Below are 115343 nucleotides of genomic sequence, written 5' to 3' on the forward strand. Positions count from 1 at the left end.
AAAGACGTGGGCCTGACCGAATACGCCCGATTATTCTTTTATTTTACCCTAAGTACTATCCCCATTGCCCTGCCCCTGGCCGTGCTGCTTTCTTCCCTGATGGCCTTCGGGAACCTGGGGGAGTTTTTTGAATTAACGGCCATTAAAAGCGCCGGTGTTTCGGTAATCAGGGTGATGCGTCCGTTGCTGGTTTTTGCGGTTTGCATCAGTATTTTTTCATTTTTCTTCAATGACCGTACCGTTCCCTGGGCTAATCTGAAAGGGTACAGCCTTTTGTTTGATATAAAAACTACCAAAGCTACCTTAAAGATCAAGGAAGGTATTTTCTACAATGACCTGCCCGGCTACAGCATAAAGGTAGACGAAAAGCTGCCCGATGGTAAGACCATGAAAGGCATGGTCATCTACAAGCACGATGATGCCCGTTCTTACGAGCGGGGCAATACCCAGGTTATTCTGGCCGATTCGGGACGTATGTACACCATAAATAACAACGGCTACCTGGTCATTGAACTTTTTAGCGGCAGCGACTATCAGGAGGTAGCCGACGCTTCGGGACCCAACCGGCCGGTAGTGTATGGTTCTGCCGCGAACGGTGGGGCGCCCGTCGGGTCTAATTTTGTCCGGAATCGTTTCGACCAGTACAAACTCGTTGTCAGCCTTGAGTCATTTGGTATGCGTCGTACCGACGAGGACCAGTTTAAGTACCACGAGTTCATGAAGAACATAGAGGCGCTGAATCAAACCACAGATTCCATCAAAAATGATTTGAGTCAAACCCGCGAGCGCCTGGTTGCCAATAGTCAGCAGTACTTTACCTATCACGCGCGGACAGCCTATACCTACGGTGTAAAAACGGAGCCGGGTAAATGGATAGACTCTTTGGTTAACAAGCCCATGGCAGATAGTCTCCGGAAGGAACTGTTAAGTACTGCGAAAACTTCAGCCCAGAGTATGGCCAGTTTTGCCAAATCGAACCAGGAATACCTCCAGAGCAAACGTAAAGAAGGAAACCGCTACGAACTGGAAATGCACCACAAGTACACGCAGGCGCTTTCCTGCCTGGTTATGTTCCTGATTGGAGCACCCCTGGGTGCTATTATCAAGAAGGGAGGCTTTGGGGTACCTGTACTTATTTCAATTGTATTCTTTATATTAATGTACGTATTAACCATACAGGCCGACAAATGGGTGAAGGGAGACCTGGTCAATGTTGAGTTCGGAGCCTGGCTTCCCAACTCGGTTCTGTTGCTGGTGGGGCTCTACTTTATTAACCACGCCCGAAACGACTCCCGCCTGTTTGACAAGGATGTGTACATTATATTTTTTGGTAAAATCAAAAAGAAAATTCAGGACAGTAGGAGAGGAAAAGTTGAGCCCGCTTCCCAGGCGGCCGAAGTAGATGCCTGAGTTTTGCAGTTACTAATATTTTTTGTACCTTTGCGGCTGTTTTATTTTTTTATTTACTAACCTAATCTGTAGTTACAATCATGTATTTAACCACGGACAAGAAGAAAGAAATCTTCGAAAGCAAAGGGTTCAAGAAAGAAGCCGGTGATACTGGTTCTCCTGAGTCCCAAATTGCCCTGTTCACGTATCGGATCAACTACCTGACCGAACACCTCAAAACGCACAAGAAAGACAACGACACGCGTCTGGGGCTCCTCAAAATGGTAGGAAAGCGGAGAAGACTGTTGGATTACCTCCAAAAGGTAAACATTGAGCGCTACCGTTCTATTATTGCTGAGCTGAACATTCGTAAGTAATTTCAGTATAATCAGGGAGTTTTCTGGAAAAGAAAATTCCCTGATTTGCGTTTAAAAATCCCTTCAATTCTCTCCCTGAAAACACTTATTTTATACTATACCTTAACTTTTTATCCTGAAAGTAGATATATAAAGGTATAGTGCAGGCTTTTACAATTAATGCCATTCGTATAAAGTAAGAGAAAGCGGTTATAAAGCGGTCATTCATTAATTCATCCAACTTTTATGCAATTTAACGTCGTAACAAAGACAATCACCCTGCCCGACGGCAGAAAAATCACTATTGAAACTGGAAAACTGGCAAAACAAGCTGATGGCTCGGTAGTAGTACGTATGGGTAATACCATGCTTTTAGCCACCGTTGTTGCCAATAAAGACGCAAGGGAAGGCGTTGACTTTCTGCCTCTTTCCGTAGACTACCAGGAAAAATTTGCTTCGGCCGGCCGGATTCCCGGTAGCTTTATGCGCCGCGAAGGCAGGCTCTCGGACCACGAAGTACTGGTAAGCCGGTTAGTTGACCGTGCCATGCGTCCCTTATTTCCCGACGATTATCACTCAGAAATTCAAATAAATATTTTCCTGATTTCGGCTGACGCCGAGGCGTTGCCCGACGCCATGGCGGCGCTGGCGGCATCGTCGGCCCTGCTCGTTTCCGATATTCCATTTAATGGTCCCGTATCTGAAGTACGCGTAGCCAAGATCGACGGACAGTATATGGTTAACCCAGCGGCATCTGATTTGACCAGGGCTACCCTGGACCTGATGGTAGGTGCTACCAGTAAGGATATTACCATGGTGGAAGGTGAAATGGCAGAAGCCTCGGAAGAAGAAATCATTGAAGCCCTGAAGGTGGCCCACGAAGTTATTAAACTTCAGTGTGCAGCCATGAAAGAACTGGAAGCCGAAGTAGGAAAAACCGAGAAGCGGGAATATACCGGTGACGTTCAGGATCCTGAACTGGAAGCCCGTATTCGTGCCATTTGTTACGATAAACTGTACCAGGTGGCCAAATCGGGTTCCGGCAAAAAATTGCGCAAAGAAAACTCCAAGGTGGTGCTGGAAGAATTCCTGGCTACCCTACCCGAAGAGGAAGAAGTTAATCTGGCTCTGGTAAAGCGGTATTTCCATAACTTCGAAAACGAGGCGGCCCGTCGACTGGTACTGGACGAGCGCATCCGCCTCGACGGTCGTGCCACCGACCAGATTCGCCCCATTGCCAGTGAGGTTGACTTCCTGCCCAATGCCCACGGTTCAGCCCTGTTTACCCGCGGCGAAACGCAGTCCCTGACTACGGTTACGCTGGGTACCAAAATGGACGAGCAGATTGTGGACACCGCCATGACCTACGGCTACAACAAATTCCTGCTTCACTATAACTTCCCCGGTTTTTCAACGGGTGAGGTAAAACCCAACCGCGGACCGGGACGTCGGGAAGTAGGACACGGTAACCTGGCCCACCGGGCGCTTAAAAAAGTATTGCCTGTAGAAGGCGAAAATCCTTATACCATCCGTATCGTTTCTGATATTCTGGAATCAAACGGGTCGTCTTCCATGGCAACGGTTTGCGCCGGTTCCCTGGCCCTGATGGATGCCGGTCTCAAAATAAAAGCTCCCGTGTCGGGTATTGCCATGGGATTAATTTCAGATCCCGAAACCGGTAAGTACGCGGTGCTGTCAGATATTTTGGGAGATGAGGATCACCTGGGTGACATGGACTTTAAGGTAACGGGTACTGCCCAGGGTATTACCGCCTGCCAGATGGACATCAAAGTAGATGGTCTTTCCTACGAGGTACTTTCCGAAGCCCTTCAGCAAGCCAAAGCCGGACGCCTGCACATTCTGAACGAAATGAGTAAGGCCATCAGCGAGACACGTCCGGATCTGAAACCACATACCCCACGGGCCATTGTAATAAAAATTGATCGTGAAATGATTGGCGCGGTTATTGGTCCGGGTGGTAAGGTAGTACAGGATATTCAGAAAGAATCGGGAGCAACGGTTTCTATTGAAGAAAAAGACAACGCCGGTTTTGTGAGTATTTTCTCCGCCAACAAGGAAGCCATGGACAAAGCCGTGGCCCGCGTCAGAGGAATCGTAACAGTTCCCGAGATTGGGGAGGAGTACAGCGGAACCGTAAAAACCATTATGCCTTTTGGCGCATTCGTGGAATTCCTGCCCGGGAAAGATGGATTGTTGCACATTTCGGAGATAAAGTGGGAACGCCTTGAGAATATGGAAGGGGTACTGGAAGTTGGTGAAGAAGTACGCGTAAAGCTGGTGGACGTTGATAAAAAGACAGGTAAGTATCGTTTGTCACGCAAAGTCCTTTTGCCAAAGCCGGAGCACAAGTAACCCATAAATATTGTTTTTCCAATATGAATGAATATTAGGGGTATTTCGTTATATTATAAATTTAACAATACTATTAGATGAGACAGCTAAAGATCAGCAAGCAGATTACCAACCGCGAAAGCCAATCGCTCGATAAGTACTTGCAGGAGATCGGTAAGGTGGATTTGTTGACACCGGATGAGGAAGTGACGTTGGCTCAAAAAATTCGCGAGGGGGATCAGCTTTCGCTCGAGAGGCTAACCAAAGCTAATCTTCGTTTCGTGGTTTCGGTTGCTAAACAGTACCAAAACCAGGGCCTGTCGTTAGGTGATTTAATAAACGAAGGTAACCTGGGTTTGATTAAGGCTGCTCAACGTTTTGATGAAACACGTGGATTTAAGTTTATTTCCTACGCCGTATGGTGGATTCGTCAATCTATTCTGCAGGCTTTGGCCGAGCAGTCCAGGATTGTACGTTTGCCGCTGAACCGGGTAGGTTCCCTGAATAAAATTTCAAAAACCTTTTCTGAACTGGAGCAGCGTTTCGAGCGGGAGCCTTCGCCCGAAGAACTGGCCGAAGTACTGGAGATTTCCTCTTCGGAAGTGGTAGATACCATGAAGATCTCCGGCCGTCACGTTTCTATGGACGCTCCTTTTGTACAAGGAGAAGAGAACAGCCTGCTGGATGTTCTGGAAAACGACCTGGAAGACAAGCCCGACTCCGGACTGGTGAACGAATCATTACGTAAAGAAGTGCAGCGTGCGCTCTCAACGCTTACCCAACGGGAAGCTGATGTGATTGCCTTGTACTTTGGACTTAACGGTGAGCATGCCATGACCCTGGAAGAAATCGGGGAGAAGTTTAACCTGACCCGTGAGCGCGTTCGGCAAATCAAAGAAAAAGCCATCCGTCGTTTGCGTCATGCTTCCCGCAGTAAAGCACTTAAAACGTACCTGGGGTAGTTTAGTACTTAAGAAATAACCGCCCCATATTGCATTGTATTACAAAAAGCCTCTACTTGTGAGAGGCTTTTTTTTGTAGTTAACCTAGTCATGGCAGTAGTACAACCTCTAATTGATGTAGTTGCCCTTTGTAGCGCGCAGGGAATCAGACAGGTAGTAATTTCCCCTGGTTCACGAAGCGCCGCCCTCACGTTGGCCTTTGCCCGTCATTCTGCTTTTCAAACCCACGTGGTAATGGACGAACGCGCCGCAGGGTTTATCGCAATGGGTATAGCGCAGCAGGTCAAAGCGCCGGTAGCCCTGGTTTGTACTTCGGGTAGTGCGGCGTATAATCTGGCACCGGCCGTTGTGGAAGCCTATTTTCAGCAGGTACCTTTGCTGGTACTTACGGCCGACCGACCTAAAGAATGGATACACCAGCAGGACGGGCAGACAATTTACCAGAACGAGTTATACGGCAAGCACGTAAAAAAAGCCTACGAACTACCGGCCGACTACGTTCATGGGGATGCGCAGTGGTACATAAACCGGACGGTCAATGAAGCCATACTAACCGCACTGGCTGCTCCGCCCGGTCCGGTCCATATTAACGTTCCTATACGCGAACCATTTTACCCCGACACAAACGAAGAGTTCCGGCCCACACCGGACCTCAGGAAAATAACCCGGATGGCTCCCCTGGCAACACTTTCGGTCGAAACCTGGCACGAGTTGCTGGACGAATGGGATGAAGCCGGACGCATCCTGATTGCCGGAGGGCAGCAGCCGGCCGATGAGGACCTGAACCGGGTACTTAGCCACATTGCCGAAGAATTACACGTACCCATAGTAGGCGATGTAATCAGTAACCTGCGGGGCCAGGACTGGCTTATTACCAAGCATGATCTTTTTTTGGGACAGATTACTGATGAACAACTCCGGCCCGACCTGCTGATTACCTTCGGAAAATCGTTTATTTCCAAGAACCTTAAACTTTTTCTCCGGGCTAACCCACCGCTCAGGCATTGGCACATCAGCGAAGACCCGAATCTTATTGATACCTTCCAGACCCTGACTACCCAACTGCCGGTTTCGCCGGGATATTTCCTGTCAAAATTATTTGAGGATATTGATTACCAGCGGTTTGTGGAGAATCAGGATGGCGATACGGATGATGCCTACGCGGAGAAGTGGCTGTGGATGAATAGAAAAACCACCCGGTTGCTCATGGAGTACCTTCGCTTGCAAACGGAGTTAAACGAACTATCGGTGTTAGAAACGGTACTTGCGGCCCTTCCGGAGGGGTGTCAGCTGCACGTGGCCAACAGTATGCCAATACGGTACGTCAATATGCTGGGAGTGGAGAATAAATCGGTGGAAATCTTTGCCAACCGGGGTACCAGCGGTATCGATGGTTGTGTAAGTACTGCCATCGGGGCGGCCCTGGTTAACCAGGTACCTACCTACCTGGTGGTGGGTGATGTGGCTTTTCTTTACGATCGGAACGGACTGCTCCTCGAAGAGCTACCACCCAACCTCAAAATAATTCTTCTCAATAATAGCGGGGGCAATATATTCCGGATGATTGACGGTCCGGCCCGGCAGCCCGAACTGGAACGTTTCTTTGAGACCAGGCACACCAAAACGGCCGAACGTACCGCCGCCGATAGTCACATTAACTACCACAGCGTTTCGGATCTGGAAAGTTTAGCTCAGGCTGTACAACAGGTAGTAGGGGCGGACCAATGTACCCTCCTTGAAATTTTTACGGACCCCGAAACCAATACGAGCGTTCTGAAAGGATTAAAACAGTACATCAAGGCCAACTGGTAATTAAAGACAGTACTTTGCCTGGTACACCAGAGCGGCACTGTCCTTAAGCACGGAACCCCGGCGCCAGATAGCACAGGCCTTTTCCAGATCCTTTTGGTCAAAATAAGCTTTTCCCGCGTAACCGTACAAAAGTTCTACCGGCTGCGCCAATTCTATGGCTTCCTCGTACTTTTCGATGGCCTTTTCGGGTTGTTCTGATTTTGTATAGAAAATAGCCAGATTGCGTAAGGCGTAGCCGTTTTCGGGCAGGGTCGCTAATGACTGGTTTATTAGTTTTTCCGCTTCCGGTAGTTGGTTTATTTGTAAAAGTACAAAGGCTTTATTATTCTGGGCGTAAGGGTCCACCGGATTCAGAACCAGGGCTTTATCAAAATAGGAAAGTGCCTGCTTCCATTCCTTTTTTCTTGAAGCCAGCAAGCCCAGGTTATTCAGGGCCTGCTGCTGTTTTGGATTGAGGGAAATAGCCTTTTCAAAATCCTCTCGGGCCTGTTCGTATTCTCTCTGTTCAAAAAATAAGGCACCACGATTTACCATGGCTTCAACGTGCAGCGGATTCAGGGTCAGGGCCCGGTCGAAGTCCGCCAGGGCATTGGCCAGATTTTTCCGGATAACCATCAGGTTGCCCCGAACCATGTAAAAATGAGCCGAGTCCTTGTAGGTTCTGGCTATGTACTTCAGGTCATTTTCGGCAGTTTCTATTTCACCTGTCTGCAGGGCAGCCTCGGCGCGGGTCAGGTACAACTCCGGAAATTCATTGTCAATATTGATAGCTTCCGACAAAACTTTGAAGGCATCTTCTGGTTTTCCTATTTGAAGCAAGGCAATCCCTTTGTTCAGGTAAGCATCCGAAAACTCCGGGTATTTCTCAATGGCTTCGTTGTAATAATGAATTGCCGACTCGTAGTTTTTCTGATTCAGCTGAACATTGCCTTTCAGGAAGAAGTTGGAGGCTTCTTCTTTATTTCCACACCCCATTAGAAATCCTATAGAAATTATAAGGATGTACCCCGCATACTTGAAGCGAACTCTTTGCATCGATACTTATTAACTACTTTTGCCTAAATGATTATAACGAATAAACGGAATGAGATATCTGCACGACATACCGCATGCCCATTACAAAATTAGTCTTTATCAATGGAACGGAAAGTATATCATAAAGTTTGAGGCGGGAGGCATGTACGAGCAAACGTATAAGCTCGATCAGACGGAGCTAAGTTCCCCCGAGGAAATCAATCAAATTTTGGACGAGACCTTCCTGGCTCAAATCTCGGAAAGGTTCACGGCCATGCATAGTGACTTTGGGGAAAGTCTCCTCAGGAACGGTATTGTATTTTAACCTCACCGGGGCCTGTGACCGGTTTTTTTCAAAAAAGCTTCCGGTGGAAAATGCGCTTTTCCCATACGGTTTTGGGCCAGCTTTCGTTAACTACGTGATAGTACGGAAGAGGGGCAGATGGAACCCCGGGTTTGAATCCATTCTTAGTTGGCCTATTTTTGACATTAACTACTATTAATTCTACCAAACTAAACCCTATGTTATTTAGACGTAGCTTTTACGCGCTCGGTCTTTGCTTCTGTCTGGGCGTTTTTACCAGTCAGGCGCAAAATACCCTGGGGTACACCGCCCCCGAAGCGCATTTTAGAAATGGGCTCGAGTATTTTGAAAAATCAAACTTTACGGCGGCCCGACAGGAGTTCAACGAATACCTTAACCGCCAGGACAAGCTACTAAGTACCAGTGATTACAACACCGTAACGGCCGAATACTACATTGCCGTTACGGGCCTGTACCTGGACTACCCGGAAGCCGAAGTACAGATTGACCGGTTTGTGCGTAATCATGCCGAGCACCCCAAAGCCCAGCTAATATTCAGTGACCTGGGTCGCTACTACTACGAAGCCGGTGAATACCAGAAAGCCATAACCTACCTGGAAAAGGCGTCCCAAACCGCCGGTAGCACAGGTAAACGATTGGAGGCCAGCTACCGCCTGGGTATGTCTTACTTTAAAACCAACCAGTTTGACAAGGCATTGCCGCTTTTTAATATTGTTAAAAACGATGCTGCTTTTGAGAATGCCGGGGACGCCTCCTTCTACGCCGGGGTTATCAACTACCGCAAAAACAATTACGACGCGGCCTACCAGGATTTTATGCGGGTAGAAAACCATCCTTACTATAAAGCTGAGGTACCCAACTGGATTGTTTCTTCCCTGTACCAGCAGCAAAAGTATGATCAGCTCCTTACGTACGGAGAAAGGGTACTAAACCAAACGCAGCGTGGTAACAATAAGCTGGATGATGTAGCACTCTACGTGGCGGAGGTATACTACGAAAAAGGTGACTACAAAGCTGCGGTGCCTGCCTACGATAGGTACAAGCGGATGAAGGCTGGAACCCTGCCGCCGGCGGTAGCCCTGCACTACGGTCATTCGCTATTCCGGTCGGAGAATTTTCCCGGAGCGGTGGATGCCATGAAAGGAATTGCCACCGGCAAGGATTCGGTAGCCCAGTATGCTTCCTACCTGGTAGGTATCAGCTACCTGAAACTGAACAATCCGAACTTTGCTCTTACTGCTTTTGACAATGCTTCGCGGCTTACTTTTAACCCCACCGTGCGGGAAGAAGCCGCTTTTAATCACGCCAAAGTTCTTTTGGAGTTGGGAAATAACAACGAGGCTATCAAGGAGTTCAATGACTACATGACCCGCTTTCCGGGTAGTAAACACGAGGAAGAAGTGAGCCAGTTGATCGCTGAGGCCTATTCGGGCGCTAGTAACAATGCCGCCGCCATTACCTACATTGAGGGCCTCAGAAACCGCAACCCCAAAATCAACGCCACCTACCAGCGCCTTACCTATAACCAGGGGGTAACCGACTTCAACCTGGAAAGGTACGATCAGGCCATTGCTAATTTTAACAAGTCCCTTAAATTTCCGGTGGACGAAGAAATTGCCATTGCCGCCTCCTACCAGAAAGCGGAGTCATTTTCGGCCCAGAAGAAATTTAACGAGGCCGTTGAGATTTATAATCAGTTGGCCAAAAATTCAAAGGCCGGTATTCAGGGCCGTAAAAGCCTGTACGCGCTGGGATACATTTTTTACAACCAGAAGAATTATAGCCGGGCCAACGGCTACTACAAGGATTTTGTGGCCAATACGTCCGGCATAGACAACGCGGTTATTGAGGATGCCCACGTCAGGCTGGCTGATACCTACCTGGCCGCCAAGAATTATACCGAAGCCATTCGTACCTACGACCGGGTTTCGGCCAACGGAAGAATTGATAAGGATTATGCCCTGTTTCAGAAAGGCCGTTCCTACGTATATATGAATCGTGAACAGGACGCCCGACGCCAGTTTGAGATGCTGATCAGCCAGTTTCCGGGTTCGCGCTACGTAGATGATGCCCTGTTTCAGATGGCGGATCTCGAGTTCCAGAATAAATCCTACCAGCAGGCGGTGCGTTCCTTTACCCGCCTTATTAACGAGAAACCCAAAAGCTATATGATTCCGGCGGCACTCCTGCGCCGGGGACAGGCCTACTATAACATACAGGTATACGAGCAGGCGATCAACGATTTCCGGCGGGTACTTAGTGAGTATCCGGCTTCTCCCTCCGCCAGTAGCGCTCTGGAAGGTATCCAGGAAAGCTTTAACGCGGTGGGCCGCCCGGAGGAATTTGCGCAGGTACTTAGCATGGTTAGAAAAAATAATCCTGGCAACACCAAACTCGAAGAAGTTGAATTTGACAATGCCCGCAACCTGTTCTATGCCGAAAAATACAGCGCGGCAGGCAAAGCGCTGCTGGAGTTTATGGACAGTTACCCCGGTAGCAAGTTCATTTACGACGCCAAGTACTTTATAGGTGCTTCCTACGAAAAGAGCGGTAATGTCCAGGAAGCTTTGCAGTACTACCGCATGGTCGTTCAGGACAACCGGTCCAGTTTTGTGGCAACTGCGGCCCAGAAGTCGGCCGAGCTTGATATTGCCGGTGGTAATTACAGCCAGGCCGTCGGGAATTTCCGGGTGCTACTTCGCAACGCAGAAAACAAAAAAGAGCAGGCTATTGCCTGGGTTGGGCTGATGGATACCTATTATGCTTTAAAAAATTACGACTCAACCCTGCACTACGCCCGCGAGGTAGTAAACGCCGGGAATGTAGTACCCGGGGGAGTGGGCAAAGCCCAGTTGTACTTTGGTAAAGTACCTTACGCCAAAGGAGATTACCAGAAAGCAGCCGAAGAATTCAGGAAAGTAGCGACTAGCAGTAAGGATGAGTACGGTGCGGAGGCCAAGTACTGGTTGAGTGATATCTTATTCAGAACCAAAAAATTCAAGGAAGCGGAGGCTTCGGTTTTCGAATTAAGTAAAGAATTTGAAGGGTATGACAACTGGCGAGTACGCTCGTTCATTTTGTTGGCCGATGTGTATATGGGTATGAACGAAGTAGCCCAGGCCAAAGCAACCCTGAATTCAATCATCGAAAACTCAGATGATCAGGAGGCGGTGGCGCTGGCCCGGGAAAAACTGGCCGAAATAAACCGTCGTTAAAAATCACTCATCCCAACCCTGAAAAAGACTACTTTATGAATACCCATAAAACACTCCGTACTTTGTCCCTCCTGGTCTTAGCCGGATTCCTGGCTACCAAAGCCAATGCCCAGCAGCGGGGAGAAATCGAAAGTCAGACGTACGAAATTGTAAAAGAAAAAAGTATTGAGTTTCCGCAGGCCAACCGGCTGTTTGACAAGGTACAGCCCATTCAGCCGAAGAGTACGGATAAAAAAGTTACCTATGAGTTTTTGGATCCACGCATCACTATTGCTATTCCCAAGTTAACACCAACCGTAGTGGCTTCATCGGACGAAAAGCTTCGTCAGGAACAGCCCGAGCCCCTTAACAATTACGTGAAACTGGGAGCCGGCAACTACGGAAGGTTTCTGGGCGAAGCCTTTGTGAGTTCACGGGCCACCCAGGACCTGGTTTTTATGGCCAAGGCCAAACATTTGTCGGCGGCAACCGGACCAGTGTACGACAAACTTTCGGGCAATTCCAACACCATGGCCCAGTTGGGGGCCAAGTACATCCGGAGCGCGTTTAAAGTAGAGGGTAACGTAGATTACAACCGAGACAATTATTATTTCTACGGCTTTATGCCACAACCCGAACTCATGACCATCAGCCGGGACAGCATCCGGCAAACGCTGAACCGCTTTGGTGTTCAGATGAGTTTTGAGAATACCGACGCCAGTACCACCGTTGACTATTCGGTCAGAACCAGTATGTATTCTCTGCGGGACCGTTACAATGCTTCGGAACTGGACTGGGGGAGTAACCTGTCGGTATCGCTTCCCATTGGCGACTCCTTTTTTGCTTTGTTTGATGCGGATGCCTACTTGTCCCAGCGGGTCGATGCCCAGACCTTTAACCGGAATCTTTTTAGGGTAAAGCCAACTTTCAAGTTTGTTAAAGATCAATTCTCCATTACCGCCGGTGTCAACGCGGTCAACGAAACCGACAATGGACTCAATATTAACCGTACCCGGGCCTATCCGGTCCTGAACCTGGACGTAGTTCCTATTAGTGGTGTACACGTTTTTGCGGGTTGGAACGGAGATATTGTACGGAACACGCTGCGTAGCCTGCTTTCAGAAAATCTTTGGCTGGGTCCCAATGTACTGGTGGCGAATACCGAAAAAGCTTCGGACATCTACGGCGGGGTAAAAGGGGAGACCAACGGCTTTAATTACGAAGGCCGGGTATCCTACACCGACTACCGGAACTTCTATGTTTTTAATAATTCCCTGGTCGATACCTCCAAATTTTCGGTACTCTACGATGGAGTAAGCACCAAGGTACTTTCCATTTCGGCGCAGGCTGGCTACAGCTTTAATGAACTGTACAAAACCTCACTGAAAGCCAACTTCTTTGACTATAATGTCGACCGCCTGGAAGAAGCCTGGCACCGGCCGGACCTGACGTTAAACTGGTTTAACGCCGTTACCCTAAGTAAGAAATTATTCCTGACTACAGATTTTTATGTATTAAGTGGAATAAAAGCAAAAAATTTTCGGACCGATGAAGTCACCAAATTGCCTACCATTGCTGACCTCAATTTGAAGATAGACTACCTGTTAACCAAGAACTTCTCGGCTTTTGTATCCATCAATAACATACTGGGTAAGCAGTACCAGCGGTACCAATATTACCCGACCCAGGGATTAAACTTTGTTGGAGGATTATCTTTTTCTTTTTAACTTCGTTTGGTAAATTCCTAGACGACCTATGGTAGCAGTTGAGAAGTACATCCGTAAACTACTTTACGAGCAGGATTGTGTCATCATCCCTGATTTGGGTGGTTTGTTAACACATCATATTAACGCTCAGTACAATAGCACCTCCGGTGTGTTTTCGCCATCGCAAAAGCGTGTTGCTTTTAATGAAGTACTGAAGCTGGACGACGGCCTGCTTACCTACTTCATTAGTGTGAACGAGAAAATCAGTCGGGAAGAAGCCCAGGTCAACGTTAAAAGATATGCGGAATCTCTCCGGTTGTCATTGCGGGAGGCAGGAGTAGCTACCATTGCAGGAGTTGGCGATTTTAGGAATAATGAAGAAGGAAAGCTGGTCTTTGAGCCGGATAGTCAGCAAAACTTTAATGTAGATTGGTTTGGCTTACAGCAGGTTAAAGCGGTTGAGTTAAAGTCAGCTGTTGCTCAGCCTACCAGGGAAGAAGCCAAAAAAGAATTCGCGGCAATGCCGGTTGTTGTTGCCGAAGAGGTACCTACCTACGAGCAGGACGAGGATGAAGATGCTGGTCGGAAAATAAAGTGGGGATGGAGCGGATGGGCCGCAGCTGCCGCAGTGGTCGGTATGGCATTTTACCTCAGCGTATTTTTTGCCGGTGGGGCTACATCGGGTACTAAGGGCAGCATGTTAAGTACCTTGAACCCCTTCTATGGCATAAGTGAGTTTGTCCAAACTGCCATGGTGAAAAAAATGGTAGTGGAAGAAACCCACTCACCTGTATCAATTCAACCTGAACCAGCCGAAATCATTCCGTTTAATCAGGCTAGTGGCCTCATCATTCCAGGTAATTATGCTTCGGCGGAACCGAATAGTCAGGTAGCCACTGGAACAGATGTAATAATACCAGCATTGGGTACTCAAAATCCTTCAAATATATCTTTATCCCCGGCTGAAAACGCTGTTAAAAAGTTTTACATCATTGCCGGTAGCTTTGAAAGTATGAAAAATGCCGGTCTTTTACTGGATGCACTTCAAAAAGAGGGGTTCAATACTGCTTTTATAATGGAACCAAAAGGCCGGGGCCTCATTAAAGTGTCTGCCATCGGATTTGATTCATCCCGGGAGGCTTATGCCAATCTGGGTGAAGTAGAAAAGGTCGCCGGCGAAGGAGTCTGGGTCTATAAAAACAGGCGTTAAAATAGATAAATACCTTTGAAAGGAGCCATTTGGCTCCTTTTTTTGTTTATACACGAAATACTAATAATTTTACGTTATACCGAAAATCCTGTTTTACTACCATGACTTTACAAACTGCCGAAGATCGTGAGCGAATCGCAATATCATGGGCCATGTCCTTTGGTCTAACCATGGCTATTCTAACTACCTTCTTTTTTATCAGGCTTAATGGTTCGGTACCAAAGACGGGTCCGATGGAACTGTTTGTAGAAGTAAACTACGGTACAGATGCCATTGGTAGTGGTGATTTGCAGACCTTTAATAAAGCGAATGCCTCAAAAGTAAACGAAAATATGCGCCGGGAGGCCGAAACTACCGAGCGTAAATCGGTGGCCACTCCTCCGCGCCCCACACCGCCGGCACCCCGTACCGAAGCCGTAAAACCTACTACCCGCGCGACGGAAAAGGTTATTACCACCAAAACCGAAAGTCCGGTGGAAGAACCTGAGCATACCGAAACCAAAAAGTTGGCGGCAAGTACGAGCTCATCCAACACGCCGGTGGCCAAACCAGAACCCCAAAAGCAAATCAATGAGACGGCATTGTTCAAAAAATCGTCCGGAAGCAACTCGGGTAGCAACGGTACTACCGGTACCAAAAGTGGCGTAGGTGGAAACAACAATGGTGATGATGCCAGTGGAGTGGGAGATAAGGGTGCCCGTGATGGTAGCCTGTACTCTAAGACTTATAGTGGCGGCGGCGGTGGTGGTGGTACCGGTGTGGGCCTGAACCTGGCCGGTTGGGGCTGGTCAAAGCCTCCCGTCGTAAACGATAAATCGGATGCAACCGGCGATATTACCTTCAAGATTATAGTAGGAAGCAATGGCCGGGTAAAAAATGTAATTACCCTCAGCTCCACCGTAACCGACTATTCCGTGGTTAACCAATACAAAAATGCAGTACGGGCATTGACCTTTATTGCCAAAGCGGCCAACGTACCCGACGAGTCAACTGGGACAATCACCTTTAAAATCCGGTCCAATTAAAAAGGTACTATGACCTATCAGGAAGCTATTGAGTACCTTTATAACCGATTGCCGATATTTCAAAACCAGGGGGCCCGAGCTTATAAGCCGGGCCTTCGTACTACCTACGAGTTCTGCGAACGTTTGGGCAACCCGCAACAGCAGTATCGGACCATCCATGTAGCCGGTACCAATGGAAAAGGTAGTACCTCCCACATGCTCGCCGCTGTTCTTCAGAAAGCCGGCTACCGGACGGGCCTGTACACCTCTCCGCATTTAAAATCTTTCACTGAACGTATACGGGTAAACGGAATCCCGGTGGATGAAGGTTTTATTGTCAACTTTGTCTCAGAGCAACAGGGCTTTATTGAAACAGTTAAGCCTTCCTTTTTCGAAGTAACAGTGGCAATGGCCTTCGAATACTTCGCCCAAATGAAGGTAGACGTGGCGGTGATAGAAGTGGGAATGGGTGGTCGGCTTGATTCTACTAACGTTATTTTTCCTGAGCTTTCCCTGATTACCAATATTAGCTTTGACCACATGCAGTACCTGGGGAATACCCTCCCGGAAATTGCCCGGGAAAAAGCCGGAATTATTAAACCGGAAGTACCTGTGGTAGTAAGTGAAAAGCAGGAGGATAGCGTAGCCCAGGTTTTTGAAGATACCTGTCTCCGGCTTCAGGCCCACCTTTCTTTCGCCGATGAAGTACTTGAAGTTGCAGAGTGGCAGTACCTTAATGGGAAATTGCGGGTTCAAATCCGGGATAAAACAAGAAATACAATACGTTATCCCGATCTGGATCTGGACCTATCGGGTAGTTATCAATTAAAAAACATAATAGGCGTTCTGGCCGCCATTGATATTTTGCGGCTTAAAGGCTTCAACTTACCAGACGGCGCTGTAAAAGAGGGCCTTGGTAATACATCTTCCCTTACCGGATTAAGAGGTAGATGGCAGGTTCTGGCCGAATCTCCGCTGGTAATTTGTGATACCGCCCACAATGTGGCAGGGCTAACCACTGCGCTGGCCCAACTAAGTACTATGCCAGTAAACCACAAGCGTTTTGTAATCGGGTTTGTGGCGGATAAAGATGTACCTGCAATTTTAGACCTGTTCCCCCGCGAGGCCACCTACTACTTTTGTGCACCTTCTAATCTGAGGGCTCTGGAAGCCTCCCGATTAGCCTACATGGCCAATGCTATTGGTTTAAGGGGAGAAGCCTTTCAGGACGTAAATACAGCCCTTTCGGCAGCTCTTAATGAGTCATCCGCCGATGATGTAATTTATGTGGGAGGTAGTACCTTTGTGGTAGCAGATATAAATCAGTTGTAAGAGTGGCACGAAAAAAGTCTATTTACTACCAATATTCCAATCAGGCCGATAACGTAATTGAAAACGGTAAACCTTATTACACTACCATAAAGGGAAAATGGAATGAGGACTATTTTAAGAATAAGAATCCGATTGTACTGGAATTAGCCTGTGGAAAAGGGGAGTATACGGTCGGATTGGCCCGTCTGTTTCCGGAAAAAAATTTCATTGGTATTGATATCAAAGGAGACCGGATTGCCAGAGGGAGCCTTGATGCGACCCGGGAGAACTTAAATAACGTAGCTTTTCTCCGGGCAGGAATCAGGTTTTTAGATGAATTTTTTGATGCCAATGAAGTGGATGAAATATGGTTGGTTCATCCGGATCCCAAGGTGCGGCAGCGGGAGGAGAACCAGCGGCTGACTAATCAGGCATTCCTATCTTATTATGCCAAATATTTAAAGCATAACGGTATCTTCCATCTCAAAACAGACAACCCATTTTTGTACGAGTACAGCCTGTCATCCCTTCAGCAGGCAAGTCAATACCAGGTCTTAGAGCATACCAGCGACCTCTATAATTCTGACTATTTTTCCAATCATTTTGGAATTACAACTCATTATGAGAAAATTTTTGTAGAAAAGGGTTTTAGTATCAATTACATAAAAGCCCTTATAAAAAAGCAGACACCTTAACGGGCGTCTGCTTTTTTAACATTGTAAAGTATTTTTCTGTAATCCCTTATTTATTAATAAGTTGCGCAAAATAATTCACAGTTCGTACTAACTGAGAAACATAAGACATCTCATTGTCATACCAGCTAACTGTTCTTACCAGTTGAGTATCTCCCACCTTCTGAACCTTAGTTTGGGTAGCATCAAAAAGAGAGCCGAAGGAACTGCCAATGATGTCGCTGCTTACTAATTCATCTTCAGTATAGCCAAAGCTTTCATTTGAAGCGGCTTTCATAGCTGCATTAATTTCATCGGTTGTAACTTCCTTGCCGATAATACAGGTTAGCTCGGTAAGTGAACCAGTAAGGGTAGGAACCCGCTGTGCCGAACCATCAAGTTTTCCTTTTAGCGCAGGCAGAACCAGGCCAATGGCCTTGGCCGCGCCAGTGCTGTTTGGTACGATGTTCTGGGCCGCAGCGCGCGCTCTTCTTAGGTCACCCTTAGCGTGAGGAGCATCCTGGGTGTTCTGGTCATTGGTGTAGGCGTGTACAGTAGTCATCAGGCCATTGATAATACCATATTTTTCTTCCAGTACCTGAGCCATTGGGGCAAGGCAGTTGGTAGTACAGGAGGCACAGCTGATTATAGTCTCTGAACCATCCAGTATATTATGGTTCACGTTAAAAACTATTGTTTTAAGGTCACCGGTAGCGGGAGCCGAGATGACCACTTTTTTCGCACCGGCTTTCAGGTGGGCAGACGCTTTATCCTTATCGGCAAAAAAACCGGTACATTCCAGAACAACATCTACATCATGTTCGCCCCAGGGGATTTGGGCCGGATCCCTTTGCGCGTAGATATTTATTGACTCGCCATTTACACTGATTGAATTCTCAGAGGCTGTAACTTCGGCATTAAATCTACCCTGAGCAGTATCGTATTTTAACAAATGTGCTAAAACTGAGGGACTTGTAAGGTCATTGATAGCTACTATATCAATTCCTTCCATGTCATAAATTTGACGGTATACAAGACGACCGATTCGTCCAAAACCGTTAATAGCGACTTTAACTTTTGTCATGATTACGTAATGATTTTGTTTTACAGGGCAATAATAGCAAAAAGGTTGCTACAAAGGAAGTGATGACATCCATAAATAAATACTATACAGTAAACAGACCACTATTTGTTAGTAAAATTAGCATTATACTACAAACCAAACTAACGTATTTAGTATTATATTTACTAATCTAAGTAGCTTTTTGGGTTTTTTATACTACTTAAAATAGTAAATAGTTTTCTATTTTAAGTGTGATTCTATCCATTTAGCCCAGGTAAAGTGTATACTGGTAAATGGAATTTTATATAACGGAGCGATGCCGTGTTAGTTCTAAAACATACTTCTACATCTCACTTACCGTACCTTTTAATAAAACATCCAAAGGATCTCAATCCTTACCTAACGTAAAAAGAAGAGGTGGCACTAATTTTTCAATTACCACAAATAGGAGTACTTTTATATGAAGTAGGGTAGGTGCCAGAAAAAGGTTACCGTTTCAATATAATCCAGGCAACCTTGCCTTGTGACCGACCTTGACCTGCTCAACAACTAGGCAGGATAAAGTAATTTAATCAACGACGTCAAAAGACATAACTAATTCATCTTTTATAAGTACATTGTTCTCATATTCAATAACTTAAATACGTTAAATTAAATTTTTACTTAAACATGCAGTTAAAGTCTATTATTGAAGATTGCTGGTCAAACAGAGAATTATTAAAAGACAAGGCAACTATTGAAGCCATTAAATCTATCATTGAAGAAGTAGATAAAGGACGCTTAAGAGTGGCAGAACCATCACAAAATGGAGAGTGGATTGTGAATGAATGGGTCAAAAAAGCCATTATCCTCTATTTTCCTATTCAAAAAATGGAAGTGAGTGAGGTGGGCATCTTTGAATTTCATGATAAGATGAAGCTAAAGTCAGGTTACGAGGCCTTGGGAGTTCGCGTAGTACCGCCCGCCGTAGCCCGTTATGGAGCCTATATCGCAAAGGGAGTTATTCTTATGCCTTCCTATGTTAATATAGGTGCATACGTAGACGAAGGCACTATGGTTGATACCTGGGCCACTGTCGGCAGCTGCGCACAGATTGGGAAGAATGTTCACCTTAGTGGGGGAGTAGGCATAGGCGGTGTTTTAGAGCCCGTCCAGGCCTCTCCGGTAATAATTGAAGATGGTGCCTTTATTGGTTCACGATGTATCGTGGTAGAGGGCGCACATATCGGGGCCAGGGCGGTCCTGGGAGCAGGGGTTACCATAACCGGAAGCTCAAAAATTATTGACGTTACCGGGTCAGAACCCGTAGAATATAAAGGTCAGGTACCGGCTGATTCAGTAGTGATACCTGGTATGCTACCCAAGGCTTTTGCGGCCGGAATGTTTCAGGTACCCTGCGCTTTAATCATAGGCAAACGGAAGCCAAGTACTGACCTCAAGACCTCCTTGAATGATGCGCTAAGAGAAAATAGTGTTGCTGTTTAATCTTAGTAATTGCTAAGAATTCAGGTAACTCTACTTTAGCATTGTAATAAATCCTGTGTCTATTTAAAGTGCTGCTCTTTAAGCAGCACTTTTTTTGTTCAGGTAGTCCATCAATCTTTCAAGGCAGAAGTATAAATGATAAACTGCTGGTTATTATTTAATTTACATCCGTAAATAAGACTTGTACCCCATAATTTCAAAATGTCAATAGTTAAATTTACATTTGTGCACTTCGATGATTAACAATTGTACTGTTTATTTTTGTTATTTAAAAACATAAACTTTACATTTGTGTATAGCCATTTACTTTTGTTATTCTATGGATTTAAACGATAAAATAAAGCAAATACTAGTTGACAAAAATGTATCGCCTTCTCACTTCGCAGACGAGATTGGAGTACAGCGATCCAGTATTTCTCACATTTTAGCGGGGCGAAATCGGCCAAGTCTGGATATTATTCAGAAAATTGTAAAAAGGTACCCCGACCTGGGTATGGATTGGATTCTGGAAGAAGAAGAAAATCTGCCTCCAAAACGTGAAATAAGCCGTTATGAATCTGACAATTATACCTTGAAAAATCGTCAGAATAGGAGTTCTCATTCGGCTTTAGAATTGAACAGAGATCATGGAGCCGGAGGAAGAGACGTACAGACAAATCTGGCGAAGGAAGAATCAAGAGAAGAAGCTCCTAAAAACATAGAGCGAATCCTAATTTTTTATTCAGACGGAACATTCCGTGAATACACGCCTGGCCGCTAGGTAACTTTAAATTTTTATTGAAGTAGGAAGTTGATACTATGGGTTAAGATGACCTAAAAAGGCGGTAGCTGATCCAAGTGGATGCTGCCGTTTTTTTAGGTCTAGTCATGGCTATCTATGCTTAAAAAAGTTACAAAGAAAAGTGCTGGTCTACACTACAAATTCTTATCTATTGTGAAGATAATATAATTTATTTAGACTAAATTAAAATAATAAATATAAAATACAATGACTGAATCTTTCTAACCAAGCACCTTTAATAGCCTGGTAATAAACATATTAACAATTTGATGTTCCACGTGGATTTATAACTGCCTAATAATTAAGTAATTAACAAAAGTCAGAATGTAGAGTGTGAAAAGGGGATAAGTTGCAAAATATTAACTTAAAAAAGGAGATTCAATATTAAGATAATACAATCACATCTAATGTTTTGAAAGGAATAACTGCGTGATAAAGTAGCCTTTCCTTCATTAGAATAGTACCTGAATCTGGCCTTTGTAAGTATGAAAGGGAGTCTTAATAATGTAGGTATATCCTCCGGGAGCAACTACTTTGCCTTTGTAGTATCCATCCCAGGGCGAAGAGTACTCTTTGGAATAATAAACTATTTCTCCCCAACGATTAAAAATCTGGACTTCTTCCACTTGTAATCTGGCGTTTCGGATTTCGAATTGGTCATTTACTCCATCCCCGTTGGGACTGAAGGCATCGGGAATATAGAGCTTATCAAATACAATGACCTGCACCCTGGCTTCGGCTTTGCAACCTAAGGCAGTTGTTACATATAACGTATAGGTTGTGGTTTCGGAGGGTGACGTAAATGGCGCCCGTTCGGTGGTACTGCTTAGTCCGGTACCTGGCGTCCAGAGAAAAGTCAGATCCATACTCGAAGATTCCAGAGCAGGTTCCAACGGAATGGTGTTGCCAAACTGCATACTCAGGCGGTCGGGCAGGGTAGCCAGAATTGATTCTTCCTTTACCGTTAGGCTATCTTTGGCCTGGCATCCATTAGTCTCAATTGTTACATTCAGAAAGTAGGTACCGGCAGTACTGGCAGTATAGCGGGGACTATTGTCTCCAATTGGGCTGTTTCCTTTTTTCCAACCATACAAATAACCAGGCGTACGGTTTCCATCGTTGGCTGTTAATTCTACGTTTTGCCCCACACAGAAAATATCCGCGGGAGTACTTATCACAGCCAGGGGAGGGGTGCCGAAGCTCACCTTTACTGCCTGAGAGGTAGAATCGCGAGAGCAGATAGTTCTAAAACTTTTTACCACGGTATAGCTCCCAGTGTCCCGCACCGTAATCCTGGCCGTGGTTGCTCCGTTAATATTCTGCCCGTTTAACTGCCACTGGTAGGCCCAGTCACTGGACTCACTGGTAGCTAATTGGATAGGCTTTTCCGGACAAAACTCTACCTTAAAAGCCGGTGCGTTGTTATAGGTAACAGTAGATTCGGGGGGAGCTACCTCGCTGCATTCTATCACCAACAGCTGAAAATCGCGCCGTACTGCGCCGATCTTCTTTCCGTTGCGGAATTCCTCGCACTGAATGGCAAATACGTACAGACCCAGGGATTGGGCTTTTACCGAAAGCTCACCCGTTGCCTGGTTAATCTTTAAGGAGGGATTACCCGGAATTACATTGCCTAAAGAAACCCCGGCGGCCCATGCCACCGAAGGATAGCCTTGCTTGGGTCGGTCGTCACCAATGGGAAAATTCCGGGAGGTATTACCCCGCAAAGGTACTACCAGGCTATAGCGCAGTTCATCACCATCTCGATCGGTAGCGCCCATATTTAGTTCAAATGGCTGATCAATGCAGATATAAGTACCATTAGGACTTTGGAAGCGAGGCGAAGCGTTCAAAAGTGTAAGGGGAGGAATTTCCAGGTAAAAGGTCATTCCATTGGAACCGGGGTCCTGAATGTTATTAATATCATCGTTACGGCAGCAGCGCTCCCAAATCAGATAATATCCGTCGGGGTCATTATAACTGGCCGAATTCAGTGTAACGTAGCCCTGATAGGTACCTTCTAAAGTTCGGAGAGAGCGGAAAGCCGCACAGGCGCGGTTTTGGTAGGTGATACTACGGGACGACAAAAAGGAAATCAGCGTGCGATCCATGAGTCGGTTATCGCGCTTCCGGTAGATAAGTACCTCGGCCGTCTGGTCACGATTCATATTGGTCAGGGTATTTTCGTCCCAGTACTGAATCATGGTTACTTCGTAGCGGTTGGTGGTCTCGGTTGGCTTAAAGGCTAATTCTCCACCTACAATATGACGAGCCCAACCTGAAGTAGAGATAGTGAGTAGAATAAATACCTGTAAGCAAAATAATTGTAAAAGTTTTCTTCCCATACCGTCTAGTCTTACATTTATTTTATATACAATCCAATATAACTATTCTTTCCCTAACTATCAACCTAAGGTAAAGCAGCCACATCCGGATTTCTAAGCGACGGATGGAAGATATATTTTAGTTTTATAATTTATATTATGTTAAGTACCTATTCTAATAAATAAGGCACCTACTCTTGTAAGTGCCTTATTCTTACTTTATTCTGTTACACACTGTACCTGCTTGCCTTCAAACTGAGCAAGAATGTTATTAAGTGTTTCCAGCGTATCCTTTGCTTCGCTTTCAGCATTGACTTGAACGGCTTTCTGGAAGTACGGCTGAGCCTTTTTGAATTGGCCACACACCTTACTTTCAACGGCCTTTCCACGCTGCTGGTATTCCTGCATGTTCATGTTATCTACCTCTCTTTTCATTTCAACGGCTTCGTTGAAGTAAAAAACACCCAGGTTAAACAACGCATCGTAGTTGGAAGGATCTACCTCCAGGGCTTTAACGTAAGCACTTGTCGCCATGTCCCTCAAGGACTTCTGTTTTGCTTTCATGTCAGTCAGGTCAGTTTCCAGCTTGGATTTGTCTACGTTAGCGGATGCATCCGAGGCCGATTTAACGTCCGTTTCCAGTTTTGCAATGGCCTGCTTGGCCTCATTCCGCGACTGCGTTACCTGATCTAACTGACGTTTGAGATCAGCATTTTTGGGTTGCGCCTTAATACGGGCAGACAGTCTTTTAATTTCACTGTCAAAGACTTCCATTTTGCCTTTCTCGTCTTCCAGTTGTTTCTGGAGACCCGCTCCCTTACTTGTGGTTGCTCCAAGCTTTTCTTCGGCTTCCCGAATCTGGTTGGTCAGCTTTATGTTGCTGTTATCATAAAGGATAGCCAGGTTCACCAGATTCTGCACATTATTAGGCTCTTTAGCAACCAACTCTTTTAACTGGTTGATAGCCTCGTCTTCCTTACCTGATGCCAGCAAAATATTCACAATTTCCGCTTTCAGATCCTTGTTGTCCGGTGAACGCTCCAGGCCTTTGTTAAGCGTACTGATTGCTTTATCAGTATTGTTGTTAGTACGGTATAATTGAGCCAGACCGTAAAATACACTGGGATCTTTACCACCGTTGGCTACGTACTTCTCAAACTGGGCAGCAGCTTCCTCCTTTTTATCAATCTGCTGGGCGGCGATTCCACCGTACAGCGCTGATAAAGTATCCTTGGGATTTATCTCCTGTGCCGTCTGAAACATTTTCAGCGCACCGTTCATGTTTTTATTCTGGTACATCTCAGCACCCTGTTTTACAAAAGCATTGTACAAGTTTGTACCTTCTTCTGCCGCCAGAATTTTCTGGGCTTCCTTGGCACTACGGCCAGCTTCACCTTTTTTTGTAACGTCCAGTTCTACTACCTTCTTGTAGGCTTCGTAAGCGGTCTGAGCGGCGTTTGAGTCGAGCTGAGTAAATTGCAACGCAATGTTTTCGTAGGTTTTGGCGCGGTCCATCCAGGTGGCGGCTTTGGCGCTGCTTTTTGCGTCTTCAATACTTTTATCACTCTTCTCCTTGTCTTTGCGAGCTTGGTCCAACATAGCCTGATTTATTGCATCCTGCGCAAACGCAGTAATACAAAAAAGGCTAAACGCAGAAACAAAAAATAGTTTTTTCATAAATGATCAGGTTGGTTGTGATTAATGGTAACTATTACGAGTTTTTGTACTATTTATTGTCTAAAAAACTATTCCGTGGCATCATCCGCCGCACCGTCCGCCAGGGTATCGTCTGTACCGGCAACTCCGTTATCAGTGGATGAGTTCATCAAGGTCTCAGTAGTGGCGGTATCGTCAGTTGGTACAATGCCCTCCTCTATTGCTTCTTCTTTAAGGATGCGGGTCACCGAAGATATTTCATCGGCACCACTCAGCCGTATCAGTTTCACACCCTGCGTGTTACGTCCGGCCTGACGGATATCCGCAATATCCATCCGGATGGCAATTCCGTTACGGGTAATAATCATGAGGTCGTCCTGCTCGGTAACTTCTTTAATCGCTACCAGCTTACCTACCTTTTCGGTAGCGTTCAGAGTATAAACTCCTTTCCCCCCCCTATTGGTTATACGGTAGTCTTCAATAGGTGAACGTTTTCCGAAACCATTCTTTGAAACTACCAGTAGCTGGGCATCCTCCCGACTGATACATACCATGCCCACTACCTTATTGAAGCCGTCCTCCGATTCCAGATTAATACCCCTAACCCCGGCTGCCGTACGACCCATTGGGCGCACCCCCTTCTCATTAAAGCGAACGGCCCGACCCGCGCTGGACGCGATAACGATGTCGTTGCTTCCGTTGGTGAGGGCTACATTCAGGAGGCGATCTCCATCATTAATAGAAATGGCAATGATGCCATTCTGCCGCGGACGAGAGTAAGCTTCCAGCAAGGTTTTCTTGATGGTACCCTGTTCGGTACACATTATGATGTAATTGTTATTAATGTAATCGTCGTCGCTGAGCGTCCGGACATTGATAACCGAGCGAATGCTATCGCCCGACTCAATGCTGATCAGGTTCTGGATTGGACGTCCCTTGGCGTTCTTACCTCCTTCGGGTATTTCGTATACCTTGAGCCAGTACAGCTTACCAAACTCCGTAAAGATGAGCAGGTAGTTGAGCATGGTCGCCGAGAAAAGGTGTTCCGTAAAGTCTTCCTCCTTGGTTTTGGCACCCCGGGCTCCTACCCCGCCCCGGCTTTGGGTACGGTATTCGCTCAGCGGTGTCCGCTTGATATACCCCTGCTGGGAAATGGTAATGAGCATTTCCTCATCCGCGATCATATCTTCGTCGCTGAACTCCTCAGCCGCGTACTCAATTTGGGTCCGGCGGGCGTCACCATAGCGCTCACGTACTTCGGCCAACTCCGCTTTAATAATGTCGAACTTACGAAATTCATTGGCCAGGATATCACGCAGGTCGGTGATAAGGGCCATGATCTCTTCAAACTCTTTAACAATTTTATCCCGCTCAAGGCCGGTCAAACGCTGTAGACGAAGTTCCAGAATTGCCTTGGCCTGAATTTCGGACAAACCAAACTGTTCGATCAATCCACTTTTGGCTGTTTCCGGATCACGGGCGCTGCGAATCAGAATAATTACTGCATCGAGGTTATCCAGTGCGATCAGCAGACCCTGCAGGATGTGGGCCCGCTTTTCGGCTTCGCGCAGTTCGTACTCGGTACGACGTGTCACTACATCCAGCCGGTGCTCTACATAATGCTTAATCAGATCCTTAAGATTCAGGATCATGGGGCGTCCCTTTACCAGTGCCACGTTGTTCACCCCGAAGGATGACTGCATGGGCGTGTACTTATACAGGTGGTTAAGGACTATATTGGGAATGGCATCCTTTTTCAGATCAAATACAATCCGCATCCCGTCCCGATCCGACTCATCGCGGATATCGGAAATACCTTCCAGTTTTTTCTCATTTATCAAACCGGCTATCTTTTCAATCATGGCCGCTTTGTTGGTCATGTACGGAATTTCCGTAACGATGATCTGCTCCCGCCCGGTTTTGGAAACGTCAAAGTACGCTTTGGACCGAACGATAACCCGGCCACGTCCTGTTTCAAAAGCAGAGCGCACACCCTGGTAGCCGTAAATAGTACCACCCGTTGGAAAATCCGGTGCCTTGATATGCTCCATCAGTTCCGGAATGGTAATATCATTGTTACCAATGTAAGCCAATACTCCATCAACTACCTCCGAAAGATTGTGCGGGGCCATGTTGGTAGCCATACCTACCGCAATACCCGACGAACCATTGACTAAAAGATTGGGGAATTTGGCGGGTAGTACCGATGGCTCCTTTAGCGAATCATCAAAGTTGGGCTGGAAGTCAACGGTATCTTTATTAATATCATTCAATAGTTCGTCGGCAATACGCTTAAGACGGGCCTCGGTGTAACGCATGGCTGCCGGCGAATCGCCGTCTACCGAACCGAAGTTTCCCTGACCGTCAACCAGAGGGTAGCGGAGCGACCAGTCCTGGGCCATACGGACCATGGTGTCATATACGGAAGAATCGCCGTGCGGGTGGTACTTACCCAACACCTCCCCTACTATACGTGCTGATTTTTTGTACGACTTGTTGTAATTAACTCCTAATTCCGACATTCCAAAAAGTACCCGCCGGTGTACCGGTTTCAGTCCGTCGCGAACATCGGGCAGGGCGCGGGAAATAATAACCGACATTGAATAGTCAATGTAGGCTCCCCGCATTTCATCCTCTATATTAATAGGGATGATGTTTTCACTTGAAGATTCTGCCATAAAAAATTGTAACTAAATCGAAATTGTAAGGTGATTGAGATGAGTATTATACAATGGCCTATCTATTTTGTACAATATTTTAGTGTACAAACAACCAAATTTCGTGATTTTTACTGGTTAAAACAAACTATTACCCTACGCTCTTACACAACATAATTATCTCAACAACTATTCCCGCACCAAGGATTATTTCTATACAATGGACAAACCATTTTAGGTAGCTTTACATATTGTAAATGAAGTACTTGAAAAAACATAGCGATACTAGCCAAGTACTAAATCAGGCTATTTTCCAAAACCTGACTATCCGCTTTTGAAGATTTTTTTCGGTTTCCGGCTTATCCTTGTTTTTTCGTAAAATGGCAATCCATTTTATCTTCTTTTGGCCCGAATAATTAAATTTCGGGATGGATTCACTTATTTAGGAGGTCAATCCAAAAAATCCTATCCTCTGTTTATGCCTTTAGTACTTACTTTCCTGGCCATTCTCTGTTTGGTACTTCTAATCGCCTGGGTCAAACTCGACACATTTATTTCATTTTTATTAGTTTCCCTAGGCCTCGGACTGGCCAGTGGTATGGGCGTTCCCGCGCTGGGAGTAGCTGTTCAAAAAGGAATCGGGAATACCCTCGGGGACCTGGTACTGATAGTGGGTTTTGGAGCCATGCTGGGCAAGATAGTTGCTGACAGCGGAGCCGCCCAGCGAATCACCGACGCGCTGATTGGTATCTTTGGACGAAAGCATATTCAGTGGGGACTGGCGCTGGCTGGCTTTATCATTGGAATCCCCCTTTTTTATAATGCGGGTTTTGTGATTGTCATTCCGCTTATTTTCATGATTTCTTCGTCGGCCAACCTGCCGGTGTTGTACGTGGGCATTCCCATGCTGGCGGCCCTGTCGGTGGCGCACGGGTACCTGCCTCCGCATCCGTCCCCCTCGGCCATTGCTACCCAGGTCAACGCTGACCTGGGCCGTACTTTACTCTATGGAATTATAGTATCGCTGCCGGCCATTGCCATTGCGGGACCTATCTTTGGTCGCACCCTAAAACGCTTTCACCCCCAGCCCGACCCGGACCTTTTCAACGTAACACCCCGCCCCCGCACCGAACTACCCGGCCTGGGTATTAGTGCGCTGACGGCCCTCCTGCCGGTGTTCCTGCTGACCAGTATGTCAGGCGTAAAGGGGCTTTTTCCCAATAGCAGTGGTATTGCCTTACTGGCTGAACCCTACATGGGTATGCTTGCCTCGGTACTGTTTGCCGCCTATTTTCTGGGTATTCGCCGTGGTATGCGCATGCCGGTACTTACCAAATCATTCGAGGAAGCTTTTAAGGGAGTGTCAGTAATTCTGCTCATCATAGCCGGCGCGGGCGTTTTTAAGGAAGTAATGACCGCGAGCGGGGTGAATCAGTACATCGCCGAAGGCCTAAAAGGCATGGCGGTTTCTCCCCTGGTACTGGGTTGGAGTATTGCGGCCATTATCCGGGTGTGTGTAGGGTCGGCCACCGTCGCCGGACTTACTACCGTGGGTATCCTGGCCCCAATGCTGGTTCAGCAAGCGGCTCCGCCCGAGCTGATGGTCTTATCCATTGGGGCGGGTAGCCTCATGTTTTCGCACCTCAATGATGGCGGATTCTGGCTTTTCAAAGAGTACTTCAATCTTACCATTAAAGAAACCATACTCACCTGGTCCATCATGGAAACCATCGTGTCCATTGTCGGACTTATCGGTGTTCTGGTACTTAACATCTTTATATAATTATAGTTAATAAGCTCATTACCAATATGTCAGCCGAACAACAATTTTCAAAACTGGATTTAGTACTTCCGCCCGCACCGGCCCCCAAAGGGGTATACAAACCCTGCCTCATCGTGGATAATCGCTGGCTGTATGTGTCGGGCCACGGTACCGTACAGGAAGACGGCAGCCTGATTATAGGAAGGATTGGTGCCGACCTGGACGCAGAAGAAGGAAAGCTGGCGGCCCGTCAGGTAGGTTTAACGATTCTTTCTACCATAAAAGCTAACTTGGGAAGTCTTAACCGGGTCAAGCGGGTTATCAAGATACTGGGCATGGTGAACTGTACCTCCGACTTTGAGCGTCACCCCTACATCATCAATGGTTGCAGTGAATTGTTCGCGGCCATTTGGGGGGAAGAAAACGGAATTGGGGTACGTAGTGCCGTGGGCATGGGTTCGTTGCCCGACAACATCCCGGTTGAAATTGAGGCCTTGTTTGAACTGACTGATTAAACCAATTTAAAAAATGTGGTATCAACTCCATTCTCCCGATTCCGTTGATTCTCCTTCGCTGCTGGTTTATAAGGAGCGGGTGGCGGATAATATCCAGACCATGCAGAACTTCGTCAACGGCCAGGCCGACCGCCTGGTACCGCACGTGAAGACCCACAAGATGAAAGAGGTTGTGCAGATGCAGCTGGCGGCCGGAATCAATAAATTTAAATGTGCTACGATTGCCGAAGCCGAAATGCTGGCCGAGGCCGGTGCCCCCTGGGTTTTGCTGGCCTACCAGTTGGTTGGTCCCAAGGTTGACCGCTACCTGGCCCTGGCGAAGCACTATCCCCAGGTACAGTTTGGCTCTCTGGTTGACAACGACGCCACGGCTCACTATCTCAATAACCGTTGCGGAGAGACCGGAAGTACGCTTGGGGTATTTATTGATGTAAATAACGGCATGGACCGGTCGGGTCACCCCATCAACGGGCAGTTGCTGCCCCTTTACCAAACCCTAAGTAAGTTACCTAACCTCCGTCTGCAAGGCCTTCACGTGTACGACGGGCATATCCGGAACGAAGACTTCGCAGAAAGAACAAAGGCCAGTGATGCCGCCTTTGAAAAGGTGTATGAACTGAGGGAGCATATCCGGAACCTGGGCCAGCCAGAGCCCATGATCATTGCGGGGGGCTCCCCTACCTTTACGGTTCACGCCCAGCGGGAGGGGATTTACTGCAGCCCGGGTACCTGCTTATTGTGGGACTGGGGCTACGGCGACCGCTTCCAGGACCAACCCTTTAGCCATGCGGCCGTCCTGTTAACGCGGGTAATTTCAAAACCGGCTCCGGGTATTATAACCACCGACCTGGGACACAAAGCCGTAGCCGCCGAAAACCCCATTGACCTCCGTTTTCGCTTTCTGAATCTGGAAGGGTACCAGGTTATGAGCCAAAGCGAAGAGCACGGGGTGGTACAGGTTTCCAATTGGGACAACATACAGGTAGGTCAGGTCTTGTACGCGATACCTTACCATATATGCCCCACCGTAGCCTTGCATGACAGTGCCTTTATTATTGAGAATGGAGAAGTAGTGGATAAATGGAGGGTGGTGGCCCGCAACCGTACCCTTACTTTTTAATACCCTAAGAAAACTCATATGCTACTATTCGACGCCCACCTGGACCTTTCCATGAATGCCCTGGAATGGAACCGGGACCTGACCCAGGAACTAAGTACTATCCGTGACCGGGAGAAACACCTGACCGACAAACCCGACCGGGGCAAGGGCGTGGTCAGCTTTCCCGAAATGCGGCGGGGCAACATTGGTCTCTGCGTGGCTACTCAAATTGCGCGCTACGTGGCTCCTGACAATCCGTTGCCGGGCTGGCATTCGCAGGCGCAGGCCTGGGGAATGACCCAGGGACAAGTGGCCTGGTACCAGGCCATGGAGTACCAGGGCGAAATGGTCCAAATCAGAGATTGGGAAGGACTGCAAACCCACCTGGCCCTGTGGCAGGGAGCGGTGTCCACCGACAAGTTACCCATTGGCTATATCCTGAGCCTGGAGGGGGCGGACTCCCTGCTTTCCCTTGACCATCTGCACCAGGCGTACGCCTACGGATTACGGGCGGTAGGTCCGGCTCACTACGGACCGGGCGTGTATGCCCACGGTACCGACGCCGACCAAAAGCTGAACCGGAAGGGGCAGGAACTGCTACGGGAAATGGAGAAGCTCAATATTATTCTGGATGCCACGCACTTGTGCGATTCGGCTTTCTGGGATGCCATGGATATTTTTGGTGGTTCCGTTTGGGCCAGTCACAACCTGACCCGAAAGATTACCCCCCATAATCGGCAGTTTTCCGACGAAATGATTAAGGAGCTCATCAGCCGGGGGGCCGTAATTGGCATGGCTTTCGACGCCTGGATGATGATACCCGGATGGGAGCGTGGCAAAACCAAGCCCCAGGAAGTGGGCTTAACGATTGAGCACGTCCTGGACCACCTGGACCACATCTGCCAGCTGGCGGGTAACACCCGGCACGTTGGTATTGGCTCAGACCTGGACGGAGCTTTTGGCAAGGAACAGGCACCAGCCGACCTGGATTCCATTGCGGATCTGCAGACCCTGACCGACTTGCTCCATAAACGGGGTTATACCCAACAAAATATAGAAGGTATTATGTGGCACAATTGGGTTCGGTTTCTGGAAAACGCCTGGAAATAGTCATTAACACGTTTCCGGGCGTAATATCTTACCCTTATCTACCAGCAGTACCTTTTCTAACGTTGTTTTCTTCCGAGAAAATAATGGTGAAAGTAGTACCCTTATCTTCTTCACTACTAACCGTTAATTCGGCTCCCATGGCTCTTATCTGCGAATGAATGAGGTACAGTCCCATGCCCTTACTGTCCGGATGATTATGAAAGCGTTGGTATAATCCGAAGACACGGTCCCCGTACCTTTTCAGGTCAATCCCTAAACCATTATCCGAGAACTCTAAGCTGAAGGTACCATTTTCACTTTTGGTACTTACCTGTATCTGGAGTTGTCGGGTGGGTGAGCGGTACTTTATGGCATTGGTAAGCAAATTCAGGAGTACGCTCTGCATGTAACCCGGATTAAATGTAACGCTGGAACCAGCCGTAAAATCACTGTAAATCCGGGCGTTACTGGCGTACACCGCTTCTCCGGCCGAGGCCAGTACTTCGTTGAAAAGCTGACTAATATCAACTTCCTCCACCTGTACCTTAACCCCGTTTTTAATAATTAAAATGTTCACCAGGTCGGTAATCACCTCATTTAATTGCCTGGTTGATTCCTTAAAATCATCAAAAAGTTCTTTTATGTAGGGATCAGTAATAGTGGTGTCTTTCAGCAGACATACAAGGCCCATCAAATTGGTTACGGGAGCTCTCAGGTTGTGCGAGGTTATATAAGAGAACTGCTTCAGGTCCGAATTCTGAAGGGTAAGGTCCCTTATAAAAACTTCCCTTTCCTCTTCCAGTTTTTTACGTTTGGTACTATCCCGCTGAATTGAAATCCAGTGTCGGTAAATCCCTTTCCCATCGGCCACCGGAATCATAGTAAATTCACACCAGAACTCCTCCCCGCTTTTTTTATAGTTTATAATTTCGGAACTGCATACTTCATAGCGGGCCATGGCCTGACTCAGGCTCCTTAACTTTTCGGGATCGGTATTGGTACCGTGTAACATTCGGATGTTGTTCCCGTATAATTCCCCGGCGACATACCCGGTCATTTGGGTCATGGCGTCATTGACAAAAATGACATTTGGATTGTTGGGAACTGTAACGTCTACCTCAAAAATTACCACTCCATCTTTGGCATGGGTAATTACTGATTCCAGAAGTTTAAGTTGGTGCTCTTCCTGTTTTTGTTTGGTAATATCGGTCTCAATGGCAAAAAACCGGGATACTTCCCCCTTGTCATCCCGGACCGGTTGCCCCTGAATATGCATCCAGTAGGGTTTGCCACTTTTGTTATAGTTTACAATTTCACATTCAAAAGGTTCCTTTTGGGCAATCATGTCCCGCAGGTAGTCAACAGTTTGTTTATCCGTTTCGGGTCCTTGTAAAACCTTCCCGGGTTTCCTACCCACTACCTCTTTCAGCTCATAGCCGGTTATTTTGGTAAAGCCATCATTCACCCATTCTATTCTTCCCTGGGCATTTGTTATTACCACCGCGTTAACGGTTTCTTTAGCTACCAGCGACAATAGTTGCAATTCTTCCTCGTGTTTTTTCCGGGCGGTGATATTCTGCGTCGCCCCAATCATCCGGACGGCAACGCCATCCCCGTTCCTGACGATGTAACCCCGGTCGAACAGGTGGACATAGGTACCATCTATTTTCCTGAATCGGTATTCACACTCCCAGTATTCCTTTTCCGGATTGGCGAGGGTTTCCTTCTGGGTCTGGATGGCCCATTCGGCATCGTCTGGGTGGAGGTTATTAACCCAAAAATTATGGGTAGTGGCTATGTCCTCTACCCTGTACCCCAGCATAGCCAGGTACCTTTCTTCGTTTCGGTATACTTTATCTTTCAGGATATCCCAGTCCCAGATAATATCGTTAGTGGCTTTCCCTACCAGGTGGTACCTTTCGTTGATTTTCCTAATCTCCTGTTCCGCCAGTTTGTTTTCGAGTACAATCAGGAGCAGGTTCTTGGCAATTTCAATGGTATTCTCCTCTTCCGGACTCGGGCTTTTACATTCTTGATGATAAATGGCGAAGGTACCTATTACCACATTGTTAGAACCAATAATGGGAATGGACCAGCAGGCAGCCAGGCCCAACGGCAGGGCCAGTTCACGGAACCCCTCCCAATGCGGGTCATTGGCGATATCCGATACCACCACTTTCTCTTTCCAATAAGCCGCGGTACCACAGGAACCTACCATCGGACCAATGGCTACCCCATTGATAGCCTTTGTATAAGATTCGGGCAACTGAGGAGAAGCCAGGTTGTACAACCGGTTATCAATGAGTTTCAGCACTGAACAAAACATTCCCTCATGGAGTTTTTCAATCTCCTTTAGGTAGTAAGCCACTACCTCTTCCAAACGGCTGTCAGGAACGGCATTGCGTTCAAGTACTTTCCTGGAAAGTTGCTGTAGCTTTTCCCGCCGACGCTTTTCGGTAATATCTCTTACATAAACTGACAAACCCCGCTCAGAGGTATAGGCCCGTAGTTCCAGCCACTTTTGGGAAGGTTTGTAAAAATCAACAAATTGAATGGTTTCCTTTTTCAGGAATGCTTTTTCAAATCTGGAAAAAGTCCGGTATAGCTTGTTACGACCCAGTATACTCCAAAGATTATTCCCAATGGCCTCCGCCTTACTTATTTTAAATAACCGTTCGGCTTCGTGGTTCCAGTAAGTAACCATCCAATGATTGTCCAGGGCAAAGAAACCATCCCTGATACTTTCCAGGATATTCTGTATTTCTTCCTTGGAACGAATAAGGTCATTTTCGGCTTCAATTTTGTCTGTAATATCGGTAGAAACCACCAAAATGGATTGGGGATCATTCCCATCCAGAATATTTGCCTTTATTTCAACAAAAATAAGCTCCCCGTTCTTCTTAATGTGCCTCGCTATATATTTATAATCCTGATTGCCCGAGGTAACAAACTTCTGTACATCGTGGAGTAACAACTCTACATCAACCGCCGGTCGAATATCTTTAAGCGTCATGGATAGGAATTCTTCCCGGCTATAGCCATAGTGTTTGATGGCGGCCTCATTTACTTCCAGGAACCGCAGTGTTTTTACCTCGTAAATCCACATGGGTAATGGGCTGCTCATAAAGAGTACCTTATAGTGCTCTTCCGAAACCTTAAGCGCCTGTTCGGCTCGCTTTTGTTCGGTGGCATCACGGGCAATACAGTACATAGATTCGTCCGCGTCTTCCCACCTCGCTGACCACACGACCGGAATAACCCCGCCATCTTTCCGAATATACCGGTTTTCAAAAAAGCGTTTATCAACTCCCTGCATAATTTCGGCCGCCGCCTTGAGGGTAATGGCATGGTCGTCGGGGTGGACCATTTCCATGTACTTTTTCCCCAGCAGTTCATCGGGAGCGTACCCCCAAACCTGAATGGAAGCCGCGCTTACGTACACAAATCGCCCCTGCTTATCTATCTGACAAATAACATCCAGCGATTCATCCGTCAGAGTTTTTAGTTGCCTGGCCAGCTGCAGGGTAGCAGTATGATTCAGTTCCTGAGTGGACTCCGGAATCACATAAGCACTATTTTTCCTAATCTCTTCTTTTAAATTCACCAATGTGAGAGGTTATAATAACAATAAGAGCTTTGACCAAAACAAAATAAAATTGCCGCCAACCCCACCATTGCTAAGCACGCTGCGGGTAAAAAGATCCGGAATCTGGTGTGGACGACAAAATAGGATTGAACTCTTTCGGTGTTTTTAATAAGGACCCGAATCGGGGCCATTGTGTGAAGTCTTCCAATTTAGTGCCAATGTTTAACAATGACAAATAATAATAGAATTTTACCAGTAAAGCGCACATCCTTTCTTAGCCTTACTCCCAGGTTCTACCCTTCTCTAAAGTCCATTTCCCAAAACCTAATCCATTGGGTCTGGTTATTCAAACATTATCCACATTACACCAGCTTAACTATGGAAACAAAGTCTTTTTGGGAAGCAACAATCAAAAACCGCACCGATTATCCCTCGCTGGAAGGCGAAATTGAAGTTGATGTAGCCATTATCGGGGGCGGAATTACGGGCATCACCACTGCGCTCCTGCTAACCGAGGCCGGTAAAAAGGTAGCCATACTGGAAGCCCGGCGGATTGGTGGAGGTACCACCGGCTGGTCATCGGGAAATTTATACGTCCCCGTAAGTCCTTACTATCAGAATGTAAAAGACAGCCGCGACACGCAGACCATCAGGACGGTTGCCCAGGCCCGCGGCGCTGCCCTGGATTTTATAGAACAACAGGTCAGCCGCAAAAACATTGATTGCGGGTTTTCAAGAAGGCCCTGGCACTTCTTTACCTACCAGGATAAAATGGTTTCCAAAATTGAGAAGGAAGTGGAAGCCTTACGGGAAGCCGGGCTCCCGGTCGACTTTGTGGATGAAGTACCTCCTTTACAAAAATTCGGGGTAAAGAAGGCCGCCCGCATGGATGGTCAGGCCCGCTTTCATCCGTTGCGTTATATTTTGGCTCTGGCCGAAAATATTACCCAAAAAGGCGCGCAGCTATTTGAGTACACTACAGTATATGACTACAAGGAAGAGGAAGACTACTGTGTGGTTAAAACCACCAATGGCAGCGTAAAAGCCAGTCAGGTAGTGGTAGCTACGCACCTGCCCATTGGTCTGCATACCGTCCATACGGTTGCCGCGCCCTACCGGAGCTACGCGGTTGCGGTAAAGCTTAGGGGCGAGTACCCCGACGCCTACTTCTGGCACAACGATGGGTTTCACAAAACCATCACCACCCACAGTTCCGACTCCAAAGACCTGGACATCCTGATGGTCGTGGGCAATCACCACAAAACCGGTCAGGCCAGCCAACAGGAATACCAGCACTATTTTAAAGAACTGGAAGAATACGCCCGGAGGAATTTTGAGGTGGCCTCGGTCGAGTACCAGTGGTCGGCTCAGCATTACCACTCCGGCGACGGAGTACCTTATATCGGAAAAACGAACATTGGGGCAGCGGGGCTGCCAACGGTAGGGGCCAAACGTACCTACATGGCTACCAGCTACGATGCCGACGGGCTAACCTACGGTACCGTTGCCGGTATTCATATTTCCAACCTTATTCTGGGCAGGGAAGACCAAACCTGGGTCGGAGCCTTTGACCCAACCCGCATTGCTGGTTTGTCGACAGTAAAGGAATTTATTAAAGAAAATGCCAACGTGGCGGTTCAGTACGTAAAAGGGAATCCCTTTACAGCCGATGTCGCTGAGTTTGGGGAGATTGAACCGGGGGAAGGCAAAACCATTAAAGTAAACGGGGAGAAACTGGCTGTTTACCGCGACGAGGCGAACAAAATACATGCCTGCTCAGCGGTATGTCCTCACCTGTTATGTACTGTCAACTGGAATAATGCCGAAAAAACCTGGGACTGTCCCTGTCACGGCAGCCGATTTATGATTGACGGAACGGTAATAGAAGGACCGGCCATTCATAACCTGGAAAAGAAAGAAATTAAGGAAAGCGAGTAAGGGCTTTGTTGACTAAGGTACCCGCAGCAGTACCTAAGGGTACTTTAGGTTAGTAAGCCGCCGCTGGAACTGTTTTTTTAATTCTTTACCCAAGAAATTTTATGGAAAGAATACATCACTAACCGAAAAAAATATGCAAGACCAAAAAAAACCTGATAACAAGGAGGCGAATAACCCCGACGAGGGATTTGACAAAACAGCCCGGAGCTTTGACCACAGGAACGTGGACCCGGATGAAGATGATATGCAGGGAGCAGATCCCACCGCCAGAAATTTTCAACGGACCGAGGATGAGTCGGACGTAAAGGAAAGTCTGGGACGCGACGAGAACAAAAACGATTAAATAAAAGAGTAGCAGTATAAATTTTATACTACAACTCTAAATTCAAAAAGCGGGGAGTACTTGACTTTCAAGTACTCCCCGCTTTTTATTACCGGTTAACAATACACTATACTTTAGCTGGATTGGGGTGTACCCATGGCTTACGGTATTGACGTTGCAAGAGTGCAGTAGCTTCCCGATCCCCTACTATTTCCCGCTTTTTGGGGTCGTATACCACCGGCCTTCCGGTTTTCATGGAGATGTTAGCCAGTAAACAACTTGCGGTTGATATGTGCCCTTCTTCAATGTCAGCGACGGGTCGGCTGCTCTTTTCGATGGCCGACAGAAAATCTAACATGTGTAAACGGGTGGCCGGAGCGGCGTTCAGCTCAATGCGCTCCTCCTTCAGATCCTCCGGGTACTTCTCCCGCTCGTATATCACGTCCTTGTGAATTTTTTGACCATCCTTGGCCACCGGAATAAAATCATACTTCATGGTACTTCCCCAGAGGGTACCTTTCTCACCGTAAAGCGTGAACGACCAGGGGTAGTCCGGATTGGCAGGTGTACCCCACGAACGTTGCTGCCACACGCAGTTCAACTCATCGTATTCGAAGTTAGCCATCTGGGTATCGGGTATATTGGACTTGCCGCCCTTCTGCACGTAGATACCTCCGGTAGAAGTAATGCGCTTGGGCCAGCCCAGGCCGAGCATCCAGCGTACGGTGTCAAACATGTGGATACACATATCACCCATGATGCCATTGCCGTACTCTTCAAAGGTGCGCCACCAGCGCAGGTGAGGCAGCCCGTCGTAAGGACGCAGCGGCGCCGGGCCCGTCCACATTTCATAATCCAGAAAAGCAGGTACTTCCTGTACCGGTGGATTGCCGTTGTTACGCATGTGGTTGTAGCAGCACATTTCCACGTGGGATATTTTTCCCAATAGTCCGGCGTCTACGATATTCTTTTTGGCTTCAATCAGGTGCGGAGTACTCTTACGCTGGGTACCTACCTGTACTACTTTCTTATATTTACGGGCCGCAGCCACCATGGCTTCTCCTTCCATGACATCCACACTGATGGGCTTCTGTACGTACACGTGCGCACCTGCCTTAACCGCATCGATCATCTGCATGGCGTGCCAGTGGTCAGGAGTACCTATGAGTACAATGTCCATTTCGTTTTCAGACAACATCTTGCGATAGTCACCGTACAGGCGCGGGGTTTTGCCCGACTTCTGGCGCTCGCTCACCAGTTTGGCGGCTCCGGCGAGCTGGTTTTTGTCTACGTCGCACAGGGCTACTACTTCTACGGGTGCTACCTGAATAAGACGAAAGAGGTCGCTCTTGCCGTACCAGCCCGTACCAATAAGGCCCACCCGGTAAGGATTGGCCGGGTTAACGAGGTCGAGGCCGTAGGCACCAAAAGAGGATAAAGCCAGTGATGCCGTGGCGCCCTGTATAAATTGACGTCTGTTAATATTAAAGTTGTGCATAAGGATAATGGTTAAAGGCTGTTACTATCAACTGTATAAAGCCAATCGAATTACGCTCTTACTCCTGAACCAGTTCCAATTTTATAAAAGAAAAAGGTACTGAAGTACCGCCAACGACTGAATTCAGGAATATTTAGTCTTTAATAATTTAATAAGGATGAATATAGAGTTCAGGTTCCTGTCTTTATATACCAAAGCCGGAAAGGTACCCGGCCCTTACCCGTATACGTCTTCAACCTAATGTTATCTTCTATGTAGTAAACTTTTTTCTGCCACCGCTAATCAATTGTTCAACCCTAAATCAACCTGTTCCTAACTTGTACCAACCATGCTGACTCTCCTGATTATCCTGTTAGCCCTTGCCCTTATTATTCTTTCCATCATCAAATTTGACATTCATCCTTTTCTGGCCCTTTTTGTGGGGGCTATAGTGTACGGCCTGCTGGTGGGTATGCCCACCGACCTAATTCTTAAATCCATTTCGGAAGGATTCGGGGGGGTACTTGGTAGCATTGGTCTCCTGATTTTGCTGGGAGTAGTCATAGGTACTTTCCTGGAAAAAACCGGAGGTGCCTTTGTCATAGCCCAGAAAATTCTGGCCCTGATCGGTGAAAAATCCGTTATGCTGGCCATGATGGTTACGGGCTACATCTTGTCCATTCCCGTATTTGGTGACAGTGCCTTTATTATGATGAACCCCATCAATAAGTCATTGTCTTTTAAAGGCAAATTACCTTTTGCGGCTACCACCGTGGCGCTTACCCTTGGTATTTCGGCCAGCCATTCGCTGGTACCTCCTACCCCCGGCCCCATTGCGGCGGCGGGTATTCTGGAAGCCGACCTGGGCATGATTATCTTCTGGGGAATCATTGTCAGTTCACTGGCTCTGATTCCCTGCTTCTTTTTCGTCAAATATGCCCTACGTGGCATTGATCTGGAACCGCAGTTTGCCGAAGTAGAAAAAACCACCGTGGTAAAGAAGTACCCTTCGCTGGGAAAATCCTTTTTACCCATCATTATTCCGTTGCTGCTGATTATTCTGGCCTCTATTGCCAAGTACCCTACCCAACCTTTTGGGGAGAACCCGTTTACCTCCGTTTTACTATTTGTGGGAAGTCCGGTTATTGCGCTGCTTTTGGGGGCCTTTTTGTCTTTTACTCTACCGGCCAAATTTGACGCCAAGCTCCTTTCCTCTTCCGGCTGGATGGGTGAATCGCTTCTGATTGCCGCTCCGGTTATCCTCATTACGGGGGCCGGGGGAGTTTTTGGTAAAATGCTCCAGAACTCGGGCATTGCGGATTTAGTAAGTTCCAATCTGGACGGAGCTTCCTGGGGTTTATTTCTGCCGTTCCTGATGGCGCTGGCGCTCAAATCGGCCCAGGGTTCCTCCACCGTTTCTTTAATTACCACCGCCTCTATCGTTGCTCCGTTGCTGGGTACCCTGGGACTGGACTCTGAAATGATGCGGGTATTTACGGTACTGTCAATCGGGGCGGGAGCAATTGCCATATCCCACGCCAACGACAGCTTTTTCTGGGCCATGACGCAATTGTCCGGTATGAACATTAAGCAGGGCAATCAGTCGCATAGTCTGGGAACCCTGATTCTGGCCGGTTCGGCTTTTATCTTTATTTATATTCTTGCGTTGTTTGTATAAAAACAGGGGTGGCACGGTCCAAAACCGTGCCACCCCAACAAAGACATCAGCCTGATTTCTACTTGGCCGTCCAGCCGCCATCAACGGTAACCATAGAACCCACCATGTAATTGGAGGCACCACTGGCCAGAAATAGCGCGGCTCCCTGTATTTCTTTCAGTTCTCCCCAGCGAGCCAGGGCCGTAGCGCCCACGATAAAATTCTTGGCCTCGTCACTATCGGCAATGGGAATATTCATCTCCGTCAAGAACGGGCCCGGACAAATCGCGTTGACATTGATGTTGAAAGGGGCCAGTTCAAGACCTAAGGCGCGGGTCATCTGAACCACCGCTCCTTTGCTGGCGGTATAGGGCGTACGATTAGCCAACCCAACCAGACCCAGGGTACTGGCCAGGTTGATAATTTTGCCGGAGCCACTTTTCTTCATCGCGGACGTCACCGCCCGGCAGCACAACCAGGTACCATTAACGTTAACATCCATCACCTTCTGAAAGTCGTCGGGTGTTACTTCATCAATGGCCCCCCGGATGTTTATGCCGGCACTGTTGATCAAAATGTCAATCCGGCCAAACTCGTCCAGCGCCTTTTGCGCCATGGCTTCGGTTTGTTCGCGATTGCAGATATCGGCACTGAACGAAATAGCCTTGACACCGTAGGTAGCCGAAAGCTCTTCGGCGGCCCTGGCTCCATCGGCCGCAGTCCGGTTGACGAGCATGACATTGGCACCCGCCGATGCCAGTCCGGCCGCCATGGCCAGGCCTAAGCCCTTGGAGCCCCCGGTAATAATGGCGGCTTTTCCTGTTAAATCAAATAGTTTAATTCCGGGTAAAGATTCGTAAGACATGATTAGGTAGTTGGTATCAAATTATTTTCTTGGGCGAGTGCAGCGACCGAACAAACGGTTTACTGTTTTTATCCCATCGCTAATTTATCCTTACTGTACATCAGGCAGGAGACGATGTTCTTCTCTTCCACGGCCAGTTTTTCTTCACCCGACAGGGGGGACGTCTTTGGTAAGGCCGTTGGGTACTTGTGCGCCCGTACCATGCGGAGGGTGCGGGCCAGGTCAGAACCGGGTACTCCTTCAAAAGTATTCCAGTAATCATTGGTCAGGCATGGAATCTCCAGCGGGTCCCGGGTAATCATTTCCAGGTTATAGGTAGCCTGAGGATTATGCTTCCTGCACAGCTCTACAATTTTGTTCAAATCCAGAATCCCTTTTCCCAAGGGTACCTCCGACAGCAGAAATCCGTTTTGGTATTCATCCACGGCCATATCCTTTACGTGGGTACTCATTACAAAAGGTACCAGGGTCTGCACTACTTCCATGGGGTCTTCCATGAGAGCTATGCTATTGCCAAAATCCAAGGTAACGCCGATCCATTCACTGTTAAGACCTTTCAGCAAGGCCGCCAGTTCATCGGCCCGCCAGTCTTTATGGTTTTCAACACCCAGCTTAACCTTGTGCCGACGAAGTACCGGTTCGGCCAGTTGCAGAGAAGCCAATGATTTTTTCTTAAATTCCTGGAATTCGGCATTGGTTTTGAAAGCTTCGTAGCGTCTACCGCCCGAACAAACTGTTCTCAACACCTGCGCACCGGCTTCTTTGGCACTCTTTACTTCCTGCTCAAATGCCGCTACATCAGCCGCAGTGCGGGGCAGGCCGATGGACCCCTCGAGGTACAGTCCGGCTTTTTCGCGCTTATCCCTTACTTTTTTGGCAAAGTCCGAGGTCCAGTCCTTTACCCCCACCTGTACTCCTCCCGCGCCAATGCGCTGGCAGTGGTCAATTAAATCAATTGCGTTGGTAAAGCCGGGGTACTTCTGGCTGGGTACTTTGGAGCCCCAACGGGTCCAGTAGGAATGCACGACGATTCCCATATTGGTACTTTTAAAATGCCCGGCCATATCTGGAACGGAAAAAGCCATGGCACTGAGCGCTGCTCCTTTTAGAAAGTCTCTCCTGTCCATAGCAGTACCTGACTTTATTTGATCTTTTTCGTTTTTCATTGGTTTAATCTTATTACGTGCTAATGGACTTATTTGGCATCTTTGGTTTTACGAATATACTCATCCAGTTCCTGGGCCTTCCAGGGCATGACGCGTCCCTGGGAAGTATTACGGGTTTGGCCCACGGTACGTCGGCTGACCGCACCGGCATTATTCCCCCACTCATTGCGGATGTACGTCAGGATAGTGGTAATGGTAGCATCGTCCATGGACGAATGCGCGGGCATCACGGGCAGAATATCGGGGGCGTCGTATACTTTTCCGGCTACTTCTACCGGTCCTTCCATGCCGTGCAGTACGATCAGCGCCAGCCGCTTGTCATCACCCGTGACCCAGTCGGAGCCGATCAGCGGCGGGGCAAACCGGTTCAGACCGGCCCCGTCGGTGCCGTGACAACCGGCACAGGTAGTCAGGTAGTGCTGCCTGCCCAGCGCGAACTGCTTTTGTTCTTCTTCGCTGAGCGGATTTTTTATCGTACTACCTTCTTTTTGGGCGCTGTGTCCGGGCCAATCGTACAGAGAGAGCAGTGTGTTCATACGCGCCGGGCCCAGCTCCTCGCTCACCCGGCTGAGTAGTTTCGGAGCGGCTGGCAACGTGACCGGCCTTAGCTTACCATTACTACCCTGGATGGTCATACCGGTAAGTACCGCTTTTTCCTGCCAGCCTAAGGCTTCTTTGTCAACATCCAATAAAGCTAAAAGGGCCGTCAGCTCCGCCGGATCACGCTTACGCACTATGGCGGTGGTCAGCATTTCAAGAAATATTTCTTTGGCCGGTTCGTGGGCTTGCCAGCGCGGCGATTTCCATAGCTGCTGAAGGAAAGCGAATTCCTGATTCTCAAGGCTGCTCAGAATTGCATCACGAATCAGCGCCGTTTCTCCGTACCGGTTGGCTATTCCGGCCAGGAGTTGATGTGATACACCGGGTTCAAGGATCTCAGCCGTGAGTGCCATCTGCAGTACTTGCTCAATAGGAGCATTCTCCCACTCGCGAAGTAGTACTCCACCTAATTTTTCCTGTACTGTTTTATCTTTCCGGGCCGTGGGCTCAAGTAGGCGAAGCGCCGTGGTCCTGACCAGTGGGTCCTTGTCGGTGAGCAGTTCAAAGAGCAAATCAGGATCCATTACCTGCAAACCTTCCAGGGTCCACAGTGCATGAAAGCGTCCCAGGTTGTTGTTTCCCTTACGGGCCAGTTCAGTTAAAGAGTTTCTAACCCGCTGATCTTGGCGCCCCACCAGGAGCCGCTGCGCAGCATCCCGGTACCAGCCATCAGCATGTGACAGGTAGCCGACTAGTTCTTCAGAGGTAGCCGCAGAAAGTTTTTTAGGTTTGGAAGGTTTCCATCCTTCCGGCACCACCCGCCAGATCCTTCCCCGGTGTACGGGCAGCACGAGCTTGCGGGCCAGGGTCTGCTCCTTGAGGTAAGGCGTAATATAAGCTCCGTGCTGCACGAGCCCCCGGTACATATCCGCCACGTACAGGGCACCGTCGGGTCCGGTTGCTGTGTGTACCGGGCGGAAGCGTTCATCAGTCGAAGCCATAAACTCCCGGCCGGGATGGGGATCGTGGGCAGTAAGTAATAGTCCCCGATCCTCCACCACATTACGTTTGATCAGGTTGCCCGAAGGCTCACAAACAAAAACATTTCCGTAGTACTCGGCGGGCAGGGCTTTACCTCTATAGTACAGGGGAGAACAGGCAGCCGTAAATTCCAGCAATCGTCCTTCGTCATCCAAAGTACCCGGTATGTAGCCCCGGTTCACGGCCGGATTAGGCCGGATGGGATATATTCTTCGATCTACCGTCAGGCCATGGTCAATACCCGTGGTAGGCATATGATTTTTGTTGCGGGAAAGGTAGTTGGGTGGTACCAGGTCGGCGTGCAATTGCGACCAGTTGTAGTTATAGTACAGGCGCCCTTCGTCGTCGTGGCTTATGCCCCATTGTCCCCTGAACTCCGTGCTGTCGCGCTCCCATTTTCCGGCTATCAGGCGGTACCGCAGGCGCGACTTTACATTATAGTACCAGTTGTCCATGCCCCGCCAGAGGCCGTTGCCCGAATGCTCGGGCAGGCCGCTGCCGGCGTAGTCTTTATCAATCAGGGTTTTGGTATCGGCTTTTAAGTCTCCGTTCAGGTCCTGAGTCAGCCAAAGGGCTTCATTTTCGGCTACCAGTGCCCCACCCGGTACCAGGGCTAGCGCGCGTGGTAGAATCAGGCTATCCAGGTAAATGGTACTCTTGTCCATTTTCCCGTCGCCGTTGGTATCTTCCAGCACTGACACGCGTCCGGTTCGTTCCTTCTCGTTTGCTCCGTCAATGGTATTCATGAATCCCCTCATCTCTACCACCCACAGCCGCCCGTCCTCATCAAAGGTAATGACCACCGGGTCTTCTACCATAGGTTCTGAAGCGACGAGTTGCACCTTCAGGCCCGGTTCAATCTGAAACGAAGCCAGCTCCTGAGCGGGTGTGCGGGCGGGCGAAGGACCTTCTTCGGCCTTGTTAGCGGTACCGTAGTTGACCATACATCCGATCAGACCCGCCAGACCGGCTCCTACCAAACCGATTCGATATATTCGTTTGAACATGAAACCTATAAAAACTTGGTTAATTTGCTTACCTTACTTTTTCCAGAACGAGGTACTATACTCTGTTTGGGTCCGGATGCTTATAGGGCTGCCGGTACGGGCGTGTCAGCAGATCGGTAGCCACCTGATCACCTACTACCACCCGCTTTTTGGGATCGTACACCATCGGTCGTCCAGTAACCATGGAAAGATTCGCCAGTATACAGCTGGACGTAGAAATATGCCCTTCCTCGATGTCAGCAATGGGTCGGCTGCTCTTTTCGATGGCCGACAGAAAATCTAACATGTGTAAACGGGTGGCCGGCGCGGCATTTAATTCAATGCGCTCTTCGGTCAGATCTTCCGGATACATTTCCTTTTCGTATACCACGTCCTTATGAATCCTCTTTGCATCCTTGTCCATTGGAATGAAGTCATACTGCATGGTACTTCCCCAGAGGGTACCTTTGTCACCGTAAAGTGTAAAGGACCAGGGATATTCCGGGTTGGTAGGGGCACCCCAGGAGCGATGCTGCCACACGCAGTTCAGATCATCGTACTCAAAGGTAGCTGACTGGGTATCGGAGATATTAGATTTGCCACCTTCCTGCACGTAGATACCTCCGGTGGAAGTAATGCGCTTGGGCCAGCCCAGCCCGAGCATCCAGCGTACGGTATCAAACATGTGTACGCACATATCGCCCGTTATGCCGTTGCCATACTCCATAAAGGTACGCCACCAGCGAATGTGGGGTAGTCCGTCGTAGGGACGCATGGGCGCGGGGCCGGTCCAGGTATTATAGTCAAAGAAAGCAGGTACTTCCTGCACCGGCGGATTGCCATTGGCCCGCATGTGAAAGTAACAGCACATGTCCACGTGCGAAATTTTTCCCAACAGTCCGGCATCTACTATATTTTTCTTGGCATCAATGAGGTGGGGGGTACTCTTGCGCTGGGTACCTACCTGTACTACCTTTTTATATTTGCGGGCGGCGGCTACCATGGCCTCCCCTTCTATCACATCTACGCTGATCGGCTTCTGTACGTAAACATGCGAACCAGCCTTGACCGCATCAATCATCTGTAGCGCGTGCCAGTGGTCGGGTGTACCAATCAGTACGATATCCATTTCATTTTCGGCCAGCATCTTCTGGTAATCGCCGTACAGGCGCGGCGTCTTGCCTGATTTCTGGCGCTCACTCACCAGTTTGGCGGCTTCTGCGAGCTGGTTTTTGTCGGGATCACAAAGTGCTACTACCTCTACGGGAGCTACCTGAATCAGGCGAAATAAGTCGCTCTTGCCGTACCAACCCGTCCCGATCAACCCCACGCGGTGGGGATTGGCCGGATTGATCAGGTCCAGACCGTAGGCACCAAAAGAGGATAATGCCAGTGTTGCTGTAGCTCCCTGCAGGAAGCGGCGGCGGTTGATATTGAAGTTATGCATGAGTTCAGCAGGTACTTTTTTTTACGTATCCTTTACAGAATAAAGCGCCGGCAACTCAGCAAATACTCCTACAACGTCAACAATTATTGCAATATGATGGCAAAGGAAACTTTTTGTAGGAAGGAAATATTTTTCCGGATAGGGGAAAAAGGGAGGATAACAAATAACTAAACCGAATTGAAAGAGCTTTCGGGAGTCCCCGGTCGGGATCGAATTTTGAGTAGTAGTTTAATAAGCCAAAGGTGGTTTAAAAACCTATTTCAGCAGATTAAGTTTTATAGGAAAATGATAAACAGCTTAAAGTATGGAAGAGAAAAACCAGTCAGGAATCATTCCTGAAAATTATACGGGGAAAATTATTGATACCACGAGTTTTGTCGATTTTGAAAGCACTGAAGATGCCAAGGCCTTCTTTGAAGTAGTGAAGCAAAGACTTCTGGATGTTAATTCATGGTATAGTCTATCGGGGACGGCAACAGCGGAATTCCAGGTAGTAGATAACGAGGGTACGGAGGTAAACCGACCTGTTCAGGAGGGCGATTTTTTCAAAATCGACGTTCCGGGCCCTGGTCCGGTTGCTGGTGACGGATATGATTGGGTTAGGGTTGAGGAAATAAAATCAGTCGCAGACGCCGGGATGGAAAGTGTGGGTATTCGGGTAAGACCTACCACCAACCCTCAAAACAATGACGACCACATTGCCCATTTCTATTCTGAAGAATCCACAAGTAACTTCACTGTAACAAGGGAGGGGAATAGAATTACAGCAGGAATATACGATAGAAACACAAAGCCTAACCATGATAGTGGTCTGGCTGATAAGGCCCGGGATTTAGTTGTCGGATTGGGAGCTGTTACAGGATTCTCAAAGTTTCAGTGGCAGAAACTGGCGGATGGTTTATTAAAAAAATTGGTTTAACGATAAGTATTCTTAGGGATTTGGGACATAATATTGAATGACCAGTTTCTTGGCTTTAATCGTTGTAGTGACTGCGCGGGAAAATGGCTTCAATGAAATGTTCCTGGGGAAAACTGCGGGTATGCTATTCGGCTCAATGCTTCCATGATTCCCAAGATCAAATACATTGCTGCAAACCTGACAGCCCCCATTTCGGCTATAACTTATCCAGCGGAAATCAAATCTATTGAACAGTACAAAGATACCAACCACTACATTCTGTACTTTTTAGACCCAGCTGAGAAGATCAGGAAGGTACCATTGGTACCATTGGGAAAATCCAAGGGCAAAGCACCTCAAAGCCCTCGTTACTCATCAAGGGACAAAATTTTGAGCGCTAATACTTTGGACAGTGTATTTTGAGAAATAAGCTCAAAGCGGCCGACCCGTGCCGGGAAAGGTATAGGCAATATCTTTGGTGATCACTTTCGAGCACTTTCATGATAAATTGTTAATTATAGATTTTTTTGGAGCGCGAATTTAGTTAGAACCCAGCGGCCTGTCCATCCTTTCTCATTTCGGAAGCTCCGTGGTACACCCGCTGAACAGAGTCAATAAGTATGGCCTGGTAACCCCCGAAGAAGTCCTTATCGGTCAGCCGATGCCCCCGCTTCTCCAGCTCTTTTCGGGTCTCCATTGATATCCCGCTCTCCACAGCTACCTTGCCTCCGTCGGACATCATGGTACCGATGGGCTCACTACTGCCCGAGTGGCTGAACCGGGCGGCATCGCCCGCCTCCTGCACGTTCATCCCGAAGTCGATGATGTTGCATAGGACCTGCAGGTGCCCCTGTGGCTGCATGGCTCCGCCCATCACACCAAAGCTCAGGAAGGGTTTGCCTTCTTTCAGCACAAAGCCCGGGATAATGGTATTGAAGGGGCGCTTACCTGGTGCATACACATTGGCATGTCCGGGCTTTAAGCTGAAACTGGTGCCGCGGTTGTGTAAGGGAAAGCCCAATCCATCGGGTACCATACCACTACCAAACTCCAGCATGTTGCTCTGGATCAGCGATACGATGTTTCCTTCACTATCGGCCACAGTCAGGTAGACCGTATCGCCGGCTTTAAGTATCGACTCCGAGGGGTCAATCTTCTGGGAGGCACTCGTAAGGCTGATCAGCTTGCGCCTTTCATCGGCATAGGCTTTGGAGATGAGCCGGGTCACGGGAATCCGGGCAAACTCCGGATCGGCATAGTACCGGGCCCGGTCCTCAAAGGCCAGCTTCTTGGCCTCGATCAGCACATGCAGGTAGTCGGCGCTGTTATGGCCCATCTTTTTCAGATCATACCCCTCCACCAGGTTCAGCATCTGAAGCACCGAGATACCTTGTCCATTGGGAGGTAGTTCGTATACCTCATAGCCCCGGTAGTTAGTAGAAACCGGCTCCACCCAGGTACTTCTGGTGGCCATCAGGTCTTCTTTCCGCAGCAGCATGCCGGTTCTTTGGGCGTAGGCATCGATGGTAGCGGCAATCTCTCCTTTATAAAAAGCATCACGACCTCCTAGGGCAATTTTCTCGTAGGTGCTGGCAAGATCGGGGTTTTTGAACAGCTCGCCTTCCTGGGGCGTATGCCCGTTGATCAGGAAGGTCTTCCGGAAGTTTTCGAACTCTTTAATTACCGCCTCGGAGGCACTGAGTCTTTTATAGGCTTCGCTCCAGGAATAAGCAATGACTTCGGGGACCGGAGCTCCCTGGCGGGCATAGCGGATGCCGGGAGCCAGCAGGCTGGCCATGGGTAGTTTGCCGAAACGCTGGTGCAGGGTAAACCAGCCATCAACGGCTCCGGGAACCGAGACCGAGAGCGGACCATACAGAGGAATCTGTTCCTGGTCTTTGAGCTGCCGTTTCAGCATGTCCAGGGTATGGCCCTGAGCTGAGCGTCCGCTGGCGTTGAGGCCATACAGTTTCTGGTCTTTGGCCGACCAGACCAGGGCGAACAAATCCCCTCCGATACCACAGTTATTGGGTTCTATGACACCCAGCAGGGCATTAGCCGCAATGGCCGCATCCATGGCGGTACCTCCCTGTTTAAGAATATCAAGTCCGGCCATGGTAGCCAGCGGATGGCTGCTGGCCACCATGGCCTGGGTAGCCAGCACAGGGCTTCTTGATACGAAGTTGGAGCCACTGATACGATCTCCTTTCTGACCAAAGCTCGGGAGACAGACCAGCAGAAAGAATAGGAAAGTACAGGCGGATGAAACGGTAAAGCTTTTTCTTAGGAACATTGTGTAGTAGTCAGTCAGATCTGTAATAAGAGGTTCAGGAGATTTGGGCACCAATTTTCTCCAGTAATAATTTAGTGGCCCGTATCCCTTCATCTTCACTCAGACGGGTGCCAGAATATTCAATACCTGCGTAACCTTTAAAGTTTTTGTTCATACCATTTTTGACAATAGTTAACAGACGTTTATAGTCTATTGTGGTTTCGTTTCCCTGAGCATCAAAGTCACGGGACTTAGCACTTACACCTTTGGCAAATGGCATCATCTCCTCTGTACCTAAGTAACGATCATATTGCTTAATACAGTCACTTTGTGAGCGTTCGAGACAAAAGTTGTCGAAGTCAGGTAATGTTCCGCAGAAAGGATTATTTACTTTTTTGATAACATTGCCCAGCCATTTTCCATCGGAGGAGAATCCTCCGTGATTTTCAACTAAAACGCCTATGTTATTCTTTGCGCCATATTCTGACAATGCACCTAAGCCATCTACAGAGGCAAGTGCCATATCCTGGGCGCTACCTGTACCGCGTAGATTAACCCTAATAGAATGGCAACCAAGAAATTTGGCAGCATCAATCCACTGGTAGTGATTTTCTACGGCCTGATTTCTTTTTGCATCATCTGTATCGGCCAATGGACCCGCAGTATCTACCATTATCAAAACATTACGCACGTTCAGATCTCTGGTGCGGGCTTTTAATTCAGATAGGTAGCTACGGTCTTTTGCTTTGTCTCTGAAGAACTGATCTACGTATTCAACGGCGTTTATACCAAAGTCGTTTTTGGCCTTAGCGGGAAAGTCCATGTTGGTCAATTTCCCACTCATTAAAGTGCGATGTAGTGACCACTCAGCCAGTGATATTTCAAAAAATGGTTTTTTTGTAACATTAGCATAGCTTTCGGTAGCCAGGAAGCCGGAAGTAAATTCCAGGCTAGCTGCCGCCAGTCCGGAATATTTAAAAAAGGCACGTCTTGTAAGGGTCATAAAAGGCTAGAAATCGACGATAAGTTATTCTTGTCCCCAGTTAGAATTTAATTTTAGATTTTACTACTCTGATGTTTTTCAAGCCATATGGCATCTTCAAAGTCCTGTAGTGCGATCTGTAGTAACTATTGAATCTTCTAATGTAGGAATCATTCTGCAGCTCAAATAAACCGATGCAGGACAAAGCCACACTCACCTGAAAAGGGTGAATTATTCTCATGATCTTCCTTTTAGTCGTAGTAACTTTTCTTAAAGTGACTTTATTATCTTCATTGCTTCCGGATCCCAGTCAATAATGGATTTTTCAAAGTAGCTTTTATTTGAAAGCAAGGCGGGGCCCGCCGCTCTGAATCCGAATACAGCATCCTCTACAACAGACTTATTATTTCGCATAGCATTAAAGAAGTTAGCAAAATGATCAACCCGGTCATCGTAGCCCGGAGGAGCTTTGTATTCTTCCGTTTCTGGTCCCAGCATTTCTGCCTCAACTATATACTTAGAATGATAATCCGCCAGAAATTTCTCCTGCATGGCTTTAGGGAATGTGTCAATGGTATACCCGGGAGCTTTTGCCATCTTTTTTCTCTTGACGGTAACTGTATTGCCGGATACTGTAATCTGGCCGTCACTTCCAACAAATCGAAAACCTGAACCTCCTCCGGAACCATCAGCGAAGTTTACTCTCAATGTCAGGTTAAAGGCAGGATGAGACGCTGTCTTGGGATAATCATAAATACCCACCATAACGTCAGGCACATCGCGGCCGTCTTTCCAGTAGCGCAATCCGCCGCTTGTTATGACACGGGTTGGGCCGTTTGAGTCCAGTATATAATGCATACCTGAAAACAGGTGAACAAACAAATCTCCGGCTACGCCCGTACCATAATCCTGATAATTACGCCAACGAAAAAAACGAATGGGATCAAATGGTATTTTAGGGGCTTTATTACTAAGAAAGCGTTCCCACCCAACAGTTTCCGGCGACGCATCGGGTGGAATAGAATATTGCCACGCTCCTTGTGCTGAATGTCTGTCATAGTATACTTCAACATAGTTCAGCTCACCAATAGCTCCGGCCTTATAAAGCTCCTTCGCTTTAGCATATATGATAGAGCTAACGCGTTGACTTCCTACCTGAAAAACTTTTTTGAATCCTTTTGAGCCTTGATCACTTCATGTCCCTGTTCAATCTTATGAACCATTGGCTTTTCGCAATAAACGGCTTTCCCAGCCTTCAATGCTTCAACTGCAATTAGGGAGTGAAGATGATCGGGTGTGGCCAGAATAATAGCATCAATGTCACTTCGCTTCAGTATCTCAGAATAGTCCCGGGTGGTCTGTATGCCACTGCCAAATAACTCCTTGGCACGTGTAAGACGACCATCATAAAGATCAGCTACGGCCATTAGCTTAACTCCCGGTACCTTCAAGGCCGCCTTGATATCTCCCATACCCATAATACCAGTTCCAATACAGGCAACCTGGATATTGTCATTAGGCGATGTTGTTTCTTTCGATAGAGGAAGTACCTGCGGAGTACCAGCTGGACTGGCAAGAAGCATATTGGTAGTAGTACCTGATATTAATACACCTCCCGTGAGCTTTTTTATAAAGTTGCGTCTGTTATTTTCGTTGATTTTGCCCATAGTAGCTTTAATATAAGAATGCTTAGATTATAGAATTTGAAAGTACTAAGACTGGAAAGTCTTAGTACTAGAAGAGATCTTTTTTTAAAAATACTTAACCACGCTTAATTTGTACACCGCCCCTAAGCGTTAAAAAATGCATATAAATACATAATTGTATATAAGAAAGCCGTTAAATCGTGTGATTTAGCGGCTTGGGTGTGTCTTGAGGGATTCGGATTCTAAACCGCCATTTGCTATTTATTGGTTTTACTTCAGATAAGAGCTCTAATCTTTCAAATCATATTATTAAATAAATATGGATGCAACCTGTAATTATACTTCTTTGCAGAACACGATGTGTACTGTTGAATCTGGGCCGCAATTCAATAGTATGTACTACAGCAATCGTACATGCCAAAATAAGGATACACGTGATTTGCATACATATGCCCCCATTTCCCCTTTTTAAGGTATTTATGGAAAGACAACAGAAAGAGAAAACATATACTTACTGGCGAGTCAAAAGAAAAAGCACTTAACAAGAAATTGTTAAGTGCTTGATTTTCAAGAGCCCCCAGTCGGGATCGAACCAACGACCTACTGATTACAAGTCAGTTGCTCTACCAGCTGAGCTATGGAGGCTTATGTTACCTTACAAGTCAGTTGCTCTATCGAATCGTCGAACCGCAGCTGAGCTATAGAGGATTTTATTACCGTTTCAAAAAGGTTACCCGGTTATTATCCTTGTTCTCTTTCTGATTTGGTGATGCAAAAATAGCGGGCCGGATTTTACAACGCAAGTACTTTGCCGCTATTTTTTTCAGTTTTAGATAGCTTCCTGAATGATAGTGAGTTGGTGCTTCAGGTCCTGTAGCTGATCTTCGGCGCTTTTAATTTTCCTTTCAAAATCAGCTCTTAGTTTATCTGAGGCCTTGGATTTGGAAAAGAACTCGATGTTATTCTGCCAAAGCGATATATCGTTTTCCAACTGGGAAATCTTCCGGCGAATGTCGTTTTCTTTCCGGTACAATCCCCGGCCTGAATCCCCTTCCCGCACCATTTCCACTTCACTTTCCAGTACCACCTGCTCTTTTTCCTTGGAAGTTAACTTACCAATGGCACTCACGTAGGTGTTAATAGCGTTGATGTACCGTTTTTGAATGGACTGCATGTCTTTCTTCGGCACAAATCCAAGCGAAGCCCACTCTTCTTTGAAGGCGTTCAACTGCTTTAGGGTAGAATCTCCTGCCTCGGCAGCTGCACTTTCAATCCGCTCACACAATTCTTTCTTTCTGGCCAGATTTTCCTCAAAGTCTTTCTCTACCTCCTGGTTCTTGTTCCGCTTCTTATTAAAGTAGGCGTCGCAGGCCTGCTTGAATCGCTGGTAGATTGAATCCTTGAATTTTTCGGAAACCTGCCCAATGGTTTTCCATTTTTTCTGCAGCTCAATGACCCGCTGGGTATTCTGTGGGTTGTCCTCGCCGGTGGCCAGTATCTGCTCTACTTCTTCGCACAGTTCGGTTTTGGCCTTCAGGTTTTGCTCGCGCTTCGACTCCAGCTGTTTGAAGAACTCTCCTTTATTATGGAAAAACGTTTTCAACGCTCCCCAGAACTTCCGGCTCAGCTCTTTGCCTTCTTCCCGTGGCATGGGGCCTTTGGTGGCTACCCACTGATCCTGTAACGCCAGAATTTCCTTGGTCTTAGCATTCCAGTCGTTGATACTTCCCGAGGAGAAAGACGTAAAGGGTACCAGGGTTTCGTAAATCTTCGATTTTTCCTCGTAGGTAACGGCCATGGTTTTCTTCTGGTCGCTGTGCTGGGAACGTCGGGCGTCATACAGAGCGTCCAACGACTTTTTAAACCGCTGCCAGAGCTCTTCCTGCTCTTCGCGCGGAGCTGGCCCTACGTGTTTGTATTCTTCAAAAATCTGATTGGCTTCTTCCAGCACCTCCCGGCCCATGGGCCGGTTTTCCAGGGATGCGACTATGCCTTCTACTTTTTCGCACAATTCGGCCTTTAACTCGGCATTGCGCTTGCGATCCAGTTCTTTAAGTTCGAAATAGATATTCCGGATGCTGAAGTACCGATCAACCAGGGCATTGTAGGTAGCCCAAAGGGTACCATTGTGCGGAGAAGAAATATTCCCCGCTGACTTCCATTCTTCCTGTATCTTTTTAAACTCCTCCCAACTGGCTTTCATATCGGCCGCGTCGGTCTCGCGTGACTCTTCCGCTTCTACCAGTTCGCGCAGGCGCTGCAGAAGGGCGGTTTTGGAGCTGAAATTCTTTTCTTTATTTTTTTCCAGATTCTGGTAAAAACTATTCTTCCGGGACCGGATTTCACGACACAGCTCCTCAATCCGGTGGGTCTGCTCATCGTGCTTGTATTCAAATCCTTCTTCACTGCCCGTATCGGACTTGTACTTCTCACGGGCTTCCTCCCACTCGGTCCGCTTGATTTGGTCCAATACCGGACGGATTTCCCGTACCACCTCATCCGCCCTTTTCAATTGGGCAGGGGTTGTAGCTTCACCGGTAATGGTACTATGCTCTTTTTCAAGGACTTCAATGAGCTCTTGTTTGCTCATGTGGCTATAATCCGCCACCTCAGAGGTTTCTTCCACCTCAAGATCCTCGTGCATTTCCATATCAAGGGAATCGTCTGACTTTTTCGTCAGTTCTTCTTCCTGCTCCGTATTGTCGAGCGCGTCGCGTTCTTCCTGTGCCATCGTGCTTAGTGTTACGTAAGTGCCTATATCCGCAAAATTAACAATCTTTACTTTGAAATGGTTAATTTTGTAAAAGTACCTCCAACTTATCCTCTCCCCATGAGTCCGATTATTGCAGCTTTGCGGAACGAGTATACCCTTAACGGTCTGAGTGAATCAGATGTTTCCGAAAGCCCGTTTACCCAGTTCAGTCAGTGGTTTGAGGAAACCTTAAGGGCGCAGCTACCCGAGCCCAATGCCATGCACCTAAGTACGGTCGGGCCGGACCTCCGGCCCAATGGCCGGGTGGTACTTCTTAAGGGTCTGGACGAAAAAGGATTTGTGTTCTATACTAATTACGAAAGCCAGAAAGGGCAGGATTTATTACTACATCCCTATGCGTCCCTTACTTTTTTCTGGAAAGAACTGGAACGGCAAATCCGGGTGGAGGGGCGCGTAGAAAAAGTGAGTGAGCAGGAGTCAGACGAGTACTTTGCGGTGCGTCCGAGGGGCAGTCAGATTGGTGCCTGGGTGTCGAACCAGAGTATCATAATAAAGGACCGGCAGGAACTAGCCGAAAAGCAGGCGTACTACGAGGAAATGTTCCGGGACCAGGAGGTACCCCGCCCGCCCCACTGGGGTGGCTACCGGGTACTACCCGAACAGGTGGAGTTCTGGCAGGGACGCCCCAGCCGGCTCCACGACCGCCTCAGGTACCGGCTCGAAGAAAACGGCACCTGGACCATTGAAAGGCTATCTCCCTAATAGTTTGAAGATTTTTTTAAAGAAATACCGATAAATCCTGTACTCCCAGCATTCGCCGGGTAACAAAACCTTCGCCGTACTTTACGCCAATGGCGTGCCCCATTTCTTCCGCGCGGGCTTTAATAAAATCAAAGAATTCGGGGGTGGAAATATAGCTTTGGGGCTCGTCTACAGTGGCCTTGTATTCGGGTACGTGAAACTGGCTCCGGAACGCGAGCATCGCTTCCATTTTCTTTTCGTGGTAGGGAGTAATGTCCACCACGAAGTCCGGCTTCATAAAGCGGTCCTGGATAAAGTGAAAGACCAGCCGGGGGCGCCAGGGTAGCTGGGGATTTCCCTGGTCATCCAGGGTTTCAATCATGCGGAGACCGGAGTAAAAACAACTTTCATACACCAGTTGGGCGGCCCGGCCGTGGTCGGGATGCCGGTCGTCTACGGCATTGGTAATGACAATATCGGGCTGGTACTTGCGGATGTAGGGGATTATGGCCAGTTGGTGCTGCTCATCATTCCGGAAGAAGCCATCGGCCAGCCCCACATTGTCCCTAATTTTTATTCCTAAAACCGCGGCTGCATCATGGGCTTCCTGAATCCGTCCTTTGGGGGTACCGCGGGTACCTAATTCGCCCCGGGTCAGGTCCAGAATCCCTACTTTTTTTCCCTGCTCAATCTGGGAAAGTAACGTGCCGGCGCAGCTTAGTTCAACATCATCAGGATGAGCGGCAATGGCCAGAATATCTAACTTCATTTTTGTGTGTATAAGTCTTTATTTGACGCGAAGTTTCTGACCAACACGCAAGGTAGAACGAACACTGATGCGGTTTTTCTTAGCCAGCGCCGATACACTGAGGCCGTAACGACTGGCGATGGAGGTAAGGGTTTCGCCGGAGCGAACTTTGTGCAGTAAAGTACGGCTGAACACCGGTTTTTCGCCGCTCTCAAATTCACTTCTATTGGAGCGACCCCGGAGGTGGTCCCATACCTGGCTGGTCAGGATAAAGTGGTCGGCCTTAATCTGCTGATTATCCCAGTCAAAAACATTGCGGGGGTCGAAAGGATTGCCTTCGTAGCGGTTTTCGTAGTGCAGGTGCGGACCCGAGCTGCGTCCGGTACTGCCGCCCAAACCAATCAGGTCGCCGGCCTTTACCAGCTGTCCCGACTCCACCAGGGGCTTGGACAAGTGCCCGTACAGGGTCTCGAGTCCATTGTAATGACGAATCAGGACGAAGCGACCGTAACCACTGCCATCCACCGCTACAATCCGGACCATTCCGTCGTAGGTGGCGTATACGGGATCGCCGGTGTCGAGGTCCAGGTCGGTACCATTGTGCCAGCGGCCCCATCGAAAACCAAAGTTAGAGGTAGTCCGGGTTTTATCCAGCGGGATATTCCAGAAGCGGTTTTCGGTTGGATCATAGAGTTTGATGTCAATGGTTTCATCAAATTCCAGCGGATTCATATTGTAGGGGTCAATGGTGCGCGAATCCCAGACCACGTAATAATCGGCGATCTTGACCCAATCGTCCCCGATCAACATGGAATCTACCACCTCCAGTACATTGGTTTCCCCCTCGTCAATACTACTGGTGTCTTCACTTACGACGGGATTGAGCGGCTTGGCCGGCTCGAACTGGCTCTGAAAATTGAGGTTTGACGTTTCGACTTTAAATTCCGCTTCGGGTTCCCGTTGGGGTTCTACCACGGGAAAATTGGGATTGTAGGTACTGTTGTTGTTATTGGTACCGTTCTGCTTGATTTTAGGATTCTTTTTGAATTTACCTCGCTCCTGGGCATCCGCATTCCACGCTACCAAACACATTATCATCAGCAGGCAACCAATGAGTTTTCCTTTCATGTTATTATCGTACTAATCAGTAGAAGAGTATTTCCTAAATACGAAAAAGAAGCAAACTAATTTTATAACCAACTCACTTCTTCCGGTCTCTATATCCCTTCGGATAGGAGCCGGTGTGGGTAATGATCGGCTATACTTCTGTTTCTTCCTCGTAGACCGCCTTTTCTGCCAGGAAACGTTCGGCGTCCAGCGCGGCCATACAACCCGTTCCGGCGGCGGTTATAGCCTGTCGGTAAACGTTGTCCTGGGCATCACCGCAGGCAAAAACCCCCTCAATGTTAGTACGTGCACTACCCTTTATGGTTTTAATATAGCCGGCTTCGTCCAGGTCGAGGTAATCCCGGAAGATATCGGTGTTAGGTTTATGGCCAATGGCTACAAAAAATCCGGTAACATGCAGGACGGTTTCCTGTCCGGTTTTATTGTTTATCACTTTAACGCCTTCCAGTTCCTCTTCGCCCACCAAATCCACGGTTTCGGTATTCCAGAGTACTTCAATATTATGGGCCGTCAACACGCGCTTCTGCATAATTTTGGAAGCCCGCATTTCGTCACGACGAACCAGCAAATATACCTTCCGGCATAGTTTGGAAAGGTAGCTGGCTTCTTCGGCGGCGGTATCACCGGCGCCAACAACGACTACATCCTGCCCCCGGAAAAAGAATCCGTCACAGACCGCGCAGGCCGAAACGCCTTTTCCGTTCAGGCGTTGCTCCGCCTTTAGGCCCAGCCACTTGGCCGAAGCCCCCGTAGAAATAATCACGGAACTGGCTTCAATGCCCTGCTGCTCGTCAATAATTACCTTATGGGGATAAGAGGAAAAATCTACCGAAGTAGCCAGCCCGTACCGGATATCGGCATCAAAGCGACGGGCCTGCTTTTCAAAATCCATCATCATTTCCGGACCACCAACTCCATCCGGATAACCGGGGTAGTTTTCTACGTCGGTCGTAATGGTGAGTTGTCCGCCGGGCTGCGGGCCCTGGTAGAGAACGGGTTTTAGCCCGGCCCGGGCGGCGTAAATGGCGGCCGTATATCCGGCAGGTCCTGATCCGATGATCAGGCAATCCACTTTTTCGAAGATCATGGTTGACAGCAAGTATATTTTTTAATTACGGAGTGTTTCTTTTTTCAACACAGAGTTAGCTACAAAAGTGCAACTTTTCCCTTACTTACCCAAAGGAATCACAAGATCCGCCACTCAATCCGCCGGTTTTGCTGGCGGTTTTCTTCGCTGGTATTAGGTACCTTGGGTTTGCTTTCTCCGAAGCCGGTGGCCGTGAGGCGGTCGGGTTTTATGCCGGCGCCGGTCAGGTAACTGACTACCGCCTGAGCCCGCAAGCGGGAAAGATCAAGGTTGGCTTTGTCGCTTCCCACGTCGTCGGTATGGCCCGCGACATCAATGCGCAGTTTGGGATTTTTTTCCAGAAATTCAACCAGTTTATTCAGTTCAACCCGCGATTTGTCATCCAGCTCGTGGGCTCCGGTGGCAAAGAAAATATTATTCAGGATCTCAATCCGGTCTTTCAGGATGGGTTCCAGCGGGATATCCAGTTGCAAAGAATTCAGCGAATCCGACAGTGAAAATGACAGGCTTTTAAACAGGTACCCTTCTTTCTCTACGTACAAAGCATAGTCGCTATCGCGGTTAAGAACGGCCAGGTACTGTCCCGTGGCGGCCTGCGACGAAAATTCGGAGATAGGTTGTTGGGTACTGAGGTTGTATAGCCGGATGGTGGCCGCCAGGGGCTTACTGGTTTGTTTATCGTACACCTTTCCCTTGGCGTAGCGAGTGGGTCTGAACTTCCTGAGCAAGGAATCAGGTACTTCAAAGGTATAGATATAGGAATGGTCCTTACCGCGTTCGGTGCGGTCGTCGGTGTAGTACGCTCTCTTTCCATCGGACGTGATAAATAGTCCTACCTGATCGTGGACGGTATTGATAGGGTACCCAATATTGACGGGTTCGGACCAGAGCGTATCCGTGCGCTGGGAAAGGAATATATCCAGGCCGCCCATACCGGGCAGCCCACCCGATGCGTAAAAAAGAGTACGACCATTGGCATGAATAAAGGGAGCGTTGTCGTCCTCCATGGTATTAATGGTCCGGCCCAGATTCCGGGGTTGAGTCCACTCACCGGACTCCTGCTCACTTTTCCATATATCGGATTTGCCCAGTCCGCCGGGCCGGTCGGAGGCGAAATACAAGGTACGGCCATCGGCCGAAAGGGCCGGCTGCGACTCCCAGTGGCGGGTATTTACGGTAGTACCCAGGTTGCGCGGGGCGGACCAGTTATCGCCTTCCTTTCGCGAAATATACAGATCGCAGCCTCCGTAGCCATCCAACCGGTTGCAGGCCGTAAAAACCAGCGTACGACCGTCGGCCGATACCGTACAGGTCCCTTCATTGTTACGGGAGTTAATTTTTTTTGACAGCTCCTGGGGCTCTGTCCAGCCGGTACCCTGCCGCTGACTGATGTACATGTTCTCATCGCGTTCGGGCGTCAGTCCCGTAAAAATCAGCGTTTCGTTGTCGGCGGTAAGTACCGGAAAAAACTGAGAATTCAGGAAATTGACGGTATCGCCCAGGGAGCGTTTGGTAATGGGCAGGGGATTTTGGAGGGCCCGACGGGCAAAATGGGCGGAAGCGATCATCCGCTTGGTTACCAGCGCCGGATTGGATTTTTCGGGGTAGAGGGGCAGCAGCTTTTCGTAATAAACCAGAGCCGAATCGTAACGCGTACGCTGAAAGGAGTCTCGCCCCAGCCACTGGTAAGCCTGTATCGACTCTGGAGCCGATGGTAGTAGTGCAACTACCTGCTGGTAATGAAAGCGCGTTTTATCGGCCTGCCGCTGCCAGTCGTACAGTTGTCCCAGGCGGAGGTGCGCTTCGGAAAAACCCGGTTCCAGTTCAGCCAGTTTTTGGTAAAGTACCAGGGCATTGTCGAGTTTACGTTCCTGCCAGGCTTTCCGGGCATTTTCCAGCACATCGCGGGTCCGTCGGGAAAGCACCAAATCCTGGGCCTGTAGGGGCAAAGTACCTAACAGCACAAACAGAAAGACAAATCGAATGAGGTACCACATCAGGGAATATTCATGTATTTATGTGTCTGTAACGACATTTGCCAGCGCGGATTGTCTTTTATATACTCAATGATGTGGGGAAGCATGCGCTCGGTACGGCTCCACTCCGGTTGCAGAAGCTGGACACAGTCACTGCCTACGCGGGACGCGTGTTCTTCGGCAAACGCAAAATCACTCGCATTATAGATGATTACCTTCAGTTCGTTGGCGGCGGCATAGATACTCTCGTGGGGCGATTTGAATTTTTTGGGTGAAAAGCAGACCCAGTCCCAGTGTCCGCTCAGGGGATGCGCCCCGGACGTTTCGATGTTGGTTTTAAAACCTGCCTCCCGCAACCGTTGGGTCAATTCGTCCAGGTTGTGCATCAGCGGCTCCCCGCCGGTAATGACCGCCAGCCGCCCCGGGTAGCGCAACGCGCCTTCCACGATGTCTTCTATTCGTTGCTTCGGGTGTACATCAGCCTCCCACGATTCCTTCACATCGCACCAGTGGCAGCCTACATCACAACCTCCCAGCCGAATAAAATAAGCGGCCTTGCCGCTATGGGCTCCTTCCCCCTGTAAGGTATAAAAAGCCTCCATGACCGGAAGCTGGGAAACACGGTTATCGGTTAAAAATGATTCACTGTTCACTAAGGTACCCATGGCATTCCGGCTGTCAGAGGAAATTCTTATCAATGGTTTATAATCTGTTTAAAACTAAATTTTTCAACGGCTGGTTTCATAACTATACTACCTAACCAAGGAAATGCCCAAAGATATTAAAACCAGCCGGTCTTTCTCTGATTCCTTCCTTGATCCCCTGCGTCAGGTGGGTGATCCCGGGGCCGACGCCGTCATTCAACAGCTGGCCGAGCAGGGCGGACATCCAGCCGTGGGCAGGCTCATGAAGTACCTGACCGACTACGAAAATCTGGACCTGGACGGGCAATCTACCGATGTTCAGGAATTTATCGACCACCAAGTCTCACTGCCTAAGTCTACTGATTTACAAAAGTTTAACAAAGGTATCCAATTTTTCTGGCAACACTATCGCCTGGCCTCGCTCCTGCTGGGTACTTACTCCCTGCCCTACTGCTATGCCGGGGCCAACGGCGCCCAGGTCCTCTGGATCTCGGAGCGCATTAAGTCCAATACCTTTCAGCGTCTGGAAGAAACGGGAGCCTTTGTGTTTGGGATAATGCAGGAGAAAGATTGGCGCAACGGGCGTAATTTGATTCGAATAGCCAAAATCCGGCTACTCCACGCGGCAGTGCGGTGGTTTACCCTTGTGAGTGGTCGGTGGAATCAGGCCTGGGGCTATCCGGTTTGTCAGGAGGATATGGTAGGTACTAACCTGGCCTTTTCCTACATCATTATCCGGGGGTTACGTAAGCTGAACCAAACCTCCCCCCCGGCCGAGGAAGAAGCGTACCTGTATTTCTGGAACCAGGTGGGTATTTTGCTGGGCGTGAAGGAAGAGGCCCTGCCCCACAATCTGCGGGAAGCCTACCAACTGGACAAAGCCATTGCAAGACGACAGTTTCGTCCATCCGAAGCGGGAAAGGGACTCACCGGGGCGCTCCTCCAAACCATGGAACAACAAATTCCTTCTCCTACGCTGCGAAACATGCCGGCGGCCCAGATGAGGTACTTCCTCGGCCCTGATTTGGCCGACCTGCTGGGGATTCCTACGGTGGATTGGGAAGACAGTTTCCTACGGCTGGCCTACCAGGTACCGGTTTTCCCTCAGCTCCTCAGTCTGCAGCGCCCCGACTCGGCCGTGATGGAGAAGTACTGGCGCTAACCTATTCTGTTTTAGTTCCGTAGGTACCTTCCGTTAACGTAATTCTTTGGGGGCGCAGGAATCTCTTTTGCACTTTCACCCGATAAAGGTTATCATAATCCGAATCCGGAATGGCCTTTTCTTTATGGAGCGCCGGAAACTGATCAAGTAGCGGCAAAATAGTGTTACTATGACCAATTACCAGGGCGTTCCCGGCCTTTGGACTCTTCAGGTACCGGGCCATTTCCCGCAGGGTATCCGGACTATAGGGCCGGATCGGGAGGCTCAGCTCCCGGGCCAGTGGCTCGGCGGTAGACCGGGTACGGAGCGTATTGGTGGAGTAAATCACCCCAATATTTTTGTTACGCAGGCTGTCGGCCAGGACCTGGGCCCGTTGCTGTCCCTGGGTCGACAAGGGTGGGTCGTTGGCGGGTACCTGGGCTTTTTCGGCGTGGCGCACCAGGTAAATAGTGGTAGTAGAGCAGCCCGTCAGGAGGAGCAAAAGAGCAAAAAAAAAGGAATAATTGGTATAATCGGATTTCATAAAATGGGTTTAAATAAGCATAAATTAGTAACAAATGCCCGCCGCGTAGCATCTTTGTAGCATGATTCAATCAACCCTATTTCAACAGGAGGCCATCTGTGCTCTGGCTACACCTTCCGGCGTGGGAGCCATCGCTGTCATTCGGGTGTCGGGGCTGGACGCCGTCAATATCGTAAATAGAATTTTCAAAGGCAAAAATCTGGAAACAGCCGAAAGCCACACGGCCCATTTCGGGACTATTCGTAACGGGGATATTGTGGTAGATGAAGTACTTGTTACTGTGTTTCGCTCTCCCCGCTCCTTTACCAGGGAAGATGCCGTCGAGATTTCCTGCCATGGCTCCGACTATATTGTACGTCAAATTATAAAATTGCTGGTCAGGCAGGGTGCTCGCGTGGCCCGTCCGGGCGAGTTTACCCAGCGGGCTTTCCTGAACGGCCAATTTGACCTGGTACAAGCGGAAGCCGTTGCCGACCTCATCGCGGCCGACTCCGAAGCCAGTCACCGGACCGCCCTTAACCAACTGCGGGGTGGTTTTTCTAAAAAACTGGCCCTGCTCCGCGAAGAATTGATCCATTTTGCTTCCCTGGTCGAGCTGGAACTGGACTTTGGGGAAGAAGACGTAGAATTTGCCCAGCGCGACGATCTACGTCAGCTGATTCACTCGCTCCAAAGTACCATCGCTCCCCTCATCGAGTCATTTGACTACGGCAATGCCATCAAGGATGGCGTACCGGTGGCCATTATCGGTTCGCCCAACGTGGGGAAGTCTACCCTGCTCAATGCCCTGCTGAACGAAGAAAAGGCCATTGTCACCAGTATAGCCGGCACGACTCGTGACATCATCGAAGATACCATAGTACTGGAAGGCTTGAAATTCCGGTTTATTGATACCGCCGGCATCCGCGAAACGCAGGACCTGGTGGAGTCGCTGGGAATAGAACGCTCCCGCCAGGCCATGGAAAAAGCGGACCTGGTACTTTTTCTATTTGATAGCTCTGAAACCTTTAAAGAAATACAGGTACTGGCCGAAAGCCTTTCCTCCCACAAAAAGGTACTGTGGGTGCAGAATAAGGTGGACCTTTTTAACCTCATCCCCCGGCCCCTTCTCCTGGCAGGAGAAGGGGAGCAGTTCCCATCCTCTTCAATACAAAAAGTCGTAGAACATGACACCAAAGGGAATGAGGTATTTAAATCACTTATTCATAAAATACCCGAACCCATCTTGGAAAACGCTCGACACCTACGGCAAACGGCAACCAATGCGGAAACTTATCTATGGGAGTTACTAAGGGATCGTCAACTCAATGGATATAAGTTTAGGAGGCAACATCCGATCGTGGAAGGATTTGTGCTCGACTTTTTCTGCGCTGAATTTAGATTAGGTGTTGAGTTAGATGGCGATTTTCACCAGGAAAATGAACAAAATCAATACGATACTGCCCGTTCTGAAGAGTTAAAGCAGCTGTACAATATTGATATTATCCGATTTACCAACGAGGAAGTACTTTTTAAAACGGAGCAGGTACTTGCTGCAATTATTGAAGCAGTCGAAGTAAAAAAAGAAAATAAGGCTCCCGCTTTACCTATAGAAAGCTACGAACAATCCTCCTTTCCAGGTACAGGAGACCAGTCCCCCTCTTCTCAAAGGAGAGAGGCCAGGGGCGGTCCGCCGCGCGGTGAGGTTAATGAAATCATCCCCATCTCCGCCCACACCCAGCAAGGATTGGAAGTACTTAAGCATACAATTGTAGAACAGGTCCGGAAGCAGTCGGCCTCTGATACCGTCGTGACCAACCTGCGACACTACGAGCACCTGGTCAAAACCCAGGCTGCTCTCGAAGATGTACTGAATGGATTGGACATGGGAGTTACCGGAGACTTCCTGGCGCAGGATATTCGTCTGGCCCTTCACCACCTGGGTGAGATCACGGGAACCATCGTTAATGACGATCTGCTGGCGAACATTTTCTCGAAGTTTTGTATTGGAAAGTGAAGCTATGTCAAACACACATAACAACACAGGTAGTCCGAAACCTATGACTAACTCCAAACCATTCTGTGAGGTTCCACTCATCTGGAAAAAGTTATAATGGTACCTAAAAACAGCACTTGTTTTAAAATTAGAATTGATACGTATGCTTCTTTAGAGTAAAGGAGGAAATACGGCAAACCAAGTTGGATAGTAAGCAAAAAATTCACTCCGAGAAACAACAGGAATGCACATCAAACAGATCGTACTGGTTGCCCTGAGTAGCTTGGGAGTTATACATGGTATCTTCACGGCTGCTCTCTTATGGAATACTAAAGTTACCCCTGCCATTTCCAATAAATTGCTGAGTTTGTTGATGGTAGTTCTTTCCGTAAGAATAGGAAAATCCGTAGTGATGGAGCTTTCCGATGGGTTAAATACCCTCTATATCTACCTGGGACTATGCCTTATCATGTTTATAGGTCCACTGTTCTGGTTATACAGTAAAGCGGTCATACATAAAATGGACCGGATCACCAAAGGCGAACTGATTCACTTTCTTCCAGGATCATTCTTATTACTTTTGGCCATTCCGATTCAAAATATTGGTTTTTCTAATATTCCTGATGGCCTGGTAGTTTTCCTCTTCCTGCTGTTTTACGCTCATCTTCTCTCCTACTTGCTCGTCGTAAAATTCAGGTATCTAAGTTCGGGCTCGGCGGGCACACTGCCAAAGGAAAGTAAAGTGTGGCTGAACATTCTGTTTTCCGGACTGATGTCATTGTGGATCGTGTATGTACTGAACTTATTTGAAGAAAAAATCCCTTATATTATCGGCCCGATCCTATACTCCGCGATAGTATATACGATTACCTACCTGGCGCTAACCAGAAAGAATCTCCAGCCGGCAAATACTGCTAAATACCATACTACAGGCCTTTCCAATGAAGAAGCCGATCACCTCTTTGCCAGTCTTGAGCATATCTTATTAAATGAGAAATTGTATCTTAACCCGGATCTCTCCCTATCGCTACTTTCAAAACACCTTAAAACAAGTACCCAAAAAATCTCCTCGGTTATCAACAGCCAATCGGGCTATAACTTCAATGATTACATTAACCGCTATCGGATTGATTATGCCGTTCGGATGATGAAAGAGCCCCAATCTAAGGCTCTCACGATTGCGGCGGTTTCCTTTGATTCAGGATTTAACAGCCTTTCCAGTTTTAACAAATCATTCAAAAGGTTTACCGGCCTGACGCCATCTGCCTTCAGAAGCGTAAATAACTGATTGTTTTCTTAATTTACAGACTAATTTATTGGTCATTTATTATGACGAAATGATCATTTTGGCAGTCTGTTATCCGGATATGCTGTTGCTTTGAGCAAAGTTTCAAAGAGAACATGATAAACAAAACTCACCTTCACGGCACTGAATCTTCCTTATGGTCAGAATACTGAAATACACAGGGATAGCTGTTTTAACGTTACTTACTTTATTTTTTGGGCTGGTCATCTACCCTTTTGAGCAGTTGAGCTTCCCCCGGCAGGATTATACGGCAATACTTATTAAAAATATATCCATTATCGACGTTGAAAAGGATTCTCTACTACAACATCAGGATGTACTGATCAGGGGTCAATTGATCAAAGCGATTTCGGTTCATTCAATAAAGGGCGATAAAGATTCAAAGATCAGGACCATTGATGGCACAGATCAATTCCTGGTTCCGGCTTTTTGGGACATGCACGTACACCTGACCAGGCAGTCACCGCACGTTGCCTATCCTGAATTTTTAAGACACGGCATCACCCATGTCAGGGATATGAGAGGAGCATTTGTTGAGCATGACCCTTTTGCCGGTGTACAAAGTAAGCTTGCGGAGTGGAATAAGGGGGTTGAAAATCACCGGCTGCTTGGCCCAAGATTACACGGATATACAAGCTTTGCTATTGAAGGGCCCAGTCGGATGTTTAAAAGAAATCCTTCCTACTTTAATTGTGCAACGCCGGAAGATGCCGTTCTGCTGGTTCGGTACCTGGCACAAAGGGGCGTTACATTAATAAAATTATACAACAACATCCCAAGAGAAGCTTTTTTTACGCTTATGCGGGAAGCAAAGAAGGCCGGACTGGAGGTAGCCGGACATAAACCCGTCAGGGTAAGTACCCCGGAGGCTTCCAATGCAGGTATGAAGAGTCTGGAGCACGCACGGTTCCTGATCTGGGACAGCTTTTCCGGTTCTGAAAGACTGAGAAACAGTCCGGACCCGATAAAACAGGTAAATACCCAGCTCCGAAGTAAGATGCTTCATGAACATGATTCTTTGCCGCTCAAGGAAATATTTCAGGCATTTATCAGAAACAGTACCTGGTATTGTCCGACTCACCTGACCCGAAAAGACGAAGCCTTTGCCGATGATGCACAGTACAGAGCCAGGTATCAGTCCATCAATCCTGTTCTCAAGTTTATCTCCTTTGAAGATCTGGATGCTATTGTACAGGAAGACACTTCCGTGCTGGGTCGAAAAGTGTTCAGGGAGTTTTATACCAGAGGATTGATACTTACCGGTAAGGCTTATAAGAGTGGCGTTAAAATACTGGCGGGTTCTGATGTACCCGAACTACCGGGATCATCTCTTCACGAAGAGCTCGGCGAGCTTTCCAAGGCAGGTTTGCCTAACTATGAGGTACTGCGCACAGCTACCCTTTATCCCGCAAGGTACTACGGTCTTGCCAGTACCTACGGCAGTATAAAACCAGGCAAAAGAGCCGACCTGGTTATTCTGGATAGGAATCCATTGACAGATATAAAAAATACCGGGTCCGTAGCAGGTGTAATCTTTGATGGAATATTTATTGATCAAGGCAGTTTTCTGTCGCTGAAGGAAAAAATAGAAGACCGGCAAAACAGCCTGCTGATGTACGCCAAATTAATTTGGGATATTATGGTATACATGACCATCTAAAGTAACAGAATTACCTATCCATTGGTTAAACGGGCTTATTCTGGTGATTACGGAACAGGAACAATAGTCGGGTATAATCAGGAAATATATAAACCAGCAAAGGGAGGCCTGCGGCCTCCCTTTGCTGGTAAGAATAGTTAATCAGTACTTAAAAATTAGCCACCACCCTGGCAAATACGTAACGGCCACCAAAACCCATCTGTTGCACCCGGCGTGAGTACACAAAACGTCCGAGGCTCATATTATTGGAATGGGTGTGGATGTCCTGATACACATCAAAGACATTATTGGCTCCCAGCGTCAGGCCTATACCCTCTAACAATTGATAGGTAGCGGACACATCGGTTACCGTTTTTGGGCTAAAAGTCTGGTCCAGGGTTTCACGATTGCCTGTGAATGCATTGACAGGGAAGCTATTCGGATTGGCAGGATTGATGGATGGATCCAGATAAACTACTTTGCCAAAGTGAACGGCCCGCGCCATCAGGTTAAGTTTACCAATTTTGTAAGTGGCCATGAAACTGATCTTGTTCTGCGGATTAGCCACTTCGATTCGGCTCTGGTCTTCCCGGTTAAAGTAGTTTCCTCTTTGTCCGGTAGCTTCCAGTACGGGCGATGCCTTAATAATAGGATTACCGTTAGCGTCCTTCTTTACTTCATTCTTGATTAACGTAGCCGCCAGAATAAATTTCAGCGACTGGTTATTGGCAAACCGGGTACTATAATTCAGCACACCTTCCAATCCGCGCGAGCGGGTATCAATCGCATTCGTAAATACATTGGCAGTGTTGGCGTTGGCGGCTTCGAGTCTGGCTCTCAGATCAGCGTTATTATTGGCCGTAAAATTGTTGGTTAACACAATACGGTCATTGATATCTATCTGATAAGCATCCAGGGTCAGTTCGAGGCTACGGGCAAGCTGCATGGTAGTTCCCACCGAAAAGTTCTGTGAGGTTTCCTGTTTCAGCCTAGGAATACCCAGGATCCCGGCTACCTGACTTTCATTAGTGAACGTTCCGCTTTCTACCGCTACCAGTTGCCCGCCCTGCGACACAAAAAGGGTATTGGACTTGGCATAGAACCGCTGCTGCATGGATGGAGCACGGAAACCTGTACTGGTAGAGGCACGCAAAGCCAGAAAATCCGTGACCTTAAAACGCGTAGAAACTTTATAATTAAGAGTACTGCCAAAATCTGAATAATTCTCGTATCGTAACGCAGCCGAAACCAGAAGTTTGTCTGTAATATCCTGCTCCACATCAAGGTACAACGCCTTATTGTTTCGGCTAAAAGTCCCTTCGTTTGAAGGTAGAAAACCAGAAAATACCTGTGCCCCTGCTGCAACACCCGAGCTGGTGTTGTAGTTTCGCCACGATGACTCCTCGCCTGCCCGAATACCAAACTGATCAATGCGGAACTCCGCACCTGTCGCCAGGTTGAGGCCAGCCAGTACATCATATTTACGGCTAAAATCAAGGTTAATGGTATTTTGCAAAAACTTCAAGCCTCCCGCGTCGAATGTACGCTGAAAGTTGGGTTGTGAAAGTGCCTGGGTATAGTTCACTGAGTTATCTACCCCAAAATCGAATACATTCTGTCCGAATGTATTGCTCAGATCCATTGTCCATTCGCCGAGCCTGCCCCGCACTCCTGCTGAGAGTGACGCGTCAGTCACATTACTGGTTATCAAAGGAAGGAAGCCATTAGGATACACGGCAAAAACATTGGCACGAGCAGCAGCCGGTACCGCATTGGGATAGCGGAAGAACCCTGCCGCTTCGCCCTGTTTGTTGTTATAGCCCCCAAAAGCATAGAACGTAAAATTAGTAGATACAGGGATTTCGGCGTTTAGCATGACACCCCCCCCCACGATGCGTGAATTTCCGATACGCATATCAAAGTCCTCCCGTGTGAGTCCCCTTTGAGTCAGAAGCTCATTGTCGACTACCTGTCCATTGACCGAAGGAAAAATTTGTCCTGTATACAATCCGGTACGATTGGTAGGCTGACGGCTAGTGTATTCACCAGTCAGGTTAATAAATCCACGTTCACCAATTGCAATACCGTAGTTGACACCAATCTGGGCGGTTTGACCATCCGTGACACTTACAGTAGGACTTCCCGATACATTGTTGATAACATTGAAGGCGTAGTTTTTCTGGTAGCTCGTAGCGTGCATTCCATACGATGCATTGGCCGAAAGACCAGTCTGTCTCTTAAGTACTATGTTTATTACCCCCGCTATGGCATCAGAACCATATTGGGCCGCTGCTCCGTCGCGCAGGATTTCGATTTTCTCTACTGCTGTAGCCAGAATGGCGTTCATATCGGTACCTACCGTACCCCGGTTCACGGTCCCGTTGACATTAACCAGAGCCGACTGGTGACGGCGCTTGCCATTGACAAGTACCAGTACCTGATCGGGTCCAAGCCCGCGCAGCTGAGCGGGGTCAATATGGTCAGTACCGTCGGCCACCGTCTGACGTGCCGACTGAAAAGAAGGAGCAAGAAACGTCAGTATTTGGTTAATGTCCACCTGACCAACCGAATTGGTCACCTCGGCCAATGGGATTACATCCACCGGAACCGGCGTGTCTATTCTGGTACGCCCCCCGCTTCGTGTACCCGTAACAATCATTTCGTTCAGGGTTGAGGACCCTTCAGTAAGCCGTACATTGATTGGCTGCGAACCTGTGATCGGTACTTGTTGGGACTCAAACCCAACGAAGCTGAACACCAGTACATCGCCTCGGTTGGCACTGAGGCGGAAAGTTCCGTCCGCTTCCGAGGTTGTACCCCGGTTTGTTCCTTTGATCAGGACACTTACTCCAGCCAGTGCATCTCCTTTTGTGTCAGTAACCCTTCCGGTAATGGTTTCTTCAAGCGAAGAGGCTTTACGGTAGTAGCTGCCTGTTTCAGGTTTAACAGCAAAAGCAGAGCTTGCGCTACCTAGTACAAGGAATAAAATAGAAATACAAAAGACACATCTGTATCCTCCGTGATGATTACGCATAGGTCTCTTCATAAATTTGGTGGATAATTGATAAAAAATTGTAAAATGAAATCGTCTAAAAGTAGGCTTATTTACCTGCTCTTTCACGTTAGATTTCGCTTAGAAATTCAACGTATAGATTACAATGCCCTTTAAGAAGCCTTACTGATCATCTTTTACAAATACTAAGCATGTTCAATCAGACAGAAAACTACTCCAGACCCGACTTGCTTTGGATTATTAAATAAAAGACGTGTAAATCTGTTTGGGGGGAGGAAAACGCCGTGTGTACTTTAATAAAAATGGCTCTCAACTTTCTAAAGCAATAGATCCAAATAATTGTTTCCGGTTGCATATACATGCTTGTATAACCGGGATACAGTATGGAGATATAACAATCTAGTAAACCACCAACGGGAGGGGATAAATCTTTTACTTCTTTTTTGTTTTAATAAGCTTAAATAACTGTAAATTAATCACTTATTAAGTAAAATTACATTCTGCATTGGCAATTGAAGCTACCCCACCTTTACCACGACTTTCCCCACCGTTTCTCCTTTTTGAAACAGCCGGATGGCCTCGTGCATCGCTTCAAAAGGAAAAACATGACCTACGTGCTGTGGTTTTAGCTGGAGGGCCTGAAGTCCGTTGAGCAAGTGATGCATCAGGTCGGTCTGCTCATAGAGATAAATCAGGTTGAAACCCATGAGCGATTTATTTTGGGTGGGCAGGCGTAGCGGATCAATTTGGGGACGTTTAAAGTACTTCCAATAAAGCCGCAAGTAGTTAGGCTTTGAGCCATGACTGGTAAAGCTGGCGTTGCCATACACCACCATGCGGCCCATGGGAGCCATAGCTTTCCACCCCTGCTTCAGTATTTTCCCTCCAATGCATTCCATGATCAGATTTAAGGGGAGAGGCCCAAGAGCCGCTTTCAATTTTTCATAAAACTGAGCATCCCGAACGATTACCTCATCGTACGCTTCTTCATAGCGTAAAAAGTCAGCTTTGCTGGCCTGTCCCACGGTACCTATAGTGTAGGCACCGTACTTTTTACAAATCCGGTTGGCCAGAATACCTACCCCACCGGCCGCGCTATGGATAAGTACGGTCATCCCTTCCTGCAGGTCACCCAGTTTGGTCAAGGCATAGTAAGCCGTCAGGCCCTGAACCAGGTACCCAGCCCCTTCTTCAAAGGTCCAGCCTTCGGGTAGAGGCAGCACGTACCGATGGTGAATGTTGATATGGGAAACATAACCCCCGAAGCGAGTCGCTCCCATCACCTTGTCTCCTACTTTCCATTCCTCCACCTCAGCGCCTACGGCTATAACCACCCCGGAAAACTCCAGTCCCGGAATAAAAGATCCTTCGGGGGTGGCGCTGTATAAACCCTGCATGGCAAAGATATCGGCAAAGTTTAGCCCCAGGGCCTGCACTTCCACGCATACTTCCCTGGCCCCGGGTGGACCGAGTTCCTCGCGTTGTAAGACCAAATCGTTAATGGAACCAGCCTTGGGCATGCGGTAAACCTGGCGTTCTATCATACGTTACTATTTCTGACCAAATTTAATCTTAGTGTACCCCGCTGGGGGTTTAGCTCAGTGTGCAAACAACACGAGAAGCCATAAGGTTGTAAAATCTACATTAGTAAGAGCCTGATTGAGCATCCGCACCCCATGAAACAGGTACTATTTTAAATCCATCCTATAAGACGATTTGAATAAAAAGGAAAGGATAAGCTTGAATTGCCGGAACTGCAGCACGAAAGAAAGCAGGTATCAGTCACAGTATTATTGACGGGTCAGCCGCCCGAAAATGCAAGGGATACAACGAGAATGCCCCTGGTCCCTGTTATAGTCTTTACTTTATTCCAACTTCTTTCCCGAAAAGGATTGAGGTTATGACCCAGCCCTTCCGGTATAGGTATGACAACTCCCCTGCCTCACGGCAGTTCCCGGTGGAAAATTTATAGGTTTATTTATTTTTTAGCGTAGGTAGTACTTACTTCGGTGAGAAGCTTCCGGTGGTTTTCATCTTTCATACCACCAAACATACGCAGGGCCTGCAGACCCAGAAAAACAATCAGGATGAAAAGCAGACTGTGTAACCGTGGGAGTCTGTTTCCACTTGTGAAGTACCTGTAAAACAAATTCATGAGTCGGGGAGGGATTTTTTTAGTAAGTATATGAACCAGAGAGCTATTTCGCAATAGTGTCTACTCATAAGCCTAAACTATTTTTATAACTAATCTGGCAGTTTAGACTTTCTAAATTGTCGTTTCCCAAGAAGACACAACTACCTGCAAATCTGCACTTTCCTGTACTCCTACCTTCATTTATGCCCATTTTTGTTAAAAACGGCCGTGACATCTGCAAGTCAACACAGAAAATATTACATATTTATATTGTCTTTTTTTGTACAAATAGAAGATGAAAAAATTTAAAAAATATTTAACATTCGCAACGCCGCTTCTCTCCCACCCGACGCTCAGTTATTCCAGATTTCAAGAAGGAACTATTTCATTATACCCACTATAACGCAATCATCACGTTTTAAAACTAGTTTCTATTATTGGTCATTTCTTTTGCTGTAACCCCAGCATTGCCTCAGCGTAGCGACGGCCCAATTCCCGGGCCGATGGGGAATCAAAGTGCGTATCATCGCCCTTATGTACCAGGCTTTCCGAACGAACACAGGCGGTATTGGGTACCCATTTGGGCAGTTCTTCCAGTGCTTTATTCACAACGGCAGCTCCCGGTGATTTCTCAACGTAAAAATCGGCCAAAGTGCCTGCTACAAACGGAACTTCGGGTGCTTTGAGGTCCTGGCGTATTCTATTGACCAGATCGGTAAGCTTAGTAGCGTATTCGGCCGCTTTTTCGGGTGAGCTGTCCGATTCGCCCTGGTGCCAGATGATGCCTTTCAACTTTCCCTTTTTCAGGGCTTTTTTGGCCCGTTTTAACATGTCGTCGTAGGGGTAGGCTTGTGTTTGTCCGTGGAAACCGCCCTTTTTCCAGGCGTCGATAGAGGAACCACCAACGGCGCAGGGAATTAAACCGATGTTAGCATCCGGCGAAGCTTCGGCTATGGCTTTACCAAAAGCAAAACCGGGTCCTACCCCAACTACACCGGGTTTGTCGAAATGAAGGGGTTCAGCCGCGGGTACCCAATCCTGGTTTTTATTCAGCATCCATACCCTGGGTTGCGGCGTCTGGTCCTCCGGCTCCACGGCTCCCCGGCCCGCCATGTTAGACTGGCCGATCAGCAGGTAGAGATCAAGCTTCTTCAGTTTTTGTCCGTAGGTACTTACACCAGGCAACTGGACCAGCAGTAGCCCGAAAATGAGTAGGATTGAATATTTTTTCATAAAATAATTAAATGAATACGTACTAAATACTGGAAATTGGATAGACCTTTGGGATGAAACGGGATTGAGTCCGGGACTAAAACAGGTACCCGATCCAGTGATAAAGCAGCGTATCGCCCCATTTTTACCTGCGTCGCTTTTTTAACTTAGCCCATTTTTTAGTAACTACCTCCATGAAAAATTCAGAAAAAACTATTGTAGTCGCCTCCACTAATCCGGTGAAAGTAGCAGCGGCCCTGGCCGGATTTCAGCGAATGTTTCCCGCTATACATTTTAAGACGGTACCCGTTTCGGTAGCTTCCGGAGTTGCTGACCAGCCCATGACGGACGAAGAAACCCTCAGAGGGGCCGACAACCGGGTACAGAACGCCTGTCTCACCTACCCCGAAGCTGACTTCTGGATTGGCATTGAAGGAGGAGTAGAAATAATCGGGGGAGAACTGGCGGCTTTTGCCTGGATCGTGGTTCGCTCGGACAAACTGGCCGGTAAAGCCCGTTCGGGTACCTTTTTTCTGCCTCCGGCCGTAGCCGCTCTGGTCAGGCAGGGAATGGAACTAGGTACCGCCGACGATCGGGTGTTTGGTCATACCAATTCCAAACAGCAAGGCGGAGCGGTCGGCCTGCTGACGGACAATGTCGTGGATCGAAAACAATTGTATGAACAGGCAGTGCTGCTTTCGCTTGTGGCATTTAAAAATGAGCAACTTTACGTCCTGCCTATTGTATAAATAAAAAGGGGTACCTGCGCAGGTACCCCTTTTTTAAATATCTACTAGCTTCTGTATTACCAGAGCCGGATGCGGTCTTCCGGCTTGATGTAAAGTTTATCGCCGGGTTTCACATCAAACGCTTCGTACCAGGCATCCATATTGACCGGTGCACCAATAGTTCGGTACTCGCCGGGTGAGTGAGGATCGGTAATGATCAATTGGGCCGCAGTTTCCGGACGGATATTCATACGCCACACCTGCGCCCAGGCCAGGAAGAAACGCTGGTCGGGTGTAAAGCCATCAATTTTCTCGTTAGATTGACCCTGCTTGGTCATTTTAAAGGCTTCGTAGGCCGCGTTAAGACCTCCAAGGTCACCAATGTTCTCGCCCAGGGTGAGTTTGCCATTTACGCGTACGGTGTCCAGTACAGTATAAGCATCAAACTGGTCCGACAGCTTCCCGGCTCTTTCTTTGAAACGGGCCTGGTCTTCGGGCGTCCACCAGTTACGGAGGGTACCATCCTTATCGTACTGGCTGCCCGAGTCATCAAATCCGTGGGAAATTTCGTGACCTATTACCGCGCCAATACCACCGTAGTTTACGGCATCGTCGGCGCTGGGGTCAAAGAAAGGGAACTGCAGGATGCCGGCCGGAAATACAATCTCGTTCATCACCGGGCTGTAGTAGGCATTAACGGTGGGAGGTGTCATGCCCCATTTAGTACGGTCTACTGGTTTGCCCAGTTGATCTACCATATCGTTGTAGGCCCACTGCCCGGCACTGCGAACGTTCTCGAAGAAAGTACCTCTGTTCACGGCCAGTCCTTTGTAGTCTTTCCACTTATCCGGATACCCTACTTTGGGTTTAAAGGCATGTAGTTTGGCCAGTGCTTTTTCTTTGGTTACATCGCTCATCCATTCCAGATTTTTAATCCGGATTTCGTAGGCCTTTACCAGGTTACCAATCAGTTCGTTCATGCGCGCCTTGGCTTCGGGCTTGAAGTGTTTCTGCACGTATATCTGGCCCAGCAGCTCGCCGATGGTGTTGTCGGTCAGGGAAGACAGGCGCTGCCAACGCGGGGTCTGTACCTTCTGACCCGTCAGTGCCTGGGTAAAGGCGAAATTAGCGTCCACAAACGGAGAACTCAGGTAAGGAGCGGCCGATTTGAGGATATTCCACTGCAGGTAGGTTTGCCAGTCAGCAACGGGGGTACTTGTGAGCAGGCTGTTGAGTTCGGTGAAGAATTTGGGGTTATTTACCAGAATGGTATCCTCACCCGTTACCTTCATTTTGCTCAATAAGGGCTTCCAGTCAATAGTGGGAGTTGTTTGGCTGAGCTCAGCAACGGCAAACTTGTTGTAGGTTTTGTAGGGGTCCCGCATTTCAACCCGGCTCATTTGGGCTTCGGCCAGCTTTTTTTCCAGGTTAAAAATAGTCTCGGCGTTTTTCTGGGCCACCGGCTGGGCTACACCCGTCAGGGTAAACAGGGTTGTAATGTAGTTTTTGTAAGCCGCCTGAATCTTTTGGGTGCGCGCATCGTCTTTCAGGTAGTAGTCGCGGTCAGGCAGGGTAGTTCCGCCCTGGCTGAGCTGGGGAACCATATTGTTTACATTCTTACGATCCTGGCCCACATAAAAACCAAATAAGGGAGAAGCCGAACCGGAAGTCCGTAAGGTAGCTACTTCATTAAGTACCCCTTTAACATCCTTAACGGCACCTGCTCTTTTCAGGTCGGCTTTGATGGGAGTATAACCTACTTTCTCAATGGTAGCGCTGTCCATGCCGGAGGCGTAAAAATCACCTACCCTTTTTTCCAACGATCCGGCCGCAGCATTTTTGTTGTTGGCGGCATCGTTTAGAATGGTCTTTACGGCATTAATATTGAAGTCACGCAGGACGTTAAAGCTTCCCCAGCGGGTTTCTTTGGCGGGTATGGCGTTGTTTTTTAGCCAGGTACCGTTAGCGTACTGGTAAAAATCATCACCCGGCTTTACGCTCAGGTCCATGTTGGCTTTGTCAATGAAGGGGGCCCGGGGGCTGGCTTCCTGCTGGGCAGCGGCCGAAAGGGATACAACGGTGGCAGCTCCCAAAAGCACTAACCGGAAAGAAGCCTTCCGGTCGGCCCGGTGGTTGGATGGTTTTTGTGTTGACATAAATCGTTACCTACTAGTTTTGAATTCAATTAGTAAAACCCTGATTTATTAATTTGAAGTTCCGAAGTTAAGAATATTTGCCCAAATAGTTGTTTTACTTACAATTAGGAAAGTATTTACTATACGTACAACAATTGTGCAGTTACCCATACTAAAGCATGAGTGAAAAGAAAGCCCGGTTCCGGTTTCATGGTAGTTTGAATGATTTCCTCTCCCCTACCCGAAAAAATGGTTGGATTGAGTACATGTATAACGACCGGCCAGCCCTCAAGGATGCCATTGAAGCCCTGGGCGTACCTCACGTGGAAGTGGAGGTGATTCTAGTAAATGAGGAGCCCGCTGGATTTCTTCAACCCTTGCTGCCCATGGCCCGGGTGGAGGTATATCCCCTCCATTACCGCTCCAACTGGCCCGCTGACCATACCCTATCTCCACCGGTACCTCAACCACCTAAGTTTATTCTGGATGTACATCTGGGCAAGCTGGCCAAATCGCTGCGCATGCTGGGCTTTGATTCGCTGTACGAAACAGATTACGCTGACGCCACCATAGCCCGCCTCGCGGAACAGGAAAATCGCCCGGTACTGACCAGGGACATTGGCCTGTTAAAACACAAGGCCATTAGCTGGGGGTACTGGCTCCGGTCGCAACACCCGGACGAACAACTACTTGAGACCATCAGGTACTTTGACTTAAAACCTCACTTCCAACCGCTTAGCCGCTGCCTGGCCTGCAACGGAATACTCGTGGCTACCCCAAAAGAAACAGTGTTAGAAAAGCTTCCTCCCAAAACCATGCTATATTTTCATGAATTTTACCAATGCCAAACCTGCCGGAGAGTCTATTGGAAAGGCTCCCACTACGACCGGATGCGGACTATTATTCACAAAATTGAACAAGGAAACTGACCCGGTCCAAAATCAATATTTATTCTTAACATTCTGATTTACAATAGTTTAATTATCTACCAAAAAGAACTATCCCTCCTCGGCAGGTGTTCAGTATAGGTATGCAAAGCTTCAATCCATCTACTATCCTATATACTCCTGACGCCCTCAACGAGCGCGGAAAGAATTTACTCCTCTCCCAGGCGGGTACCCTACAACAGGAGATCAAACAACACAACCGGTTACCCCAGCTGGTGGGCAATCATTTCCAGGTCAAGTCCAATGTACTGGTATTGGGTCGGCTGAAAACCATGACTATCCGCGAAAGCGGACGTAGCTCTGACTTTATTGCCCCCAGCCTGGCCAACGGCTGCCTGGGGGCCTGCGCCTACTGCTACGTGGACCGGAACAAGAACGTAAATCCCATTACCCTATTCACCAATACGGAGGAGATCCTGGCGGCGGTAGATAAGCACGCACAGCAACAACCCTGGCCCAAGGTACCTACCCAGACCCACAGCCGGTACTATACCTATGATATTGGCTGTAACTCGGATATCTCAGTAGACGCTACTCTGGGAGATTCGGTCGAGACGGCCATCCGCTTCTACCGGCAACACCCGAAGGTCTTCGCCACGTTTGCGACCAAGTTTGTAAATCCGGAATTGCTCAATTACGATCCGCAGCAAAAGACCCGGATCCGTTTTAGTATGCTACCACACAAGCTAAGTAAACTGGTAGACGTACGGACTGATTCTATGGAAAAACGCCTGGCCGCCATCAACGACTTTTACCAGGCGGGGTATGAAGTACACGTCAATTTTTCACCGGTCGTCGTATACCAGGGGTGGCTGCAGGATTATCGGGAGCTGTTTGAGCAGTTGAATCGGGCGGTACACCCAAAGGTAAAGGAACAGATGAGCTGTGAGGTAATATTTCTGACGCACAACCAGGCACAGCACGAAGCAAATCTGTCCATTAACCCTAAGGCCGAGAGTCTGATCTGGGCACCACAGGTACAGGAAACCAAGGTCAGTCAGTTTGGTGGAGTGAATGTCCGGTACAAGCACCAGTTGAAAGCCCAGTGGATAGCGGAGTTCCGGGCTCTTCAGCAGGAAGTGATTCCCTGGTGTGAGATCAGGTATATATTTTAACAAGGAAGTAGAGGAGGAATGGAGAAAAGCAGGAAGGGAAAGTACTTGATTAAGATTCGATAACATTCCTCCTTTCTTACCCTTTATTCCTTTACTCCTCTAATCCTTATGTACTACTTCCCCTTGTTGAAGTACCTGTTCATAAACACCAGCTGGTAAATGACGGCATTGTTCCAGTAGGCCCAGTTGTGGGCACCGGCGCGGGAAATATAGTCGTGGGGCAGGTTTCGTTCCAGGAGCTTGTGGTGCAGGTTTTCGTTGACCCGGAAAAAGAAATCCTCCGTCCCGCAGTCAATGATCAACGCCAGAGAGTTGGCCGTGAGCAGGTGAAGCAGGTTGATGACCGTGTTTTGCTCCCAGCGCTCAGGGTACTGGGCGTAGGTACCCAGCTTGGTAGCCATGTCCCAGTTTTTTGGAAACGGACGAATATCCACGCCTCCGCTCATACTACCGGCCGCCCCGAACACATCCTGATGCCGGAAGGCCAGATACAGGGCCCCGTGCCCGCCCATGCTAAGGCCGGTGATACCCCGGCCCGACCGGTCTTTGATGGTTCGGTACTTGCCGTCGACCCAGTTTACCAGCTCTTGGGCAACGTAGGTTTCGTATCTGGAATTAGCGTCCGCCGGGCTGTCAAAGTACCAGCTGTTAAAGTTACCGTCAGGACAAACAATGATCATCTGGTAGGTATCGGCGGCATCCAGAACGGCGGGTGCTTTCCTGACCCAATCGGCGTAGTTGCCGCTGTATCCGTGCAGCAGGTACAAGACCGGAAACTCCTTGCCGGTCGCGTAATTGGAAGGGGTCATGACCACCGCCTTGATGGTCTTTTTCATGGAGGGGCTGTAGGTCTCCACGGTGTCGATCGTAGCCGCCAGTACCGACTGACCAAAAATGAGAAAAAGGGAAATAACAAAAATTCTAATCCGGGACATGTGGGATTGGCTGGTAGGTATGTGATTTGGTTTTATTAACTAAAGTACTTGTTTCAGGATTGCTTCTATTCTTTCCAAATGCTGCGTCTCAAAATGAAGGTTTCCCTATTCATGGGCAGGTTATGTAAGGTATTGCCTTAAAACAGAAGGCTGCAAATTTAGCAGCTCGCCCCTTTACTTAATAAAGTCTTTTCCTACTAATTCTTAATTGGCGCTACCAAAAAATGCCCTTCTGGCTACCCCCAATCTATACGGGTATTTTTACTTGTTTGGGGATATTTTTTCTCTATTTTATTAGGATAGTTATACTTTAAAACCAGTCGTTAAAGTACATATCACATTTGTCAATCTCCTTGTTTTTAGTTAGTTGCCCTATCTGTATTATAGTTATGCAAAATCGGGCATTGTTTTTTATCTACAATTTAGCATAAACCAAACTTTTTCTAAAGACCATGAAAAATAACGTTATTCGTTGGACTGGTATGGCTCTGGTAGGGCTGTTCCTTTCGTTGGGAAGTGCATCAGCTCAATTTTCGGTAGGTGTACAGGGTGGCGTGTTCAAATCTACCGCTGACAACGCGAAATCCTACCCCGGTGGTGGGATAAACCTTAAGTACTTTGTCACCGAAAACGTGGCACTTGGGGTGGCCGGTCGCATCTATTCGGAACGGTTAAATTATGATTTCTCCGGGGGCCCCACCCGTTTTGTAAACAACATTACCCCGGTTACGCTGACCGCTGACTTTTTATTAAGCCCCGGTATAGTAAGACCTTACTTGGGTGCCGATGCCGGTATCTATTTCCAGAATTTCCGGGTAAACCAGAACGATAACCAACTAATCAGGACCAGCGCTTCAAACTTTGGTGTAGCCCCCCGCGGTGGTCTCCTGTTTGATTTTGGAAGCGTAGGCGTACAGGCAGAGGTGGTGTACCACGCCATATTTGCCAACCAGAACAATAACCTGCGGGTCAACGAAGCCGGAATCAACATTGACCAAACGAACAACTTCTGGGGAGCCAACGTAGGACTGGTTTTTGGCATTGGCCGATAATAGACCTTTTTTTAGAAGTACCCCAAAAAACAGCCATGAAATGTAATTAAGATTGTATTTTGAAAAGAAAGTACGCCTAAAAATTCCCCGCCCCAAAAACAGGGCGGGGAATTTTTTTCTCGAGCTTTCCCCAGTCCTTTTTCGGGGCGGACAGCTCATCCGCTTTAACTACCCTTTTATAAAATCTTTAGTATCAAGTTTATGTAACCTTTCGTTAAAACCCTTTAATTAAAGTACTTACAGGCAGCACTTTAACAGGCACCAGGTTTTTGCCTATATGGGTATTACCAAACCCATAAACAATTATTTAATATGGAAAAAAACATCAAACGCTGGGCAGGAGCCGCTCTGTTGGGGCTGCTGCTAACGGGGGGGAGCGCTTCGGCTCAGTTCTCATTGGGTGTGCAGGGAGGAATTGCGAAATCAAACTTGACACAGGCTAATAATCTTTACGGTGGCGGGGTTAATCTTAGAATTTTTCCGGCGGAGCATTTTGCCGTAGGTGTAGCGGCTAAAACCTACACGGATGGCAAAGATTACGTGGTGGCTGGTCAAACGCTCAGCCATTCCGGTAGGCTTACCCCCGTAACCGCCACGCTCGATCTTTTCCTTTCCGATGGACTGGTTCGTCCGTACCTGGGTGGTGATGCGGGTATGTACTTCAGTAAATACGATACCCGCTTCAATGGTAATCGAATCGCCGAAACTACCCGCCGCAATCACCTGGGGGCCGCGCCCCGCGCCGGAATTATCCTGGTTACGGGCAATGTGGGCATCCAGTTGGAGGGGGTGTACCATTTCGTGTTCGGCAACAAGAATAACAGTACCCAGGTAGGTACCGCCGACAACGTTAATTTTGAGTCTACCTCCAAGTTTTACGGTGTCAACCTGGGACTGGTTTTCGGGCTTGGCAAAAAGTAATTTGGCCTGATTTTTATTTTTCCCAAACCAACAGAAAGCACAGCTCCCGAGGCTGTGCTTTCTGTATTAGGTACTATCTTTACCCCTGGGCCTGCCTGAGCGGGAACCAGCGTTTTCATTTCCCTTTCATTTATTCTTTATTGGAAAAATCCGATCTATTTCCGGAACAGATCATCCACTGGCTGCGGGCATGGCCCGTGCAGCCAATGCTTTTCCATCGTCCTGAAAGTACTTTTCCCTTTATCCAGATTACACGGCCGGGCCAAAAGAGCCTGGTACTTCATCTGATAGATTTGCGGGGCTGGCAGGCGCTAGATCCGGCTTTGGCAGGAATTAAATTTTCTAACGTCAGTCAAGTACTTAAAAACCAAGGCTTTGATTTTGTGACTCTCTGGGAGGATGTATGGCGTAGCAGGCTACCCATTGTAGAATCCAGACTGGAAGCCCTCCTGGGCTTTTCCCAGCGAATACCCGCGCGGCTCACGCGGGTAAGGCGCCTCGACCAACCCACGGCTGCCGCATTTCTGGCCGAAAATCACCTGCAGGCCGGGGTGCAGGCTAAGTATAAGTATGGCATGTATCTGCCCCAAAGGTACTACCGGGTACTTGCTCCTGACTTTAGTGAAAAGCTAAATCTTCAACCGGAAGAACTTTTGGTAGGCGTAGCTACCTTTAGCAATCCCCGTACTTTCCGGCGGTCGGGGCAACCGTTCAGGTCTTTCGAAATGGTGCGTTTTGCCAACCTCCTAGGTACTACCGTCGTGGGTGGTCTCGATAAGTTACTTAATGCTTTCAACAAGGAAATGCAGCCCGATGACATTATGACCTACGCCGATCTGGATTGGTCGGCCGGGAGGAGCTACGAGCGTTTGGGCTTTGTTGCCACGGGTGATACACCTCCGCACGAATTATGGCTTGACCTAAATGGGTTGCATCGCTACCCGCCCGGCCGACTACCGGCGGGCATAACCCCTGACATTGCACCTTCGCACGGTTTTCTGAAAATTTACACCAGCGGAAGCCGTAAATTTGTGAAGCAAAGCCGGCCCTAAGCCAATGGGTCCTTTTCCCTATCTTGCATTCCTAACCAAAAAGTGCCACCAGTGCTGCCAGTTATTGTCATAATAGGTCCCACGGCATCCGGCAAAACCCGGCTGGCTGTTCAGCTGGCGCGGCGGCTGGGGGGTGAAGTACTTAGCGCTGACTCCCGACAGGTATACCGGGGGATGGATATTGGTACCGGAAAAGACCTTTCTGACTACGAATCAGGTTCTGGTCGGGTACCCTACCACCTGATTGATGTGGTGGAGGCGGGCGAGAAGTACCACGTTTACCGGTTTCAGGAAGATGCCAAAGGGGTACTTGAGGACCTTCAGCAAAAGGGGACGCCAGCCATAGTGTGCGGCGGAACCGGCCTGTACCTGGACGCCCTCCTGCGGCAACACCAGTTCACGGGCATTCCGGTAGACGAGGCCCTGCGGGCCGAATTGAATGAGCTTACGGAGGAGGATTTACTTGCTCTATTTCACCAAACCCCTTCGGCCTACTCCCCCCGGGCCGACACGTCCACCCGCAAGCGTTTAATCCGGGCCGTCGAAATAAGTACGTATCTGCGCCAGCATCCGGAGTTTAGTTTCCCGGCCCAACCAAAAGAAACCCCGTTTCTGGTATTTGGGCTGAACCCGCCCGTTCCCGTCCGTCGGGAGCGGATAAGTACCCGGTTGCAGTTCCGGCTGCGGCACGGCCTGATTGAGGAAGTGGAAGGGTTGTTACAAAAAGGACTCTCCCCGGAGCAGCTCATTTACTACGGGCTGGAGTACAAGTACCTGACTGAGTACCTGGTCGGGCAGCACACCTACGAGCAGATGACCCGGCGGCTGGAAACTGAAATTCATCGTTTTGCGAAGCGTCAGATGACCTTTTTCCGGAAAATAGAAAGGGACGGCATCCAGATTCAATGGCTGGACTGGGAGAGCGATTTCGAAACGCAGGTCGACGAAATCCATAACCGATGGAAAGGAGCCCCAAACCAGCTAATTGGCACAAATCCCGAAAAAAGTTGACACCTAAGGCCATACTTCTGTATTTTGCACCAGATTGAAAACCTGTAAATAATCTACTATTGAAAAGGAACCTGACGTCGACCCTGCTGCTGGTTGTACTGAGTATAACGGATGCCTACATGCTGGCCCATCCTAACCTGGTCGGCCGCCTCGGCATTTTTATTTATAAACACGACTACCTCAAGACCCTCCCCCGGGCCCTCGGTAGCGTGGGGCTGGTGGTGGGGCTGTCGTTACTGGCCTGCGAGGTTATCCGTCGCCTGACGGTACCCAGCATCGCGGCCCGGTGGTACCTGCTGCTCTTGGCGCTGGGCTGGGCGCTGTTTGCCTACGTGTATATTACCTTTTCCTCGTTCACCTACCAGCTCACCGGCAAGTCGTTCATTTACGGGGCCCACCTCCTGCCTATACTCCTGATTGGATTATTTACCAAGTACCTGATTACGGCCGTGTACGAGGCCCGCAAAACGCCGGGTGTATGAGGCGGTTGCTTCTCTTGTGTCTGGGGCTGCTTGCCGTGGTACAGCTCCGGGCGCAAAACAGCTACCTGCTACAACCGGCCCGGGTCTTTGACGGAGAATCTATCCATACCGGTTGGCTGGTCTGGGTTAAAGGACAACGCATCATGGCAGCCGGACCTCCTGCTTCCTTACCAGCCGAAGCCCGGCAGGCCCAGGTACTTGACCTGCCTGGTATGACGCTACTACCGGGACTCATTGAAGGCCATTCGCACCTGTTACTGCATCCTTACAACGAGACCCCCTGGGACGACCAGGTACTTAAAGAACCACGGGCCTACCGGGTGGCCCGAGCCACCAAACACGCCGAGTTAACGCTGTTAAATGGTTTTACAACCGTAAGAGACCTGGGTACCGAAGGAGCGGAGTACGATGACGTAGGCCTGAAAAGAGCTATTGATGAAGGAGTTATACCCGGCCCCCGTATGCTCATTGCTACCCGGGCCTTAATTGCCACGGGTAGTTACGCTCCCAAAGGCTTTAGCCCCGATTTGGCCGTACCGCAGGGGGCGGAAGAAGCCGACGGGCACGACAATCTTATCAAAGCCGTTCGCACACAGATAAGCAAAGGAGCCGACCTTATCAAGGTTTACGCTGATTACCGGTGGGGGCCGGGCGGTACGGCTCAGCCCACCTTTACCGAAGAAGAACTACGTCTGATAGTGGAAATTGCCCGGAGCAGCGGTAGGCCGGTAGTGGCGCACGCCTCCACGGCCGAGGGAATGCGGCGGGCTATTCAGGCCGGGGTCGAAACCATCGAACACGGTGATGGAGGTACGCCCGAAATCTGGAAGCTGATGCAGGAAAAGGGCGTGGCTTTGTGCCCTACCCTGGCCGCAGGCGAAGCCATTAGCCAGTACCGGGGCTGGAAGAAAGGCGTTGACCCCGCTCCGGAAAGGGTACAGCAAAAAAAGAAAACCTTTCGGCAGGCAAAGGATGCCGGCGTAACTATATGCTTTGGGGGCGACGTAGGGGTTTATGCCCATGGCGACAACGCCCGCGAGCTGGAACTGATGGTTGAATACGGGATGACCCCCACGGAAGTACTTCAGTCAGGGACATCAGTCAATGCCCGCGTCTTTCACCTGGAGGAACTGGGAAAGGTAACTCCCGGCTTTCTGGCCGATTTGGTAGCCGTGGAGGGCGATCCCACCCAGGCCATTGGAGCCATCAGAAAGGTACAACTGGTTATGAAAGGCGGACAAATAGTTAAAGCTCCCTAACCAGGTTTATATTTTCCAAACATAGCTAATAGGTACTAATAAAGTACAAAACCCATAGAAAGTACGAATATTTTTTCGAATATTGCACAGCCGACCAAATAAGGCCACTGGCAGATACCCGTCCAAACTTTGGGCCGGATTGGGATAACGTCCTTTGTTATTTCAACCTAATTTCATCTTGGATAATTACATTTTCTTCAACATAACCCATATAATTCAGTTACATTTTTATTCTTACTATTTCCATTAATTATATGTCACAGATAGCCGAAGTAACGATTGACGGTCAAAATTTCCAATTTCCGGTCATCGAAGGCAGCGAGCAAGAAAAAGCCATAGATATTGCCAAGCTGCGCGATCAAACCGGTTATATAACGCTTGATAGTGGTTTTAAAAATACGGGTGCCACCAAAAGTGGCATTACCTTTCTGGATGGAGAAGAAGGAATTCTGCGGTACCGCGGATACTCCATCGAAGACCTGGCCGAAAAAGCCTCATTTCTGGAAGTAGCCTATCTGCTCATTTACGGTGAGCTGCCTACCCAGGAAGAATACAAAAACTTTGAACACGAAGTACGTACGCATACCCTGGTCAACGAGGACATGCGGAAAATCTTCGAAGGCTTTCCGGTCAATGCGCACCCCATGGGCGTACTTTCCTCGCTGGTGAGTGCCATGAGCGCCTTCTACCCGGACACCTACGACTCGACAGCACCGGACGTTACCGACCTGCACATTATTCGACTGCTGGCCAAGTTGCCTACCATTGCCACCTGGTCCTATAAAAAATCGCAGGGGCACCCGGTCAACTACCCCAGCAACGACCTCGACTACTGCTCCAATTTCCTGTCGATGATGTTCGCGTTACCCGTTGAAAGCTACCAGGTTGACCCGGTGGTTTCGGCGGCGCTGAACAAGCTGCTGATTCTGCACGCCGACCATGAGCAAAACTGTTCCACCTCAACGGTACGTTTGGTAGGTTCTTCGCAGGCCAATATTTATTCGTCGATTTCGGCGGGTATCAGTGCCCTTTGGGGCCCGCTGCACGGTGGGGCCAACCAGGAGGTAATTGAAATGCTGGAGGCGATCAAGGCCGATGGTGGCGATACCCAGAAATACATCAACATGGCCAAGGACAAATCAAGCGGATTCCGTCTGTTTGGTTTTGGCCACCGGGTCTATAAAAACTTTGACCCGCGCGCCCGGATTATCAAAAAGGCGGCCAATGAAGTACTTACCAAGCTGGGCGTAAATGACCCCGTACTGGAGATTGCCAAACAGCTGGAAGCTGCCGCTCTGGAAGACGACTACTTTGTACAGCGCAAACTATACCCCAATGTAGACTTCTATTCCGGCATTATTTACCGGGCCCTGGGTATACCAACTAATATGTTTACGGTCATGTTTGCTATTGGCCGTTTGCCTGGCTGGATTGCCCAGTGGAAGGAAATGCGCACCAACAAAGAACCCATCGGCCGTCCCCGTCAGGTGTACGTGGGTCCCACCCTGCGGGAGTTTGTGTCTCTGGAAAACCGGTAAGTAGGATTCGCTGATACTAAGAAGCCCGACCTCCAATGGAGGGCCGGGCTTCTGCTTTTAAGTACCCTTACTATTAATTATTCGACAACTCAAGCGTGGCGTTATTGACCAGCTCGAGGTTACCCTCATTTTGCTGTAGGGCTTTGATCCTGACCGGCATGCCATCTACCACTACATTATGCGTAGGATTAATGGTAACAGTATCGGCCAGCTGAGGAATGCACCCGCACGACCAGGTAGCCGGGTTGTTCCAGCTTCCGGACGAAAGGCTTTGGATATTGAGCGGTGAGGGCCTGAGAAAAGTAAACACGGAACTTTGAGAAACCACTTCCTCCCCTTTTAACAGGTAGGCGGTATTTTTCAGTTCGGTTTGGGTAAAGAGGGAAAGGTCATCAACGTTCCAGCCATAGCCTGCCTCATATTGATCCTCCTCAAATAAAAACCGCAGACGAATAGTTTGTCCGGCAAAGGGAGTAAGGTCTACCAGGGTTTGGTAAAAATCATTAGTATAACCTGAGTAGACATTTCTACCTTCCAAATATGAATAACAGCAATTAAGTTTCAGGTTATATCCAAACTGATAAATGTAGGGACCCAAATCCAGCCAGGTAGTACCGTTATCAGTAGAAATTTCTATAACACCACCATCGTAACCATATTCAGTACCCAGGTAGTGCCAAAACGAAAATGTAGTAAAGTTATCACTCGCGGAACTTGGCGGTAAGGCATAAGCCGGGGAAGTAAGGGTAATCGCATTGCTGGTCCCGACATTAGGTACAAACCAGCTTCCTCCGCTACTTCGGTACAAGTTGGAATTTACCATCCAGGAACTGGTACCTACCAGGGTAGCGGTTTCCCAGGGTGCCAAGGTACTGGCGTCCAGATCAAAATGAGTCACCCGGTCATAAGTAGCGTTATTTGTTACCTTAATTACAAAGGTTTCAGTTTTTTTATATTCCAGACTAATGGTTCCAAACGAAACCGAATGATCAGCCTGATTATACGTACCGCCGCTCACGTAGGTAGTATTCTTCGATAAAAAGTCCTTTACCTCGAAATTGGTGATGGGATCGCAGCCACAGGTTGCGGTTATGGTGTAGGTGATTTCCTCGCCGGGACCAACTACATTCTTATCCGCTACTTTGTCAATCCGGCTGAAGGGAGCTACAAAAGAGGCGGTCTGATCGGTGAAGCTATTCGAGCTTCCCTGTGAGGCATTCAGCCCGAGCCCACGCCGGGCAAAGGCCTTCCAGATGGCGCAACTGTACTGTCCACCGTAAAGCAGGCTATCCGCCTTCAGAATGGCATTCCGGCCATCCACAAAACCGGGGGAACAAGGCTGAAGCTTTAGCCCTTCGGTCACCAGTTTCATAGCAATTACGTTTCCACCCGATGCAGTTGCGTCGTTGATATCCGGACTGATTGTACCTGTTTGCTTGATAATTTCCCAGGTCATATCCCATACCATAGTCGCCCAGATAGAACCTATGTAATGGACACTGTTATTTGCATTTTTTAGGTCGTTATACGTAAACGGATTTACATCCATGTCAGTAGTATAAGGATGGGAACGAATACCACTACCGCTTGTATTCTGGCCCAGAACATAAGTACCAATAGTTCTGGAAAGGGACCCGTCGACCAGTTTAGCCTTATTCCAGTCGGTAGTAAACATAAGGCTATAGAAGTCACTCCAGCCTTCGCCCATCTGTTCCCAATTCCAAAGACAACCAACCTGCGAAGGTCCTCCGGTCAGGCGATTGGAGATCCCGTGCCCATACTCATGGACAATAACACCATTGTCCAGGCTTGAATCATGATTTTTACCGCCAAGATTCCACAGGTACATCTGCATCCGGGGGTTGTTCCCGTCGGATGGGGTTGCAAAATTGGCATTATTCATGCCGCCGCCATCCTGAGCCTGGGCCACCACGAAGTCGGTACCGATTCCTCCCCGACCCAGGTTATTCTGTTGAAAGTTACCGGAGACCTCATCAAACCCGTACTGGTACATTACATTGTGGATGATATTGTTCCAGTAAAAAAGGTTAGTTAGGGCAGCGCCCTGATTGTTAACAGTCTTGGGAGATGCATTTACATCGTAAGTTTTCGTAAAGCTCAGGTGAGGAAGTGGCGTAGAGGAAGTATCTGAAGGGCTAAAAGGCAAATTATTATCATATTCGTCTAGGTACGCATGCACGTTGTTTCCTCTGGTGAAAATAAAATCATGGGTTCCATCGGTGTGCCAATTGAGTGTTGTGGCCGGATTGTTCGCACCAAAAGCCTCCCAGGGATTTACCACATTCGAAAAGGCACCTCCGGAATGGGAGGGACTTTCCAGCGGATAAGGGATTACCCGGTAGGTAGCACTGTTGACCTCTACAGTACGGGCAGTCGAGGAGGCAGTCGCCTTGGGAGCAAGGTTACTACCTAACTGGTGTACCTGTCCATCGGCATGCTCGTGCAGAGGGCCAAACTGGCAATACACGGTCAGGTTCTTTTTGTCAATTACCTGACCATTGGCGGCATTGATATGCACCATCCAGCTATCCGTCTCCTTTACCGGATGGATACCTACCTGCCACGCCAGCGTCAGCCCCCGCTCCGCATTGGGCACCCAGAGAAGTGTGGTAGGAATCTTGTTGAGGGACACGCCGTTGGGTTCAAAGGTGACTTCATGCCCGTTAGGGGAAGCCTTGGCCGGAGTATCGCGAAAACCGGCCGACCGGGGAATATCCAGGTGATCCATAGCCCGGTTCAGGGCATCAGCTGGTTTTAGGGAAGCCAGCGGCCTGCCGGTTTTACTTCGGTCAAATCTTAGGAATTCGCCCTGCTGCACCACCAGTTTTCCCTCCTTAAAAACCAGCGTGCGTAGGGAGTTCAGTACCCGTATGCCCTGGTGCTGCTGCTGAATATACACCATAAAGGTGCCGCTGCTGGCGTTGGGGTAAGCATCTGAAATCAGGACGTCGTCGGGGGAGCGGAGTTGAAGTTGTTTGAGGTTTTGTTCGAGGAGAGTCCGGGCTTCCTGTTTGTAATTCTGGGCTTTTGCAAAGATGGTTACAGCCATGAGCCCTGCTACCAGGTAAAGTTTTATCATACAGAATTAAAGAAAGGTAGGAAGTTAAATTGGAAAGCAATATATAGGATTAAGCATCGAAAAGATACCCTTACATAAATAATTATTTACTAATAATCAGACTATAAAATAGCCCTTCCCCTGGCCGTAAACCCCGAAAAAGCAGGACCCGTCAGGCATTCGGACTCGTAAGCAAAAGCAAGAACCGGACCCAAATGGAACGGTTTTTTCTAATTATGTTTCTACCATTCATCTAATTATTAAAATCATGAAAAACGTACTGAATTTTCTGTTCCTTCTGTTCTTTTCGTTAAGTCTGACCAGTTGTGAAATTATTGGCGGCATATTTGAGGCCGGTATGTGGGTAGGGCTTGTTTTGGTAGTATTAGTTATCGGCGTAATCATCTGGATTTTCCGGGCTATTTTTGGTCGACGATAACCCTAAAAACGTTCCGTCTTTCCCCTTCTTACCTCCTCCATCTGTACCATCCTTCGTTCCTAGCCAGACTCCCGGTGGTTTCGGTTACCTTTGTCCATGGACTACTTTAAAAAGCTACTTGAACTACTAAAAATTGAGCGGGAAGAAGATCGACAACAGTACCTTCGCCTGACCGAAACTACCTCCGTAACCGATCGACGGGCCAGCGGCTTAGTCTGGTACCCCATTGCTATCCGGGGTTCTGAAATAGGCCGGGGCGACTACCTGACCGTGGACATTGAGCGCACTACGCACCAGGATATTGCCCATCAGCTTCGGTTTGGCGCACCGGCGGTACTTTTCTCCAATTACAATCCCAAAGCCGACCGGGCCGAGGGTACCATTACGCACCAGATCGGCAACCGCCTGCGGATTACCCTCCGTACCGACGAACTACCCGACTGGACCCGCGACGGCAAGCTGGGCATTGACCTTCTGTTTGATGACACCAGCTACGACGAAATGCAGAACGCCCTCCGGCAGGCTTCCCTCCTGGCGGACAAGCCGGAAGAAGGCCGGCTCATTCAGATCCTGACCGGGCATAAGGCCCCTACTTTTACGCCCCCCGATGCAACCTATACCCTGCCCAGGCTGAATCCATCGCAACAAACGGCCGTGGAGAAAATTCTGACGGCCAATGAGCTGGCCATTGTACACGGGCCACCGGGTACGGGTAAAACTACGACGCTGGTACAGGCCATAAAGGCCCTCATAAAACAGGATTCCCGGCAGGTACTGGTGGTGGCACCCAGCAATACCGCCGTGGATTTACTGAGCGAAAAACTGTCGGAGGAAGGCCTGCGGGTACTTCGGGTAGGTAATCCGGCGCGGGTATCGGATCGGCTGATGGCGCTGACCCTCGACAGCCGGATGGCGGAGCACCCCCGAATGAAGGACATAAAAACGCTGAAAAAGCAGGCCAACGAATACAAAAACCTCGCCCACAAGTACAAACGGAACTTTGGTAAGGCCGAGCGGGACCAGCGCAAAGCGCTATTTGACGAAGCCCATAAAATTATGAAGGAGGTGGACCAGCTGGAACGGTACATCATGGATGATCTTCTGGCCAAAGCTCAGGTAATAACGGCCACGCTCGTAGGCTCAAACCACTATACTGTACGTCACCTTTCCTACACGACTGTGGTGATTGACGAGGCTGGTCAGGCCCTGGAACCCGCCTGCTGGATTCCTATCCTGAAAGCCAGGAAAGTAGTGATGGCGGGTGACCCCTACCAGCTTTCGCCCACTATTAAATCGCAGGAGGCGGCCAGGGAAGGGTTAAGTACTACCCTACTCGAAAAATGCATTCTCCAACATCCCGAATCGGTAGTGCTGCTGGAAGAGCAGTACCGCATGAATGAGGCGATTATGGGGTACTCTTCGCAGGTATTTTACCGGAACAAATTAAAAGCGCACGCTTCGGTAGCGAATCACCGCTTAACCCCCACCGAAGTACCTCTGGTTTTTATTGATACCGCCGGCTGTGGCTTTGAAGAAAAACTGGAAGGTACCAGTAGTACCAATCCGGAGGAAGCGGCCTTTCTGTTCAAACACCTCCACGGTCTGGTGTCGGCGCTGCAACATAGCGAGGTACCCTATACGTCCGAAAACTTTCCGACCATAGCCATTATATCTCCCTACCAGAAACAGGTGGCCATTCTGAAGGAACTACTGGACCACGCGCCCGATTTAGTACAGTTCGGCTCCCGAATTTCGGTTAATACCATTGATAGTTTTCAGGGGCAGGAACGGGACGTGGTGTACATCAGCATGACCCGCAGCAACCCCGAGGGCGACATTGGTTTTTTGTCGGACATCCGGCGTATGAACGTAGCCATGACGCGGGCCCGCAAAAAGTTAGTCGTCATCGGCGACAGCGCTACCCTGTCTTCCCTACCCTTTTACGCCAACTTCATTGCCCACGCCGAAGGGCACAACGCCTACCAAAGCGCCTGGGAATTTATGGAGCTGTAAAAGGTACTAAAGGAGGAAAGAAGGAAGGGAGGAAAGGTTGCCTGGAATAACTCAGCGAAATACTCCCTATACTCCGCAATTAAAAATCAGATTAATAGTACCTCACTCATCCTCTCATTCAATCATTTTCTCATAGACTCATAGACTCCTTAACTCATCACTCAAGTACCTACTGGGCATTCCGCTTCGGAGGAGCCGCATCCGGGTTGAATCGCGACCTCCGTAGGGGCTGACTCACCCGGGCGGGGAGGTAGGTAAAAAAACGGACCCCGGCCCGTTGTTCAATTGCTTCCGGCGTGGTCAGGAAATTGTACCAGCTCTGGTTATCTACCTGGGAAGTCTGGTTGGGAAAATCCACGGCAATGACCGGTGTTTCGGCGGTAATCTGTTCGCGGGTAGCCCCCTGGGGGAGTACTACCACGACCTTCCAGTTGCGGGCGGGTACCTGTATGCGGTTCTTTAAAGTACTTTGTTCTCCCCGGCTGCCCTCGCCCCCCTGCCCGTAGGTACCTGCCATAATATACAACCGGTAGCCACTTTGCACCAGGTCGCGGCAGTAGTCTTCCAGCCGGGCCCAGGCTTCGCGGTTGAGTTCGGGTGCTTGTGGTATAATATTGGTCATCAGGAAAGTAGCCAAGTTATCGGCCTCGGTACTGGAGCGGTCGGCGGAGGGGCACAAGTGCCCCCGGTCAAATCCTGTATTGGTATAGTCAGAAGGTACCGGCTTATACCAGCCCGCGGGTAGATCGGGATCGGGCCGGAAACTATCCTGCCGGTCGGTACCTCCCAGCCAGTCCGGCGACAGCTCCCAGGCTACCCAGTTGGCGTGCCCCTTGCCCCGGTTGTAGGAAATAGCGTACTGCTTTTTAATCATCAGGTAATTGTCGGCCTGATTGGTATCCGTTCGGGCTTCCGACGGATTGCCCAAACTCAGGTGTATGCTTTTTGCTTCCGGCAGTACCGCCGCAGTTTTACAGCCAACCAGTACGCTGGAAAGCAGTACCAGGGTAATCCACTTCTTCATGCTTCTCATCTTTAGGCTTTATGCCTGCCCATTCGCCCCATGGTTCCGGCTTTGCATTGTTACAACCCGATAAATGGAAACATGTTATCGGGCCCGGCCCATTTTTCTAAAAGGATATTACCGCTGTTACCGGTACTGGCAAAGGTAGGCAACTGGTCTACTGGCTTTTACTTCGAATGAGGTCCCGGCGGGTACTTCAAACCTCTCTCCCTGGCTGTATAGCTGCCACTCGTCCGAACCGGGTAGCAGTACCGAAAGCTCCCCCTCCACTATGATCATGATTTCGTGCTGGGATGTACCAAATTCATACTCCCCTGAATCGATTACGCCAACCGTGGATTTTCCTGCGGGGGTCTGGTAGCCCAAGGATTTTACCGAACCGCCAAAATAGTCATTCGTACTGATCATGTGATACTTGATGTGTTTATGGTTTCGGGGGGCGAAATTAGTGTTTTCTACGTAAAGACCCTCTAAAAATAAGCCCTGGCCCACGCCCAAACCTAACGGCCAATAGCCATTGACCTACCAGCCCCCCTGGTGCTACTCAAAAACGGGGGTAAAAGATCGGGATTTTATAAAGAGAAGACCCCCATTGGTCACTGCTCATTGATAACTGCTCATTGTTCCGAGTTGGGGTGTCGGCAGACCTTCCAGTATGATACAATCAGGTCAATGGTTTTTTTGATCTCCTCATAATGGTCACCTTTTTGAAAAAAACCTTGAACCGTCATTTGGATATACGCTTCATCAACGGCGCTCTGGGCAATGGAAGTAGAATAAAAAACGAAGGGAATACTCTTTTTACGAAGTTGTGGGTCCGAATCAATTTCTTTTTTGAATTCTATCCCGCTCAGGCCGGGCAAATTTACGTCGCAGAGAATCAGGAAGGGTTTTTCCGGAGTTTCCTTTAAATACTTGAACGCCTCACTACTGCTGATAAACCAATGTACCAGATTAGGTACTTTCAGGTCATTCAGGACCTGGACTATTATCTCTTTATCGTCATCATCGTCTTCTATCATCACAATCGGTCCTGACTTCATAAATCGCTAATTTTTGAGAATAAAAGAAAAGGAAGTACCTCTTTCCAACTTTTTAACTACTCAATTCTCAATTGGTTGGATATTTCTTCCTGAAATTGCCAGGAATGCGCCTGAACAGGGTTTAAAGCGTGGTTTTATCAAAGTATCTCTGCCTGTCAACCTCCCGTTTACCTCCCTTGAACCTTGGCATTAGTGCAACAGCAGAGCCTTTTTAATCCAACCGGACGGAAGTACCGGCTGGCCCTCCTCGTCGGACTGCGGTGTAAGGCTAGTGACCTCCCGATGGTGGTCTGCCAGTGCTGCCGGAGGGCCCGGTAAAAAAGAAGAGTCTGTAGACCCAGCCGCAGCAGGTACACCGTTAGCCCCAGCAGCAGTACCGTGACTACGCCCAGCCCGGCCAGGTAGTATATCTCCATCGGGTGGTCCTTCACATTCTCCTCCTTCTCATTAGTAAATAGTCAAAGGGAAGAAAATGATCCAATTCCAGAAGGAACTGTAACTTTTGAATTAGTTGATAAACCAAAGCCTGCCGTCAATCAAAGAGATTTGCACCTCCTTGGAGAGGAATATAGTGATTTAGAAATCGAATTGTATAATGATTTACAGGACCTATACAGTAGGATAAAGAGCGAAATCAGATTTCATACTCCAAACTACTTCTACCCAACTCTCGAAGAGAAAGGTGCATTCCAAACTGTAAAAGAGCTTTTAGAGGCACCCTATACCGCAGATGGCTATAAGATCTTACTTATAAAGGGGCGGCTTGATTTGACTATTGAATTCCTGATTGTACACCAGGATAAGTACCACTCTCTTTTTCGAACGTTGAGCGAAGGTTGAGAGGTTTAATTTGAAATAAACTTACCTCTAAGCAGTAAAGGTACCAATCAAAGGTACCTTTACTCGTTTTTACATGCTCCGCCACGACTGCACCAGGTACTCCGACCTTTGCTGATTTTCCAGGCCTCCGTAGATGAGCGTTCGGGTACCCACCGCCTCCGGAGCTATCTTTTTTAGATAAGCCAGGCCACGAAAATGCTCCGCCATAATAGTCTGCGTTGATTTAATTTCAAAAATATCAAACTTTGCCCCCCTAGGGTTTATGAGATCTACTTCATTGCCATTGGAGTCCCGCCAGAAGTAGTACTCATCGTGGGTATACAGGTGGTAGTTTTGCTTCAATTTTTCGGCAATAATCAGGTTTTCAAATAGAGCTCCTTTGGCTGGATGCGTCAGCAGAACATCGCTGTCCCGAATACCCAGGAGATAACACAGCAACCCGGTGTCGTAAAAATAGAGTTTGGGGGTTTTGATGGCCCTTTTGTTCAGGTTGCGGTAGTAGGGCGACAACAGGAAGACCAGGTAGCTGCTTTCCAGTACCGTTAGCCAGGCCCGGGCGGTTGGCTGAGTCACGCCACATTCAGTAGCCAGCGCGTTGAGGTTAAGCAGTTGACCGGCCCGGGCAGCACACAACGTCAGAAACGTACGAAACAGCCGAAGTTCCCGGATATTGATGAGCTCTACTACATCGCGTTCTACGTAGGTCTGCAGGTAGTTGGCATAAAAAATAGTCGGTGGAATATGCCGGTCAAAAATAGCCGGATAAAATCCATGTACTATAGTAGCTAAATACGACTCGGGAAGCAGCTTTTCGGATTCCAGCTCCCGAAAATCAAAAGGCGACAATTTAAACAGGGCTACCCGCCCGGCCAAGCTTTGGGTAATCTGGTGCAAGAGCTGGAAATTCTGTGAGCCCGATAAGATGTACTGCCCCATTTGTCCCGAGGCATCTACCCTCGTCTGGATATAGGAAAAGAGGGAGGGCACCCGCTGTACTTCGTCAAAAATGACCTGGCTGTTATAAATTTCCAGAAAAGCCACCGGATCTGTTTCGGCAAAACTCCTAATGTCCGGATCTTCCAGCGAAATGTAGATATAGTCACTAAATAAATTTTTAATTAGCGTTGTCTTGCCCGATTGTCGTGGCCCGGTTATCGCCAGCACCGGGAACTTGTTTTGTAACTGGGCAATAACTCTCTGAATCTGTCGAACAATCATATAATCTAGGAATGTTACATAAATATACGACCAATTTTGAAATTACATAGACTCAATTTTGAAATTACATAGAGAAAGGAGCAAGCCGTTGGCCTGCTCCTTTCTCTATGTCCCAAAAAATCAGGACAGAATTAGCTCAGCCGGTACCTACTCCTCCGGGTCAAGCTTACGAATGACCCGGCAGGGATTGCCCGCGGCAAATACATCCGAAGGTATGTCGCGGGTTACCACGCTGCCCGCGCCAATAATGGTGCGGTCGCCGATGGTCACGCCCGGGCAGATCACCGCGCTCCCCCCTACCCATACATCCTCCCCAATCACAATTGGCCGGGCGTACTCTACGCCCGAAGCCCGGGTCTTGTGGTTGATTGGGTGGGTAGCGGTGTAGACCTGCGCGTTGGGACCAAACAGCGTGCGGCTGCCAATGGTCACCTGCATCACATCCAGTACCACGCAGTTGAAGTTAAAAAACACGCGCTCTCCTACTAGCATGTTAGTACCATAATCGCAGTAAAAGGGCGGCTGCAGCCACAGGTCTGGTCCTGCGTTGGGAATCAATTCTTTAAGAATACGGGTCCGCTCTTCTACCTCATCTTCTCTGGAATCGTTCAGTTCTTTGATTAGCAGCCGGGTCCGCAGTCGTTCTTCCGACAGTTGTTGATCGAGTGCGTTGTACAACTCACCGGCCAGCATTTTCTCTTTTTCGGTCATGATATGGAATAGTTTGTGTAGCGTAATCGTCACCTGTGTAACTCCCATAAAGCTACACATTTTGGTAAACAGTATTCCTGGCGGCCTGGTTTGGAATCATACATGGGTTTACTTTTCTATTTTTAAGACAACAACTATGCAATCTGACCAGCTATTATTCAAAGACGACGGTACCATACCCAACAGCAAGTATCCGCTACTGCTATACCGCCAGGCGTTTGCGGAACAAGACGAGGAGGGGGCGGCCTGGCTGGAAAAAACCTTTGCCGCTAATGGGTGGACCAATTCCTGGCGCAACGGGGTGTATGATTTCCACCACTACCACAGTACCACCCACGAAGTACTGGGCGTATATAAAGGTACTGCGCTGCTGCACCTGGGTGGTGAACAGGGTGAGAAAGTGGAAGTAAAAGCGGGGGATGTCATCGTTATTCCGGCCGGGGTGGGGCACAAAAATCTGGGTGACTCAGACTTAGGTATTGTGGGGGCCTATCCCGATGGTCGCGACTGGGACCTGAACAAAGGTGAGCCGGGAGACCGCCCCCAGGCCGACCAGAACATTTCGGCCCTGCCAGTACCCGTTACTGATCCGCTCCAGGGAACAGAGGAAGGGGTACCCAGGCTGTGGACGTAGCTTCCTTTTCCATAACATTTCCTTACTAAGTACGTTTAAAAGGCACTTACCAAAAGCTTTGTACCTTATAAAGCGATACTACCATGAGCAATAGATTCGCCCAGGCTGGCCGGTGGCTGGCCTTACCCGCCATCACTGTTTTAACACTTTCACATTGTGCCAAAACTAACAATACGATGAGTACCTCAAGTACCCCAACCGCTACCACCACCCAGACCAGTACCAATAAGAATCCATTACTGGCCGAATGGAGGGGACCTTTTGGCGGCGTGCCACCTTTTGACCAGGTTGCAGTAGCCGACTTCAGGCCCGCTATGGAAGCGGCCATGACAGAAAACCTGGCCGAAGTAGACCGGATTGCCAACAATCAGGCCGCCCCTACCTTTGAAAACACCATTGCCGCCCTGGAACGGGTTGGCCAAACCCTGGACCAGGTCATGACCGTATACGGAATCTGGCGATCCAATATGAACAGTCCCGAATTTCAGCCCATAGAACGGGAGATGGCTCCGCGATTGGCCGCCTTTTCGGACCGGATTTCTCAGAACAAACCGCTATTCCAGCGGATAGAAGCAGTGTATAACTCACCGCAGAAAGCCAACCTTACTCCCGAACAGCAGCGACTGGCGTGGGTGTACTACAATAACTTTGTTCGGGCGGGTGCCCGACTGGATGAGCAGGCCAAGGCGCGTTTATCGGAAATAAACCAGCAACTGGCGGGGCTTTTCACCCAGTTTAACCAGCACGTACTCGCCGAAGAAACCGACCAGGTACTTATCATTGAAAAGGAAGCCGACCTGGCGGGTCTGCCGCAGTCGCTTCGTGATGCCGCCGCCGCGGCGGCGGCGGCCCGGAACAAACCGAACGCCTGGGTTATTACCAACACCCGCTCGTCCATTGACCCGTTCCTGACCTACTCTGATAACCGGGCGCTGCGCGAAAAGGCCTGGCGGATGTTTGTGAACCGGGGCGACAACGGCGGTGAAAACGACAACAATGTCATCATCAGCCAGATACTTCAGCTGCGCGCCGAACGGGCTAAACTGCTGGGGTATAAGACCCACGCCCACTGGCGGCTCGACAACACCATGGCCAAGACCCCCGAAAAAACCCTGGAACTGATGGAGGCCGTCTGGAAACCGGCCGTGGCCCGGGTACGCGAGGAGGTAGCCGATATGCAGGCGATAGCGGATAAGGAGGGAGCCGGGATAAAAATAGAACCCTGGGACTACCGCTACTACGCCGAAAAAGTACGGAAGGACAAGTACGACCTGGATCAGAACGAGGTAAAGCAGTACTTACAACTGGATAAGCTACGGGAGGGGATGTTTTGGGTAGCGGGCGAACTACTAGGCTTTAATTTTAAGCCGGTAACCAATATACCCGTTTACCACCCGGATGTCAGGGTATGGGAAGTGACCAACAAAGAAAGCGGAAAGCACATCGGGCTGTGGTACTTTGATCCTTATGCCCGGCCAGGCAAACGCTCCGGTGCCTGGATGAACGCCTACCGTGATCAGCAACGCCTGGACGGCGATATCACCACCATTGTGTCCAATAACTCCAACTTTGTAAAGGGAAAGGAAGGCGAGCCGGTCCTGATTTCCTGGGACGACGCCACTACCCTCTTCCACGAGTTTGGCCACGCCCTGCACGGACTGTCCTCCAACGTTACCTACCCCTCCCTGGCCGGTACATCCGTTGTACGTGACTACGTGGAGTTTCCCTCGCAGCTCCTGGAACACTGGCTCAGCACGCCGGAGGTACTTCAGCGCTTTGCGGTTCACTACCAGACCGGCCAACCCATACCGCAGCCGCTGGTGGAAAGGATAAAGCGGGCCGATACGTTTAACCAGGGATTTGAAACGGTCGAGTTTCTGGCCAGTGCCCTTATAGACATGAAACTGCACCTGGCGGGTGATGCTAAAATTGATCCCGACGCTTTTGAACAGGAAACGCTGGCTGCCCTGGGGATGCCCGCAGAAATAGTTATGCGCCACCGGACGCCCCATTTTGGACACGCGTTCGGTAGTGATGGCTACTCGGCGGGCTATTACAGCTACCTGTGGTCAGATGTACTGACGGCGGATGCCTTCGGTGCTTTCACGGAAGCCGGTGGCCCCTACGACAAGGAGGTAGCCGAGCGGCTGCGCAAGTACGTTTTCTCGGTAGGCAACACCATTGACCCGGCCGAAGGCTACCGCTCCTTCCGGGGCCGCGACGCCCAGGTAGACGCCCTTATGCGCAAGCGTGGTTTTGTGGAGAAAGAAAAATAAAAGAAACTAACCTGATATTCTCATAAAACAGCCCAACCTCCCGCCTGGCCGGGAGGTTTTTTTGGAAGTGTGGGGGAGTACTTAACTAAATGCAAAATCTATTTTACAAATAGTATTATATGATTTTTTCTTTATACCATTCTCACGCTTCTTATGTGCCTGAGGTATTTTTAAACCAAAAAAACAAAATCTTTTTGCCGGTTTTATGCCCGATTAATGGTACTATTACTGGTACCTATGTATAGTATATAAAGAAAATCAACGCTTATCGGCAAATACTTTCCCTTTATTAAACCATTGATTTACAAGCTTCTTTTATAGTTTACAGAACAAGAAATAGCCGGATAAATTAGCGGGACTATTCTTTCTTTTGTTATAATTATTTACCTTTTCTAAAATCAATTAACTCAGGGATTTTAGTTAATAAAAGTAAAGCGCAAGCGGTAAAATCAGAAGCCACATTTGTACTAATTCAATATATTACTTAGTAACATCTGTCATTTATTGAATAGGGTTCTGCAAAAAAAAGTACCGGCCACCTGAATTTATCCCAAACAAAATGACTCATGGAACTGATACAAAATCATAGAAGTAAGCTATTCAACCAAAGCGTACGTTTTGGCTTAAAGAAGTACTTCCTAGCCTATATCAACCTGCACGCGCGGGTGTTTGAATCAATTAACCGGCAAATGACGCCCTATGGAGATAACTGCCTGCCACAACTCTCCCACACCCGAAGAAGTACCGGTTTGGGAACGAATGTGGAAACACAAACCAGATCCTCCACGAGCCAGGAGGCAGAAAGTCCCTTCAGCCAGAACCGCTATTCGGTTGTGTACCTGATTGGGGAGCAGTACCATCACGTAGGTTGTTCTACCCATAGCCAGGCCGAAGCGATTTTGAACCAACTGCTTTCGGATACTGAAAGGACGCCCGTCGGCATTTACGATGACAAAACGGAATTATTTGCCTGGGAACCAACCCGGCAGCAGGACTTCAACCAATACAGCATTGGAGAGCAGGGAAAGCAGGGGGAAGCCATCATTTCCATTACGCAGGCCCTGCGCCGGCGGGATACCCATTGGCAATCGGGTGAATTCGGAAAACCTGACTTTTTTGCCTGAGCAATTAGCTACCCGATGCAACGTATTGAAATAACAAGCAATACCACCGGGTTTAACCGCCGGTTGGGGTGATATTTCATCCGGCAGTTATGCCTGATGCTCGTCTTTTACCCAGGCCATGGCCAGCTCACGTTCGTCAGGGTCAAAATATTTTATCTCGGCAGAACTGAATGGCTTCATAAGCTGGGTGAGCCAGTCTTCCCATTTTTTGGCGCCGACCATCGCGACCCGTCGAAAATCGTTGGCGTGTGATACATCCAGTTTCAGGTCCTGCCAGGCAGCGGCAACATTCCATCCTTCAAACTCTTCCATCTCCCAGTACAGGTTGATCTTCCCGTAATGGCTGATCTTCACTTCCATCAGTGGGATCAACTGCTCGTAATCATCTTTTTCAAGCGTACCCGATACCACCACTGCCACCAGGTCATCTTTATCTACATCCAGGTATCTTACCATAATTTACCATTTTTAATATTCAACAACTCTTCATGAAATAAACTTCCGGCTGGCTTCGTGGCTGGAAACCCAGTCAAGCGAAGAAATCGCCGCGGCCAGCGAAAGCTCACCGGCGGCTACGACCCCAGCCGTGATCTCAGCCAGTTTATTAACCTTACCGGTTCCGTAGCAATCCATCAGCTCTAGGCATTCGCGCTGGGTAGGCAGGCCGGTACCGCCTCCGTAAGTACCTACTACCAGAGAGGGTAAGGTAACGGAGGCATAAAGCGCTCCTTCGGCCGTAATCTCAGAAAAGGTTATAGCGGCCGACGATTCGGCCAGACAGGCTACATCCTGCCCCGTAGCGATAAACAGGGCCGCGAGGCCATTCACCGAATGCAGGCCGTTGTTGTTGGTACCCGCCAGCCACGAACCTACGTGTCCAATGCGGGCGTGGCGGTCCAGGGTTTCGGGTTCTACCTGCAATTCCCGGACCAGTAGCTCGCGGGGAATCAGGATTTCGGCCGTTACCCGTCTGCCCCTTGTTTTCAGCACGTTGATCTGGGAGGGCTTTTTGTCGGTAGCCATGTTGGATTCCAAATAAAAATGCTCAATGCCCTCGTACTGGTGCAGAATCCAGGTGCAGGCCGCCAGGGTAGCTTTGCTAACCATATTTTGTCCGGCGGCGTCACCCGTCGAATACCCAAACCGCAGAAAGGCCAGTCTTCCGTTCAGGTAGCTGTCGACGTAGCGGAGCTTAGCGTAATCAGAAGTCACCTCGGCCTCGAAGCGTAACTCGGCCTGATGCTCTTCTATCCACCTGACAAAGTCACGGGCCGCCCGGGCATCGGCCAGTTGAAACACCGGAGCCCGTTGCATGCCTTCGTCCTGCACGGTACATTTTACGCCGCCGCTCTTATTGATCAGCTTCATGCCCCGGTTGTAAGAAGCTACGAGGGTTCCTTCGGTTGTAGCCATCGGGATCAGGTACTCTCCCTGCGCGTGTTCACCGTTCACCAGCAGCGGCCCCGCCAGCCCAATGGGTACCTGAGCGACTCCAATGAAGTTCTCGCAGTTGCCTTTTACAGCCTCCGCCTCAAACGAATAGTGGGTCAGGTGGTTAGGAGTGGTTCCGGTAAACTCCCGCAGGTACTGCTGACGGCTTTTAACTACTTCAACGGTAAAATCATGTACCGCAGAACGGGGGATTCCCGTTAGAGTACGCGGCTCGGGTAGTTGATTCTGAAGTTCGTCCTCAACTTTAAGTTTAAGGGTACCAAAGGGTTCGGTTTGCAGGGTTATTTCCAGACTGTGGGTACCTTCCGTCAGCGGCGCTCCCTTGGCCCTGACCCGAACTGACTGTCGCAACGGAAAAGCAAGCGGACTTTCCTCCGAAATCACCCCGACCTGTACTATATTCCCCTCCTCGGTTTCCAATGAAAACAAGTCGGCTGAGTATTCCTGCCCGTCAATCAGCGCCCGGTGTAAACCGGTAAATTTAGCGTCAGCCAGACGATTTTTGAGTGAAAAGCTGAATCCATCCGCAGTATTCCGGAGGCTGTTGCGGTTATAGAGCTGTTTTAACAGTACATTGGGGAGAAATCGGAACATAATGCGGGAGTATATTTTTTAAATAGAATCCTAAGGTAAGCATTCGCTGGCTGTTGTTCTCTTTTTTTAACCCTACTACATTTTATTTGGTTTATCTGATAGTACCAAACGGCACAAATACCCTTGACCACGGTTTCCATTATTATTCCTACGCTCAATGAAGAACTGGCCCTGCCACGTACTCTTAGGCAGGTAAAGCAGCTTTGTCCGGCTCCCCTGGAAGTGATAATTGCTGATGGAGGCAGTACCGACCGTACTCTGGCCCTGGTTCTGGCCGAGCAACAGCATATGCCACACCTGAAAATAGTCAGGTCTGAGGTGGCCTGTAGAGCTACCCAGATGAACCGGGGGGCCGAAGTAGCTACCGCCACAATACTATGTTTTCTCCACGCCGATACTACCCTCCCCGACGACGCACTGCTGGTTATGCAGCAAACGCTGGCGGATACCCGCACGGCTGCTGGTGGATTTATTTCCCTGATGCGCGGTCCCCTGCGTACATGCTGGCTCACCTCTTTTCATAACTATATCAAAAGCTACTACGCCCCGCTGTTATTCCGCCCCCACCTGTTCTTTTTCAAAGGAGCCCGCCTACTCTTCGGCGACCAGGTTATCTTTTGCCGCCGGGAGCAGTTTATGGCCTGTGGCGGCTACACCAACGGACTCCCCATTATGGAAGAAGCCGACCTGATGCTTAAGCTGGTCAGGTACGGTAGAATCCGACAGGTTAACCGGGTGGTGGAGTCCTCGGACCGGCGGATAGAGAAGTGGGGGTTCTGGCGGGCCAACGCTATATATCTGTACATAGGCTTTTTGTGGGGGGTTGGCTATTCGCCCGAGAAACTCAAGCGGTTCTATGCGGATATCCGGTAATTCCCTTCCTGTTTCTTATTGCTGGCTTCGGTACAAATCATACAGCGGCTTCACGGCTACGAAGTTGAGCATGGCACCGGCTACACAGTACAGGCACACTTTCTTCTGCACCTTCACCATGTTGTAGAGGTAGTGAGCCCCTCCGGCCGCCTGTCCCAGCACAATTCCTCCCAGCAGCAGGTCGAAGTACTTGGAATACCTGCTCTTGCGGGAAGCGGCCGTGGCCACAAGTACCGTAGCAGCGTACATAAAAAGGCTGATGGGCCCGTCGGGGATACCCAGCAGCACGGCATCCTTGGAAGAATTCACTTTCTTTGAATCAAACACTTCTCCGGGCACGTCGGGCATATCCTTAATGTAGCCCATCTGAAACAGGGAGATAAAGCTGAAATCTACCAGGCCGGCCGAGGCTAGCGCGGCTATCTTACGGCGGCTCTCGGTGGCCCCGCTCCGGTCCAGCCGCATCTTGTCTATAACTGATACTTCTTCGGTTGTTACCATATTCTTATCTGATTAGTGGATATAAACTGTCTATTTTTTTACTGTTTCTCCTTTTGTTCATCACTCTACCCCGGCCTATGAATTGATAAGTCTTTTGGCAATGGCTACCAGCGATTCGCCTGTCAGCTGCGGTTGGGGAGCCAGCGGATACAGTGTTTTTCCCGGTCGGGCTATAAAGGCCGCCTGTAGCCCCGCCCGTAACGCCCCCGTCATATCCCAGCCGTGTGCAGCGATCAGCATAGCCTCAGCAGGTTTTACCCCCAGCGCATCCAGGGCATACTTATACGGTTCCGGGGCCGGTTTGAATTTACGGACTGAATCAACCGATAGGAGCATCTCAAAGTACCCGGAAAGCCCTGCCGACTCCATCTGCTGCTGCAGGGCTTCATCGGCACCGTTCGTGAGTGCCACCAGCCGAAAACCCGCCTCCTGAAGCATCTTTAGCCCCGGCTCAACATCCGGATGGGGCGGCAATTGCCGGATCAACTGCAGAATTTCTTTTGCTTCCTGATCAGGTACCTGCTGCCCGTATATAGCTTCCACCATCTGAAAGGTGGCGTTACCAATCTCACCAAAAGAGTGGTACTGGCCCGTGACGGTTTCTATCAGAGAGTACTGTAGCATAAGCGTAAACCAATGGGTAAAAGCAAAATCACTGCCAATGGCTTTATTCATTCTGCTCTTCATGCCACTCAGGTCTAAAAGTGTCTCGTTGACGTCGAACAGTAGCAGCCTGGGTTTGTTAAAGGTCTGGTTGGTGTGCATAGGGTACTTTCAGATTTACTTCTACTGGACTTATCAGGTAGATAACTTTACGTGGCTCCATAAGTTTTGTGGATTTAGGGAGAAGTACAAGACTTGTCGCCCTACCGACATTCAGAAAGCGTACTGGCTGTTCCGGCAAATCGTAATGACACATTCACCCAAAAGAAAGGGATTCCTGCGACAGGAATCCCTTTCTTTTGGGTAATGTTAAATGCTGGTTACAGTACGCTGTCAAATTCAGATGTTAACTTTTTGTCCAGCTCGTAGAGGTCGTCCCGGAAATTTATCCGACCCTCATTGTCCACAAAAGTAGTCAGGTAAAAGATGTAGACGGGTACTTTCTCACCCAGCTGTACTACTTCATGTTCCTTGTCATTCATTTTTTGCTTTACCTGCTCCAGATTGAACTGCGGGAAAAGCCAGTCGGCAAACCAGGCCGGGTCTTCTATCCGGATACAGCCATGGCTGAAAGCCCTTTCTGCCTTGTCGAAAAGATGTCCCGAAGGCGTATCGTGCAAATAAATAGCATATTCGTTCGGGAACATAAACTTGACATTGCCCAGCGCGTTCCAGGGGCCCGGCTTCTGACGGATCCGATAGTTATTGAGCTTACTCCAGTTAACACTACCAAGACTTAGCACCTTGGCATCTGCCTCCCAGCCATCCAGAATCTCGTAGTGATTTTTGCTGGCATAGCTACGGTTGGCTCTGATCTTAGGCCATATTTCTTTCTCGGCAATACTATTAGGTACGTTCCAGTACGGTGAGAATTCAACGTGTTCGATCATATCGCTGAATATAGGCGTTGAGTTCATTTCTTTACCCACTACTACCTTCATCTGTTTAATCTCCTGCCCGTTTTCGTATACCCGCAGCATGTACTCCGGCACGTTAACCATCACGTACGTTTTGGGCATTTCACCGGAAGAGAACCATCGGATACGGTCCATGTTCAGCATCACTTGTTTCATGCGGGTCTCAACCGGCACATTCATCGTCTCTACCATTTTATCGGTAATTTCCGGTTGAACTTCCAGGCCGTTTCGGTTCTGAAAACGATTCACAGCCCTAACCAGCGGCTCGTCATACAGAGCCGGTTTTTGCCACTGGTCAGGCGGGGTTTCCAGGTCGCCGGTACTGTGGAGCCTTTTGCGGATAGCTACCACCCGTTGGCTGGAATCACCAAGTACCAGTTTACCTCCTTTTTCAATGGTCAGCCACCCGCCCTCTTTCTGAACTTTAGTGTACCTTTCCAGGTGATTTTTCAGCTTTTCGTACTGGGCAAAACGTGGCCTGAACGAATCCAGTGAGGCATCTACCTGGCCCTGTACTGCCTGTTGTAAATGGGTATAAAGCGAGTCAGGCTTTTCAGGCTTCATGTGCCAGGAGCCCGAAAGATCGCCTGTCTTTACCTTACCGGTGGCTATCATATCTGCCAGTTTTAGATACGTCGCAGAAAGTAATAGATCCAGCCTGGCTCCGGTTTCGGCATTTGCCCCTTCGCGGCTGATGCTATCGGCCAGACTGCGGAGTTCTTTGTGCGCATAGTCATCCGGGTTCAGGCCCTCCTTATTAATTGACTCTATCTGGTTCAGCAGTTTCCCGGCGGTACTGCTATTCCAGGCAGGTTTGAAATTGCGGTTACTATAAAAGGTGAAAAGATCCTGGCTGACCTCCTTCTCGCTTATATGGGGTAAGTCCTTTTTTACCTCCCTGGTATCAACCCATTCCCGAATGAGCCGACTGGCTCCTTCTTTGGGATAATTAAAATCATCCTGGGCAACTTCTGACCCACCGCTTAGGGCAAGGCCTTCCTTTTCACTTTCCGTTCTTTTGCCATTTTCACAAGCCCAAGCCACTAGCACAAGTAACAGAAGCCCCACTATTTTTGATACGTTCATACAGTAAGAATTGGTCCAACATTAGGCACGTACGCATTTTATACTGGCCTGTACCAGACTGGTGCCTCTTTTTATCTTTAAGAACAACAGGTATTTTAATGAATCAGGTTCCCTCCCAACAGGAGTACGACTATAACCGTAAACTACACTGGCTGGCCAGCAAAAATGGTGCAGCTGTAAAATTGGAATGGCAACTAACTCTTCGTAGTAAAATAGTGGTGCCGTTTCCCTTATTTCCGGCCTGACTTTTAGCCCGGCGGGAGGTTCAATTAGAAAAAAAGCTACCATGAAAGGTGAAGATCAGCTATCGGAACGCAGCCCACGCGAAGTACATGAGGAACATTTGAAACTGGCCCGGGAAGGCAATATTGAAGAAGACCTGCGGAGAAATACCGCCGAGTACATAGTACTACTTACCAACTATTGAAATTTTTATGGTCACAGGGGAGTACGGGAAGCGGCCGACTAATTAGCCCGGCAACTGCCTGATGGTACCTACGACTATAAAATATAGGAATGCCACAAGAATATATGCTTCCTACAATGGACGGGCGATTCGAGGCAGTCCAGTATTCCGGATGGGGCAGACTCGTTCCTTATTGAAAAGGAAAAATCAGAATTCAAACTATTTACTATTCCGTAAAGAAGAAAAATCAGTTGGAGGTTAGCTCTTCCTGATAATTGACAGCCCGTCTTGTTATCTGAGCTTTATTGCGAAGGAGCCCAGGAAGGCTCACTTACTAAAGTAGCTGCAAATTTTTAATGTAAACACGGTGCCGGTCGTACGTCAGAATATCCGCCTTCGCAAGGTTCCTAAGTACTGACGTTACCGTTTGGCGGCTGGTAGCCGTCAGTTTGCCAATATCCTCGTGGGTGAGTCGCATTGGTATGGCTACTTCATTGGGGTTATTGGCGACTTTATATCCATACTCATGCGCTATTTCTTTCAAAAAATCCCTGACCCGCTCCTCCGACGTCCTAAAAATCAGGTTCTCCAGTCGTCGCTGAATTTTCCGGACCTTTTGTCCAATGTGTTTAGTTAGTTCCAGCGTCAGCCTCGGATTTTCTTCCAGGATTTTCCGTACCTCCGACATCCTGAACAGGCAAACAACGGAATCTTCGATAGTTATGGCCTTCTCCTGCCGTACATCCTGGGAATCGGCAAGACACAGTTCTCCAAACAGCTCACCAGGTCCCAGAATAGCCAATATCATTTCTTTACCACCTTCCGAACTCCGGGTAATTTTCACTTTTCCTTCTTTTATGAAGTAAAAGCTGTGGGCTTCATCACTATCGCAGTAGATAACTTCATCTTTCGGGGTGGGTTGCATGAGTGCAATTTTTCCTAGTACTCTCCTGTCTTCCTGGCTCAGGTAACTAAAGATACTGTAATTTTCTAAGTACCATTGGATGGATTTCGTAGCAGCGGACATAGTCACATTTTTAACTGACACAGTTACACTAATAAAAGCTGAAAAGGTAAACAAAACAATGATTTACCCAAAGACATCTTTATAATCAATGACTGCCCCGATCAGGGAGGCATGTACAAAGGCTTGCGGTATGTTACCAAGCCAATCCCCGGTTATGGGGTCGCCCTCCTCGGGCATAACACCTACATCATTCATAAATCGCAGCGCCGCCCCGACAATCTGCTCAAACCTCTCCCGGTTGCGACGCATAACCCAGTACTGCGCCACCCAAAAGGTACCCGCCAGGAAGGCCCCCTCCCGCCGGGAATCATACTCGACCAGGTGTCGGCGGTACAGGTGGTTTTGGCAGTAATCCTGTTCCAGCTTTTCCATGGTTTTAACCATTTCAGGCGTATCGGCTTCAATAAAGCCCCAGATCGGGAATAGTGCGGCACTTACATCAATATCCTGACTACCAGCATACACCGCGTAGGCACCATCGGAGGTGATACATTTTTCTTCCACAAATTGCCTTATTTGTTCGGAAGCCTCCTGCCAGCGCTTTTTCTCCTCCTGATCCTGCGAATGCTCCGAAATGTACTTCAGGCTGATGGAGGCCACTACTTTGCTGGAAGTATAGTGGTGCTTTGGGGTTTCTTCCCAAATGCCATGATCCGGGTTGTCCCAGGTGTCGACCAGGAAGTTGGCCAGCTCCCGTATTGTCTCCCAATGCTCCCGGGTATCGTATAGGTTATAGATGACTTTGGCCGCAATAATCACATTACTATTGGCATCCAGTTGTAGCTGTTCATTAGCACCATTTCCGTAGCGTACTGGTGTTGAGTCCAGATAGCCCCTGAAGTTAATGAGTTGTTCGGTACCGGCCGGTTGTTCATCCAGCGTAAGCATGGGTACCACGGGTTTGGGTATCCGGTGCATGGCCGAGCACATAAAGCTCAGGAACCGGCGTTCTTCCTCGCCGTCGCTGCCGACCCGGGCCAGGGCGCTGACAATCATGGCAGCATCCCGCAGCCATACATAGCGGTAGTCGTAGTTGCGGCCGCCGCCGGGCACTTCGGGCAGGGAAGTGGTAGCCGCCGCTATGATGCCGCCGTTCTGTACGTAGGTAAGCAGGCGGAGTTGTCGCAGCGACTTCCGCACTTCCTCCTCGTAAGGTCCGTTGTAGGTAATATGGCTGGCTATGGCCTGCCAGTTTTTCAGCGTAAGCTCCATTGACTGTTCCAGTTGCTCCTGCGGGTTTTGGAGGGCTCTTTCGGCCAGGACAAACCAGGCCGTTTCGCCTTCGGGTACCCGGCAGGTAATGGACTCCTGACCCACCTCCACCGGATGAGAGGCATAGAAATGGAAGTCAAACTCCAGGCTGGCGTGTCCTTCGGCTATGGCCGCCAGAACAACTGGCCTGCGGTTGTAGTTAGGCCGTGGATTTACCCTTACTGTATACGGTACCGGCGAGGCCGACACGGTCCGGCATATCCCGTAAAAACTCCCTTGTAAGGGCATCCAGTCCTGCAGTAGTACCTCGCTGCTCCCAGCTTTAAGCCGGGTTTGGAGTACAGCACTCTCCGCTACGTACATCCGGCTACTGGATTCCAGACCCGGCAGTTCCAGATTCCAGGCTCCCCCTTTTTCATTATCCAATATCGATGCAAACAGGGAGGGCTCATCAAAGCGCCGGGGGCAGTACCATACCAGGTTTCCTCTTTTGTCAAGCAGGGCGCAGGTACGCCTGTCACCAATCATGGCCAGGTCCCGGATATCTGTCTCTTTTTTGCTCATAGGCTGTTTAATGTAAACTAAAATAAGACCAGGTAGTTTTTGGAAGGCTTATTAAACCTATATTAGTACACATCTTTTGGATATCTAACCTTCGTCTCAGGCTGACCAGTTGTTTTTTGGGTTGGCGCCTGTCAGACATAAATAAAGCGCCCGATATTCTCAGGCGCTTTATCTGTTTAGGAAGCGGATATATTCTAAACCCGACCCCTTACTACTAAGAGGTGCTGATAGTTACTGCCTTCCTCTCTACACTTGGAGCAACAGTTACATTTTACTTACTTTCCAAATAACGCCGGTTCCGGGTTGATAGACATACGGTGGGCGTTTACTCATATCAATCTTCACCACGCCATAATCAACAATATACAGGGCTCCATCGGGTCCGAAACGAACACCGAAAGGGCGTTCAAGACCTTTCCCCTCCATACCTTGCATGGAGGCAGGCCCCGGGGTAGTATTGCGGAGAAATGGCTCGAGCTGTCCCGATGCCGGATTAATCATTACAATCTGAAAACCAGCCGGCTTTTTGCCCCTTAGCGGATTAGTGGGAGGAGCCAGATCGCCCCACTCGGCCACAAACAACCTGCCCGCCATATTGCCCCAGGAAGCGGGTGCTACATCAACCAGGCTTGGTGATGAATTAAATTCATGGCGACCTACCACTACGGATGGATCAGGAGGAGTTAAACCGCTTGCCTGATGGTCTATCACAAAACCAAGGTTTTTTCCCTGCGGCTGTCCGTTCATTACAACCATGGCCTGCAGGCTATCAGGTACCTCAAAGGCAGGATCAGTCAAGGGACGGCGACCGGCTGAAAAGTCCGGAACCCCGTACCACATTCCTTTCTGAACACGCAGGGTAGCGTCTATCTCATCCTTAACCGGTCTGGCACCGCGGACGTCGTAGCCATTTTCGGCAGCATACATGGTTCCGGTGGTCTGGTTCCAGGCAAGGCCGATCAGATTACGAAAGCCCCAGGCGTGGGTCTCGATGGTAGCCATGGCATTGTTGGGATCAAAGGATAAAATCGAACCTCCACATAGCTTCATTCCCTTGATTACCTGCCCTGGTGAAGACGGGGTACCATAGGGTAAGAATGCGCCGGTCAATACGGTATCACTGGTAGTTTCGGTCCGAAAATCAGGTGTTTTGAAGTTTCTGCCTATGAGCACGATGTCCTGGCAAGGGGTAGCATGTACATTGGGGCTGCGCATGATCCAGGGAGCCACCGACATATCCATCACGGCGGCGTTGCCCGCCAGACCAACGGCTACGTACATTTTACCGTCCGGCCCTACCCGAATGTCGTTGATCTGGTGCTCGGCCTGACTATCAATAATGCCTTTAAAAAGATTCTGAACCTGTCCATCCATGGTAACACGCGACACCGCACCAGTCAGATCATCTGCCCGGTGGGTAATGTAGAAGGCACCATTATGCCAGACTATCCCAACAACGGCCGGATTGATTCCCTTACCAGTCAGATCCACCGCTACCGTGGCCTGTCCCTTACTGACTTTCATGATTCGCAAAGGTGCCAGCTTATCAGGCTCAAGGCCCCCTCCTGCCTCCACTACGTACATATTCCCCTGGTTGTCCCAGGTAACACTCGTAGGTAGCTGCAGTCCCCCTACCACTTTCTCAACTTTAAATCCGGCCGGGACCTGTAAGCCTGGATAGTCCGTATCTTCCAGATTATGATCTTTACACCCCACTACCAGCAGGGAAGTCAACAGCAGGGAAAGAGCAGACCACTTTGAAAACCGACGCATTCCAGGGCGCTCTTTCATAAGGTACTTTTGTAGGTCTTTTTTCATGTTAATTAAGATTTAAAGTTTGTAAAAATTAAAATGTGTAAGGCAGCAGAAAGTACAGTCTTCCGGGTATGTTGCATAGTATGCACGTTTTTCTCGCTGCTTTTAAATACCTATATCAACTCTCCGCAGGTACGAGGTTGTTTACTACTCAAGAGGCTCACCAGCTATAGGCAGGAAGGGTTGACGGCAAAAAAATTCCTTTTCATGCTCCTGACAGCTATTCTCCGGGCACCATTGAAATTTTTACTTTTCCAGAAAACATTGATTTTTGTCGGCCAAAAGACATTTTTCGCCTCCGAAAGAATGGAACCAGGTAGAAGTAAAAGATCTATATTTCAGCGCCTGCAGCCAGGCAGTTGCCACTGGCCTGCGAAACAAGCCCTGGCTTCTTTGAAGTGGTCGATGGCTTTCATTTTTAATATCATATTTCATCCTGGAATGATAGTATCAACCGCCTCCTTACTTATTGGTATGGTAAGCAATACTGCCCCGTAGTATGCCTGATTTCCGGGTTTTTGTCGGCAATCCGACAGCTTCACTTTTAAAGTGGCTTAAATAGTAAACACGCATGACTATTTTTGCAGATTACAGTAGCATCGCTTACTGGCTTTGATAAGCTGTCAGGTACAGTACTTGTGTATTCTTAAAATAACGTATGAAAATACCATTCATCATCCTGCTGGGTATCCTTTCCCAAAATTATGTCGTTGCCCAGTCCTACTTCAGAACCGACTATCCCGCTGTGTGGCAACGAGCCACTCACTATACTTTGGAAGTTGCAGAAGCAATGCCCGCCCATCAATATGGTTTTAAGCCCGTAGATGAAATTATGAGTTTTCAGGGGCAGGTGGTACACCTAATCCAGAACCTGTCCTATTTATCGGGATTGATAACAGGAGAACGGCCCGACTTTTTCGTTGGTGAAAACCCTGAACTACCTGCTAAGGAGAAGATCACGCTGGCACTGGGAAAGTCGCTTGGGTATATTAATGACCTGATTAGGACAGTAGATGAAAAAACACTGGCGGAAAGAATTTCCTTTGCCGGCGAAAACGTAACAAAAGAATCCATTTTCTACCTTATGAGGGACCACATGACGCACCACCGGGCCCAGGCCATACTATACCTGCGAATGAATGCTATTGAACCACCAAAGTACCGGGGGTGGTAACCGGCTTACATTAAAAATAGAGGTACTTTTTATTGTTTTCCCTGCAAAGCATTACCTACTTCCTCCAAATCTATGTTCAGCCTTTATAGGCTTACCAACTGCTCCGCAATGCTGACCAGGTTATCTCCGGTGAAGTGAGGTTTGGGAGCCAGGGGGTACTGTACCTGGCCTTCCCGGGAAATAAAGGCGGCCTGTAAACCAGCATGAAGGGCACCTGTCACATCCCAGCCGTGGGCGGCGATAAGCATCGCTTCCTGGGGGCGGACTCCCCCTTTTTCCGTGGCCATTTTATACGTTTCAAGGGCTGGTTTATATTTTTTGATAGCGTCAATGCTTAGTAAGGTTTCAAAGTAATCTGACAGGCCCGCCGATTCCATCTGCTGCCTGACTACCTCCTCCGTGGAGTTCGTGAGGGTAACCATCCGGTAGCCTGCTTCCCTTAGCATAGCGAGTCCCTGGGGCACATCCGGGTGAGGCGGCAACGTACGTATCATCCGCAGGACTTCGTCTCTGACCTCATCCGGTACTCTTTTCTTTAGTTTTTGTTCCGTCATTTGAAAAGCAGCTTTCCCAATGGCCCCAAAGTCATGGTACTGCGCGGTCACATTGTCCACCAGGGAGTACTGAAGCATATAGGCGAACCACTGCGAAAAAGCATCCTCCTGGTCGAAAGCCTGGTTCATGCGGGCTTTCATGCCACTTAAATCCAGAAGGGTTTCATTCACATCAAGAATCAGCAGCTTTGGCCTTTTGATTGAAGACCTGTTTTGCATGGGAGTGGATGCTGATTTCGTGGTTTTACAACCGAAGGGGAACAGGGAGCCTGCCGTTAGGGCTACCAGGTTCTGCATGAAAGTTCGGCGGTTATTCTTCATAGGCCTGATTGGTTATTGCTTTATTATCCAGTGGTAAAAAACAGGTA

The 115343-nt window shown here is 48.7% G+C and carries 89 protein-coding genes and 1 tRNA gene (1 of these 90 cut by a window edge); 45 read left to right on the plus strand and 45 right to left on the minus strand.

The genetic code is table 11. The features are described 5' to 3' along the window. The 5 genes from VGN67_RS15110 to menD all read left to right on the plus strand — a co-directional run. Positions 1–1410, plus strand: the 3' portion of a protein-coding gene (locus VGN67_RS15110) for an LptF/LptG family permease (RefSeq protein ID WP_327487691.1). Its footprint begins 123 nt before the window's first position; only the last 1410 of its 1533 coding nucleotides appear in the window; the start codon falls outside the window, past its left edge; the stop codon is at positions 1408–1410. Between the two features lie 80 nt (positions 1411–1490). After that, positions 1491–1766, plus strand: coding sequence for a 30S ribosomal protein S15 (gene rpsO, locus VGN67_RS15115; RefSeq protein WP_327487692.1), 276 nt, complete (start codon positions 1491–1493; stop codon positions 1764–1766). A 225-nt stretch (positions 1767–1991) separates the two neighbouring features. Continuing rightward, positions 1992–4118 (plus strand): polyribonucleotide nucleotidyltransferase, encoded by a 2127-nt coding sequence (gene pnp / locus VGN67_RS15120; RefSeq protein WP_327487693.1) that lies wholly within the window; start codon positions 1992–1994, stop codon positions 4116–4118. A gap of 77 nt (positions 4119–4195) precedes the next feature. Next, entirely contained in the window at positions 4196–5059 is an 864-nt protein-coding gene (locus tag VGN67_RS15125) for a sigma-70 family RNA polymerase sigma factor (RefSeq protein WP_207509980.1), read from the plus strand. Between the two features lie 90 nt (positions 5060–5149). After that, positions 5150–6871: a 2-succinyl-5-enolpyruvyl-6-hydroxy-3-cyclohexene-1-carboxylic-acid synthase gene (gene menD / locus VGN67_RS15130; protein ID WP_327487694.1), complete on the plus strand. Its 1722-nt coding sequence runs from the start codon at positions 5150–5152 to the stop codon at positions 6869–6871. On the opposite strand, the gene VGN67_RS15135 is transcribed toward menD, so the two are convergent. Further along, positions 6872–7846, minus strand: coding sequence for a tetratricopeptide repeat protein (locus tag VGN67_RS15135; RefSeq protein ID WP_327487695.1), 975 nt, complete (start codon positions 7844–7846; stop codon positions 6872–6874). It lies immediately after the preceding gene. Between the two features lie 109 nt (positions 7847–7955). Between VGN67_RS15135 and VGN67_RS15140 the strand changes: the two genes are divergently transcribed. From VGN67_RS15140 to trmB, 7 genes are all read left to right on the plus strand, one after another. Next, positions 7956–8210, plus strand: coding sequence for a hypothetical protein (locus VGN67_RS15140; RefSeq protein WP_327487696.1), 255 nt, complete (start codon positions 7956–7958; stop codon positions 8208–8210). Between the two features lie 197 nt (positions 8211–8407). Further along, the gene (locus VGN67_RS15145; protein ID WP_327487697.1) at positions 8408–11425 is read left to right on the plus strand and encodes a tetratricopeptide repeat protein; all 3018 of its coding nucleotides are present in this window, start codon (positions 8408–8410) and stop codon (positions 11423–11425) included. Between the two features lie 35 nt (positions 11426–11460). After that, a complete protein-coding gene (locus tag VGN67_RS15150) occupies positions 11461–13131 on the plus strand; it encodes a TonB-dependent receptor (protein ID WP_327487698.1) in 1671 nt (556 codons plus the stop codon). A gap of 28 nt (positions 13132–13159) precedes the next feature. After that, positions 13160–14320, plus strand: coding sequence for an SPOR domain-containing protein (locus VGN67_RS15155; RefSeq protein ID WP_327487699.1), 1161 nt, complete (start codon positions 13160–13162; stop codon positions 14318–14320). Between the two features lie 101 nt (positions 14321–14421). Beyond that, entirely contained in the window at positions 14422–15345 is a 924-nt protein-coding gene (locus VGN67_RS15160) for a hypothetical protein (protein WP_327487700.1), read from the plus strand. 9 nt (positions 15346–15354) lie between these two features. Then, positions 15355–16656, plus strand: a complete 1302-nt coding sequence (locus tag VGN67_RS15165) for a folylpolyglutamate synthase/dihydrofolate synthase family protein (protein WP_327487701.1) — start codon at positions 15355–15357, stop codon at positions 16654–16656. A 2-nt stretch (positions 16657–16658) separates the two neighbouring features. After that, positions 16659–17330, plus strand: coding sequence for a tRNA (guanosine(46)-N7)-methyltransferase TrmB (gene trmB, locus VGN67_RS15170; RefSeq protein ID WP_327487702.1), 672 nt, complete (start codon positions 16659–16661; stop codon positions 17328–17330). A gap of 46 nt (positions 17331–17376) precedes the next feature. Here trmB and gap read toward each other — a convergent pair whose 3' ends face one another. Further along, complete coding sequence (gene gap, locus VGN67_RS15175) at positions 17377–18390, minus strand: type I glyceraldehyde-3-phosphate dehydrogenase (protein WP_327487703.1); 1014 nt, start codon at positions 18388–18390, stop codon at positions 17377–17379. A gap of 648 nt (positions 18391–19038) precedes the next feature. Between gap and VGN67_RS15180 the strand changes: the two genes are divergently transcribed. Both VGN67_RS15180 and VGN67_RS15185 read left to right on the plus strand, forming a co-directional pair. Continuing rightward, positions 19039–19854, plus strand: a complete 816-nt coding sequence (locus VGN67_RS15180; RefSeq protein WP_327487704.1) for a 2,3,4,5-tetrahydropyridine-2,6-dicarboxylate N-succinyltransferase — start codon at positions 19039–19041, stop codon at positions 19852–19854. A gap of 319 nt (positions 19855–20173) precedes the next feature. Beyond that, positions 20174–20614 carry a helix-turn-helix transcriptional regulator gene (locus VGN67_RS15185; protein WP_327487705.1) on the plus strand — a complete coding sequence of 147 codons (441 nt, stop codon included), beginning with the start codon at positions 20174–20176 and terminating at the stop codon, positions 20612–20614. Between the two features lie 473 nt (positions 20615–21087). Here the strand turns inward: VGN67_RS15185 and VGN67_RS15190 are convergent, their stop codons facing one another. The 3 genes from VGN67_RS15190 to gyrA all read right to left on the minus strand — a co-directional run bounded on the left by VGN67_RS15190 (position 21088) and on the right by gyrA (position 27293). Next, positions 21088–22980 carry a gliding motility-associated C-terminal domain-containing protein gene (locus VGN67_RS15190; protein WP_327487706.1) on the minus strand — a complete coding sequence of 631 codons (1893 nt, stop codon included), beginning with the start codon at positions 22978–22980 and terminating at the stop codon, positions 21088–21090. 198 nt (positions 22981–23178) lie between these two features. Further along, positions 23179–24558: a tetratricopeptide repeat protein gene (locus tag VGN67_RS15195; RefSeq protein ID WP_327487707.1), complete on the minus strand. Its 1380-nt coding sequence runs from the start codon at positions 24556–24558 to the stop codon at positions 23179–23181. Positions 24559–24704: 146 nt separating this feature from the next. Then, entirely contained in the window at positions 24705–27293 is a 2589-nt protein-coding gene (gyrA, locus tag VGN67_RS15200) for a DNA gyrase subunit A (protein ID WP_327487708.1), read from the minus strand. 457 nt (positions 27294–27750) lie between these two features. Here gyrA and VGN67_RS15205 point away from each other — a divergent pair, with 457 nt between their 5' ends. The 4 genes from VGN67_RS15205 to VGN67_RS15220 are packed head-to-tail and all read left to right on the plus strand — an operon-like array spanning position 27751 to position 31758. Next, positions 27751–29055 carry a gluconate:H+ symporter gene (locus VGN67_RS15205; protein ID WP_327487709.1) on the plus strand — a complete coding sequence of 435 codons (1305 nt, stop codon included), beginning with the start codon at positions 27751–27753 and terminating at the stop codon, positions 29053–29055. 26 nt (positions 29056–29081) lie between these two features. Further along, positions 29082–29549: a RidA family protein gene (locus tag VGN67_RS15210; protein WP_327487710.1), complete on the plus strand. Its 468-nt coding sequence runs from the start codon at positions 29082–29084 to the stop codon at positions 29547–29549. A 13-nt stretch (positions 29550–29562) separates the two neighbouring features. Next, the gene (locus tag VGN67_RS15215; RefSeq protein WP_327487711.1) at positions 29563–30669 is read left to right on the plus strand and encodes a D-TA family PLP-dependent enzyme; all 1107 of its coding nucleotides are present in this window, start codon (positions 29563–29565) and stop codon (positions 30667–30669) included. Between the two features lie 18 nt (positions 30670–30687). Continuing rightward, the gene (locus VGN67_RS15220) at positions 30688–31758 is read left to right on the plus strand and encodes a dipeptidase (protein WP_327487712.1); all 1071 of its coding nucleotides are present in this window, start codon (positions 30688–30690) and stop codon (positions 31756–31758) included. 34 nt (positions 31759–31792) lie between these two features. Here the strand turns inward: VGN67_RS15220 and VGN67_RS15225 are convergent, their stop codons facing one another. Continuing rightward, positions 31793–35341, minus strand: a complete 3549-nt coding sequence (locus VGN67_RS15225; RefSeq protein WP_327487713.1) for a PAS domain S-box protein — start codon at positions 35339–35341, stop codon at positions 31793–31795. A 360-nt stretch (positions 35342–35701) separates the two neighbouring features. Here VGN67_RS15225 and VGN67_RS15230 point away from each other — a divergent pair, with 360 nt between their 5' ends. Continuing rightward, complete coding sequence (locus VGN67_RS15230; protein ID WP_327487714.1) at positions 35702–37261, plus strand: FAD-dependent oxidoreductase; 1560 nt, start codon at positions 35702–35704, stop codon at positions 37259–37261. Between the two features lie 133 nt (positions 37262–37394). Beyond that, positions 37395–37604 (plus strand): hypothetical protein, encoded by a 210-nt coding sequence (locus tag VGN67_RS15235; protein ID WP_327487715.1) that lies wholly within the window; start codon positions 37395–37397, stop codon positions 37602–37604. Positions 37605–37710: 106 nt separating this feature from the next. Here the strand turns inward: VGN67_RS15235 and VGN67_RS15240 are convergent, their stop codons facing one another. Continuing rightward, a complete protein-coding gene (locus tag VGN67_RS15240; protein WP_327487716.1) occupies positions 37711–39081 on the minus strand; it encodes a Gfo/Idh/MocA family oxidoreductase in 1371 nt (456 codons plus the stop codon). 328 nt (positions 39082–39409) lie between these two features. Between VGN67_RS15240 and VGN67_RS15245 the strand changes: the two genes are divergently transcribed. Next, positions 39410–40738, plus strand: coding sequence for a GntP family permease (locus VGN67_RS15245; protein ID WP_327487717.1), 1329 nt, complete (start codon positions 39410–39412; stop codon positions 40736–40738). Between the two features lie 58 nt (positions 40739–40796). Here the strand turns inward: VGN67_RS15245 and VGN67_RS15250 are convergent, their stop codons facing one another. From VGN67_RS15250 to VGN67_RS15265, 4 genes are all read right to left on the minus strand, one after another. Continuing rightward, positions 40797–41582 carry a glucose 1-dehydrogenase gene (locus VGN67_RS15250; protein WP_327487718.1) on the minus strand — a complete coding sequence of 262 codons (786 nt, stop codon included), beginning with the start codon at positions 41580–41582 and terminating at the stop codon, positions 40797–40799. A gap of 68 nt (positions 41583–41650) precedes the next feature. Then, positions 41651–42709, minus strand: coding sequence for a sugar phosphate isomerase/epimerase family protein (locus VGN67_RS15255; protein ID WP_327488409.1), 1059 nt, complete (start codon positions 42707–42709; stop codon positions 41651–41653). A gap of 68 nt (positions 42710–42777) precedes the next feature. Next, positions 42778–45336 carry a DUF7133 domain-containing protein gene (locus VGN67_RS15260; protein ID WP_327487719.1) on the minus strand — a complete coding sequence of 853 codons (2559 nt, stop codon included), beginning with the start codon at positions 45334–45336 and terminating at the stop codon, positions 42778–42780. Positions 45337–45391: 55 nt separating this feature from the next. Then, positions 45392–46762: a Gfo/Idh/MocA family oxidoreductase gene (locus VGN67_RS15265; RefSeq protein ID WP_327487720.1), complete on the minus strand. Its 1371-nt coding sequence runs from the start codon at positions 46760–46762 to the stop codon at positions 45392–45394. A gap of 304 nt (positions 46763–47066) precedes the next feature. Between VGN67_RS15265 and VGN67_RS15270 the strand changes: the two genes are divergently transcribed. Next, entirely contained in the window at positions 47067–47681 is a 615-nt protein-coding gene (locus VGN67_RS15270) for a hypothetical protein (RefSeq protein ID WP_327487721.1), read from the plus strand. A 523-nt stretch (positions 47682–48204) separates the two neighbouring features. Here the strand turns inward: VGN67_RS15270 and ggt are convergent. The 6 genes from ggt to VGN67_RS15300 all read right to left on the minus strand — a co-directional run bounded on the left by ggt (position 48205) and on the right by VGN67_RS15300 (position 55291). Further along, on the minus strand, positions 48205–49953 hold the full coding sequence (ggt, locus tag VGN67_RS15275) for a gamma-glutamyltransferase (protein ID WP_327487722.1): 1749 nt from the start codon (positions 49951–49953) through the stop codon (positions 48205–48207). A gap of 34 nt (positions 49954–49987) precedes the next feature. Then, positions 49988–50935 (minus strand): sugar phosphate isomerase/epimerase family protein, encoded by a 948-nt coding sequence (locus tag VGN67_RS15280; RefSeq protein WP_327487723.1) that lies wholly within the window; start codon positions 50933–50935, stop codon positions 49988–49990. 249 nt (positions 50936–51184) lie between these two features. Beyond that, positions 51185–52045 (minus strand): Gfo/Idh/MocA family oxidoreductase, encoded by an 861-nt coding sequence (locus tag VGN67_RS15285; protein ID WP_327488410.1) that lies wholly within the window; start codon positions 52043–52045, stop codon positions 51185–51187. Positions 52046–52065: 20 nt separating this feature from the next. Continuing rightward, the gene (locus VGN67_RS15290; RefSeq protein ID WP_327487724.1) at positions 52066–52581 is read right to left on the minus strand and encodes a Gfo/Idh/MocA family protein; all 516 of its coding nucleotides are present in this window, start codon (positions 52579–52581) and stop codon (positions 52066–52068) included. Between the two features lie 551 nt (positions 52582–53132). Further along, positions 53133–53205 (minus strand) — tRNA-Thr (locus VGN67_RS15295). Between the two features lie 184 nt (positions 53206–53389). Next, positions 53390–55291: a DUF349 domain-containing protein gene (locus tag VGN67_RS15300; protein ID WP_327487725.1), complete on the minus strand. Its 1902-nt coding sequence runs from the start codon at positions 55289–55291 to the stop codon at positions 53390–53392. Positions 55292–55390: 99 nt separating this feature from the next. Here VGN67_RS15300 and pdxH point away from each other — a divergent pair, with 99 nt between their 5' ends. Next, positions 55391–56035 (plus strand): pyridoxamine 5'-phosphate oxidase, encoded by a 645-nt coding sequence (gene pdxH / locus VGN67_RS15305; RefSeq protein WP_327487726.1) that lies wholly within the window; start codon positions 55391–55393, stop codon positions 56033–56035. 16 nt (positions 56036–56051) lie between these two features. On the opposite strand, the gene bshB1 is transcribed toward pdxH, so the two are convergent. From bshB1 to VGN67_RS15330, 5 genes are all read right to left on the minus strand, one after another. Then, complete coding sequence (gene bshB1 / locus VGN67_RS15310; protein WP_327487727.1) at positions 56052–56783, minus strand: bacillithiol biosynthesis deacetylase BshB1; 732 nt, start codon at positions 56781–56783, stop codon at positions 56052–56054. Between the two features lie 18 nt (positions 56784–56801). Further along, positions 56802–57890: a M23 family metallopeptidase gene (locus VGN67_RS15315; protein WP_327487728.1), complete on the minus strand. Its 1089-nt coding sequence runs from the start codon at positions 57888–57890 to the stop codon at positions 56802–56804. Between the two features lie 130 nt (positions 57891–58020). Then, on the minus strand, positions 58021–58977 hold the full coding sequence (gene trxB / locus VGN67_RS15320; protein WP_327487729.1) for a thioredoxin-disulfide reductase: 957 nt from the start codon (positions 58975–58977) through the stop codon (positions 58021–58023). 98 nt (positions 58978–59075) lie between these two features. Continuing rightward, entirely contained in the window at positions 59076–60974 is a 1899-nt protein-coding gene (locus VGN67_RS15325; protein WP_327487730.1) for an OmpA family protein, read from the minus strand. Continuing rightward, positions 60974–61555 carry a 7-carboxy-7-deazaguanine synthase QueE gene (locus VGN67_RS15330; RefSeq protein ID WP_327488411.1) on the minus strand — a complete coding sequence of 194 codons (582 nt, stop codon included), beginning with the start codon at positions 61553–61555 and terminating at the stop codon, positions 60974–60976. Before VGN67_RS15330 ends, VGN67_RS15325 begins: the two co-directional genes overlap by 1 nt. Before the next feature lie 166 nt (positions 61556–61721). Between VGN67_RS15330 and VGN67_RS15335 the strand changes: the two genes are divergently transcribed. Continuing rightward, entirely contained in the window at positions 61722–62759 is a 1038-nt protein-coding gene (locus tag VGN67_RS15335) for an oxygenase MpaB family protein (RefSeq protein WP_327487731.1), read from the plus strand. 1 nt (position 62760) lies between these two features. On the opposite strand, the gene VGN67_RS15340 is transcribed toward VGN67_RS15335, so the two are convergent. Next, positions 62761–63282 (minus strand): phosphoglycerate mutase family protein, encoded by a 522-nt coding sequence (locus tag VGN67_RS15340; protein ID WP_327487732.1) that lies wholly within the window; start codon positions 63280–63282, stop codon positions 62761–62763. Between the two features lie 61 nt (positions 63283–63343). Here VGN67_RS15340 and mnmE point away from each other — a divergent pair, with 61 nt between their 5' ends. From mnmE to VGN67_RS15355, 3 genes are all read left to right on the plus strand, one after another. Further along, a complete protein-coding gene (mnmE, locus tag VGN67_RS15345; RefSeq protein WP_327487733.1) occupies positions 63344–65278 on the plus strand; it encodes a tRNA uridine-5-carboxymethylaminomethyl(34) synthesis GTPase MnmE in 1935 nt (644 codons plus the stop codon). A gap of 223 nt (positions 65279–65501) precedes the next feature. Then, a complete protein-coding gene (locus VGN67_RS15350; RefSeq protein ID WP_327487734.1) occupies positions 65502–66545 on the plus strand; it encodes a helix-turn-helix domain-containing protein in 1044 nt (347 codons plus the stop codon). A gap of 154 nt (positions 66546–66699) precedes the next feature. Further along, the gene (locus VGN67_RS15355) at positions 66700–68223 is read left to right on the plus strand and encodes an amidohydrolase family protein (protein ID WP_327487735.1); all 1524 of its coding nucleotides are present in this window, start codon (positions 66700–66702) and stop codon (positions 68221–68223) included. A gap of 148 nt (positions 68224–68371) precedes the next feature. Here VGN67_RS15355 and VGN67_RS15360 read toward each other — a convergent pair whose 3' ends face one another. The 4 genes from VGN67_RS15360 to VGN67_RS15375 all read right to left on the minus strand — a co-directional run bounded on the left by VGN67_RS15360 (position 68372) and on the right by VGN67_RS15375 (position 74582). After that, positions 68372–71236 carry a TonB-dependent receptor gene (locus tag VGN67_RS15360; protein ID WP_327487736.1) on the minus strand — a complete coding sequence of 955 codons (2865 nt, stop codon included), beginning with the start codon at positions 71234–71236 and terminating at the stop codon, positions 68372–68374. Positions 71237–71733: 497 nt separating this feature from the next. Further along, a complete protein-coding gene (locus VGN67_RS15365; RefSeq protein ID WP_327487737.1) occupies positions 71734–72759 on the minus strand; it encodes an alcohol dehydrogenase catalytic domain-containing protein in 1026 nt (341 codons plus the stop codon). Between the two features lie 434 nt (positions 72760–73193). Then, on the minus strand, positions 73194–73370 hold the full coding sequence (locus VGN67_RS15370; protein WP_327487738.1) for a hypothetical protein: 177 nt from the start codon (positions 73368–73370) through the stop codon (positions 73194–73196). Between the two features lie 420 nt (positions 73371–73790). Then, positions 73791–74582 carry a sialate O-acetylesterase gene (locus tag VGN67_RS15375; RefSeq protein ID WP_327487739.1) on the minus strand — a complete coding sequence of 264 codons (792 nt, stop codon included), beginning with the start codon at positions 74580–74582 and terminating at the stop codon, positions 73791–73793. A 173-nt stretch (positions 74583–74755) separates the two neighbouring features. On the opposite strand from VGN67_RS15375, the gene yjjX reads away from it, so the two are divergent. Continuing rightward, positions 74756–75310 carry an inosine/xanthosine triphosphatase gene (gene yjjX, locus VGN67_RS15380; protein WP_327487740.1) on the plus strand — a complete coding sequence of 185 codons (555 nt, stop codon included), beginning with the start codon at positions 74756–74758 and terminating at the stop codon, positions 75308–75310. Between the two features lie 56 nt (positions 75311–75366). Here the strand turns inward: yjjX and VGN67_RS15385 are convergent, their stop codons facing one another. Next, entirely contained in the window at positions 75367–77445 is a 2079-nt protein-coding gene (locus tag VGN67_RS15385; RefSeq protein WP_414717331.1) for a M13 family metallopeptidase, read from the minus strand. Positions 77446–77603: 158 nt separating this feature from the next. Here VGN67_RS15385 and VGN67_RS15390 point away from each other — a divergent pair, with 158 nt between their 5' ends. Then, positions 77604–78353, plus strand: coding sequence for a Mut7-C RNAse domain-containing protein (locus VGN67_RS15390; protein ID WP_327487741.1), 750 nt, complete (start codon positions 77604–77606; stop codon positions 78351–78353). Positions 78354–78454: 101 nt separating this feature from the next. Then, entirely contained in the window at positions 78455–79486 is a 1032-nt protein-coding gene (locus VGN67_RS15395; RefSeq protein WP_327487742.1) for a spore photoproduct lyase family protein, read from the plus strand. A gap of 113 nt (positions 79487–79599) precedes the next feature. On the opposite strand, the gene VGN67_RS15400 is transcribed toward VGN67_RS15395, so the two are convergent. Then, on the minus strand, positions 79600–80421 hold the full coding sequence (locus VGN67_RS15400; RefSeq protein WP_327487743.1) for an alpha/beta hydrolase family protein: 822 nt from the start codon (positions 80419–80421) through the stop codon (positions 79600–79602). A 452-nt stretch (positions 80422–80873) separates the two neighbouring features. Between VGN67_RS15400 and VGN67_RS15405 the strand changes: the two genes are divergently transcribed. The 7 genes from VGN67_RS15405 to VGN67_RS15435 all read left to right on the plus strand — a co-directional run bounded on the left by VGN67_RS15405 (position 80874) and on the right by VGN67_RS15435 (position 87736). Further along, complete coding sequence (locus tag VGN67_RS15405; RefSeq protein WP_327487744.1) at positions 80874–81473, plus strand: outer membrane beta-barrel protein; 600 nt, start codon at positions 80874–80876, stop codon at positions 81471–81473. Positions 81474–81785: 312 nt separating this feature from the next. Beyond that, positions 81786–82394 carry a hypothetical protein gene (locus tag VGN67_RS15410; RefSeq protein ID WP_327487745.1) on the plus strand — a complete coding sequence of 203 codons (609 nt, stop codon included), beginning with the start codon at positions 81786–81788 and terminating at the stop codon, positions 82392–82394. Between the two features lie 140 nt (positions 82395–82534). After that, positions 82535–83446 carry a hypothetical protein gene (locus VGN67_RS15415; RefSeq protein WP_327487746.1) on the plus strand — a complete coding sequence of 304 codons (912 nt, stop codon included), beginning with the start codon at positions 82535–82537 and terminating at the stop codon, positions 83444–83446. A gap of 51 nt (positions 83447–83497) precedes the next feature. Next, complete coding sequence (gene miaA / locus VGN67_RS15420; RefSeq protein ID WP_327487747.1) at positions 83498–84457, plus strand: tRNA (adenosine(37)-N6)-dimethylallyltransferase MiaA; 960 nt, start codon at positions 83498–83500, stop codon at positions 84455–84457. A 59-nt stretch (positions 84458–84516) separates the two neighbouring features. Beyond that, a complete protein-coding gene (locus VGN67_RS15425; protein WP_327487748.1) occupies positions 84517–84939 on the plus strand; it encodes a hypothetical protein in 423 nt (140 codons plus the stop codon). After that, entirely contained in the window at positions 84936–86198 is a 1263-nt protein-coding gene (locus VGN67_RS15430) for an amidohydrolase family protein (RefSeq protein ID WP_327487749.1), read from the plus strand. Before VGN67_RS15425 ends, VGN67_RS15430 begins: the two co-directional genes overlap by 4 nt. A gap of 254 nt (positions 86199–86452) precedes the next feature. Then, entirely contained in the window at positions 86453–87736 is a 1284-nt protein-coding gene (locus VGN67_RS15435; RefSeq protein ID WP_327487750.1) for a citrate synthase, read from the plus strand. 73 nt (positions 87737–87809) lie between these two features. Here the strand turns inward: VGN67_RS15435 and VGN67_RS15440 are convergent, their stop codons facing one another. Then, entirely contained in the window at positions 87810–90806 is a 2997-nt protein-coding gene (locus VGN67_RS15440) for a M36 family metallopeptidase (protein WP_327487751.1), read from the minus strand. A gap of 277 nt (positions 90807–91083) precedes the next feature. Between VGN67_RS15440 and VGN67_RS15445 the strand changes: the two genes are divergently transcribed. Both VGN67_RS15445 and VGN67_RS15450 read left to right on the plus strand, forming a co-directional pair. Continuing rightward, on the plus strand, positions 91084–91254 hold the full coding sequence (locus tag VGN67_RS15445) for a hypothetical protein (RefSeq protein ID WP_327487752.1): 171 nt from the start codon (positions 91084–91086) through the stop codon (positions 91252–91254). 96 nt (positions 91255–91350) lie between these two features. Then, on the plus strand, positions 91351–93267 hold the full coding sequence (locus VGN67_RS15450) for an AAA domain-containing protein (protein WP_327487753.1): 1917 nt from the start codon (positions 91351–91353) through the stop codon (positions 93265–93267). Between the two features lie 169 nt (positions 93268–93436). Here the strand turns inward: VGN67_RS15450 and VGN67_RS15455 are convergent, their stop codons facing one another. From VGN67_RS15455 to VGN67_RS15480, 6 genes are all read right to left on the minus strand, one after another. Continuing rightward, positions 93437–94291, minus strand: a complete 855-nt coding sequence (locus VGN67_RS15455) for a DNA/RNA non-specific endonuclease (protein ID WP_327487754.1) — start codon at positions 94289–94291, stop codon at positions 93437–93439. Between the two features lie 126 nt (positions 94292–94417). Further along, positions 94418–94699: a pyrimidine/purine nucleoside phosphorylase gene (locus VGN67_RS15460; protein WP_327487755.1), complete on the minus strand. Its 282-nt coding sequence runs from the start codon at positions 94697–94699 to the stop codon at positions 94418–94420. A 209-nt stretch (positions 94700–94908) separates the two neighbouring features. Continuing rightward, positions 94909–95334: a response regulator gene (locus VGN67_RS15465; protein ID WP_327487756.1), complete on the minus strand. Its 426-nt coding sequence runs from the start codon at positions 95332–95334 to the stop codon at positions 94909–94911. Positions 95335–95501: 167 nt separating this feature from the next. Then, a complete protein-coding gene (locus VGN67_RS15470; RefSeq protein ID WP_327487757.1) occupies positions 95502–95750 on the minus strand; it encodes a hypothetical protein in 249 nt (82 codons plus the stop codon). A 493-nt stretch (positions 95751–96243) separates the two neighbouring features. Further along, entirely contained in the window at positions 96244–97392 is a 1149-nt protein-coding gene (locus VGN67_RS15475) for an ATP-binding protein (RefSeq protein ID WP_327487758.1), read from the minus strand. A 147-nt stretch (positions 97393–97539) separates the two neighbouring features. Then, positions 97540–98106 (minus strand): sugar O-acetyltransferase, encoded by a 567-nt coding sequence (locus VGN67_RS15480; RefSeq protein ID WP_327488413.1) that lies wholly within the window; start codon positions 98104–98106, stop codon positions 97540–97542. A 133-nt stretch (positions 98107–98239) separates the two neighbouring features. Between VGN67_RS15480 and VGN67_RS15485 the strand changes: the two genes are divergently transcribed. From VGN67_RS15485 to VGN67_RS15495, 3 genes are all read left to right on the plus strand, one after another. Further along, positions 98240–98737 (plus strand): cupin domain-containing protein, encoded by a 498-nt coding sequence (locus tag VGN67_RS15485; RefSeq protein ID WP_327487759.1) that lies wholly within the window; start codon positions 98240–98242, stop codon positions 98735–98737. An 83-nt stretch (positions 98738–98820) separates the two neighbouring features. Then, positions 98821–101013 carry a M3 family metallopeptidase gene (locus tag VGN67_RS15490; RefSeq protein ID WP_327487760.1) on the plus strand — a complete coding sequence of 731 codons (2193 nt, stop codon included), beginning with the start codon at positions 98821–98823 and terminating at the stop codon, positions 101011–101013. Between the two features lie 566 nt (positions 101014–101579). After that, a complete protein-coding gene (locus VGN67_RS15495) occupies positions 101580–102137 on the plus strand; it encodes a hypothetical protein (protein ID WP_327487761.1) in 558 nt (185 codons plus the stop codon). An 87-nt stretch (positions 102138–102224) separates the two neighbouring features. Here VGN67_RS15495 and VGN67_RS15500 read toward each other — a convergent pair whose 3' ends face one another. Continuing rightward, positions 102225–102593, minus strand: coding sequence for an STAS/SEC14 domain-containing protein (locus tag VGN67_RS15500; RefSeq protein WP_327487762.1), 369 nt, complete (start codon positions 102591–102593; stop codon positions 102225–102227). 30 nt (positions 102594–102623) lie between these two features. Further along, complete coding sequence (locus tag VGN67_RS15505; RefSeq protein WP_327487763.1) at positions 102624–104183, minus strand: hydroxymethylglutaryl-CoA reductase; 1560 nt, start codon at positions 104181–104183, stop codon at positions 102624–102626. A gap of 123 nt (positions 104184–104306) precedes the next feature. Between VGN67_RS15505 and VGN67_RS15510 the strand changes: the two genes are divergently transcribed. Then, the gene (locus tag VGN67_RS15510) at positions 104307–105056 is read left to right on the plus strand and encodes a TIGR04283 family arsenosugar biosynthesis glycosyltransferase (protein WP_327487764.1); all 750 of its coding nucleotides are present in this window, start codon (positions 104307–104309) and stop codon (positions 105054–105056) included. 15 nt (positions 105057–105071) lie between these two features. Here VGN67_RS15510 and VGN67_RS15515 read toward each other — a convergent pair whose 3' ends face one another. From VGN67_RS15515 to VGN67_RS15525, 3 genes are all read right to left on the minus strand, one after another. Then, complete coding sequence (locus tag VGN67_RS15515; RefSeq protein ID WP_327487765.1) at positions 105072–105557, minus strand: vitamin K epoxide reductase family protein; 486 nt, start codon at positions 105555–105557, stop codon at positions 105072–105074. 75 nt (positions 105558–105632) lie between these two features. Next, entirely contained in the window at positions 105633–106322 is a 690-nt protein-coding gene (locus VGN67_RS15520; protein ID WP_327487766.1) for a haloacid dehalogenase type II, read from the minus strand. Between the two features lie 218 nt (positions 106323–106540). After that, positions 106541–108223 carry a L,D-transpeptidase family protein gene (locus VGN67_RS15525; protein WP_327487767.1) on the minus strand — a complete coding sequence of 561 codons (1683 nt, stop codon included), beginning with the start codon at positions 108221–108223 and terminating at the stop codon, positions 106541–106543. Between the two features lie 286 nt (positions 108224–108509). Between VGN67_RS15525 and VGN67_RS15530 the strand changes: the two genes are divergently transcribed. Beyond that, positions 108510–108650 (plus strand): hypothetical protein, encoded by a 141-nt coding sequence (locus VGN67_RS15530; protein ID WP_327487768.1) that lies wholly within the window; start codon positions 108510–108512, stop codon positions 108648–108650. A gap of 313 nt (positions 108651–108963) precedes the next feature. Here VGN67_RS15530 and VGN67_RS15535 read toward each other — a convergent pair whose 3' ends face one another. The 3 genes from VGN67_RS15535 to VGN67_RS15545 all read right to left on the minus strand — a co-directional run bounded on the left by VGN67_RS15535 (position 108964) and on the right by VGN67_RS15545 (position 113250). Then, positions 108964–109554 carry a Crp/Fnr family transcriptional regulator gene (locus VGN67_RS15535; protein ID WP_327487769.1) on the minus strand — a complete coding sequence of 197 codons (591 nt, stop codon included), beginning with the start codon at positions 109552–109554 and terminating at the stop codon, positions 108964–108966. Between the two features lie 165 nt (positions 109555–109719). Continuing rightward, complete coding sequence (locus tag VGN67_RS15540) at positions 109720–111432, minus strand: glycoside hydrolase family 15 protein (protein WP_327487770.1); 1713 nt, start codon at positions 111430–111432, stop codon at positions 109720–109722. Positions 111433–111696: 264 nt separating this feature from the next. After that, the gene (locus tag VGN67_RS15545; RefSeq protein WP_327487771.1) at positions 111697–113250 is read right to left on the minus strand and encodes a hypothetical protein; all 1554 of its coding nucleotides are present in this window, start codon (positions 113248–113250) and stop codon (positions 111697–111699) included. Between the two features lie 655 nt (positions 113251–113905). On the opposite strand from VGN67_RS15545, the gene VGN67_RS15550 reads away from it, so the two are divergent. Next, the gene (locus tag VGN67_RS15550; protein ID WP_327487772.1) at positions 113906–114421 is read left to right on the plus strand and encodes a DinB family protein; all 516 of its coding nucleotides are present in this window, start codon (positions 113906–113908) and stop codon (positions 114419–114421) included. Between the two features lie 83 nt (positions 114422–114504). Here the strand turns inward: VGN67_RS15550 and VGN67_RS15555 are convergent, their stop codons facing one another. Next, on the minus strand, positions 114505–115296 hold the full coding sequence (locus VGN67_RS15555; protein ID WP_327487773.1) for a haloacid dehalogenase type II: 792 nt from the start codon (positions 115294–115296) through the stop codon (positions 114505–114507). Between the last annotated feature and the right edge of the window lie 47 nt (positions 115297–115343).

The sequence above is a fragment of the Telluribacter sp. genome (assembly GCF_035998675.1).
Taxonomy (GTDB): Bacteria; Bacteroidota; Bacteroidia; order Cytophagales; family Spirosomataceae; genus Telluribacter.

Coding starts and splice junctions, on each gene's coding strand:
- rpsO (WP_327487692.1), top strand. CDS start 1,491: ATGTATTTAACCACGGACAAGAAGAAAGAAATCTTCGAAAGCAAAGGG.
- pnp (WP_327487693.1), top strand. CDS start 1,992: ATGCAATTTAACGTCGTAACAAAGACAATCACCCTGCCCGACGGCAGA.
- VGN67_RS15125 (WP_207509980.1), top strand. CDS start 4,196: ATGAGACAGCTAAAGATCAGCAAGCAGATTACCAACCGCGAAAGCCAA.
- menD (WP_327487694.1), top strand. CDS start 5,150: ATGGCAGTAGTACAACCTCTAATTGATGTAGTTGCCCTTTGTAGCGCG.
- VGN67_RS15135 (WP_327487695.1), bottom strand. CDS start 7,846: ATGGGGTGTGGAAATAAAGAAGAAGCCTCCAACTTCTTCCTGAAAGGC.
- VGN67_RS15140 (WP_327487696.1), top strand. CDS start 7,956: ATGAGATATCTGCACGACATACCGCATGCCCATTACAAAATTAGTCTT.
- VGN67_RS15145 (WP_327487697.1), top strand. CDS start 8,408: ATGTTATTTAGACGTAGCTTTTACGCGCTCGGTCTTTGCTTCTGTCTG.
- VGN67_RS15150 (WP_327487698.1), top strand. CDS start 11,461: ATGAATACCCATAAAACACTCCGTACTTTGTCCCTCCTGGTCTTAGCC.
- VGN67_RS15155 (WP_327487699.1), top strand. CDS start 13,160: ATGGTAGCAGTTGAGAAGTACATCCGTAAACTACTTTACGAGCAGGAT.
- VGN67_RS15160 (WP_327487700.1), top strand. CDS start 14,422: ATGACTTTACAAACTGCCGAAGATCGTGAGCGAATCGCAATATCATGG.
- VGN67_RS15165 (WP_327487701.1), top strand. CDS start 15,355: ATGACCTATCAGGAAGCTATTGAGTACCTTTATAACCGATTGCCGATA.
- gap (WP_327487703.1), bottom strand. CDS start 18,390: ATGACAAAAGTTAAAGTCGCTATTAACGGTTTTGGACGAATCGGTCGT.
- VGN67_RS15180 (WP_327487704.1), top strand. CDS start 19,039: ATGCAGTTAAAGTCTATTATTGAAGATTGCTGGTCAAACAGAGAATTA.
- VGN67_RS15185 (WP_327487705.1), top strand. CDS start 20,174: ATGGATTTAAACGATAAAATAAAGCAAATACTAGTTGACAAAAATGTA.
- VGN67_RS15190 (WP_327487706.1), bottom strand. CDS start 22,980: ATGGGAAGAAAACTTTTACAATTATTTTGCTTACAGGTATTTATTCTA.
- VGN67_RS15195 (WP_327487707.1), bottom strand. CDS start 24,558: ATGTTGGACCAAGCTCGCAAAGACAAGGAGAAGAGTGATAAAAGTATT.
- gyrA (WP_327487708.1), bottom strand. CDS start 27,293: ATGGCAGAATCTTCAAGTGAAAACATCATCCCTATTAATATAGAGGAT.
- VGN67_RS15205 (WP_327487709.1), top strand. CDS start 27,751: ATGCCTTTAGTACTTACTTTCCTGGCCATTCTCTGTTTGGTACTTCTA.
- VGN67_RS15210 (WP_327487710.1), top strand. CDS start 29,082: ATGTCAGCCGAACAACAATTTTCAAAACTGGATTTAGTACTTCCGCCC.
- VGN67_RS15215 (WP_327487711.1), top strand. CDS start 29,563: ATGTGGTATCAACTCCATTCTCCCGATTCCGTTGATTCTCCTTCGCTG.
- VGN67_RS15220 (WP_327487712.1), top strand. CDS start 30,688: ATGCTACTATTCGACGCCCACCTGGACCTTTCCATGAATGCCCTGGAA.
- VGN67_RS15230 (WP_327487714.1), top strand. CDS start 35,702: ATGGAAACAAAGTCTTTTTGGGAAGCAACAATCAAAAACCGCACCGAT.
- VGN67_RS15235 (WP_327487715.1), top strand. CDS start 37,395: ATGCAAGACCAAAAAAAACCTGATAACAAGGAGGCGAATAACCCCGAC.
- VGN67_RS15240 (WP_327487716.1), bottom strand. CDS start 39,081: ATGCACAACTTTAATATTAACAGACGTCAATTTATACAGGGCGCCACG.
- VGN67_RS15245 (WP_327487717.1), top strand. CDS start 39,410: ATGCTGACTCTCCTGATTATCCTGTTAGCCCTTGCCCTTATTATTCTT.
- VGN67_RS15250 (WP_327487718.1), bottom strand. CDS start 41,582: ATGTCTTACGAATCTTTACCCGGAATTAAACTATTTGATTTAACAGGA.
- VGN67_RS15255 (WP_327488409.1), bottom strand. CDS start 42,709: ATGGACAGGAGAGACTTTCTAAAAGGAGCAGCGCTCAGTGCCATGGCT.
- VGN67_RS15260 (WP_327487719.1), bottom strand. CDS start 45,336: ATGTTCAAACGAATATATCGAATCGGTTTGGTAGGAGCCGGTCTGGCG.
- VGN67_RS15265 (WP_327487720.1), bottom strand. CDS start 46,762: ATGCATAACTTCAATATCAACCGCCGCCGCTTCCTGCAGGGAGCTACA.
- VGN67_RS15270 (WP_327487721.1), top strand. CDS start 47,067: ATGGAAGAGAAAAACCAGTCAGGAATCATTCCTGAAAATTATACGGGG.
- ggt (WP_327487722.1), bottom strand. CDS start 49,953: ATGTTCCTAAGAAAAAGCTTTACCGTTTCATCCGCCTGTACTTTCCTA.
- VGN67_RS15280 (WP_327487723.1), bottom strand. CDS start 50,935: ATGACCCTTACAAGACGTGCCTTTTTTAAATATTCCGGACTGGCGGCA.
- VGN67_RS15290 (WP_327487724.1), bottom strand. CDS start 52,581: ATGGGCAAAATCAACGAAAATAACAGACGCAACTTTATAAAAAAGCTC.
- VGN67_RS15300 (WP_327487725.1), bottom strand. CDS start 55,291: ATGGCACAGGAAGAACGCGACGCGCTCGACAATACGGAGCAGGAAGAA.
- pdxH (WP_327487726.1), top strand. CDS start 55,391: ATGAGTCCGATTATTGCAGCTTTGCGGAACGAGTATACCCTTAACGGT.
- bshB1 (WP_327487727.1), bottom strand. CDS start 56,783: ATGAAGTTAGATATTCTGGCCATTGCCGCTCATCCTGATGATGTTGAA.
- VGN67_RS15315 (WP_327487728.1), bottom strand. CDS start 57,890: ATGAAAGGAAAACTCATTGGTTGCCTGCTGATGATAATGTGTTTGGTA.
- trxB (WP_327487729.1), bottom strand. CDS start 58,977: ATGATCTTCGAAAAAGTGGATTGCCTGATCATCGGATCAGGACCTGCC.
- VGN67_RS15325 (WP_327487730.1), bottom strand. CDS start 60,974: ATGTGGTACCTCATTCGATTTGTCTTTCTGTTTGTGCTGTTAGGTACT.
- VGN67_RS15330 (WP_327488411.1), bottom strand. CDS start 61,555: ATGGAGGCTTTTTATACCTTACAGGGGGAAGGAGCCCATAGCGGCAAG.
- VGN67_RS15335 (WP_327487731.1), top strand. CDS start 61,722: ATGCCCAAAGATATTAAAACCAGCCGGTCTTTCTCTGATTCCTTCCTT.
- VGN67_RS15340 (WP_327487732.1), bottom strand. CDS start 63,282: ATGAAATCCGATTATACCAATTATTCCTTTTTTTTTGCTCTTTTGCTC.
- mnmE (WP_327487733.1), top strand. CDS start 63,344: ATGATTCAATCAACCCTATTTCAACAGGAGGCCATCTGTGCTCTGGCT.
- VGN67_RS15350 (WP_327487734.1), top strand. CDS start 65,502: ATGCACATCAAACAGATCGTACTGGTTGCCCTGAGTAGCTTGGGAGTT.
- VGN67_RS15355 (WP_327487735.1), top strand. CDS start 66,700: ATGGTCAGAATACTGAAATACACAGGGATAGCTGTTTTAACGTTACTT.
- VGN67_RS15360 (WP_327487736.1), bottom strand. CDS start 71,236: ATGCGTAATCATCACGGAGGATACAGATGTGTCTTTTGTATTTCTATT.
- VGN67_RS15365 (WP_327487737.1), bottom strand. CDS start 72,759: ATGATAGAACGCCAGGTTTACCGCATGCCCAAGGCTGGTTCCATTAAC.
- VGN67_RS15370 (WP_327487738.1), bottom strand. CDS start 73,370: ATGAATTTGTTTTACAGGTACTTCACAAGTGGAAACAGACTCCCACGG.
- VGN67_RS15375 (WP_327487739.1), bottom strand. CDS start 74,582: ATGAAAAAATATTCAATCCTACTCATTTTCGGGCTACTGCTGGTCCAG.
- yjjX (WP_327487740.1), top strand. CDS start 74,756: ATGAAAAATTCAGAAAAAACTATTGTAGTCGCCTCCACTAATCCGGTG.
- VGN67_RS15385 (WP_414717331.1), bottom strand. CDS start 77,445: ATGTCAACACAAAAACCATCCAACCACCGGGCCGACCGGAAGGCTTCT.
- VGN67_RS15390 (WP_327487741.1), top strand. CDS start 77,604: ATGAGTGAAAAGAAAGCCCGGTTCCGGTTTCATGGTAGTTTGAATGAT.
- VGN67_RS15395 (WP_327487742.1), top strand. CDS start 78,455: ATGCAAAGCTTCAATCCATCTACTATCCTATATACTCCTGACGCCCTC.
- VGN67_RS15400 (WP_327487743.1), bottom strand. CDS start 80,421: ATGTCCCGGATTAGAATTTTTGTTATTTCCCTTTTTCTCATTTTTGGT.
- VGN67_RS15405 (WP_327487744.1), top strand. CDS start 80,874: ATGAAAAATAACGTTATTCGTTGGACTGGTATGGCTCTGGTAGGGCTG.
- VGN67_RS15410 (WP_327487745.1), top strand. CDS start 81,786: ATGGAAAAAAACATCAAACGCTGGGCAGGAGCCGCTCTGTTGGGGCTG.
- VGN67_RS15430 (WP_327487749.1), top strand. CDS start 84,936: ATGAGGCGGTTGCTTCTCTTGTGTCTGGGGCTGCTTGCCGTGGTACAG.
- VGN67_RS15435 (WP_327487750.1), top strand. CDS start 86,453: ATGTCACAGATAGCCGAAGTAACGATTGACGGTCAAAATTTCCAATTT.
- VGN67_RS15440 (WP_327487751.1), bottom strand. CDS start 90,806: ATGGCTGTAACCATCTTTGCAAAAGCCCAGAATTACAAACAGGAAGCC.
- VGN67_RS15445 (WP_327487752.1), top strand. CDS start 91,084: ATGAAAAACGTACTGAATTTTCTGTTCCTTCTGTTCTTTTCGTTAAGT.
- VGN67_RS15450 (WP_327487753.1), top strand. CDS start 91,351: ATGGACTACTTTAAAAAGCTACTTGAACTACTAAAAATTGAGCGGGAA.
- VGN67_RS15455 (WP_327487754.1), bottom strand. CDS start 94,291: ATGAAGAAGTGGATTACCCTGGTACTGCTTTCCAGCGTACTGGTTGGC.
- VGN67_RS15460 (WP_327487755.1), bottom strand. CDS start 94,699: ATGATCAGTACGAATGACTATTTTGGCGGTTCGGTAAAATCCTTGGGC.
- VGN67_RS15465 (WP_327487756.1), bottom strand. CDS start 95,334: ATGAAGTCAGGACCGATTGTGATGATAGAAGACGATGATGACGATAAA.
- VGN67_RS15470 (WP_327487757.1), bottom strand. CDS start 95,750: ATGGAGATATACTACCTGGCCGGGCTGGGCGTAGTCACGGTACTGCTG.
- VGN67_RS15475 (WP_327487758.1), bottom strand. CDS start 97,392: ATGATTGTTCGACAGATTCAGAGAGTTATTGCCCAGTTACAAAACAAG.
- VGN67_RS15485 (WP_327487759.1), top strand. CDS start 98,240: ATGCAATCTGACCAGCTATTATTCAAAGACGACGGTACCATACCCAAC.
- VGN67_RS15490 (WP_327487760.1), top strand. CDS start 98,821: ATGAGCAATAGATTCGCCCAGGCTGGCCGGTGGCTGGCCTTACCCGCC.
- VGN67_RS15495 (WP_327487761.1), top strand. CDS start 101,580: ATGGAACTGATACAAAATCATAGAAGTAAGCTATTCAACCAAAGCGTA.
- VGN67_RS15500 (WP_327487762.1), bottom strand. CDS start 102,593: ATGGTAAGATACCTGGATGTAGATAAAGATGACCTGGTGGCAGTGGTG.
- VGN67_RS15505 (WP_327487763.1), bottom strand. CDS start 104,183: ATGTTCCGATTTCTCCCCAATGTACTGTTAAAACAGCTCTATAACCGC.
- VGN67_RS15515 (WP_327487765.1), bottom strand. CDS start 105,557: ATGGTAACAACCGAAGAAGTATCAGTTATAGACAAGATGCGGCTGGAC.
- VGN67_RS15520 (WP_327487766.1), bottom strand. CDS start 106,322: ATGCACACCAACCAGACCTTTAACAAACCCAGGCTGCTACTGTTCGAC.
- VGN67_RS15525 (WP_327487767.1), bottom strand. CDS start 108,223: ATGAACGTATCAAAAATAGTGGGGCTTCTGTTACTTGTGCTAGTGGCT.
- VGN67_RS15530 (WP_327487768.1), top strand. CDS start 108,510: ATGAAAGGTGAAGATCAGCTATCGGAACGCAGCCCACGCGAAGTACAT.
- VGN67_RS15535 (WP_327487769.1), bottom strand. CDS start 109,554: ATGCAACCCACCCCGAAAGATGAAGTTATCTACTGCGATAGTGATGAA.
- VGN67_RS15540 (WP_327487770.1), bottom strand. CDS start 111,432: ATGAGCAAAAAAGAGACAGATATCCGGGACCTGGCCATGATTGGTGAC.
- VGN67_RS15545 (WP_327487771.1), bottom strand. CDS start 113,250: ATGAAAAAAGACCTACAAAAGTACCTTATGAAAGAGCGCCCTGGAATG.
- VGN67_RS15550 (WP_327487772.1), top strand. CDS start 113,906: ATGAAAATACCATTCATCATCCTGCTGGGTATCCTTTCCCAAAATTAT.
- VGN67_RS15555 (WP_327487773.1), bottom strand. CDS start 115,296: ATGAAGAATAACCGCCGAACTTTCATGCAGAACCTGGTAGCCCTAACG.